Annotated in this window: 100 protein-coding genes, 8 tRNA genes and 1 riboswitch (2 of these 109 cut by a window edge); of the genes, 42 read left to right on the forward strand and 66 right to left on the reverse strand. The window is 64.5% G+C overall.

The features are described from left to right. Nucleotides 1–145 carry the 3' end of a hypothetical protein gene (locus tag QRN51_RS15025; RefSeq protein WP_284990658.1) on the forward strand. 290 nt of this gene lie to the left of the window's left edge, so 145 of the gene's 435 nt are visible here — the last part of the coding sequence; the start codon falls outside the window, past its left edge; it ends in the stop codon at nucleotides 143–145. An 880-nt stretch (nucleotides 146–1,025) separates the two neighbouring features. On the opposite strand, the gene QRN51_RS15030 is transcribed toward QRN51_RS15025, so the two are convergent. From QRN51_RS15030 to QRN51_RS15065, 8 genes are all read right to left on the reverse strand, one after another. Further along, nucleotides 1,026–2,834 carry an SIR2 family protein gene (locus QRN51_RS15030; RefSeq protein ID WP_284990659.1) on the reverse strand — a complete coding sequence of 603 codons (1,809 nt, stop codon included), beginning with the start codon at nucleotides 2,832–2,834 and terminating at the stop codon, nucleotides 1,026–1,028. 31 nt (nucleotides 2,835–2,865) lie between these two features. Beyond that, entirely contained in the window at nucleotides 2,866–4,137 is a 1,272-nt protein-coding gene (locus QRN51_RS15035; RefSeq protein ID WP_284990661.1) for a hypothetical protein, read from the reverse strand. A 6-nt stretch (nucleotides 4,138–4,143) separates the two neighbouring features. After that, complete coding sequence (locus tag QRN51_RS15040) at nucleotides 4,144–5,052, reverse strand: TIGR02391 family protein (protein WP_284990662.1); 909 nt, start codon at nucleotides 5,050–5,052, stop codon at nucleotides 4,144–4,146. A gap of 414 nt (nucleotides 5,053–5,466) precedes the next feature. After that, nucleotides 5,467–5,679 (reverse strand): helix-turn-helix domain-containing protein, encoded by a 213-nt coding sequence (locus QRN51_RS15045; RefSeq protein WP_350224990.1) that lies wholly within the window; start codon nucleotides 5,677–5,679, stop codon nucleotides 5,467–5,469. 187 nt (nucleotides 5,680–5,866) lie between these two features. Then, nucleotides 5,867–6,982 carry a C40 family peptidase gene (locus QRN51_RS15050; protein ID WP_284990664.1) on the reverse strand — a complete coding sequence of 372 codons (1,116 nt, stop codon included), beginning with the start codon at nucleotides 6,980–6,982 and terminating at the stop codon, nucleotides 5,867–5,869. After that, nucleotides 6,982–7,710 (reverse strand): hypothetical protein, encoded by a 729-nt coding sequence (locus tag QRN51_RS15055; RefSeq protein WP_284990665.1) that lies wholly within the window; start codon nucleotides 7,708–7,710, stop codon nucleotides 6,982–6,984. Before QRN51_RS15055 ends, QRN51_RS15050 begins: the two co-directional genes overlap by 1 nt. Before the next feature lie 51 nt (nucleotides 7,711–7,761). Further along, entirely contained in the window at nucleotides 7,762–8,667 is a 906-nt protein-coding gene (locus QRN51_RS15060) for an RNA polymerase sigma factor (protein WP_284990666.1), read from the reverse strand. 451 nt (nucleotides 8,668–9,118) lie between these two features. Next, nucleotides 9,119–9,628, reverse strand: a complete 510-nt coding sequence (locus tag QRN51_RS15065; protein WP_284990667.1) for a hypothetical protein — start codon at nucleotides 9,626–9,628, stop codon at nucleotides 9,119–9,121. A gap of 229 nt (nucleotides 9,629–9,857) precedes the next feature. On the opposite strand from QRN51_RS15065, the gene QRN51_RS23340 reads away from it, so the two are divergent. Together QRN51_RS23340 and QRN51_RS15070 are read left to right on the forward strand one after the other, a co-directional pair. Beyond that, nucleotides 9,858–10,121 carry a helix-turn-helix domain-containing protein gene (locus QRN51_RS23340; protein ID WP_350224991.1) on the forward strand — a complete coding sequence of 88 codons (264 nt, stop codon included), beginning with the start codon at nucleotides 9,858–9,860 and terminating at the stop codon, nucleotides 10,119–10,121. An 88-nt stretch (nucleotides 10,122–10,209) separates the two neighbouring features. After that, complete coding sequence (locus QRN51_RS15070; protein WP_284990668.1) at nucleotides 10,210–10,470, forward strand: hypothetical protein; 261 nt, start codon at nucleotides 10,210–10,212, stop codon at nucleotides 10,468–10,470. A 19-nt stretch (nucleotides 10,471–10,489) separates the two neighbouring features. Here the strand turns inward: QRN51_RS15070 and QRN51_RS15075 are convergent, their stop codons facing one another. Further along, a complete protein-coding gene (locus tag QRN51_RS15075; RefSeq protein WP_284990670.1) occupies nucleotides 10,490–11,620 on the reverse strand; it encodes a tyrosine-type recombinase/integrase in 1,131 nt (376 codons plus the stop codon). Between the two features lie 86 nt (nucleotides 11,621–11,706). Continuing rightward, a tRNA-Leu gene (locus QRN51_RS15080) sits at nucleotides 11,707–11,788 on the reverse strand. Nucleotides 11,789–11,984: 196 nt separating this feature from the next. On the opposite strand from QRN51_RS15080, the gene QRN51_RS15085 reads away from it, so the two are divergent. Next, nucleotides 11,985–12,590: an ANTAR domain-containing response regulator gene (locus tag QRN51_RS15085; protein ID WP_059389079.1), complete on the forward strand. Its 606-nt coding sequence runs from the start codon at nucleotides 11,985–11,987 to the stop codon at nucleotides 12,588–12,590. 136 nt (nucleotides 12,591–12,726) lie between these two features. Here QRN51_RS15085 and pyk read toward each other — a convergent pair whose 3' ends face one another. The 11 genes from pyk to hisI form a co-directional block, all read right to left on the reverse strand. Beyond that, the gene (gene pyk / locus QRN51_RS15090) at nucleotides 12,727–14,226 is read right to left on the reverse strand and encodes a pyruvate kinase (protein ID WP_284990671.1); all 1,500 of its coding nucleotides are present in this window, start codon (nucleotides 14,224–14,226) and stop codon (nucleotides 12,727–12,729) included. Nucleotides 14,227–14,283: 57 nt separating this feature from the next. Then, nucleotides 14,284–15,741, reverse strand: a complete 1,458-nt coding sequence (locus QRN51_RS15095) for a glutamate synthase subunit beta (protein WP_284990672.1) — start codon at nucleotides 15,739–15,741, stop codon at nucleotides 14,284–14,286. Then, nucleotides 15,734–20,347 carry a glutamate synthase large subunit gene (gene gltB, locus QRN51_RS15100; RefSeq protein ID WP_284990673.1) on the reverse strand — a complete coding sequence of 1,538 codons (4,614 nt, stop codon included), beginning with the start codon at nucleotides 20,345–20,347 and terminating at the stop codon, nucleotides 15,734–15,736. Before gltB ends, QRN51_RS15095 begins: the two co-directional genes overlap by 8 nt. 262 nt (nucleotides 20,348–20,609) lie before the next feature. After that, nucleotides 20,610–21,821 (reverse strand): prolipoprotein diacylglyceryl transferase, encoded by a 1,212-nt coding sequence (lgt, locus tag QRN51_RS15105; RefSeq protein ID WP_284990674.1) that lies wholly within the window; start codon nucleotides 21,819–21,821, stop codon nucleotides 20,610–20,612. Nucleotides 21,822–21,841: 20 nt separating this feature from the next. Further along, the gene (trpA, locus tag QRN51_RS15110; RefSeq protein WP_284990675.1) at nucleotides 21,842–22,654 is read right to left on the reverse strand and encodes a tryptophan synthase subunit alpha; all 813 of its coding nucleotides are present in this window, start codon (nucleotides 22,652–22,654) and stop codon (nucleotides 21,842–21,844) included. After that, nucleotides 22,654–24,036 (reverse strand): tryptophan synthase subunit beta, encoded by a 1,383-nt coding sequence (trpB, locus tag QRN51_RS15115; protein WP_284990676.1) that lies wholly within the window; start codon nucleotides 24,034–24,036, stop codon nucleotides 22,654–22,656. The genes trpA and trpB overlap by 1 nt, the downstream gene beginning before the upstream one ends. 108 nt (nucleotides 24,037–24,144) lie before the next feature. Then, nucleotides 24,145–24,963, reverse strand: coding sequence for an indole-3-glycerol phosphate synthase TrpC (gene trpC, locus QRN51_RS15120; protein WP_284990677.1), 819 nt, complete (start codon nucleotides 24,961–24,963; stop codon nucleotides 24,145–24,147). 2 nt (nucleotides 24,964–24,965) lie between these two features. After that, entirely contained in the window at nucleotides 24,966–25,238 is a 273-nt protein-coding gene (locus tag QRN51_RS15125; protein ID WP_236817197.1) for an HGxxPAAW family protein, read from the reverse strand. Nucleotides 25,239–25,327: 89 nt separating this feature from the next. Beyond that, nucleotides 25,328–25,933 (reverse strand): Trp biosynthesis-associated membrane protein, encoded by a 606-nt coding sequence (locus QRN51_RS15130; RefSeq protein WP_284990679.1) that lies wholly within the window; start codon nucleotides 25,931–25,933, stop codon nucleotides 25,328–25,330. Next, nucleotides 25,930–27,510: an anthranilate synthase component I gene (locus QRN51_RS15135; RefSeq protein WP_284990681.1), complete on the reverse strand. Its 1,581-nt coding sequence runs from the start codon at nucleotides 27,508–27,510 to the stop codon at nucleotides 25,930–25,932. The genes QRN51_RS15130 and QRN51_RS15135 overlap by 4 nt, the downstream gene beginning before the upstream one ends. Before the next feature lie 55 nt (nucleotides 27,511–27,565). After that, nucleotides 27,566–27,994 (reverse strand): phosphoribosyl-AMP cyclohydrolase, encoded by a 429-nt coding sequence (hisI, locus tag QRN51_RS15140; RefSeq protein WP_284990682.1) that lies wholly within the window; start codon nucleotides 27,992–27,994, stop codon nucleotides 27,566–27,568. An 89-nt stretch (nucleotides 27,995–28,083) separates the two neighbouring features. Here hisI and QRN51_RS15145 point away from each other — a divergent pair, with 89 nt between their 5' ends. Then, complete coding sequence (locus QRN51_RS15145; RefSeq protein ID WP_284990683.1) at nucleotides 28,084–28,728, forward strand: TIGR03085 family metal-binding protein; 645 nt, start codon at nucleotides 28,084–28,086, stop codon at nucleotides 28,726–28,728. An 88-nt stretch (nucleotides 28,729–28,816) separates the two neighbouring features. On the opposite strand, the gene hisF is transcribed toward QRN51_RS15145, so the two are convergent. From hisF to QRN51_RS15215, 14 genes are all read right to left on the reverse strand, one after another. Next, nucleotides 28,817–29,593 carry an imidazole glycerol phosphate synthase subunit HisF gene (gene hisF / locus QRN51_RS15150; protein WP_078105458.1) on the reverse strand — a complete coding sequence of 259 codons (777 nt, stop codon included), beginning with the start codon at nucleotides 29,591–29,593 and terminating at the stop codon, nucleotides 28,817–28,819. 23 nt (nucleotides 29,594–29,616) lie between these two features. Next, on the reverse strand, nucleotides 29,617–30,477 hold the full coding sequence (gene hisG, locus QRN51_RS15155) for an ATP phosphoribosyltransferase (RefSeq protein ID WP_284990752.1): 861 nt from the start codon (nucleotides 30,475–30,477) through the stop codon (nucleotides 29,617–29,619). Between the two features lie 158 nt (nucleotides 30,478–30,635). After that, a complete protein-coding gene (locus QRN51_RS15160; protein WP_018778638.1) occupies nucleotides 30,636–30,899 on the reverse strand; it encodes a phosphoribosyl-ATP diphosphatase in 264 nt (87 codons plus the stop codon). A 117-nt stretch (nucleotides 30,900–31,016) separates the two neighbouring features. Beyond that, nucleotides 31,017–31,502 carry a 6,7-dimethyl-8-ribityllumazine synthase gene (gene ribH, locus QRN51_RS15165; RefSeq protein ID WP_284990685.1) on the reverse strand — a complete coding sequence of 162 codons (486 nt, stop codon included), beginning with the start codon at nucleotides 31,500–31,502 and terminating at the stop codon, nucleotides 31,017–31,019. A gap of 41 nt (nucleotides 31,503–31,543) precedes the next feature. Beyond that, nucleotides 31,544–32,245, reverse strand: a complete 702-nt coding sequence (ribA, locus tag QRN51_RS15170; protein WP_059389084.1) for a GTP cyclohydrolase II — start codon at nucleotides 32,243–32,245, stop codon at nucleotides 31,544–31,546. Further along, nucleotides 32,242–32,862 (reverse strand): 3,4-dihydroxy-2-butanone-4-phosphate synthase, encoded by a 621-nt coding sequence (gene ribB, locus QRN51_RS15175; RefSeq protein ID WP_370872257.1) that lies wholly within the window; start codon nucleotides 32,860–32,862, stop codon nucleotides 32,242–32,244. Before ribB ends, ribA begins: the two co-directional genes overlap by 4 nt. 71 nt (nucleotides 32,863–32,933) lie before the next feature. Next, on the reverse strand, nucleotides 32,934–33,572 hold the full coding sequence (locus tag QRN51_RS15180; protein ID WP_059389086.1) for a riboflavin synthase: 639 nt from the start codon (nucleotides 33,570–33,572) through the stop codon (nucleotides 32,934–32,936). Beyond that, nucleotides 33,572–34,723 (reverse strand): bifunctional diaminohydroxyphosphoribosylaminopyrimidine deaminase/5-amino-6-(5-phosphoribosylamino)uracil reductase RibD, encoded by a 1,152-nt coding sequence (gene ribD / locus QRN51_RS15185; protein ID WP_284990688.1) that lies wholly within the window; start codon nucleotides 34,721–34,723, stop codon nucleotides 33,572–33,574. Before ribD ends, QRN51_RS15180 begins: the two co-directional genes overlap by 1 nt. Next, nucleotides 34,720–35,418, reverse strand: coding sequence for a nicotinamide riboside transporter PnuC (gene pnuC / locus QRN51_RS15190; RefSeq protein WP_284990753.1), 699 nt, complete (start codon nucleotides 35,416–35,418; stop codon nucleotides 34,720–34,722). Before pnuC ends, ribD begins: the two co-directional genes overlap by 4 nt. An 85-nt stretch (nucleotides 35,419–35,503) precedes the next feature. Then, nucleotides 35,504–35,658, reverse strand: a riboswitch (FMN riboswitch). 99 nt (nucleotides 35,659–35,757) lie between these two features. Continuing rightward, a complete protein-coding gene (rpe, locus tag QRN51_RS15195; RefSeq protein ID WP_284990754.1) occupies nucleotides 35,758–36,420 on the reverse strand; it encodes a ribulose-phosphate 3-epimerase in 663 nt (220 codons plus the stop codon). Between the two features lie 93 nt (nucleotides 36,421–36,513). After that, nucleotides 36,514–38,064: an RsmB/NOP family class I SAM-dependent RNA methyltransferase gene (locus tag QRN51_RS15200; protein WP_284990689.1), complete on the reverse strand. Its 1,551-nt coding sequence runs from the start codon at nucleotides 38,062–38,064 to the stop codon at nucleotides 36,514–36,516. Next, nucleotides 38,061–38,981: a methionyl-tRNA formyltransferase gene (gene fmt / locus QRN51_RS15205; protein ID WP_284990690.1), complete on the reverse strand. Its 921-nt coding sequence runs from the start codon at nucleotides 38,979–38,981 to the stop codon at nucleotides 38,061–38,063. The genes QRN51_RS15200 and fmt overlap by 4 nt, the downstream gene beginning before the upstream one ends. After that, complete coding sequence (gene def / locus QRN51_RS15210) at nucleotides 38,978–39,544, reverse strand: peptide deformylase (RefSeq protein ID WP_284990691.1); 567 nt, start codon at nucleotides 39,542–39,544, stop codon at nucleotides 38,978–38,980. The genes fmt and def overlap by 4 nt, the downstream gene beginning before the upstream one ends. 50 nt (nucleotides 39,545–39,594) lie before the next feature. Then, the gene (locus QRN51_RS15215) at nucleotides 39,595–40,476 is read right to left on the reverse strand and encodes a cytochrome (protein ID WP_284990693.1); all 882 of its coding nucleotides are present in this window, start codon (nucleotides 40,474–40,476) and stop codon (nucleotides 39,595–39,597) included. A gap of 163 nt (nucleotides 40,477–40,639) precedes the next feature. Here QRN51_RS15215 and QRN51_RS15220 point away from each other — a divergent pair, with 163 nt between their 5' ends. After that, nucleotides 40,640–41,788 carry a GGDEF domain-containing protein gene (locus tag QRN51_RS15220; RefSeq protein ID WP_284990694.1) on the forward strand — a complete coding sequence of 383 codons (1,149 nt, stop codon included), beginning with the start codon at nucleotides 40,640–40,642 and terminating at the stop codon, nucleotides 41,786–41,788. Nucleotides 41,789–41,864: 76 nt separating this feature from the next. Here the strand turns inward: QRN51_RS15220 and QRN51_RS15225 are convergent. Then, nucleotides 41,865–41,939, reverse strand: a tRNA-Val gene (locus QRN51_RS15225). A 260-nt stretch (nucleotides 41,940–42,199) separates the two neighbouring features. On the opposite strand from QRN51_RS15225, the gene QRN51_RS15230 reads away from it, so the two are divergent. From QRN51_RS15230 to QRN51_RS15270, 8 genes are all read left to right on the forward strand, one after another. Beyond that, a tRNA-Gly gene (locus tag QRN51_RS15230) sits at nucleotides 42,200–42,272 on the forward strand. A gap of 55 nt (nucleotides 42,273–42,327) precedes the next feature. After that, nucleotides 42,328–42,398, forward strand: a tRNA-Cys gene (locus tag QRN51_RS15235). 41 nt (nucleotides 42,399–42,439) lie between these two features. Further along, nucleotides 42,440–42,514, forward strand: a tRNA-Val gene (locus QRN51_RS15240). 57 nt (nucleotides 42,515–42,571) lie between these two features. Next, nucleotides 42,572–42,644, forward strand: a tRNA-Gly gene (locus QRN51_RS15245). A gap of 48 nt (nucleotides 42,645–42,692) precedes the next feature. Further along, nucleotides 42,693–42,767: transfer RNA gene (locus QRN51_RS15250), tRNA-Val, on the forward strand. Nucleotides 42,768–42,824: 57 nt separating this feature from the next. Next, nucleotides 42,825–42,900, forward strand: a tRNA-Gly gene (locus QRN51_RS15255). Between the two features lie 235 nt (nucleotides 42,901–43,135). Further along, entirely contained in the window at nucleotides 43,136–44,596 is a 1,461-nt protein-coding gene (locus QRN51_RS15260) for an amino acid permease (protein ID WP_502870871.1), read from the forward strand. Between the two features lie 464 nt (nucleotides 44,597–45,060). Then, on the forward strand, nucleotides 45,061–46,278 hold the full coding sequence (locus QRN51_RS15270) for a benzoate/H(+) symporter BenE family transporter (protein WP_284990695.1): 1,218 nt from the start codon (nucleotides 45,061–45,063) through the stop codon (nucleotides 46,276–46,278). Between the two features lie 25 nt (nucleotides 46,279–46,303). Here the strand turns inward: QRN51_RS15270 and zapE are convergent, their stop codons facing one another. Further along, on the reverse strand, nucleotides 46,304–47,341 hold the full coding sequence (zapE, locus tag QRN51_RS15275) for a cell division protein ZapE (protein WP_284990696.1): 1,038 nt from the start codon (nucleotides 47,339–47,341) through the stop codon (nucleotides 46,304–46,306). 209 nt (nucleotides 47,342–47,550) lie between these two features. On the opposite strand from zapE, the gene QRN51_RS15280 reads away from it, so the two are divergent. The 3 genes from QRN51_RS15280 (at nucleotide 47,551) to ybaK (ending at nucleotide 49,538) form a co-directional block, all read left to right on the forward strand. Beyond that, the gene (locus QRN51_RS15280; RefSeq protein ID WP_284990697.1) at nucleotides 47,551–48,474 is read left to right on the forward strand and encodes a sulfurtransferase; all 924 of its coding nucleotides are present in this window, start codon (nucleotides 47,551–47,553) and stop codon (nucleotides 48,472–48,474) included. A gap of 101 nt (nucleotides 48,475–48,575) precedes the next feature. Further along, nucleotides 48,576–49,031: a SufE family protein gene (locus tag QRN51_RS15285; protein WP_284990698.1), complete on the forward strand. Its 456-nt coding sequence runs from the start codon at nucleotides 48,576–48,578 to the stop codon at nucleotides 49,029–49,031. A gap of 15 nt (nucleotides 49,032–49,046) precedes the next feature. Continuing rightward, a complete protein-coding gene (gene ybaK / locus QRN51_RS15290) occupies nucleotides 49,047–49,538 on the forward strand; it encodes a Cys-tRNA(Pro) deacylase (protein WP_284990699.1) in 492 nt (163 codons plus the stop codon). A gap of 27 nt (nucleotides 49,539–49,565) precedes the next feature. Here the strand turns inward: ybaK and QRN51_RS15295 are convergent, their stop codons facing one another. Continuing rightward, nucleotides 49,566–50,816, reverse strand: coding sequence for an alpha/beta hydrolase family protein (locus QRN51_RS15295; protein WP_284990700.1), 1,251 nt, complete (start codon nucleotides 50,814–50,816; stop codon nucleotides 49,566–49,568). 141 nt (nucleotides 50,817–50,957) lie between these two features. Between QRN51_RS15295 and QRN51_RS15300 the strand changes: the two genes are divergently transcribed. The 9 genes from QRN51_RS15300 to QRN51_RS15340 all read left to right on the forward strand — a co-directional run bounded on the left by QRN51_RS15300 (nucleotide 50,958) and on the right by QRN51_RS15340 (nucleotide 61,207). Next, complete coding sequence (locus tag QRN51_RS15300) at nucleotides 50,958–51,449, forward strand: hypothetical protein (protein WP_059389095.1); 492 nt, start codon at nucleotides 50,958–50,960, stop codon at nucleotides 51,447–51,449. A gap of 13 nt (nucleotides 51,450–51,462) precedes the next feature. After that, on the forward strand, nucleotides 51,463–51,954 hold the full coding sequence (gene msrB, locus QRN51_RS15305; protein WP_284990701.1) for a peptide-methionine (R)-S-oxide reductase MsrB: 492 nt from the start codon (nucleotides 51,463–51,465) through the stop codon (nucleotides 51,952–51,954). A gap of 174 nt (nucleotides 51,955–52,128) precedes the next feature. Next, nucleotides 52,129–53,499, forward strand: coding sequence for a DUF6421 family protein (locus QRN51_RS15310; protein WP_284990702.1), 1,371 nt, complete (start codon nucleotides 52,129–52,131; stop codon nucleotides 53,497–53,499). Continuing rightward, nucleotides 53,496–54,227: an SDR family oxidoreductase gene (locus QRN51_RS15315; RefSeq protein WP_284990703.1), complete on the forward strand. Its 732-nt coding sequence runs from the start codon at nucleotides 53,496–53,498 to the stop codon at nucleotides 54,225–54,227. The genes QRN51_RS15310 and QRN51_RS15315 overlap by 4 nt, the downstream gene beginning before the upstream one ends. A 9-nt stretch (nucleotides 54,228–54,236) precedes the next feature. Next, entirely contained in the window at nucleotides 54,237–55,349 is a 1,113-nt protein-coding gene (locus QRN51_RS15320; protein ID WP_370872286.1) for a threonine aldolase family protein, read from the forward strand. Between the two features lie 61 nt (nucleotides 55,350–55,410). Beyond that, entirely contained in the window at nucleotides 55,411–56,076 is a 666-nt protein-coding gene (locus QRN51_RS15325) for a DUF3000 domain-containing protein (protein WP_059389098.1), read from the forward strand. Nucleotides 56,077–56,145: 69 nt separating this feature from the next. Continuing rightward, nucleotides 56,146–57,498 carry an HRDC domain-containing protein gene (locus QRN51_RS15330; protein ID WP_284990704.1) on the forward strand — a complete coding sequence of 451 codons (1,353 nt, stop codon included), beginning with the start codon at nucleotides 56,146–56,148 and terminating at the stop codon, nucleotides 57,496–57,498. 281 nt (nucleotides 57,499–57,779) lie between these two features. Further along, nucleotides 57,780–59,063, forward strand: a complete 1,284-nt coding sequence (locus tag QRN51_RS15335; protein WP_284990705.1) for a thiolase family protein — start codon at nucleotides 57,780–57,782, stop codon at nucleotides 59,061–59,063. Continuing rightward, nucleotides 59,060–61,207, forward strand: coding sequence for a 3-hydroxyacyl-CoA dehydrogenase NAD-binding domain-containing protein (locus QRN51_RS15340; RefSeq protein ID WP_284990707.1), 2,148 nt, complete (start codon nucleotides 59,060–59,062; stop codon nucleotides 61,205–61,207). Before QRN51_RS15335 ends, QRN51_RS15340 begins: the two co-directional genes overlap by 4 nt. Nucleotides 61,208–61,217: 10 nt before the next feature. On the opposite strand, the gene QRN51_RS15345 is transcribed toward QRN51_RS15340, so the two are convergent. The 8 genes from QRN51_RS15345 to QRN51_RS15380 form a co-directional block, all read right to left on the reverse strand. Then, nucleotides 61,218–62,288, reverse strand: coding sequence for a nucleoside hydrolase (locus QRN51_RS15345; protein ID WP_284990708.1), 1,071 nt, complete (start codon nucleotides 62,286–62,288; stop codon nucleotides 61,218–61,220). Between the two features lie 10 nt (nucleotides 62,289–62,298). Continuing rightward, nucleotides 62,299–63,276, reverse strand: a complete 978-nt coding sequence (locus QRN51_RS15350) for an aldo/keto reductase (RefSeq protein ID WP_284990709.1) — start codon at nucleotides 63,274–63,276, stop codon at nucleotides 62,299–62,301. Nucleotides 63,277–63,315: 39 nt separating this feature from the next. Continuing rightward, nucleotides 63,316–63,531, reverse strand: coding sequence for a helix-hairpin-helix domain-containing protein (locus tag QRN51_RS15355; protein WP_028266791.1), 216 nt, complete (start codon nucleotides 63,529–63,531; stop codon nucleotides 63,316–63,318). 30 nt (nucleotides 63,532–63,561) lie between these two features. Beyond that, entirely contained in the window at nucleotides 63,562–64,122 is a 561-nt protein-coding gene (locus QRN51_RS15360; protein ID WP_059389101.1) for a hypothetical protein, read from the reverse strand. 94 nt (nucleotides 64,123–64,216) lie between these two features. Continuing rightward, complete coding sequence (gene dxs, locus QRN51_RS15365) at nucleotides 64,217–66,190, reverse strand: 1-deoxy-D-xylulose-5-phosphate synthase (protein ID WP_059389102.1); 1,974 nt, start codon at nucleotides 66,188–66,190, stop codon at nucleotides 64,217–64,219. Between the two features lie 151 nt (nucleotides 66,191–66,341). After that, nucleotides 66,342–69,173 (reverse strand): aconitate hydratase, encoded by a 2,832-nt coding sequence (locus tag QRN51_RS15370; protein WP_284990711.1) that lies wholly within the window; start codon nucleotides 69,171–69,173, stop codon nucleotides 66,342–66,344. 139 nt (nucleotides 69,174–69,312) lie between these two features. Continuing rightward, a complete protein-coding gene (locus tag QRN51_RS15375) occupies nucleotides 69,313–70,710 on the reverse strand; it encodes a class I SAM-dependent RNA methyltransferase (protein ID WP_284990712.1) in 1,398 nt (465 codons plus the stop codon). Next, nucleotides 70,710–72,683 (reverse strand): APC family permease, encoded by a 1,974-nt coding sequence (locus QRN51_RS15380; protein ID WP_284990713.1) that lies wholly within the window; start codon nucleotides 72,681–72,683, stop codon nucleotides 70,710–70,712. The genes QRN51_RS15375 and QRN51_RS15380 overlap by 1 nt, the downstream gene beginning before the upstream one ends. A 110-nt stretch (nucleotides 72,684–72,793) precedes the next feature. Between QRN51_RS15380 and QRN51_RS15385 the strand changes: the two genes are divergently transcribed. Then, nucleotides 72,794–73,468, forward strand: coding sequence for a potassium channel family protein (locus QRN51_RS15385; RefSeq protein ID WP_059389103.1), 675 nt, complete (start codon nucleotides 72,794–72,796; stop codon nucleotides 73,466–73,468). Continuing rightward, a complete protein-coding gene (locus QRN51_RS15390; protein ID WP_284990714.1) occupies nucleotides 73,465–74,196 on the forward strand; it encodes a potassium channel family protein in 732 nt (243 codons plus the stop codon). Before QRN51_RS15385 ends, QRN51_RS15390 begins: the two co-directional genes overlap by 4 nt. Here the strand turns inward: QRN51_RS15390 and QRN51_RS15395 are convergent. From QRN51_RS15395 to dut, 4 genes are all read right to left on the reverse strand, one after another. Beyond that, nucleotides 74,166–74,957 (reverse strand): DUF3159 domain-containing protein, encoded by a 792-nt coding sequence (locus QRN51_RS15395; RefSeq protein WP_284990715.1) that lies wholly within the window; start codon nucleotides 74,955–74,957, stop codon nucleotides 74,166–74,168. The genes QRN51_RS15390 and QRN51_RS15395 overlap by 31 nt on opposite strands. Next, on the reverse strand, nucleotides 74,954–75,307 hold the full coding sequence (locus QRN51_RS15400; protein WP_284990716.1) for a hypothetical protein: 354 nt from the start codon (nucleotides 75,305–75,307) through the stop codon (nucleotides 74,954–74,956). Before QRN51_RS15400 ends, QRN51_RS15395 begins: the two co-directional genes overlap by 4 nt. Continuing rightward, entirely contained in the window at nucleotides 75,300–76,049 is a 750-nt protein-coding gene (locus QRN51_RS15405; RefSeq protein WP_284990717.1) for a DUF3710 domain-containing protein, read from the reverse strand. Before QRN51_RS15405 ends, QRN51_RS15400 begins: the two co-directional genes overlap by 8 nt. A 110-nt stretch (nucleotides 76,050–76,159) precedes the next feature. Next, a complete protein-coding gene (gene dut / locus QRN51_RS15410; RefSeq protein WP_059389105.1) occupies nucleotides 76,160–76,672 on the reverse strand; it encodes a dUTP diphosphatase in 513 nt (170 codons plus the stop codon). A 110-nt stretch (nucleotides 76,673–76,782) separates the two neighbouring features. Here dut and QRN51_RS15415 point away from each other — a divergent pair, with 110 nt between their 5' ends. Next, nucleotides 76,783–77,283: a DUF3093 domain-containing protein gene (locus QRN51_RS15415; RefSeq protein ID WP_059389106.1), complete on the forward strand. Its 501-nt coding sequence runs from the start codon at nucleotides 76,783–76,785 to the stop codon at nucleotides 77,281–77,283. On the opposite strand, the gene QRN51_RS15420 is transcribed toward QRN51_RS15415, so the two are convergent. Continuing rightward, nucleotides 77,280–77,579: a DUF4193 domain-containing protein gene (locus QRN51_RS15420; protein WP_059389107.1), complete on the reverse strand. Its 300-nt coding sequence runs from the start codon at nucleotides 77,577–77,579 to the stop codon at nucleotides 77,280–77,282. The two genes, QRN51_RS15415 and QRN51_RS15420, sit on opposite strands and share 4 nt — an antisense overlap. A gap of 283 nt (nucleotides 77,580–77,862) precedes the next feature. Between QRN51_RS15420 and sepH the strand changes: the two genes are divergently transcribed. Next, on the forward strand, nucleotides 77,863–79,233 hold the full coding sequence (sepH, locus tag QRN51_RS15425; protein ID WP_284990719.1) for a septation protein SepH: 1,371 nt from the start codon (nucleotides 77,863–77,865) through the stop codon (nucleotides 79,231–79,233). Between the two features lie 23 nt (nucleotides 79,234–79,256). Here sepH and QRN51_RS15430 read toward each other — a convergent pair whose 3' ends face one another. From QRN51_RS15430 to QRN51_RS15445, 4 genes are all read right to left on the reverse strand, one after another. Beyond that, a complete protein-coding gene (locus QRN51_RS15430; protein ID WP_284990721.1) occupies nucleotides 79,257–79,973 on the reverse strand; it encodes a thymidine kinase in 717 nt (238 codons plus the stop codon). Then, the gene (locus QRN51_RS15435; protein WP_284990722.1) at nucleotides 79,966–81,195 is read right to left on the reverse strand and encodes an alkaline phosphatase family protein; all 1,230 of its coding nucleotides are present in this window, start codon (nucleotides 81,193–81,195) and stop codon (nucleotides 79,966–79,968) included. Before QRN51_RS15435 ends, QRN51_RS15430 begins: the two co-directional genes overlap by 8 nt. After that, nucleotides 81,195–81,923, reverse strand: coding sequence for a DUF5998 family protein (locus QRN51_RS15440; protein WP_284990723.1), 729 nt, complete (start codon nucleotides 81,921–81,923; stop codon nucleotides 81,195–81,197). The genes QRN51_RS15435 and QRN51_RS15440 overlap by 1 nt, the downstream gene beginning before the upstream one ends. A 67-nt stretch (nucleotides 81,924–81,990) precedes the next feature. Continuing rightward, the gene (locus QRN51_RS15445) at nucleotides 81,991–84,684 is read right to left on the reverse strand and encodes a bifunctional acetate--CoA ligase family protein/GNAT family N-acetyltransferase (protein ID WP_284990725.1); all 2,694 of its coding nucleotides are present in this window, start codon (nucleotides 84,682–84,684) and stop codon (nucleotides 81,991–81,993) included. 54 nt (nucleotides 84,685–84,738) lie between these two features. On the opposite strand from QRN51_RS15445, the gene QRN51_RS15450 reads away from it, so the two are divergent. Next, nucleotides 84,739–87,276, forward strand: coding sequence for a DNA gyrase/topoisomerase IV subunit A (locus QRN51_RS15450; RefSeq protein ID WP_284990727.1), 2,538 nt, complete (start codon nucleotides 84,739–84,741; stop codon nucleotides 87,274–87,276). A gap of 41 nt (nucleotides 87,277–87,317) precedes the next feature. Here the strand turns inward: QRN51_RS15450 and QRN51_RS15455 are convergent, their stop codons facing one another. Next, nucleotides 87,318–87,698, reverse strand: coding sequence for a VOC family protein (locus QRN51_RS15455; protein WP_059389111.1), 381 nt, complete (start codon nucleotides 87,696–87,698; stop codon nucleotides 87,318–87,320). A gap of 125 nt (nucleotides 87,699–87,823) precedes the next feature. Between QRN51_RS15455 and QRN51_RS15460 the strand changes: the two genes are divergently transcribed. Together QRN51_RS15460 and QRN51_RS15465 are read left to right on the forward strand one after the other, a co-directional pair. After that, on the forward strand, nucleotides 87,824–88,342 hold the full coding sequence (locus QRN51_RS15460) for a DinB family protein (RefSeq protein WP_059389112.1): 519 nt from the start codon (nucleotides 87,824–87,826) through the stop codon (nucleotides 88,340–88,342). Nucleotides 88,343–88,350: 8 nt separating this feature from the next. Further along, on the forward strand, nucleotides 88,351–89,436 hold the full coding sequence (locus QRN51_RS15465; RefSeq protein ID WP_284990728.1) for an NAD(P)H-dependent flavin oxidoreductase: 1,086 nt from the start codon (nucleotides 88,351–88,353) through the stop codon (nucleotides 89,434–89,436). Here QRN51_RS15465 and cydD read toward each other — a convergent pair. The 3 genes from cydD to QRN51_RS15480 are packed head-to-tail and all read right to left on the reverse strand — an operon-like array spanning nucleotide 89,408 to nucleotide 95,601. Next, nucleotides 89,408–92,866, reverse strand: coding sequence for a thiol reductant ABC exporter subunit CydD (cydD, locus tag QRN51_RS15470; RefSeq protein ID WP_284990729.1), 3,459 nt, complete (start codon nucleotides 92,864–92,866; stop codon nucleotides 89,408–89,410). The genes QRN51_RS15465 and cydD overlap by 29 nt on opposite strands. A 3-nt stretch (nucleotides 92,867–92,869) precedes the next feature. Further along, on the reverse strand, nucleotides 92,870–93,967 hold the full coding sequence (gene cydB, locus QRN51_RS15475) for a cytochrome d ubiquinol oxidase subunit II (protein ID WP_284990730.1): 1,098 nt from the start codon (nucleotides 93,965–93,967) through the stop codon (nucleotides 92,870–92,872). Between the two features lie 20 nt (nucleotides 93,968–93,987). Further along, nucleotides 93,988–95,601, reverse strand: coding sequence for a cytochrome ubiquinol oxidase subunit I (locus tag QRN51_RS15480; RefSeq protein ID WP_284990731.1), 1,614 nt, complete (start codon nucleotides 95,599–95,601; stop codon nucleotides 93,988–93,990). A 276-nt stretch (nucleotides 95,602–95,877) separates the two neighbouring features. On the opposite strand from QRN51_RS15480, the gene QRN51_RS15485 reads away from it, so the two are divergent. Together QRN51_RS15485 and QRN51_RS15490 are read left to right on the forward strand one after the other, a co-directional pair. Next, nucleotides 95,878–96,264: a BlaI/MecI/CopY family transcriptional regulator gene (locus tag QRN51_RS15485; protein WP_078105520.1), complete on the forward strand. Its 387-nt coding sequence runs from the start codon at nucleotides 95,878–95,880 to the stop codon at nucleotides 96,262–96,264. A gap of 6 nt (nucleotides 96,265–96,270) precedes the next feature. After that, entirely contained in the window at nucleotides 96,271–97,263 is a 993-nt protein-coding gene (locus QRN51_RS15490) for a M56 family metallopeptidase (RefSeq protein ID WP_284990732.1), read from the forward strand. Nucleotides 97,264–97,309: 46 nt separating this feature from the next. On the opposite strand, the gene QRN51_RS15495 is transcribed toward QRN51_RS15490, so the two are convergent. Next, the gene (locus QRN51_RS15495; protein WP_284990733.1) at nucleotides 97,310–99,418 is read right to left on the reverse strand and encodes a DNA gyrase/topoisomerase IV subunit B; all 2,109 of its coding nucleotides are present in this window, start codon (nucleotides 99,416–99,418) and stop codon (nucleotides 97,310–97,312) included. A gap of 222 nt (nucleotides 99,419–99,640) precedes the next feature. On the opposite strand from QRN51_RS15495, the gene QRN51_RS15500 reads away from it, so the two are divergent. Beyond that, nucleotides 99,641–99,862 carry a DUF7455 domain-containing protein gene (locus QRN51_RS15500; RefSeq protein ID WP_059389114.1) on the forward strand — a complete coding sequence of 74 codons (222 nt, stop codon included), beginning with the start codon at nucleotides 99,641–99,643 and terminating at the stop codon, nucleotides 99,860–99,862. Nucleotides 99,863–99,982: 120 nt separating this feature from the next. On the opposite strand, the gene QRN51_RS15505 is transcribed toward QRN51_RS15500, so the two are convergent. Together QRN51_RS15505 and QRN51_RS15510 are read right to left on the reverse strand one after the other, a co-directional pair. Continuing rightward, complete coding sequence (locus QRN51_RS15505) at nucleotides 99,983–100,633, reverse strand: FMN-binding negative transcriptional regulator (protein WP_284990734.1); 651 nt, start codon at nucleotides 100,631–100,633, stop codon at nucleotides 99,983–99,985. A gap of 52 nt (nucleotides 100,634–100,685) precedes the next feature. Next, nucleotides 100,686–101,645, reverse strand: coding sequence for a DMT family transporter (locus QRN51_RS15510; RefSeq protein WP_284990735.1), 960 nt, complete (start codon nucleotides 101,643–101,645; stop codon nucleotides 100,686–100,688). On the opposite strand from QRN51_RS15510, the gene QRN51_RS15515 reads away from it, so the two are divergent. Continuing rightward, nucleotides 101,644–103,056, forward strand: coding sequence for an aminotransferase-like domain-containing protein (locus tag QRN51_RS15515; protein ID WP_284990736.1), 1,413 nt, complete (start codon nucleotides 101,644–101,646; stop codon nucleotides 103,054–103,056). The genes QRN51_RS15510 and QRN51_RS15515 overlap by 2 nt on opposite strands. An 88-nt stretch (nucleotides 103,057–103,144) precedes the next feature. On the opposite strand, the gene QRN51_RS15520 is transcribed toward QRN51_RS15515, so the two are convergent. From QRN51_RS15520 to QRN51_RS15535, 4 genes are all read right to left on the reverse strand, one after another. Further along, on the reverse strand, nucleotides 103,145–104,443 hold the full coding sequence (locus QRN51_RS15520) for an RNA polymerase sigma factor (RefSeq protein ID WP_059389116.1): 1,299 nt from the start codon (nucleotides 104,441–104,443) through the stop codon (nucleotides 103,145–103,147). Between the two features lie 314 nt (nucleotides 104,444–104,757). After that, a complete protein-coding gene (locus QRN51_RS15525; protein ID WP_284990737.1) occupies nucleotides 104,758–105,975 on the reverse strand; it encodes a DUF4192 domain-containing protein in 1,218 nt (405 codons plus the stop codon). A 102-nt stretch (nucleotides 105,976–106,077) separates the two neighbouring features. Continuing rightward, nucleotides 106,078–107,436: an MFS transporter gene (locus tag QRN51_RS15530; protein ID WP_284990738.1), complete on the reverse strand. Its 1,359-nt coding sequence runs from the start codon at nucleotides 107,434–107,436 to the stop codon at nucleotides 106,078–106,080. Between the two features lie 35 nt (nucleotides 107,437–107,471). Further along, the gene (locus QRN51_RS15535) at nucleotides 107,472–108,410 is read right to left on the reverse strand and encodes a proteasome assembly chaperone family protein (RefSeq protein WP_284990739.1); all 939 of its coding nucleotides are present in this window, start codon (nucleotides 108,408–108,410) and stop codon (nucleotides 107,472–107,474) included. A 319-nt stretch (nucleotides 108,411–108,729) separates the two neighbouring features. On the opposite strand from QRN51_RS15535, the gene QRN51_RS15540 reads away from it, so the two are divergent. The 5 genes from QRN51_RS15540 to QRN51_RS15560 form a co-directional block, all read left to right on the forward strand. Then, entirely contained in the window at nucleotides 108,730–110,250 is a 1,521-nt protein-coding gene (locus QRN51_RS15540; RefSeq protein WP_284990741.1) for a leucyl aminopeptidase, read from the forward strand. Between the two features lie 234 nt (nucleotides 110,251–110,484). Next, nucleotides 110,485–111,867: a dihydrolipoyl dehydrogenase gene (gene lpdA, locus QRN51_RS15545; protein WP_284990742.1), complete on the forward strand. Its 1,383-nt coding sequence runs from the start codon at nucleotides 110,485–110,487 to the stop codon at nucleotides 111,865–111,867. A 107-nt stretch (nucleotides 111,868–111,974) separates the two neighbouring features. Next, nucleotides 111,975–113,738 carry a 2-oxoglutarate dehydrogenase, E2 component, dihydrolipoamide succinyltransferase gene (gene sucB, locus QRN51_RS15550; RefSeq protein WP_284990743.1) on the forward strand — a complete coding sequence of 588 codons (1,764 nt, stop codon included), beginning with the start codon at nucleotides 111,975–111,977 and terminating at the stop codon, nucleotides 113,736–113,738. A gap of 121 nt (nucleotides 113,739–113,859) precedes the next feature. Further along, complete coding sequence (locus QRN51_RS15555; RefSeq protein WP_284990744.1) at nucleotides 113,860–114,213, forward strand: hypothetical protein; 354 nt, start codon at nucleotides 113,860–113,862, stop codon at nucleotides 114,211–114,213. Between the two features lie 213 nt (nucleotides 114,214–114,426). After that, on the forward strand, nucleotides 114,427–114,490 hold the 5' portion of the coding sequence (locus tag QRN51_RS15560) for an OsmC family protein (RefSeq protein ID WP_284990745.1). Its footprint extends 365 nt past the window's final position; only the first 64 of its 429 coding nucleotides appear in the window; the start codon lies at nucleotides 114,427–114,429; its stop codon lies off the right edge, out of view.

Below are 114,490 nucleotides of genomic sequence, written 5' to 3' on the forward strand. Positions count from 1 at the left end.
TTTCGACGAGCTTCTCCAGGCCAACCACGGCGCGTTCTTCCCGAGGAACCGGCTAGCCGCTTCTTCGATTTTCTCCGCGACGACCTTTCGGTTGTCATCCTTGACGGTAGTCCGTACACGAATCTTGTCAGTGCACACTATTTAACGGGGCTGGGGCCGGAGCAGGTCGGTGACCTCGAAACCGTCGGTCCTGCCATTGGTCGGTTGAGCACGGGGGTCGGCAACGTCGCTGGTGCCCTTCTGGAAAACTCCGGCATTGACTTTCACCCGCACGGAGCCGTCCCGTCTTTTGAGTGGTTCGACGGGAAGAGTTCAGTCGCCTTTCCGCGCCTATTTGGTGGCGAGCTCCAACCCTCTCTTGCAGCAGCCCTCGTAACTATCCAGAGCGCCTCTTCATCCGCAGCGCTGAGCGTGTCCCGATCGCTTTGCGAATGGTGCGAAGCCGCCACTCGCAAGCATCGGTTCATTGCCCTATTCCAGTCCCTCACAGCCCTTGAAATCATGCGAAGTGGTGATGCTCAGGCCTCTCTGCCCTCCGGGATGAAAGCGTTTCTGGACGACCCTGATTCGGTGTGGGTTCTGGGGCAGTCGAGGCTCCGGAACGGGCTGGTTCATCTCGGGCTTCAGGACATCGCGGGGAGCCTTGGTTTAGGGAGCACAGTCGACGATGCCGTGTGCGCCTACACAGGGCAGCACCCCGACACAGTTGCCGCCCGTGTCGTGAACCACCTGACCCGATTCGTCGACCTTCTAACGGAGTGGATGCTTTCGCCCACCTCCGATGGAAATACGTTTCTTGGGGCAATACACCCTGCTCCTCAGGAATGATCAGTGCTCCAGCCGGGAACGCCCTGTCGAGTGCGAGACGGTGGCATGCTCTTGCTGGCCACCCGACGGCACCAACCGCGACCTGCCGCGGCGCGTTCGTACCGGATCTGATCACCAAGATCGACGAGTACCTCGCCGCACACAACACCGAACCCAAACCCCACTTGGTACTGGGCGGTTTTTCGCGCAGATTATGTTCATACCCAGCGATCGAACTGTTTGAGGGCTTCAGAGAGCTGCGTTAGGCCTGCATCAAATGTGTCTGCTTCACCCCCGGGGGCTGCTGTCCATCCCCATGCTTGGCGGTCTCCGTACTGGCGGAAGTCTTCCTCCCAGATGTTGGTCTTTGTGGAGTGATTCCAAGCCCTCTCTCCCGCGTATCGGCCGCCGCAAGGCCGTCTGGGGTTTCCAGGTATGAGGAACTGAAGCGCCATGGCCATCCTGTACTCTGCGCGACGAGTAGCGGTTTCGACTTCAGACGAATCAGCAATGAGGTCTGTCAGCAGGATATCCAAGTCAGCAGAGACGAGTTCACTTGCAGGGTACAGCCAGGCTGTCCCGCCCCACCGCGGCAGTGCTTTTGCAAACTCGTGATCAATCACGTATTCATCCTGCAACGCCAAAAGAGCCTGGATATCCTGCCCAACGCTTGGGTGCCGCCATGTCGGCTCTGTAGCCGCACGAATGAATACGTCCTCCCTGTCATGGGATACGGCGATCATGGCTATCGCCCTAAGCACCAGGAGGGCTGGGTACTGGGAGAGCTTTACCCAGCTTGCATGATAGGTAGTTGCTTCCTGGGTCCGCGCTTTTAGCAGCCGTTGGATGGTCCATACCCAAAGGTCAGTGTGGACCCGGTCCCGATCCAACAACACCGCCGTCGCCACCAAGCGGATCAGGACCCGACTTGCCTCGCGTAGTTCCAGGCATGATTGCTCGTAGGCCAGCACCCTGGCTTCTTGGTTGCCGTCCGGGAAGAGACAGCCGTGACCCTGGGTCGCCTGCTGGATTCTGTCGATCTCTTCGCCCAGGATGTCGCGGATCTCGATGAATGACTCCCGGTAAGGGAGGAGCTTCTTAAGCCGGGTGGTTGCCATTTCCTCAGTCAACGGCGGTGAGGACAAAGAGTCCAGGGACTCAAGACGATGCAGCAAGTCCGGTAAGAACTCATCAGCGGTGACGCCTCCGATGACTCCGGCACCATGCTGGTCCTTTAGAGCCGAGGCAGCACTTCCAAGGGGCCCCAAAGTTGACCAATAAAGTGGATATCTCCGTGACCGCCGGCCCTGCAACGCCTCGACCAAAGCGTGATCCCAGTCAGCTGACCATCCGTTAATGACCAGACCAAAGTCGTCGAATATCTCCTCCAGGAGTTCGCGCATCACTGGGCTGTACTGGTTCAGCTCCCCCAAAGTGTTCTTCTGGTTAAGCGAACGATAGTCGCCATGGATTTTCACCACGGTGCACCCAGCATGCACCAAGGGCCTTCGTGCCTCAACTGCCGCATCGGTGGCAAGGACTTGATGAGCAACGCTGGCCGCGTCCAATGCCTGTTCGAGCAGCCCGTCGAAGTTCGTTGTCACGATTACCCGGACGGATCCCCTTCTGACCAATTCCGCGATGGCCTGATGAGCCTTCCCCGGCACCTTGATGCCATCAGCCCGCTCTTCCTCGGATGGTTCAAAATACCCACTCAATAATGCGCTTCGCGCGGCGGGCGTCAAACCAAGGTTCTCCATCAGGTTCGAGTAGCCGAGTTCGCCATCATCGCCGTGCTTGCTCCACCACATGTCGATATCGGCATCCGTGGGGTTTATGGGAAGTCCATCGTCAGTAGCGGCCGCAGCCTTGGCCACAAGGTCTCTGATGACACCCCAGCCAGTTGGTATGCCCGCGCCGGTCGATGTCCCTGACCCAACGAGCAGGGCGTACACGCCTGCTTGATCATGCATGGACACGGCAAGGCTGATGCGCGGATCAATCCGTCGGGAAAGCTGTGAGGTCATGTTGTTCAGAGTACCTAGAGCGGCTCTTGTCTCAGAGCGGGTAGTCCTTGGCATCAGGCCAGGGCTCTTTCCAGTCTCGGTTCTGCGGGTGGCTCGATAGCCACTGGCGAATGTTGATCAGGACTTCATCGACGTCGTGCAGAAGGTCCCGCTGCTTGCGGATGAAGGTTTGGTCCGTCACGTTGGTGCGCAGGGCGTGGGCGGGCTTCTGCCGCGCCGCACGGATCGCGCGTAGGGGTTTCAGCGCCCACTTCACAGCATCCGCATTCACATGGTTCATCGTCATGAACAGCTCAAGCCGACCAAGGGTGCCCAGACGGTCCCCTCTCTCGTTCACATGCGGAACCTTGGCCGTGTCGAGTGCCGCGCCGTCGATGTTGTCCGACAGGAGCTTGTCGAACGAGTGAATGAAATGGTCCCACTCCCGCTGGTCGGCACGGAGGATCCACCCGAAGTCCTCAGGCAGCTCGTGCGAACGGAAGATACGCGCGCCCCACACGTTCTCGAACAGGTCGCTGATGGCTTTGAGTTCCTGGGCGAGCCGGGCGAAGGGTCCCATGCCTTCTGGCCAGTGGCCCATCTGTGAGCCGTACCAGACGGGATGAGGGTCGATCCCTTCCACGTCAACCTGGAAGCTCGCCCAGCGCTGCTGGTGCTCAGGTGTCAAGTCGTCCAAGTCGCCGTAGAAGGCCGCGACGCGTCGGACGATTGGGGCATCCGGGACCTCTGGGTCGTATTGGCGCATGTCGTAGGCGAAGCCGAGGTGCATAAGCCCGACTTTGTCCTTCTTCGGTTGGTCCTTGTTGTCGTATGCCTCGTCGGACAGCCAGAAGTTGATGCCGAAGTCGCTCATGCCGAACCTGAAGCGGGCGTCGTTGCGGTAGCCCTCAAGCACGTCCGTGCTGAAGAAAGCGAGCTCCAGTGTGGACCGGCCACGCGCCATAGCCCTGGCGAACGGGGCATCTTCGAATTTCTTGGACAGCTTCAACCGCTTCAGCGCCCTCGCCTTGGGGTAGAGGCAGACCCCGTAGTCGTCGTCGGAGAGCCCACGAAGCTCTTCGATCTGCTCGGCGACGGTCCTTCGCGAAGGCCAGGGACGGATGTGGATGTTCATGTAGTCGCTCGGGCCCACGACTTCGATCAGGCCGGCAAGTACGAGTTCTATCGCTGTCTCGATCTCGTCGCCGGAGTTTCGGGTGGTGCTGACCTGCAGCCCGTTGAAGTCCCGCGACTCCATATAGCGCCGCTTCACCTTCTTCAGCAGCTCGCGCGCAGTCGTGGAGAGGTCGTCTTTTGCAGCCATGCCGATCTAGCCGTTTTTCCTGGTCATAACCTGGCTGGGTTCGACTGCAGGCTGTGGTGACACCTGCTCGGCCTCAGGAGCGGTCGCGCCATCGACTGACACAACCACACACCGATCGACGAACTTGGCGAGAACGCTCAGCGTCGCTAGTTGTTCGAGGCCGTCTTGCTCGGTGAAGTCCTCTGCGACGTGCGTCGCCGGGTTCCGGATCACCATGTTCACCCCCGGGGCGAAGCTCAGCAGTCCGGCCTGCATGGTCTTGACGTCCTGGTCATCCGAGTCGCCGGGCCAGCGCAAGCGGGCCTTACCCTCCTGAGGGTCGGCGGTAGCGAACGCCTGCTGCCACAGAGAAGTGTCGCTCGCGTTGTTCCGATCGGTGAGCTGCTTCATCTGGCCGCTGACGGCTTCCGCGGAGGCCGCAACTGCTTGCCGCAGGTGGCCGTCGTTCCAGAGACGTTGGGCCGCAGCCCACACCAGAGGGTGTAAGAGCAAGGGCTCGATCGTCGGCGACGAGAGCGCCTCGGCCTTCGCATTGAGACCCTCCAGTCGACCTGCGGCTTGGAGGCAGAGGCCTCGGAGGACAGGAGCGTCGAGCAGAGGCTTCGGTTCGAGCATCCGCTGCCAGTTCACGAAGGGGTCGAGCACCCCGACTCCCTGGACTGCGAGTCGGACGTTAGTGACGCTGCTGAGATCCATGAGCGCGCCGGCGAGGCGGTTCAGCTCATCTGTGAGAACTCGGACGCGTGCCTTGTCAGCGCTGTCCTTCGGCAGGACAGCTGGAGCGATCCCCACGGCCATAGCCCCGAAGCCGGAATTCTCGACATGGTGCATCATGAACTCCTCGAACGTCCTCGAGAACTCGTCGAGGCGCTTCGCCAGGAACTCCAAGTACTCGCTGTTCGTCCGGACGTCCATGTCTCCCCTGATTCAGTCGTGGCGTTCGCGCCCAAAGTCGACTATTGCCGGGGATCGTTCACCTGCCACAAGTCTGCCGGAATTGCGCCGACTTTCACGAACTGGTGGCTCTGAGTGCCGCACTGGAGCATGTGTTGTTCGTGGAGGTCAGTTTCCGGCACCGCTCTGACCACATAGTCACTTAAGGTCACACCCCCGGCGGAGCCGGAAAGACGCTGATGGAGTTGCCCCTGCGGATTGTAGCTTGGCTTTGAAACTAGGGTGCGATTTTCACAGAACGCTCGGCAACAGGCATCTTCAACAGGTCACACTCGAAGAAGTCGAAGGAGCTCGTTGCGAAGGTCAGCGCCATTGAACCACGGGGAACCGTAAACGTACGCCATGATGCCTGGGGCGCTCGTCGCCAGGTCCGGGTCAGCCGTCCAGGCGCATCGGATGCTCGGCTGCCGAGGTCAGGAGCGTCAATGCTGCGACTCCCAGTTGATTGGCAAGCACGTCCATAGAATCGAGTGTGAGATTCCGCTCGCCGCGCTCGAGACCCGCCAAGTACCGTGGACTCACCCCGAGCTCCTCAGCGAGCCGCTCCTGAGTCAAACCCCGAGTACGACGGAGGTCGCGCACCCGCACACCTGACTCATATAAAATTCCGGATTTTCTTGCCGCTGAGGGCGCTCAGGTGCGTTCGAACGGCCCGCAAAGCCGCATTCAGCCCTTCATCTAGACCGCTGGTGTCACCGCTGCTCTTGGCGGGCAGGAAACCGGCCCATCGCGCGTAGGGAACGAGGCCGCTTAGTCATAGCGGGTCTCAGGCGAGTTAACGCAGCAGGTCAAAGTACGCGGCGCCGGGGTTCCAATCAACTGGATGTAACAAAGTCCCCACTGAAGGGTTGAGAGCGCTGTACATCATCCCCTCCCCTGCGTAGATCCCCACGTGGCCCCAGTTGTCCGGCCCTTGCGGGTTTTGGACCACTAGGTCACCCGGCTGCGGATTGTTCGTTCGGGTGCCTACCCGCCACTGCTCCACGCGTGGCAGCTCTATGCCGGCCTGGCGGTAAATCCACTGCACATAACCCGAACAGTCCCAAGCTTTGAAGGCAGTCCCGCCCCAGACGTATGCTCCACCCAGGCCTTCCCTCGTGAACCGCAGAATTTCGAGGCGGATCTGACTCAAATCGTCTGTCCCCGCCGGGAGTGCTGCTGTCGGCTCCCCTTCCAGGCATTTGGGCGGCGGTGACGTGCCTTCAAGCACACGGACTATCGCTTCTGCATCAGGCTCCCAACGCGCATACAGCTCCGGAAAAGCCGAGACCTGAACCGCTTGGGCGGCCTGCCCTTTATCCATGGAGCGCCACCCACCGATATCAAGCAGACCTCGCGGACTGCCCAGATTTGGACCAGTCGGTCCACCGTAGAAAGCCCTTGCGTTGTAGATGGGATCCATGAGCTGCGCTATGGTTCCCCAGCCAGCCGCCGGTCGCTGTTGGGCCGTGCCAAGGGAATCATGGTCGTGCCCAACCCCCTCATGCGGGAATGAAAGCGAGGAAGGCACGTTGGTGTTTGCCAGGACCCTCAGACCGGATTCCTGCAACGACATCATGATCGCAACAACCAGACCTTCCTTGGGCACTCCCAATTCCCGGCCGACGGAGACGTAGCTCCCGGCCACGGCCAACTGGGCGCTCGTCAACCAAGTGGGCAGCTGGCCGTCGACGCTGATGCGCAACCCGGTTGCATCATTCGGCAACGTCTCAGCTGCCGTTACAGCTGGCACGCACACGGAAGCATTGCCCGTAGAGCCCGCAGCCAGCAACGCTACGCCTGCACAGATGAACATGCCGCACGCGATGGCGAGAGCGGAGGCCCCAGCGATAATCGCACGGAAGACAACCCGTCGTCTCAGAATTCCCATCAAGACAACTGGAGCTGGCATCAGTAGACGATCCTGCTCGGAGTCGCGTAGAAGCCGACCATCGCGCATCGGTCTGCAGGCGCCGTCGGTGCTGGCGGGCAGTTGATCATCACACTGATTGGCGCCACGTAGGCGTTCCGCCCATGTGCTGTCTGGTCGACCACGTTTAGCCGCACGGTACAAACATGGAGTCCGGCCCAGGGCGCTGGATACTCCCGAACCTTAGCCAGCTCGGCATCACAGGCAACGGACTCCGCGGTACCCGTTCTACTGGCCTCTACGCCTGCTAGGGACATGTAGGTCCCAGCCGTCACTCCTGTTGCCTCGAACTCCTGCACGAGCACAGACAGCGGATTCGATCCGTCCGGCAAGAGCGTCCACAAATCGCGAAGGCGCCTGTACACATCGGAATACGACGACGTGCGAGTGTCCCACGTGTAGATCGCTTGGGCTGCCGCCACAGCCAGCTCCCGGAAGCTCGCGGTGTCTCGCTCCTTCCCTGAGACGTCCGTTCCATCGCTTGAAGGGGACGCTTGTGCGCTAATCGCGGCGGAAGGTGAAGGCTGTTGCCCGCGTGGGGACTCCGCAGCCGCGGGCAGCCGTGAAGCCAGCGTCGGCGACGGCGACGGCGACGGCGACGGCGAAAGTAGGACAAAGACAACACCCACGACGCCGATAACCGCCGCAAGAGTTACCCAGAGCCGCCGGCCACGAGGCCACCTCCAACCCGGGCTTAGGAACAGGGACATGCGGCACCTCCTCAACAGACTGATCGCAACAGACTCGACTCGCCAGATGATTTAGTCCGCCGGCTTCAACTGACCCCACAGAACTCGCCACGCTGCGCGGTACAGCTGTCTGACAAGGCCTATCTGGACGGCAATGTACCTTTCGGAAACGCCGAACTCTTCGGCAAGTCGGGCTATTGCCCTGGTCCGTTCCGGGCCGCTCACACCCGGAGTGACCACGTCCTCCGCAATGCGACGCAACACCGGTGTTGGCAGGCAGTTCGCCGCGACCCGGGGTACATCCTTTTCCCGGTATGTTTCGGACGCAGCCTCCAAAGCCACCGTGATGGTCTTGGCCGTTTGACGAACAACGGATGCTGCATGCCATCGGCGTCGGTCCTTAGGCGTCGGCGGTCCGTAGCGTCGTGGCCCGGCGAGGCTGTCTACCGCCAGATCCCAGTTTGCAGTCGATACGTTCTCCCGCACGAGCGCAAGCACCATCCGCGCCCATTCCTGATCAATTAGCCGCTCTGTGCCGCAGTCACCATAAAAGGCCACCCTGGCCCATCCACTGACAAGGGCCGTTCCTTCTCCAGTTACAGGATCCATCAGCAGCGGTGATGTGGCGTGGCTTAGTTCGCGGCGGATGTGGGCGGCACACACGTTCGAGCAGACGCCCTGTACCCAAGCACCGAAGGGGATGCCCGGGAGCTTACGGTAGTTGCCCCGCGTCACGCCGTCCCAAACGGCCATTCGCACGTCCTGCATCACGTCATCGACATCACCGGCCCGCCCGACCCGGGAGAGATGGGATACGACGTAGCCACGCACGCTATCGACAGCCACCATGATCTGATCCACCGGCACCGCTGTCGCCTCGGGCGACGGCGCCCTTTGCAAGGAAATGTCCACGCCCGGCGATGATGGTTCATTTTGCTGGGCGTGGATCGCCCGCTCTTCTGCGTTCACGGTCTTCACCGGCTTTGACAGAGTTCCATTACTTTCGACGCCTTTTGATGGCGTCCTTCGCGTGACTGCATCCAGGCCAATCACGTCCACGAAAAGCTATATGAACTATTGTCAAAGATACTTTAATTATCGTCAAGAGTGCGGTTCTTACTTTTCTGCTCAGGATCGACAAGAATGGGCTTCATGCCACGGCTTACCAAACCGCACGACGACGCATGGTCCCCCGACGTCGAGGCCGCGGTGGAGACCTTTGGCAATAGGTCGCGAAACGAAATCCTCCGATACCTCACAGCCCACGGCCCCGCAACGCGCGGAGATATCGTGTTATCCGTGAGCGCCGGGGAGCCGAGCGTAGCGAAACATCTCCTGGCACTTGAAGAAGCGGGCGCGATCAAAGTTGATGTTGAGCCGGGACGTCGACATGGGCGCTCCCCCCGCTACTCAGCGAATGCAGCCCGAATCAAGGAGCTCCTTGATGCCCATCTTCGGTATCTTCTGGAGCACTAACAGCTGCTTGCTCGCCAGCCGGATGAAGATCGATGTCCTTATTGAGGTACTCAGAGATACGTCGCAGCGTTTCAGGAGAAACATCCCCAAGAGTCCGCGCAGCGAAGGACTTGACTCGAGCGGCACGCAAAGACTTTACGAACTCGAGCTGAGAGTCGATGCGTTCCGGCAACTCGCCGTCACTCTCGGGAAGCAGATACGACGGATCCACCTTGAAGATTTCACAGAGCGCCGTCAGCAGTTCCGGATCGCTGACGAGCCGGCCGGTCCCGTCCTTCATATAGAACCAGCGTGCACGCGACAGTTTTACACCCTTGGAAGCAAGCTGTTCCTGGACCTCCCGGAAGGTGACCGGTTTGCCGCGTTCTGCAACGGCGACGTCGAGCAGCAGATTGAGGCGGCGGGCAAGTTCGGCCTGCGGTGTCGGCGAGTTATCTCCGAGATTCATCTGCTCAGCTGTCATTGCCCATCCCTCCTCTCCCCTGAGGACAGCCTATGGCTTAACTTTCCTGTTTCGGGACCTCGCGGACTCAGTTTTGCATCAAGATCCGGCGCCGACGGAATCAAGGCGAGATCCAGTCTTCTCAGGGCGGTCGCAAAGGCGTACTCTACTGCTGTAGACCCGTCTACAGTAGGCTTCTTCTTCCATTCTTCGATACGCCGGGGTTGTGGTCTCCATGTCCAGTTTGTTGATGAACAGAACACGAGCCCGGATACTCCGAGTCCTCCTCATGGAAGGCTCCGCCACCTGTCCCGAGCTCAGCTCGAAGCTCCGTCTGTCATTGTCGTCCACCAGGAGGCACCTCAACCTCATGACCACCGTGGGACTTGTTGAACAAGTCCCGGCCAGACGGTTTCGCGCGTGCCCCGAGAAGGTTCGAGGCGAACTGGAAGCAATAAGCTCCTTGTATCTGAGCGGGGTCATCCCGGCTGGCACCAGAGCTTCAACGGACTAGGAACGAAAAACCCGGTCGTCCAAAAATCATGTAGATGCCGGCGATTCAGCACATGAACTCGAAATGCTAGAGCACTTTTGGAGTTCTTATGGATCTGGAGTTCTTCGAGCCGGCAGAGGCTGCGGCTCTCATGCACTGTACCGAAGCATGGCTTCGCGAAGGTGCCGCTAACGGCAAGTTCCCGCACGCGTGCTGGGGCAAGGGAAAGATCATCTTCACGTCCGAGCACATAGTCGAAATCGCCAAGTTGCGGGAAGTTCCGATCCACGAAACGCCTTCAACGCCAGAACGCCAGATTGGAACACGGGCAAAGCGGCGGCTGACGCCCGTCCGCTACGCACAGCCCTGAACGGCGGACTCAGCGATTCTCAGCGGGCAAACCCACTGATTGAGCGCTCCGTGGCATCGGCACCGGCCTGAAGAGCCTCCGGCATCAAGTGCCCGTACACCTGCTCCGTTGTCCGGGTTGAGGCGTGGCCAAGGCGGCGGGAGATCGTGAACAGTGAAATGCCATCCTGAATCAGCCAGGAAGCATGTGTATGCCTTAGGTCGTGAATACGGGGTGACTTCCTCAGGCCGTGTGACTGTGCTGTCTGCACCGCAGGAACCCAGTAGTGGTGCCAAAACAGCTTGTGGACGATCCGGTCCCCTTTGGGTGTCGTAAACAGCAGCTCATCCCCGGCCCGGCTGGCAACGAGCGGTATCAGCAGATCGACCAACGCAGGGTTGATTCCAATCGTGCGCTTGCCGGCACCCGTCTTGGTTGCCCCGATGTAGTACTTGGACTGCCCGTCCCGCTTCCACGCCTTGTTGATTCGCACCGTCGGCGGTTTGGAGAGCAAATCGACGTCCGCGACTTTCAGCGCAGTGGCCTCCCCGAACCTGGTCCCCGTCATGACAAGGAAGTTGGTGAAGGTCTTGTACCTCACCCCCATGACCTCAAGGATCATGTTGTACTCGGCGTGGGTAAGGAACATGGCTTCGTCCTCAGCCCTGTCGATCGTGGGCAGCTGCACGCCGCGGCATGGATTCTTGGAGATGTACTGGAGCATTTCTGCCGTATTCATTGCCGCAGAGATGAGGCCGTGAACGTTGTGGATTGTCTTGGGGGCCTTGCCCTTCGCCATCATCGACTTCGCCCAGTGATTGAGGTGGCGGTAGTCGAGTTTGTCCACCGGTATGTGGCCAATGATGTTCCGAATGTGCAGGTCCAGCATCACCTGATACGTCCTGGTGGTCCCGCTGGAGGGTCGGATCAAGAGGTCAATGTGTTCCTGGACGACCTCGGCAACAGTGGGAATTCTCGCTGCATTCGAGAGGAGGGCGGATTGCGCGATCTCAAAGGACTGGCCGTTCGCGTCAAGCAAGCGCTTGAGGGTCTCGGCTTCTGTTTCGGTGGCCACCGTTATGCCCTGTTGCTCGCGGCTCTTCGGATCCCGCCAGCACACCATGAACGACGATGTTCCGTCTTTTCTGGTGCGTTTTCGGATGCTGGCCACAAAAAAATGCTACGTCCGTGTCAACACTTTTGGGGCATTTGTCAACAGTCAGTGGGCCAACTGGCCCCTGACCTGCGGAAACACTGTGCCCGAGGTGGGACTCGAACCCACACACCTTTCGATACCGCATTTTGAGTGCGGCGCGTCTGCCAATTCCGCCACTCGGGCGCGGAAACACCGAAACAAGACTAACCGACGTCGGGCTCTTCACAGAACTCAACGCTCCCTGTTGCAGTGCGCGAAACTACTCTACATGCAGATAGGCTAAATTCCAGAACCGGCTCGGCCGAGCAATAAATCATACGCAGGGACCGGGTGCAACTAAGATGGTTGAGAACCCGCCGTACGTCTTGAAGGAGATCCCGTGTCAGAACAGACGGAGTCCAAGCCCGCATCCCAGCCGGCACGCCGAGTAGTTGTCGCAGAAGATGAAACCCTCATCCGCCTGGACATCATCGAGATCTTGAAGGGCGAAGGCTACGACGTTGTCGGTGAAGCCGACAACGGTGAGAAGGCCGTCCAGCTGGCCGAAGAACTGAAGCCGGATCTGGTCCTCATGGACGTCAAGATGCCTGTCATGGACGGCATTTCTGCCGCGGAGAAGATCGTCAAGGCGAGGATTGCCCCCGTCGTCCTGCTGACCGCGTTCAGCCAGAAGGAACTCGTGGAGCGCGCCCGCGACGCCGGGGCCATGGCCTACGTCGTGAAGCCTTTCACTCCGGCCGATTTGATCCCGGCCATCGAAATCGCACTTTCCCGCCATGAGGAGATCAGGGCCCTCGAAAGCGAGGTAACCGACCTTCAGGAGCAATTCGCCACGCGCAAGCTTGTGGAGCGCGCCAAGAGCCTCCTGACCACGAAGATGGGCCTCACGGAGCCGGAAGCATTCCGGTGGATCCAGAAGACCTCCATGGACCGTCGCCTCAGCATGCGCGAGGTCGCCGAGACCATCATCAACCAGGTCAACTAGCACTCCCCGCGAAGGGCGCCGCTTCCACGGGAAGCGGCGCCCTTTCGTCGTCTCCAGACGCGAACCACCCCGCCCCAAAACAAGACAAAGGAGGCCCCGCCACACGGCGGAGCCTCCTCAACAGCGGCTAAAAAGATCAGGCCTTGGACTTGGACTTCTTCTTTTCAGGCCACGGTCCGACCTTTTCCTTGCGTGCTGCGGCCTCTTCCACACGGGACGTGTCTGCGAGGTCGCCCACTTTGTGGACCTTGAGCGAGTTCGTGGAACCGGCCTGTCCGGGAGGGGAACCGGCAGCGATGACCACGAGGTCGCCGTTCTCCACGATCTTCATCTCGAGGAGGCTGCGGTCCACCTGGGCCGTCATGGCGTCAGTGTGGCCCACCATGGGGACGAGGACGGGCTGGATGCCCCAGGTCAGTGCCAGCTGGTTCCAGACGTGCTCCACGGGGGTGAACGCGAACACCGGTTTGACGGGACGCAGGCGGGACAGACGGCGCGCCGAGTCGCCGGACTGGGTGAACGTACAGATGTACTTTGCGTCCAGCTGGTCGGCGATTTCGACGGCGGCACGCGTGATGGCGCCACCGCGGGTCTTGGGCTTGGTCCCCAGCGGAGGAACGCGCTCAAGGCCGTGCTCTTCGGTGGACTCAATGATGCGGGCCATCGTCTTGACCGTCTCGATCGGGTACTTGCCCACGCTGGTCTCGCCGGAAAGCATGACTGCGTCGGCGCCGTCGAGCACTGCGTTGGCGCAGTCCGAAGCCTCGGCACGGGTCGGACGCGGGTTGTCGATCATGGATTCGAGGACCTGGGTGGCCACGATGACCGGCTTGGCCCAGCGGCGGGCCAGTTCGATGGCGCGCTTCTGGACGATCGGCACTTCCTCGAGCGGGAGTTCCACGCCGAGGTCGCCACGGGCAACCATGATGGCGTCGAACGCGTCAATGATCTCGTGGAGCTGCTCCACTGCCTGCGGCTTCTCGATCTTGGCGATCACCGGCACGCGGCGGCCTTCTTCGTCCATGATTTCGTGCACGCGCTTGATGTCGGACGCATCGCGGACGAAGGACAGTGCCACCATGTCGACACCGCGCTTCATGGCCCAGCGGAGATCGTCTTCGTCTTTTTCGCTCAGTGCGGGGACATTGACGGCAACGCCGGGAAGGTTGATGCCCTTGTTGTTGGAGACCCAGCCACCGACGGTCACCGTGGCGACCACCTTGACGTCGTCAACCTCGATGGCGCGCAGGGCAACCTTGCCGTCATCGATCAGGAGTGCATCGCCGACGTTGACGTCTTCGGTCAGGCTCTTGAGCGTGGTGGAGCAGATTTCCTTGGTACCCGGGACGTCCTCGGTGGTGATGGTGAAAGTGTCACCGACGGCGAGTTCGTGGGGGCCGTCGACAAATCGACCCAGGCGGATTTTCGGGCCCTGCAAGTCGGCCATGATGGCAACGGGCTTGTGGAGCTGGGCGGAAGCCTTGCGGACGTTCTCGTACGTGTTGTCGTGTACCGAGTAGTCTCCGTGGCTCATGTTCATGCGGGCGACGTCGACGCCGGCTTCCAGCACCGCGAGGGTGTTGTCAAAGCTGGAAATTGCCGGTCCGAACGTTGCCACGATTTTTGCGCGTCTCATATACCTACCCTAGTAGTGTGCTGCGGTTGGAGTTGGGAAAGCGTCGTGCGCCGGTCCTTAGAGGACCGCTATGGCCCGGTCGGTGGGAGCCACCGGCGCGGGGAGAATGGTGCTGCCCATGAGGTACTTGTCGACGGCGGCAGCGCAGGCGCGGCCTTCGGCGATCGCCCAGACAATCAAGGACTGCCCGCGGCCGGCATCGCCTGCCACGAAAACACCCTCGGTGTTGGTCATGTAGTACCCATCTCGGGCCACGTTGCCGCGGCCGTCGAATTCTGCGCTGACCTGTTCGGTGATACCGGCAGGTTCCGCCCCCGTGAAGCCGAGCGACAGGAAGACCAGGTCGGCCGGAATGACACGCTCCGTGCCGGCCTTCGGGAGGCGCTTGCCGTCCACGAACTCGGTCTCGGCGACCTTGACCCCGGTGAGCTTGCCGTTTTCGCCGACGAACTCAACGGTGGAAGCGAGGTAGGTGCGTTCGCCGCCTTCTTCGTGTGCGCTGGCAACCTCGAAGAGCGTGGGGAACGTCGGCCATGGCTGGTGCGTGGCGCGCTCGAGTGGCGGCTGCTTGCCGATCGCGAGGGTCGTGACAGACGCGGCGCCGTGGCGGTGTGCCGTACCGAGGCAGTCGGCGCCGGTGTCGCCGCCACCAAGGATGATCACGTGCTTGCCCTTGGCGTCGATCTGGCCCTCGACGGTTTCACCGGCAACCACGCGATTGGCGGGCACCAGGTAGTCCATCGCGAAGTGGATGCCTTCGAGTTCGCGGCCGGGGATGGGAAGGTCGCGCGGAACGGTGGCACCGGTGGCGATCACCACGGAGTCGTAACGGCGGCGCAACTGCTCCCACGTCACGTCGCTTCCGACTGCCACACCCGTGCGGAAGCGGGTGCCCTCGGCCTTCATCTGCTCGACGCGGCGGTCGACCTGCTCCTTCTCCATCTTGAAGTCGGGGATGCCATAGCGCAGCAGTCCCCCGATCTTGTCGTCGCGTTCGTAGACGGCCACGGTGTGGCCGACCCGAGTCAGCTGCTGTGCGACGGCAAGCCCCGCGGGGCCGGAGCCGACGACGGCGACCGTCTTGCCGGAGAGGCGTGCCGGCGGAAGCGGCTGGACCCAGCCGTTTTCGAAGGCGTCGTCGATGATCGAAACTTCCACCTGCTTGATGGTCACGGCGGGCTGGTTGATGCCCAGGACACAGGATGCTTCGCACGGCGCGGGACACAAGCGGCCGGTGAACTCCGGGAAGTTGTTCGTCGCGTGCAGGCGCTCGATAGCTTCCTCGCCTTTGCCGCGCCAGGTCAGGTCGTTCCACTCCGGAATGAGGTTCCCGAGCGGGCAGCCCTGGTGGCAGAACGGAACGCCGCAGTCCATGCAGCGCCCTGCCTGGCTCTTGAGCACGCCCTTGTCCTGGGCTTCGTAGACTTCCTTCCAGTCCATGATGCGGACGGGAACAGGACGGCGAGGCTGCGTCTCGCGCTGCCGGACTTTCAGAAATCCGCGTGGATCAGCCACCGGTTACCTCCAGGATTCGAGACCATACTTCTTCGCCATCGGGATCAAGGCCCTCTTCAATGGCGTCGAGACGGGTTTGCAGGACTGCGGCGTAGTCGCGCGGCAGAACTTTGGTGATGCGGGCGGCTGTGTCATCGAAGTTTTCGAGCAAGCGGCCCGCCAGGACGGATTCGGTTTCTTCCAGGTGCTTGACCAGGAGGCTATGGACGATGGTGCGGTCCTCGTCGTCAAGCTCGAGCAACTGCAGCTCGCCGGAATCCAACGCCTGCTTGTTGACCCGGGCAGGCTGGAGGTCCAGCACGTAGGCTGTACCGCCGGACATGCCGGCACCGAAGTTGCGTCCGGTGCGGCCGATGATCAGCGTCTGGCCGCCGGTCATGTACTCGCAGCCGTGGTCACCGATGCCTTCGACGACGGCGGTCGCGCCCGAGTTGCGTACCAGGAACCGTTCGCCCACCTGGCCGCGCAGGAACATCTCGCCGCTCGTGGCACCGTAGCCGATCACGTTGCCGGCGATGACGTTGCGCTCCGCCTGGAAAACGTTGGTGCGGTCCGGGCGGACGATGATGCGTCCACCCGAGAGACCCTTGCCGACGTAGTCGTTGGAGTCGCCGAACATGCGCAGGGTGATGCCTGCCGGAAGGAAGGCGCCCAGCGACTGCCCGGCGGTGCCCTTCAGCGTGATGTCGATGGTGTCCGTCGCGAGCACATCGACGCCGAACGTCTTGGTTACGACGTGGCCCAGCATGGTGCCGACCGACCGGTCCGTGTTGATGACGTCGACCGCGATCTTCACCGGGGTGCGGTCGCTCAAAGCCTCGGCGGCCATGCCGATGAGGCGCTGGTCGAAGTGCTTGTCGAGCTCGTGGTTCTGGCCGGTGAGGTTCCGCAGGGGAACGTCGTCGTCGAACTCGAGGCCGTGCAGGATCGGGTCGAGGTCCAGCCCATCGGCCTTCCAGTGGTCCACCGCTTCCCGGGTGTCCAGGACTTCGGCGTGGCCGATGGCCTCTTCGAGGCTACGGAAACCGAGTTCGGCAAGCAGCTCGCGGACTTCCTCGGCAAGGAATTCGAAGAAGTTGACCACGAACTCGGGCTTGCCGTTGAAGCGGGCGCGGAGCTCGGGGTTCTGGGTTGCCACGCCGACCGGGCAGGTGTCGAGGTGGCAGACGCGCATCATGATGCAGCCGGACACCACGAGGGGCGCGGTCGCGAAACCGTACTCCTCGGCACCCAGCAGGGCGGCGATGACGACGTCGCGTCCCGTCTTGAGCTGGCCGTCCACCTGGACCACCACGCGGTCGCGGAGCCCGTTGAGCATGAGCGTCTGCTGGGTCTCGGCCAGGCCGAGCTCCCACGGCACACCCGCATGCTTGAGCGAGTTGAGCGGCGAGGCGCCGGTTCCGCCGTCGTGCCCGGAGACGAGCACGACGTCGGCCTTCGCCTTGGTGACGCCGGACGCCACCGTGCCGATCCCGACTTCGGACACCAGCTTCACGTGCACGCGCGCCGAGGGGTTGGCCCGCTTGGCGTCGTAGATGAGCTGTGCGAGGTCTTCGATCGAGTAGATGTCGTGGTGCGGGGGCGGGGAGATGAGCCCGACGCCGGGGGTAGAGTGGCGGGTCCGGGCTACCCAGGGGTACACCTTCTGCGCCATCAGCTGGCCGCCTTCACCGGGCTTGGCGCCCTGGGCCATCTTGATCTGGATGTCCTCGGCGTTGGTCAGGTACAGGCTGGTCACGCCGAAACGGCCGGAGGCGATCTGCTTGATCGCGGAGCGGCGCTCCGGGTCCAGCAGGCGGTCCACGTCTTCGCCGCCTTCACCGGTGTTGGACTTGGCGCCCAGCCGGTTCATGGCGATTGCGAGGGTTTCGTGGGCTTCCTTGGAGATGGAGCCGTAGCTCATCGCCCCGGTGGAGAAGCGCTTCACGATGCTGGAAACCGGCTCGACTTCCCCAAGCGGCACGGCGGGGCGCAGTGTGTCCTTGAACTTCAAGAGCCCACGCAGGGTCATGAGGTTCTCGGACTGGTCGTCGATTCCCTTGGTGTAGGACTTGAAGATGTCGTAGCGGCGTTCGCGCGTGGCGTGCTGGAGGCGGAAGACAGTCTCCGGGTTGAACAGGTGCGGTTCACCGTCGCGGCGCCACTGGTATTCACCGCCGCCGAGCAACGGACGGTGCGGCAGCTCGATGCCGCCTTCCGGATAGGCCATCTGGTGGCGTGCCGAAACCTCGGCGGCGATGACGTCCAGGCCGACGCCACCCAACTGGGAGTGGGTGCCGGAGAAGAACTCGTCCACGAGGTCCTGGGACAGGCCCAAGGCTTCGAATGTTTGGGCACCGGTGTAGGAAGCCACCGTGGAAATGCCCATCTTGGACATGATCTTCAGGACACCCTTGCCGAGGCCCTTGATGAGGTTGTAGACGCCGTCTTCGGGAGTCACGCCAACCACTTCGCCGGTGCTGATGAGCTGCTCCACGGATTCCATGGCCAGATAAGGGTTCACGGCGGAAGCGCCGAAGCCTACGAGCACCGCCACGTGGTGCGTTTCGCGGACGTCGCCGGCCTCGACCACCAGGGCGGTCTTGGTGCGGTTGGCGCTGCGCAGCAAGTGGTGGTGTACCGCGCTGACGAGCAGCAGGGACGGGATCGGGGCCCACTGCGCGTTGGAGTCGCGGTCGGACAGCACGATGTACTGAACGCCGCGGTTGATCGCGCCGGAAACCTGCTCGCAGATTTCCGTGAGGCGGCTCCGCAGTGCTGCTTCGCCGCCCTCCGGACGGTAGAGTCCGCGGACCTTCATGGCGACCTTGTCGCCGTCGGCGTTCTCGATGTTGGCGATCTTGGCGAGCTGGTCGTTGTTGATCACCGGGAACGGCAGGGAGATCTGCGGCTGGCGGACCTGCCCGACGTCGAGAAGGTTGCCGTTGGGACCGATGGCGCACTTCAGCGAGGTCACGAGCTCTTCGCGGATCGCGTCCAGGGGCGGGTTGGTGACCTGGGCGAAAGACTGCACGAAGTAGTCGAACAGCAAGCGCGGGCGCTTGGACAGCACGGCAACCGGAGTGTCGGAGCCCATGGCGCCGAGCGGTTCGGCCCCGGTCCGGGCCATCGGCCCGAGGAGGATCTTCAACTCCTCGGTGGTGTAGCCGAACGTCCGCTGGCGGATGTTCACGGACGCAGCCGTGTGCAGCACGTGCTCGCGCTCGGGTAGCTCGTTGAGGTCGATCAGGTTGTCCTTGACCCATTCAGCCCAAGGGTTGGCCGCGGCCACCTCGGCCTTGACCTCGGCGTCGTCGATGATGCGACCGGCTTCGGTGTCCACCAGGAACATCTTCCCCGGCGAAACACGGCCCTTCTTGACCACCTTGGCCGGTTCGACCTCGATCACGCCGACTTCGGAGGCGAAGACGATCAGGCCGTCTTCGGTGATCCAGTAACGGCCGGGGCGCAGGCCATTGCGGTCAAGGGTCGCACCAACGAGGTTGCCGTCGGTGAAGGACACCGCCGCCGGACCGTCCCACGGCTCCATGAGCAGGGAGTGGTACTCGTAGAAGGCGCGGCGTGCCGGATCCATCGTGGCGTGGTTTTCCCACGCCTCCGGGATCATCATCATGATCGAATGCGTGATGGGCCGCCCGGAAAGCCAGAGCAGCTCGGCAACCTCATCGAAGGACGCGGAGTCCGAGGCACCCGGCGTGCAGATGGGGTACAACTCCTCCGGGGAGTCGCCCAGCAGCGGGTTCGCGAGTTGGGACTGGCGCGCCCGCATCCAGTTCCGGTTGCCCTTGACGGTGTTGATTTCGCCGTTGTGGGCGATGGTGCGGAAGGGCTGGGCGAGCGGCCACGACGGGAACGTGTTCGTGGAGAAGCGCGAGTGCACGATCGCAAGCTTGGTCTTGAAGCGCTTGTCCGAGAGATCCGGGTAGAACGGCTCCAGCTGGGCAGTGGTCAACATGCCCTTGTACACGATGGTGCGCGAGGACAGCGACGGGAAGTAGACGCCGAACTTGTTCTGGGCACGCTTGCGGATACGCCAGGCCCGGGAGTCGAGTTCATTCCGGTCCAGCACTTCGCCCGTCGCGGAAGCAAGGAACGGCTGCGCGAAGTAAGGCATGCAGGCACGGGCCATGGCGCCGACCAGGTCCCCGACCACCGGCACTTCACGCCAGCCAAGGACCGTCAGTCCCTCATCGACTGCAAGCGCCTCGATGCCGGCCTTTGCGGTCTCGGCTTCGCGCGTTTCGGCGGGCAGGAAGGCGGTGCCCACCACGTACTGGCCGGGTGCGGGGAGCTCGAACTCAGTGACGGCCCGGAAGAATTCGTCCGGAACCTGCATGAGGAGCCCGGCGCCGTCGCCCGTGCCTTCGTCGGCGCCCACGGCGCCGCGGTGTTCGAGGTTGCGCAGGGCAGTCAGTGCCGCTTCCACGATGTCATAGCCGGGTTCACCACGCAGGGTGGCGATAATGGCCAGGCCGCAAGCGTCCTTCTCCTGCTCAGGGTTGTAGAGTCCCTGGGCTTCCGGGAGCGCAGCGAAACGCTTGAAGGGCGAGATGGCCCCCTGCGGTTCGACTGTTTCGGACCAGCTTGGGTTATGAAGATGGGTCATTGAAGACGTCCTTCCTCGAGATCGTGCGAATGGAAGGGACAACGTTGGCCCCACCTTGCCTGCCGTGTGACGGGCATAACAAAGCGCTAGTTACTTGAAATTGTAGGTCAGCGGGCAAGTCGCAACGAACAGTTACGCATGCCCCTGACCCAAGCTTGACCGCGGAGCCTCTGTGTGCTGCCGGGCGACTGCCAAGAGTGCCACGACGCTGTGGCCGGGGGCCTCTGGGCGGTAGCCCGGTTCCCCTGTGCCGTAGCGCTGGCTACTTGGTGCTGCCAGCTTCCGGCCCGGATCCGGGGGCGCTGCTGGCGGTGGTTTCGGTGGACGCGGAGCCGGAATCCGACGTGACGCCGGCGTGTGACTCCTCGGCCGTTTCCGTAGGCTCAGCAGTATGGCCCAGATCGCTTTGGTTATTCCGGAGATTACCATGCGCACCGGTATCTGAGACAGATCCGTCCGTATCATGGGCCTTCGCATCGGTCACAATTGTGCTGTCCGTCTCAGTGGCAGCAGTCGGCTCATCGGCATTTGAGTTGGCAGCGGGCTCATCTTCGCCGGTTGTCACCGCGGAGGGCTCCCTGCCGGGAAGGTATGCTGTGTCCGGCTCCGGCCTGCCGCGCAGGCTTAGGGCGATGAAGATGATGAGCGCCGCGACGAAGACGAAGATGCTCGTCCAGACGTTGAGCCGGGTGGTGATGCCGAAGAGGTTGATCTGTTCGGCATCGTCGATCCGCAACGCTTCGATCCAGACGCGGCCAAGCGTGTAGTAGATGGCATACAGCCAGAAGAGCCTGCCGCGGCGGAAATGGAAGCGGCGGTCCAGGACGAGGAGGACCACGACGCCGACGATGTTCCAGAGGGATTCGTAAAGGAACGTCGGGTGGAAGAGCGTGTCGCTGGGCATTCCGGCCGGGAAATTGGGGCTGTTGGGATCTATTTGGAGGCCCCACGGCAAGGTGGTGGGTCCGCCGAAGAGTTCCTGGTTGAACCAGTTTCCCCAACGTCCGATCGCTTGCGCCAGCAGCAGCCCGGGGGCTGCGGCATCCAGGAAGGCCGTGAGCTTGACGCCGGAGCGGCGGCAACCGAGCCAGGCACCGACAACGCCGAGAACCACGGCACCCCAGATACCCAGGCCGCCTCGCCAGATCTGCGGGATCAGGGAGAGGTCACCCGTGCCGTTGAAGCCGGGGCCGAAGTAGGCATCCGGTGAGGAGATGACGTGGTAGAGCCGGCCGCCCACGATGCCGAAGGGGATGGCCCAGATGGCGATGTCCCACAGGCTGCCTTCCGGGGTGCCGCGGCGCTTCCAGCGCACGGCGGTGAGCCACAGGCCCAGGATGATGCCCAGAAGAATGCATAGGGCGTACGCATGGATGCGCAGAGTCCCCCACGGCAGCGGAATATCAAATCCGGACCATGAGGGGCTCGGAATGCTCATGGGAGCCATTGCCGCGACGTGGAGGAGACTCTGCATTGTCTACGCTTTTCCTTTTTCTAGGCCTGCGCTGTTGCGCGGCCGAGGCCGGCGCTGAGGTTCTTGGTGAGTTGCGCGACGGCGTCAACGCCGCCATCGCGGATTGCCGCAACCAGCGCGGTACCGACGATCACGCCGTCGGCGTAAGCGGCGATCTCGCGGACATGGTCCGCGGTGGAGACACCGAGTCCGACGCAAACCCGTTCGGCGCCGGCAGCATGCGTATCGGCCACAACCTTCTCCGCGGCGCTGCTGACTGACTGCCGGGCGCCGGTGACACCCATGATGGAGACGGCGTAGACGAAGCCGCGGCTTGCCTCCACCGTCATGGCCAGGCGTTCCGGCGTGGACGACGGGGCGACGAGGAAGACCCGGTCGAGTCCGTACTTGTCCGAAGCTTCAAACCATTCGGCTGCCTCGTCCGGAATAAGGTCCGGCGTGATGAGCCCGGCTCCCCCGGCCTCGGCCAGCCTGCGCGAGAACTCGTCGACGCCCATGCGCATGACCGGGTTCCAGTAGGTCATGACCAACACGGCGGCGTCGGTGGCCGCAGTGATGCCCGCTACGACGTCGAAGACGCTGGCGACGCGGAAACCGTTGGCGATTGCCTCTGTGGTCGCAGCCTGGATGACGGCGCCGTCCATGACAGGGTCCGAATACGGGATGCCGATTTCAATGAGGTCCGCGCCGTTGCGGGCCATGGCAATTCCGGCGTCGATGCTTGACTGAACGTCCGGGTAGCCTGCCGGCAGGTATCCGATCAACGCGGCCCGGCCTTGAGCCTTCGCGCGGTCGATCGCGGCCGCGGACTTGCTGCTCATCTGCTCAGTCATCAGTTCTGGCCCCCGTTTGCTTCGTCAATGCTGATCTCAAGGTTGCTGCGTTCGGACGGGCCCTTGGGCTTGCGCGTGGAGAGGGTGGTGCCCTTGACGTTGCCGTTTTCATCCAACATGTGGAACCATTCGGCGGCCGTTTCCACGTCCTTGTCACCGCGTCCGGACAGGTTCACGATGATGATCGTATCCGCCGGGTTGTCCTTGCCTTCGGTGAGCTGCTTGCCCACCTTGATGGCACCGGCCAGGGCGTGCGAGGACTCGATGGCGGGGATGATGCCTTCAGTCCGGCAGAGCAAGCGGAAGGCGTCCATGGCCTCGGTGTCCGTGATGGGCTCGTACGTCACGCGGCCGATGTCCGCGAGGTACGAGTGCTCAGGACCCACGCTGGGGTAGTCCAGGCCTGCGGAAATCGAGTGGGACTCGATGGTCTGGCCATCTTCGTCCTGCATAAGGTAGGACCGGGCACCGTGCAGCACGCCCGGGCGTCCGAGGGTGATGGCGGCCGCGTGGCGGCCGGTTTCGACGCCGTCGCCGCCGGCTTCAAAGCCATAGATCTTCACCGAAGCGTCATCCAGGAAGCTGTGGAAGATGCCGATGGCATTGGAACCGCCACCGATGCAGGCACAGACGGCGTCCGGAAGTTTGCCGGTCTGCTCCAGGATCTGGGCGCGGGCCTCCTCCCCGATGACCTCGTGGAAGAAACGCACCATCGCAGGGAAGGGGTGCGCACCGGCAGCGGTCCCCAGCAAGTAGTGGGTGTTGTCCACGTTGGAAACCCAGTCGCGGAGCGCGTCGTTGATGGCGTCCTTGAGCGTCTGTGATCCGTTCGTCACGGGAACCACGGTAGCGCCGAGGAGCTGCATGCGGGCCACGTTGAGTGCCTGGCGGCGGCAGTCCTCCGCGCCCATGTAGACGACGCATTCCAGGCCGAGGAGGGCCGCGGCGGTGGCGCTGGCAACTCCGTGCTGGCCGGCGCCGGTCTCAGCGATGACGCGGGTCTTGCCCATGCGCTTCGCGAGCAAAGCCTGGCCAAGGACGTTGTTGATCTTGTGGGATCCGGTGTGGTTCAGGTCTTCGCGCTTGAGGAAGATGCGGGCCCCGCCGGCGTGCTGGGAGAAACGCTTGGCTTCCGTGAGCAGCGACGGACGGCCCGAGTAGTTCTTGTTGAGGTCCTTCAGCTGGGCAAGGAACTCCGGATCGGCTTTGGCCTTCTCGAACGTGTCCTCGACCTCGTCCAGGGCGGCGATGAGGGACTCGGGCATCCAGCGTCCACCGTACGAGCCGAAGTACGGCCCGGCGGCGTTGCGGAGCGAGGCTCCACCTTGTAGGAATGCGTCGGCCACGTTCTCTTGCGAGTTGGCTGTTGATGCGTCCACCATCAGTCTCACCGTCCTGTTCAGTTGGTAGTTGGGTATTTCCAGGAGCCACAGGACAGCTACCAGCCGCGTCTGCTGCTGTCCGGGTCCACGCCGCGAATCAGGCCTGTCTCAGGTCCTGACGGCGATGGCGGCAGCTCCGGCCGCCTTGAATTCGCTGATCCGCTCGCGCGGGGTGGAGTCGCTGACAAGGGCTTCGCCCACAAGGATTGCGTCGGCACCGTTCCCCGCATAATGCGCGACGTCGTCGGCGTTCCGGACGCCGGACTCGGCCACGACCACCGCTCCCGCCGGAATGCTTCCGGCGAGCGAGGCAAACAGGGAGCGGTCGACGTCGAGCGTCTTGAGGTTGCGGACGTTCACGCCGATGATCCGGGCCTGGGCCGCGGCCGCACGCTCGATTTCCTCGGGCGTGTGGGTTTCCACCAGGACGTTCATGCCGAGCTCGTGGCTCAACGCGCTGAATTCCCGCAGCTGTGCGTCCGATAGCGCCGCGACGATCAGCAGGATGAGGTCCGCGCCATGGGCGCGGGCTTCCCAGATCTGGTACTCGTCAACCGTGAAGTCCTTGCGCAGCAACGGAATGTCGACGGCGGCACGCACCGCGTCGAGGTCCGCCAGGGACCCGTTGAAGCGCCTCTGCTCGGTGAGGACGCTGATCACGGAGGCACCGCCGTCGGCGTACTGCACCGCAAGGGCCGCGGGGTCGACGATGCTCGCCAGATCGCCCTTGGAGGGGCTGCGGCGCTTGATTTCCGCGATGACCTTCAGTTCGTCGCGGCTGGCCGCCGGACCGCCCAAGGCAGCCCACGCGTCCAGCGCAGGCGCGGTGGCCGCGGCGCGCTCTTTCAGCTCGTCGAGGGAAACAAGACGGCGGCGGGCCTCCATGTCCTCCCTGACACCGACGATGATGTCATCAAGAACGGTCACAGTCAGTGGCCGGCGTTCTTCAGCTTGCTGCCGTCGACGCCGTAACCGGCCTTGCGCATGGCCCAGCCGGCAATCAGGCCGGCCACCATCACGACGATGCCGGCGATGAAGATGGGGGTGCTGGCGATGACAAAGGCGATGGAGGACACCAAGGCCCCTACCAGCATGACAATCACGCAGGTCCACGCGGCCGGGCTGTTGCCGTGGCCGATGGCGTCGCTGTGGCTCGCAGCGGTCACAGGGGCCTTGCTCGCGGACACTGTGGTTTTGCTCATGTGAAAATCTCCTCAGGATGAATACTGCTTACATTCTGCCATTTATTGACCGCACCCGGGACATCGTCCGACGTCCGGACAGTCGGGTCTTACGTAGGGTCTTCTCCGCGCGAGAGGCTGTCCCAGCTATCGATCTCGTCGACCGGCCCGGAACCCGCGAGGGCCGCCCTGCTGGCGACGTCGTACTTGGTGCGCGCCTTCCAGTGCCGGCCCGCGAGCGGCAGCAGGCCGCCGCACAAAGCGAGCAGGCCCGCAGCCACGACCGCGAGCACGGGGAACACAGTGGACGACGCAGCTGCCTGCCCACCCGAAATCCCGGTGGTCGCCGCAATGGTTCCCTGCGCCGCGCCGAGGGGATCCGCCAGGACGGTCACCGCGGCAATGAGGATGCCTGCCGAGGCAAGCACGATGATCGTTGCAATGATCCAGCGTGAAACCTTGCCCGCGATGGACGATGCCAGTCCCCCGGCAAGCGCCACGAGCGCGAGTGCGGTCACCGCAGTTGCCGCTTTGCTCCCCTGGACGTGGAGATCGGCATTCGCCGCGGCAGCGGGATCGAGCCGGACGTTGATCCAGGTCTGTGTGGTGGTCCCGAAGACCGCGAGGGCAAGAATTGCCATGCCGAGCACGACGTTGCCTTTCCGTGCCCACACGGGAGGCTTGGTGGTTGCCGGCTGAGGGCGGGCAGCGCTCACAGGCCGGGGTTCCCGTCGACGACCGTCTCCGCGGAAACTGCGTCCGGGGAAATGTTGTGGAGCGATCCCGCGGTGTGCACGGCACGCAAGGGGGCCGCCGCCTTGTTGACAGTCTCGAGCGCTTCGGAAGGCTTGTGGGAATCGGCCACGATCCCGCCGCCCGCCTGGACGTAGGCCCGGCCCTCACGCAACAATGCCGAACGGATGGCGATCGCCATGTCCATATCGCCTGCGAAGTCCAGGTAACCCACCACGCCGCCGTAGATGCCGCGCCGGTGAGGTTCGAGTTCGTCCAGGAGACGCAAGGCACGCGGCTTGGGGGCACCGGAGAGCGTACCGGCCGGGAAGGTCGCCTTGAGCACGTCGTATGCCTTCGCCCCGGGCGCCAACTCTCCGACCACCGTGGACACGAGGTGCATGATGTGGCTGAAGCGTTCCACCTCCATGAACTGCGTAACGTCCACGGTTCCTGCAACGCAGACCTTGGACAGGTCGTTCCGGGACAAGTCCACGAGCATGAGGTGTTCGGCGCGCTCCTTCTGGTCCGCGAGCAACTCGGTGGCCAGCGCCTTGTCGGCCTCGACGGTCTTGCCTCGGGGCCGCGAACCGGCAATGGGGTGGGTGATGACCTCATTGCCCGTGACGGTCACCAAGGCCTCGGGAGAGGAACCGACAATCGTGTACTCGCGGCCGTCCGGATCTTCGAGGCTGAAGAGGTACATGTACGGGCTCGGGTTGGTGTTGCGCAGCACGCGGTAGACATCCAGCGGATCCGCGGCACACTCCATTTCAAAGCGTCGCGAAATGACCACTTGGAAGACCTCGCCGTCTACGATGGCTTCCTTGCCGCGGTCGATCGCGTTGAGGTATTCCTGCTCGTTCCAACGTTCCTGGACGCTCGACGCGAAGTCGAGGGCTTCGGACTGCAACACCGATACGGGCTGCTTCACGGGGGTGCTGATCTGGTCCAGCAGTCGCTTCACACGGGCGACGGCGTCGTGCCAGGCTTCGTCGACGCGTTCGGAACTGTTGTCGAAATTGATCGCGTTGGCAATCAGCAGGACGGTGCCGTCCATGTTGTCGTGGACAGCCATGTCGGTGACAAGGTTCAGGGCCAGTTCCGGCAGGTGGAGGTCATCTTCCGGGGGGCTGGTCAGCTTTTCCCAATGCCGGACGGTTTCCCACCCGAGGAAGCCGACCAGGCCGGAGGTGAAGGGCGGAAGGTCCGGGAAACGGTCCGTCTGCAGGGCTGCAATGGTGTCACGGACGGCGTCGACCGGGCTGCCGTCTACCGGCACGCCGACGGGAGGTTCGCCGATCCAGTGGGCTTGGCCGTCCTTGCTGGTCAGCGTTGCACGCGAACGGGAGCCAATGAAGGAATAGCGTGACCATGCTCCGCCGACGGCTGCCGACTCCAGGAGGAAGGTGCCGGGCTGGCCCTGGGCCAGCTTGCGGTAGAGCCCGATGGGAGTCTCGGCGTCGGCCAATACCCTGAGCCGGACCGGGATGACCCGGCTGTGTGCGGCGAGTTCGCGGAACTCCTCCAGGCCCGGGCTGATGATTCCAAGGTCCTGCATGGTTTGTGTTCTCCGCCTTCTTGTGTGCTTGCCTCAGTGGATGGTGTGTGGTGGGCTAGTCCCGCTCGCCTGTCACGGCTGCGAGGCTGCGGTCATCGAAGCAGGTGCGTGTACCGGTGTGGCAGGCCGCACCCACTTGGTCGACGCGGACCAGGAGGGCATCGCCGTCGCAGTCCAGGGCCACCGATTTCACGAACTGGACGTGCCCGGAGGTGTCTCCCTTGCGCCAGTATTCCTGGCGGGAGCGGGAGTAGAACGTCACGCGTCCCGTGGTCAGCGTCCGGTGCAAAGCTTCGTCGTCCATCCAGCCCAGCATGAGCACTTCGTCGGTGTCGAACTGCTGGATGATCGCTGCCACAAGACCGGCGGAATCGCGCTTCAGCGCGGTGGCCAGCTCGTGCGGGAGCGGGCTGACGGGCGCGACGGCGGGCTCCGCGGCGAAAGCGGCGGCGGGCGTGGCTGGGGGTGTTGACTGCTCAGACATCAGATCAAGTCTAGTGCCTCAAGTGGAGCCGAAATTCAGCGGCGGTTCCACTGCGCAACAGAGCGCGTCTCGTGCTAGTTTCACAAGTGATGCATTTCGTCGATCCCTCCCGCGAAGTACTGGCCGAAACACTCCTGGCGGCCGGACCTGACTCCCCCACGCTCTGCGAAGGGTGGCTGACGAAGGACCTCGCGGCGCACTTGTACTTGCGGGAGCGCAAAGCGGCCGTCGGTATCGGCTTGCTCATCAAGAGCCTCGCCAGGGCCTCCGATAAAGCCACTGCCAAACTGGCCTCGAAGCTCAAAACGCCGGAAGATTACGCCGAGCTGGTGAATACCTTCCGCTCGGGGCCACCCGCGTTGTCTCCCCTGAAGATCAAGGCCCTCGACGAGTCCTCGAACCTCATTGAGTATTTCGTGCACACGGAAGACATCCGCCGGGCCGGAGACCGCTGGGCTCCGCGGGCCTTGGACGAGGAATACTCGGACGCCCTGTGGGATGAACTGATCAAGCGTGCTGCCATTCTCTACCGCGGCGTGGACCTCGGAATCGTGTTGGTCCGCCCTACCGGTCCGCGCCATGTTGCCAAGCGGGCACCCGTATCCGTCGCCATCGTGGGCGAGCCCGGTGAGCTCCTGATGCACGCCCACGGCCGCACGCATCACGCGCTGGTCACCTTCGAAGGCCAGCCCGACGCCGTCGCCCTGCTCCAGTCAGCCGAAGTCGGCCTCTAACCCGCTCGTTAAACCCAACTAGCTCGCAGTTAATGTCGTTATGAGGGCTCAAAACGACAACAACTGCGAGCTAGTTGGGCGGGACCCGCTAGCGGACCAGGAAGCCTGCTTCGCGGATCGCTGCCTTGACCTGGGCGATCATGTCGTCCGGACCAAAGTGGAACACCGAAGCCGCCAACACGGCATCGGCACCTGCCTCCACCGCGGGCGGGAAATGCGCCGGCTTTCCAGCGCCGCCGGAAGCTATGATCGGGATGTGGACAGCCGCACGGACCAGGCGGATGAGTTCGAGGTCGAAACCGTCCTTGGTGCCGTCGGCGTCGATGGAATTCAGGAGGATCTCCCCCACACCGCGGTCCGCGGCTTCCTTGGCCCACGCAATGGCGTCGATTCCGGTGCCCTGGCGTCCGCCGTGGGTGGTCACCTCAAAGCCGGAGGCCGTGGGCTCGGAGCCGGGCCTCGTGCGCCGCGCGTCCACTGACAGGACCAGCACCTGTGAGCCGAAGTGGCGTGTGATCTCGTCGATGACATCAGGGCGTGCGACGGCGGCCGTGTTGATGGAGGCCTTGTCCGCGCCGAAACGCAGGAGCTTGTCCACTTCGGCCACGCCACGGACACCACCGCCGACCGTCAGCGGGATGAAGACTTCCTCGGCAGTGCGGCGAACGACGTCGAACGTAGTTTCCCGGTTGCCGGAAGACGCCGTGACATCAAGGAATGTGAGCTCGTCCGCCCCGGCGTTGTCATAGCGGTGCGCCAGCTCGACGGGATCTCCGGCGTCGCGAAGACCCTCGAAATTGATGCCCTTCACCACCCGGCCGGCGTCGACATCTAGGCACGGGATGACCCGTACTGCTACAGCCATTGCTACTCCTGGATTGTCTCGTGTCAGATGCGGCAGGCGTGGATGCTGCTGACCAGGATGGCGCGGGCGCCAAGGTCGTACAGCTCGTCCATGATCCGGTTGGTTTCCTTTTTCGGAACCATGGAGCGGACGGCAACCCAGTCCGAGTCGCGCAGCGGCGACACCGTGGGCGATTCGAGGCCCGGGGTGAGGGTTGCGGCTTCTTCCACGAGGTCCTTGCGGATGTCGTAGTCCATGAGGACGTACTGGCGGGCCACGAGCACGCCCTGCAGGCGCCGGATCAGGACCTCGATTTCCTTCACGGTGCCGTTTGCGGCACCACCTTCGCCGGTGCGACGGATCAGGACGGCTTCGGACTTGAGGATGGGCTCGCCGAAGATCTCCATTCCGGCTGCTTTGAGCGTGTTTCCGGTCTCGACGACGTCGGCGATCGCGTCTGCGACGCCGAGGCGCACGGAAGACTCCACGGCGCCGTCGAGGCGGACCACCTTGGCTTTGACGCCCCGCTCGGCGAGGTAATCGCGCAGGAGGCCGTCGTAGCTCGTGGCGAGGCGCTTGCCTTCAAGCTGCTCGACGGCGGAGAAGTCGCCGACGGGGCCGGCGAAGCGGAAGGTGGACGCGGCAAAGCCAAGGGGAAGCAGCTCTTCCGCTTCGACCTGCGCGTCCAGCAGGAGGTCTCGACCGGTGATGCCCACGTCGAGCGTTCCTTGGCCGACATACACGGCGATGTCGCGGGGGCGGAGGAAGAAGAACTCAATGTCGTTGTCGGGATCGACCATGACCAGTTCGCGGGTATCGCGGCGCTGGCGGTATCCCGCCTCGGACAGCATCGCGGAGGCGGCTTCGGACAGGGATCCCTTGTTGGGGACGGCTACTCGCAGCATGTTGGGACTTTCTTGGGGGTGGAAGGTAAGTGTTTCAGGCATGGTGCCCACAGCACTGTTCTCAGATGAGACTTTTCTCAAAGGGAACATGCAGTGAGCGCGGGGGCCACGCTGGGGCTCCGGTGGGACCTTGCCAGGTCCTGACGAAGCGGACGTGGCTAGAGATGCTTGTAAACGTCTTCCAGGCTCAGTCCCTTGGCGAGCATCAGGACCTGCAGGTGGTAGAGCAACTGGGAGATTTCCTCGGCCGCGGCTTCATCGGACTCATACTCCGCAGCCATCCAGACTTCGGCGGCTTCCTCCACGACCTTCTTGCCGATGCCGTGGATTCCGGAGTCCAATTCGGCGACGGTGCGGGAGCCTGCCGGACGGGTCGCTGCCTTTTCGCTCAGTTCTGCGAACAGCGTCTCGAAATTCTTCACGCCCTACAGCCTACTTGCTCGGGGGCGGTGCCCGCCTGTCGGGTCATTGCATGACGGAAGGGATGTGAGCGAACGCACAACGTGCGCGGTTATGCCCACATCCCTTTCGTCGATTTGCTAGGTGTACTGCTTGAGGGTCAGTGCCGTGGAGAGCGCAGCGGTCACGGCCTCGTGCCCCTTGTCCTCGGACGAGCCTTCCAGTCCGGCCCGGTCCAGGCCCTGCTGTTCGGTGTCGCACGTGAGCACGCCGAAGCCGACCGGCACCCCGGTGCGGACGCTGACTTCAGTGAGTCCCGCCGTCGCCGCCTGGCACACGTACTCAAAGTGCGGCGTCCCGCCGCGGATGACGACGCCGAGGGCGACGACCGCGTCGAAATGCGGCGCGAGCCGTGCAGCCGCGACGGGAAGCTCAAAGGATCCCGGGACGCGCAGCACAGTGGGCTCGGCAATGCCGGCTTCCTTCGCGGCACGCAGTGCTCCGTCGAGGAGCCCGTCCATGATCTGGGTATGCCAACTGGCCGCCACGATGGCGAGCTTCAGCTGGTGGGTTTCCGCCGGGTTGAGGGTGGTGAGGTCGATGGTGGGGGCGCCGTGTCCGCTCATGGGTGTGTGTTAGTCCGTTCAGTCAGGCTTGTAGGTGAAGTTCAGTCTTGTTCGAGGTCAAATGTGCCGGCGGAAGCGTGGGTGCCGGCTGGTTCGGTGTCACCGAGGGTCAGGCGGTGGTCCATCCGGTCCTTCTTGGTCTGAAGGTACCGAAGGTTTTCTTCACGGGACGGAACCTCGGTGGGCACCATCTCGACAACCTTCACGCCGGCCGCGGCAAGCCGGTTCTGCTTGTCCGGGTTGTTGCTCAGGAGGCGGATTTCGTGGAGGCCCATTTCGGCAAGGATCTGGGCAGCCGCTTTGTAGCAGCGTGCATCCACCGGCAGCCCGAGCTGCTCGTTGGCCTCGACCGTGTCGAATCCGGCTTCTTGCAGTGCGTAGGCCTTGATCTTGTTTGCGAGACCGATGCCGCGGCCTTCCTGTCCGCGCAGGTAGAGCAAGGTGCCGCCCTCTTCCCGGATCAGCTCGAGGGCATAGGCCAACTGTTCGCCGCAATCGCAGCGGTACGAACCGAAAACGTCGCCCGTGAGGCACTCCGAGTGCAGGCGCACCAGCGGGGCCTTGCCTTCGAGCGGCGCCTTCGGGGAACTCACGGCCAGGTGCTCCGCACCGGTAGCAAGGTCGGTCCACGCCTGTGCCACGAACTCACCGAAGGCGGTGGGTAGCTGGACAATCGGGCCGCCGCTCACCGGATGCGTTGCGCGCGCCGGAGTGCCGCCGTCGTGCGTTGTCGCTGTAGTCATCGCTGCTCCTCGTTTCCTGCCGGAATTGCAACCTGGTTCCCAGCCTCCGACGCTACAACATAAGCAACGAGATCCTCGATCGAAATCAGAGGACATCCATGCTCCGCAGCGAACTCCCGGAGGCTGTCCAGGCGCATCATTTCACCATCGTCATGTACCAACTCGGCGATCACGCCCACCGGGGCGAGCCCCGCAAGCCGGCAGAGATCAACCGCCGCTTCCGTGTGCCCCGGACGTTCACGCACTCCCCCATTAACGGCCCGGAGCGGAAAAATATGCCCGGGCCGTGTGATCGAGGACGGCGTGCTGCTGGAATCAGCCAGAATCCGGGCTGTCAGGGCCCTGTCCGTGGCGGAAATCCCGGTGCTTACGCCCACAGCGGCATCACAGGACACCGTGTAGGCCGTGCCCTTGGCATCTTCATTGACCAGGACCATGGGCGGCAGCGCCAAGGCATCGGCCCGTGCCCCTTCGAGGGGGACGCAAATGACGCCCGAGCTGTAGCGGATGGTCCAGCCCATGAGGGCAGGCGTCGCGTGTTCGGCTGCGAAGATGATGTCGCCTTCGTTTTCGCGGTCTTCATTGTCCACGACAATGACGGGACGGCCGGCCGCCATCGCCTGCACGGCCTTTTCAACGGGGTCCAGCCCTTGGCGCACCACCGTGGTGCTGCCGTTGTGTGCGGCGCTCACTGGGCAGCACCGCCTGCAGTTGCCGGCGCACGGAAGGACAGCAGCCGCTCGGTGTATTTCGCGAGAACGTCCACCTCAAGGTTGACGCGTCCGCCGGTGGCCTTGGCCCCGAGTCCGGTTTCGTCCAGCGTGGTGGGAATGAGCCCCACTTCAAACCAGGGGTTCTCTGCTTCGGCCGGGCTGACGGCAGTGACGGTGAGTGAAACGCCGTCGACGGCGATGGACCCCTTTTCGGCGATGTACCGTGCCAGCGGGGCCGGCACGCCGAAGCGGAGCCGGTCCCAATTGCCGAGCGACTCGCGCTCCAGAAGCTGCCCGACGCCGTCGACGTGGCCCTGCACGACGTGGCCGTCCAGGCGGCCGCCCGCCTGGACACACCGCTCGAGGTTCACGGTGTCACCCGCGGCCAGTTCGCCGATGGTGGTGCGGACGAGGGTTTCGCCCATGACGTCAACGCTGAACTCCCGGCCGTCGATGTCCGTGGCGGTAAGGCACACGCCGTTGACCGCGATGGAGCCGCCCAAGCCAAGCCCTTCGGTGGTGCTGGGGGCCATGAGGCGCAGCGTAGCGCTGGCCTCGCCGTCGTGCTCGACGGACAGGACCGTGCCTTGTTCAGCAACGATTCCGGTAAACATCAGTGTCCTCCTGTGGTGGTGTCCGAGGCGTCCTTGCCCGGAAATGGTTCATGGTGTTCGGTGTGCGACTTCGTCCACGCCGGTTTGTTTCCATCCGACGGGCCGGACCTCAGATGCAGCCGGAGGTCGCGGCCCAGTGCATGGACCGCACCGCCACCGGCGTCGTCCCAGTTCCAGTGCTGGGCGTCTGCGAGGGTGGAGATGCCCAGATCCGTCAGGGCCGGCGTACCGGAGCCCAACAAGGTCGGCGCAAGATAGACGATCAATTCATCCACAAGGCCAGCGGCAAGGAACGCGCTCAGGATGCGGGAGCCGCCTTCCACCATGACGTGCCGGACGCCTTCGGCGAAGAGCAACTCCAAAGCTTCGGAAGGGTCGCGTGTCGGTAAATGGACGAACTTCCCGTCAGTCCCCCGCACGGCGGCGTCCGCCGGGACCTCCCGTAGACCCATGACGGCCCGGAGTGGCTGGCTTGGCGATTCATCGCCGTTCTCTTCCCGTGCCGTCAGCCGCGGGTTGTCCACCAGGACGGTTTCGGTACCCACCAGAATGGCGTCGATCAAGCGGCGCAGTCCGTGGTTGTCGGCCAACGATTCCGGACTGGAGATCCATTGGCTGGTCCCGTCCGCGGCCGCGATCCTGCTGTCCAGGGTCTGGGCAATGTGAAGAGTGACGAACGGGCGCCTCGCCTCCACCGCATTGAACCACTCCCGGTTCAGCTTCAAGGCCTCGGCGGCGGCCAGCCCGGAACGCACGTCCACACCGGCAGCGCGCAGCCTCGCGGCCCCTCCCGCTGCCGGATCGTGGGGGTCGTCCACGGCGTAAACCACTCGCGATACGCCGGCGTCGATGATCGCCTGGGTGCACGGTCCCGTGCGGCCCACGTGGTTGCAGGGCTCCAAGGTGACCACCATGGTGGTTCCGGCGAGGTCGAGGCCTCTTGCCTGCGCTTTGGTGATCGCGTCCGCCTCGGCGTGGGGGGTGCCGGCGCCCCGGTGGTAGCCCGTGATGAGTTGCTCTCCCTTGGGCCCGAGCACTACTGCTCCCACCAAGGGATTGGCGCCACGGTGTCCCCGGAGGGCCACGTGGAGTGCGGTCTCCATGGCCGCCGACTCAGCTTCCGAAAATTTCGGGTTAATGGCATCGCTCATGAGAGGGCTCCTGCGGTTTCCGGCTCGGCTGTTGCCCTGAGCGGCTGGCTTTCCCGTCGGTCCGCACGCCACCAGACGAAGAATCCGGCGAGTGTGAAGAACCCGTAAAAGAGATACATAAACGCACTGGCAAAGTAGCCCGCGCTGAAAAGCAGCGGAACTCCGACAATGTCCACGGCAACCCAGATCAACCAGAATTCGGTCCAGCCGCGCGCCATCCCATACGTTGCCAAGAGTGAACCCATAAAGGTCCAGGCATCAGCCCACACGGGCGGGTAGGAGCCCATGGAATCAAAGACGGGGGTGAGTGCGGCTGTTCCGGCAATCATGGCGGCCAGCATTCCGATCCGCACTTTGGGGCTTGCCCAGCCGGGCACAATGGCGTGGCCGTGGGTGCCTGCTTGGAGGCCTTGGCGCCAGCGGTACCAGCCGTAGGCGGCGACGCTGATGAACATGATCTGTCGTCCGGCCTGGCCCCAGAGGGTTGCCGGTGAGGCGGCACCGAAGACGTTGCCAAGAAAGACGGTCAGCAGGAGCACGTTGCCTGCGATCCCGATGGGCCATGCCCAGACTTTGCGGCGCATGCCGCCCAGGGCGCTGGCGAGCCCGAAAATATTGCCTAGCACTTCGCGAAGAACAAGCACAGATCCGCCTACGGGAATCTGTGCTTCGAAGAGCCATCGCAGAAAGTCCATGTCGTTCCTTCCCTCGAATGCCGCGATGGCTCCGGGGGTGTACGACAGCGCGATGCCGGGCGCACGGAGCGCCCAAAGCATGACTGTACGTGCTTCTCCCATCCAGACTTTAACTGTCGGTACCGGAATTCCACCAGTTCAACCGTCCGCCGCCGTGATTCCCGTGAAGGAAACGCGATGGCTCGCGGGTCGCGGACTATAACCGCCGGTTCGGAATTACACCGACCCCGGAGCACGTATGTGTATTGCTATTCTGACACAACTGGAGGAATGGCTGATGTATTCCCCGACCAATATGCAGGCAATTGCGTCATTGTTGTCACATTGCCGCGGTGCCGGTCACATTGCCGCGAGGCCGGCGGCGCGCAGCCGCTCAATCGCGGCAGCCGGATCCTCGTGGCCATAGACGGCGGATCCGGCAACGAACACATTCGCGCCGGCTTCGGCCGCCCGGACGATTGTCTCCTCCGTGACGCCGCCGTCCACCTGGATTGCCACGCCGATACCCGAGCCGTCGATCGCGGCACGCGCCCGACGGATCTTGGGCAGCGTCACGTCAAGGAAGGACTGCCCGCCGAAGCCCGGCTCCACGGTCATGATGAGGAGCAAGTCCAGTTCGCTGAGCATGTCCAGGTACGGTTCCACCGGCGTGGCCGGACGAAGGGCCATGCCCGCCTTCGAACCGCGGGCACGGAGCTCACGCGCGAGCTTGATGGGAGCCATCGCCGCTTCCGCATGGAAGGTCACGGAAGCCACGCCCGCGTCGGCGTAGGCCGGTGCCCAGCGGTCGGCGTCGGCGATCATCAGGTGGGCGTCGAGCGGGACCGGGCTGACGGCCTGGATCCGCTCCACGACCGGCAGGCCGAGCGTCAGGTTCGGGACAAAGTGGTTGTCCATCACATCGACGTGGACGGCGTCGGCGTTGCTGATTCTCTTCAGCTCGGCTTCCAGGTTCACGAAGTCCGCGGACAGGATGCTCGGGTTGATACAGCACTCAGTCAAGGCAGTTCCCTCAGTGTTGGTGGCGGTCTGGGTGGTTTGGCAATTCTCCAGCTTAGGCACGCGGGACTTTCAGCCGGGGAAAGACGCCGAAGGTTACGGCTTCTTCCGGATAAGGGCCAGGAACATCGCATCGGTTTGGTGCACGTGCGGCCACAGTTGGGCGGTCAACCCGTGCCCGGCGCCCAGGTTGCCGCTCAGGCTGACGGCATCCAGGGCCGCGCCGGAGTCGATCTGCTCCAGGTCGTCCCGCTTGCGCAGGACATCGCTGACGACGGCGGTGGTTTCGGCCGGGTGCGGGGAGCACGTCACGTACGCCACCACTCCGCCCGGCTTGACGGCGTCGATGGCCGAGTTAAGCAGTTCACGCTGCAACGGACCGAGATCGGCAAGGTCCTTGGGCGTCCGGCGCCACCGTGATTCGGGACGGCGGCGCAGCGCGCCAAGGCCGCTGCAGGGAACGTCGACCAGCACGCGGTCGAAAGTCTCCGGTTGTTCCTTGCCGACGTCGCGCCCGTCGCCTACCCGTACGGTCCAGGCGTCCCCCGGGACCGCCGAGAGGGCTTGGCTGACCAGCTTTGCCCGGTGTTCCGCGGGCTCGTTCGCGAGGAGGGTCGCACCTTCCTGGTGGGCGAGGGCCGCCAGCAGCGCCGCCTTGCCACCGGGACCGGCGCACAGGTCCAGCCACTTCTCGCCGTCCTTGGCGGACTGTCCGAGGTCCACACCAGCGACGGCGCGGGCTACCAGTTGGGATCCGACGTCCTGGACGCGCGTGGTGCCTTCGCGGATGGAGGACATGCGCCCGAGGTCGCCGCCGCTGGACAGCGCCGAGTCGATGACGAGTTCGCCGGGGGTGGCCCCGCTCTCCAGGGCTTCATCAAGATTGCCGATGCCGGGCAGCGCCACGAGGTTCACCACCGGCGCCGCATTGTCGGCTTCGAGAAGTTCGGTGATTTCGCTCGCGGGACGTCCATGCATGACGAGGGACTGGCGCAGCGCCCTGACAATCCATTCCGGGTGCGCATGGCGTACGGAGGCGATCCTGGTTTCGTCGGTCTCGTTCTCCAGCAGGTGGTCGAGCCACTCCGGCAGCGTCTTGGCGGTGACTTTCCGAAGCACGGCGTTGATGAGCGACGACGGGCCGGCTCCGATGACCGCGCGGGCCAACCCGACCGTCTGGTCGAGTGCGGCGTGGGCAGGAACGCGCATGGCGAGCAATTGGTGGGCGCCAAGCCGCAGCGCGTCAAGGACTGCCGGATCGAGTTGCGCGAGTGGCCGGTCGACACACTCGGCCAGGACGGCGTCGTACATCCCCTGGCCGCGCAGTGCCCCGTAGCTCAGCTCGGTGGCGAATCCGGCGTCGCGCTTGTCGAGGTGGTGGTGGCGGATCCGTGAGGGCAGCACGAGGTTCGCATACGCGTCTTCCGAAGCGACTGCGCGCAAGACTTCGAACGCCACCAATCGTGCCGGATCCGCGCGCCGGGTCCGCTGCGACGGTGCGTTGGTCGAGAAACCGCGCTGCGGGCCCCTATTGCGTTCGCGGCCTTGGGCGTTGCGGATGCTCTCGCCCCGGGGACCGCGGTTGCCGTGGCCCCCGCCGTCCCGATTCCCGCTGTTGTTAGGGCCGCGCCGGCCGGACTCATTCATTCGAATTCCACGCTTTCTGGTGTTGCCAAACCACGGGCCCAATCGGCCGACGGCATCATCTTCTTGCCCGCAGGCTGGATCCGCCCGAGCTGCACTGCATGGGATCCGGTCCCGACCAGGACGTTCTTACCGTCAACCCGGACATGGCCGGGCGCAAGGTCCCGGATGTCCGGGCGCAATCCGACAGGCTCCAGCTTGACGCGCTGTCCGTCGAGCGTGGTCCAGGCTCCAGGTTCGGGCGTGACGCCGCGGGACCGGCGGTTGATGGCGAGGGCCGGTTGCATCCAGTCGAGGCGGCCGTCGTCGAGCGTCAGTTTTGGCGCCAGCGAGACATCGCCTTGCTGGGGCTGGGGCGCCGCTTTGCCGGACTCGACGGCGGACAGCGTCTGGCTGAGCAGGACCGCCCCGCTGCGCGAGAGCCGCTCCAGCAAGTCGCCAGCCGTGTCTTCGGGGCGCACGGTTTCCGTCAACGTCCCGAAGACCGGTCCGGTGTCGAGTCCTTCTTCCAGGAGGAACGTGGCGGCTCCGGTGATGTCGTCACCGGCGATGACTGAGCGTTGGACCGGCGCCGCGCCGCGCCAGGCAGGGAGGAGGGAGAAGTGGAGGTTGATCCAGCCGTGGCGTGGTACTCCGAGCGCGGCTTTGGGGACGAGGCCCCCGTAGGCGACGATCGCGGCGACGTCCGGCTCATACGAAGCGATCCGCTCGGTGGTCCCGGCGTCCACTTTCGAGGCGTGGATGATGTCGATGCCGAGTTCAGCCGCACGTGCCGCCACGGGAGACGGCGTCAGGATCCGCTTGCGGCCGGTCGGGGCATCCGGCCTGGTCAGCACGGCGACGATCTCGAATCCGGCTTCGATCAGCGCGTCAAGGGAAGGGACGGCGACAGCCGGGGTGCCGGCGAAGAGCACCCTCATTCGGCGGCCCCGAAGCTGCCGAAGCTCGAGCCCACGGTGTTGGCCCTCTTGGCCGTGGTCCGTTCAGTCACGGAGTGGTAGTGCGCCGCGCGGATGGCGCGGAGAGCGGTTTTCCGGTCCTCACCCTCCAGGCGGTCCGTGAACAGGATCCCGTCCAGGTGGTCGGTCTCGTGCTGGAAGCAGCGCGCGAGCATGCCCTCCGCCTCCACGGACACGGTGTTGCCGTTGATGTCCACACCGGTTGCACGGGTGGTCCTGCGGCGACGAACCGGGAACGCGAGTCCGGGAATGGAGAGGCAGCCCTCTACCTCGTCGGGCTGGAAGTCATCGCTGTTCTTAAGCACGGGGTTGATGATGTGGCCTTCCACCCCGCCGATCCGGTAGGTGAAGACCCTCTGGCTGACACCGATCTGCGGTGCGGCGAGCCCTGCACCGTCCACGTCCTCCATGGTCTCGGTCATGTCCGCCACCAGTTTGGCGAGCTCAGGCCCGAATTCCGTGACTGGATCAGCAACCGTGCGGAGCACGGGGTCGCCGATGATACGGATACTCAAAATGGCCATGTGCTGTCTTTCCTCACGATCGGCGAAGCTTCGGTCCCGGCAAAAGGGGCCTAGGCCAGTTTAGTTGAGCCTGCGGGCGCTGCAGCGGCAGGGTACGACGGCGGAGCTACCGGGAGCAGCGCCGTTCCCGCCGCGGCCACATCGGCAGACATCTCCCACACCCGCTTCAAGGCGCAGAACTTCCACCAGTGGTGCTTGAGAACGTCCGGATTGGCCCGCTGGGGACGCACTTCGGTCTCGCCGATAGCCACCGCAAGCAGGACCGGGTTCTCACCGTATTTCCACGGTTCCCACTCCCCGGCCACCGGATCCACGAGGCTTTCCTCGGCCTTCATGCCCGCAACCAGTTGCATCACTACCTTGTCGTCGAGCGGTTTCACTGTTCCGTCACGGGTTGTGCCCTTGGTCTTGTAGTCGATCAGGCAGACCCTGCCGTTGATTTTGGCGACGAGGTCCAAGGTTCCGGCGTAACCAACGCTTGAGTTCCAGACAGTAATCTCGGGTGCGATGGGCTCCACCCGGTACAGCTCCCACCATTCATCGAAGCGGGCCGCGAAGGCTTCCTCGCCGTTCGAAGCGAGCTCTTCACGCGTTTCCTTGACGCGGTGCGGGCGTCCGAGGGCGCGGAGGGCCACTTGCTCGCAGTAGTTGTGCACGCGGTCGCCGCGGCGCGCGGCGTCGTCCCGGTACACCTCCGCGGCCTTGGCTGCCTTGTTGACGGCCTGCCGCATCTTGGCAGGACTGGAAAGATGTTGCGGGAGTTCCGGGTCCTTCGCCAAGCTGCTGGCGCCCATGTAGCCGAACCAGCCGTCCAGGGAATGGGCCTGCTGGCCGATCACCGTGGTGATGGAAGGGACCGAGAAGGTCTCGGACGTGGACCGGGCATACATCCGGCCGTATTCGGTGGCATGGGCAAGCAGTGGATCTGTCATAAGAAAACTCTTTCACACACCGCCGACAAGAAAACGCGGAGCCTTGGTGGCCGTCGACGGGACTTCCCTTATCCCGTAATTCACAAGGCCCCACGCATGGCGCGCAAGGTTCCTTGACTCACGGTGCCATAATTGGTCACGTCCTCGGCTACTGGAGCGCATCTTGGTCCTCGATATAACAACACTGCGAGTCGCCCTAGGCGTGGTCGCCCTGACCCTGCTCCTCTTGTTCTACGCATCCTTCAGGCGCACGCGGTCGTCCTACAACGGGTGGTGGTGCATCGCACTCCTCTTCTTCCTCGCAGGCAACCTTGCGTTCCTTCTCAACGGGACGCCGTATCAAGTCTGGGCGAATCCCTCGGGAAACGTCCTCCTGGTGGGCGGAGCGTTCAGCGTGTGGACCGGCGCCCGGTCCCTCAGGATGTTACCGCCGCCTCGGTGGCAATTTGCCGCGGCCTGTGGCGTCACGGCCATCGCCTCCGTTTTGGAAAGCCCCGGTCACAACACGTGGTCCGGGGGCCTGGTCTATCTGGGATTCATGACTGTGGGAATCGCGTTGGCGTCCCGCGATCTGTGGCTACTTGATTCCAGCTACTCCCATGTGCACAAGTCGATGGCCTTGGCCGCGGGATTCCTGGCGGCCTACTATTTCTGCCGCCTGTCCGTGTATCTCGTCGAAGGTCCAAGCGGACCGAACTTCCGCCTGTATTTTGGCCCGTCCATGGCCAGCCTGGTCACGCTGATACTCCTGGTTGCCGTCTCGTTCAGCATGACCGCCCTCAGCAACGATCAGCTGATCAACCGGCTCAGCGAACGCGCTGCCCGCGACAACCTGACCGGGCTCCTCAACCGTGGCACGTTCATGGAGCTGGCCACCAAGGAGCTCGAGCGCCTGAACACCACAAACTCGGTCGCCTCATTGATCCTGGCCGATCTGGACCACTTCAAGGCGATCAATGACGAGTACGGTCATGCCGCCGGGGACACCGCATTGCAGGCGTTCGCGGCTGCGTGCACCGAGTCGGTACGATCCACGGACCTGGTCGGACGCTACGGGGGCGAAGAGTTCATCCTGCTTTTGCCGGGAGCCAGCCAGGAAAGGGCTGAAAGCATCGCGGCCGACATCAATCGCTCTTTGGCGGCAGCCAAGAGCCTCGACGACATCCACGTCCCAACGGTGAGTTACGGGGTCACGTCAACTGAGTTCGACGCCGTCGACCTCACCGCGATGATTGCGGCCGCCGATGCGGCCCTCTACGAAGCAAAGTCACTCGGAAGGAACCGGGTGGTCCGGGCGTCACCCCTTGCGTGATTGGGCGACGGATCCACGAGCAACGAGAAGAGGTCCTGTGCGAAACATGAACCATGTTTCGCACAGGACCTCTTCTTGGTGGGCGATACTGGGTTCGAACCAGTGACCTCTTCGGTGTGAACGAAGCGCGCTACCACTGCGCCAATCGCCCGTGCACAAGAAGACTAACCGACCCCGGCCGGAATTCAAAAATCCGGAAAGTATCGGGCCGGCCGGCTAGGCAACAACCAGGAAAATGCCCACGAATCACAAGCGTGTAACTCGCAAATTCCGCGCCAATTCAAGGAACTTACGCCCATTGCTCACGATTCCGGCAGATCGATTTGGAGTTTCCCGGAACCTCCTATAGAGTTTTTACTCGTCGGAAAGCGACGGAATGCCCCCTGCGGGCAGGCCGCCGAAGAAGACTATGCGGACGTAGCTCAGCTGGTAGAGCACCACCTTGCCAAGGTGGATGTCGCGAGTTCGAATCTCGTCGTCCGCTCGCAGGACACTGTCACGGCATTGACTTCTTGGAGCCCCAGGAATCGTGCTTACACGGTGGGTTGGCCGAGAGGCGAGGCAGCGGCCTGCAAAGCCGTATACACGGGTTCGAATCCCGTACCCACCTCGGTGAAAACCTTGGTTTCCGGTCCAGGCCGGATTGCATTTGGGCGATTGGCGCAGCGGTAGCGCGCTTCCCTGACACGGAAGAGGTCACTGGTTCGATCCCAGTATCGCCCACCAAGGCAAGGCAACTTGCTTGTTGATGAACGTCCGGCCCCGGCCGGATGACCATCATGTGCGGACGTAGCTCAGCTGGTAGAGCACCACCTTGCCAAGGTGGATGTCGCGAGTTCGAATCTCGTCGTCCGCTCTCGTATTTTAAGGTCCCGGAAACGGGCCGGGCGGCTTATGCCGATCCGGGCGATTGGCGCAGCGGTAGCGCGCTTCCCTGACACGGAAGAGGTCACTGGTTCGATCCCAGTATCGCCCACCAAGGCAAGGCAACTTGCTTGTTGATGAACGTCCGGCCCCGGCCGGACGACCATCATGTGCGGACGTAGCTCAGCTGGTAGAGCACCACCTTGCCAAGGTGGATGTCGCGAGTTCGAATCTCGTCGTCCGCTCCATTTCCTCCATCGCAATTGCACTTGGTCAAATGCAGTGACACCGTTCAAGCAGCTCCGCCGGAGCTGCTTTTTTTGTGCCCGCAGCCACCCACTACGCCCCGCCTACCTGTGTCGCCCACCCGAAAGATCAGCAGAACTGATCAATACCACTCAGCAAAAATCACTTTATCCAATGTGATTCAGCTCGCATACTTTTCTTCAGGCCTAATTCGTCCACGCCCACACGCAGGAGCACATGGTGAATCAACAAACTCTCGTCCGCTCGATCATGAGGAAGAAACCCATTGACGACATCGAGGAGGAAAGCAAGCACAGCGGGCTCTTCAAAAGCCTGGGCCTCTGGCAACTGACGGCCATCGGCGTCGGCGGCATCATCGGCGTCGGGATCTTCTCCTTGGCCGGGCTCGTGGCGCACGGAAGCGCGGATACCCCGGGTGTCGGCCCGGCCGTGCTGATCTCGTTCCTGGTTGCGGGCCTTGCCTCTGCGGCCGCGGCACTCTCCTACGCCGAATTCGCGGGCATGATCCCCCGCGCCGGATCCGCCTACACCTATGGCTACGTCGCCCTTGGCGAGGTCATCGGATGGTTCATCGGCTGGGACCTGCTGCTGGAGTACATCGCAATCGTTGCCGTCGTCGCGATCGGCATCTCGGGCTACTTTGACGCATTCCTCGCCGGAATAGGCATCCACATGCCCACCTGGATGACCTCCACCGTGGACGAGGGGAAGGGCGGGGTCATCAATCTTCCGGCCATCCTGGTCTGCCTGCTGGTCACCTGGATCCTGAGCCGCGGAACCAAGGCGTTTGGCCGCTTCGAACTCGTGGCGGTGGCCATCAAAGTGGTGCTCATTCTGTTCATCATCGGTCTGGGCATCTTCTACATCAACACCAACAACTACAACCCGTTCATGCCCAGCGGCTTCGGGCCGGTCCTGGCCGGCTCCGCAACGGTCTTCTTCGCAGTGTTCGGCTATGACGCCATGAGTACAGCCGCGGAGGAAGCCAAGGACGGCAAGAAGCACATGCCCAAGGCAATCGTCCTCTCGCTTGTCATCGCCATGCTCCTCTACGTAGCGGCCACCCTGGTACTTACCGGCATGCAGAACTACAAGGACATCAACCCCACCGCCGGTTTCGCCTCCGCCTTCACCGGAGTCGGATTGCCCGTCATCGCCACCATCATCTCCGTATTCGCGGTCCTGTCCATCCTGACCGTGATGCTGACCTTCCTGCTCGGCGTCACCCGTGTCTGGTTCTCCATGAGCCGTGACGGCCTGCTCCCGGGCTGGTTTGCGGGGACCGACAAGCACGGCACCCCGCAGCGCGTCACGTGGATCGCAGGCATCGCCTCGGCGCTGCTCGCCGGCGTCTTCCCCATCAAGGCCGTCGCCGACCTGACCAATATCGGCATCCTCGCGGCGTTTGTGGTGGTGTGCTTGTCAGTCATCATCTTCCGCTACAAGAAGCCCAATGCGCCCCGTACCTTCCGACTGCCGTTCATGCCGGTGGTTCCGGCCTTCGGAATGCTCGCATCCGGCTTCCTCATGCTCCAGCTCCATTGGGAAACCTGGCTGCGTTTTGTGGTGTGGCTGGTCATCGGACTGGTCATCTACTTCAGCTACGGTCGCAAGCACTCCTTGATGAATCCGGACAGCCCCCGCCACCAGGAGCTTTCTCCCGAGAAGCAGCTGTGACCTTTTCCAAGGATCGTTTGACATTCCAGTCAAATTTTCCCTTGGCACCTCCAAGGTCTCGGGTTAGGATCGAGAACGGAGGAGCGAACTGGCTCCGTGATTGAAGGGAGGTGCCCGTGGGATTACTTGACGATCTGAAGGGCAAAGTTCAGGACCTCGTTGGTGGCAGTGAAGAAGCCATCAAGGACGGGATCGAATAGACCGCCGATTTTATCGACGACTAGATGCGGTTCAGAGAGCCGCTTCCGAGTTCGTGGACAACCTCGACGGTGACGCTGAAAGGGCTATGGCCTGGACAGCTCCCTCCGCCAATGAGGCTCCGTAGCCGGTTCTGCCGGCCAGAGCTCCCGATTACAGTTACGTCAACGGGGCACCGGTCCCGCCGCGAGGCGCCGCCGGTGCCCTTGGCGTTTAACCGTTGCCGCCTCGGCACACGCACCAAGGCTCCGGTAACGTGATGGACTATGCCAGCGTCATCACTCGACACCGGACAGCCACGTCCAGCTTCCGCCTCCCGGCAGCTCTCCCGCCCGCTTGTTGCTGGAATCGTGACCGCGCTGGTCGGTTTCACTTCTTCCTTCGCAGTAGTGCTCGCAGGCCTCCGGGCGGTCGGGGCCACCCAGGAACAAGCCGCCAGCGGGCTCCTGGCCCTCACCCTCGCCTTCGGGCTCGGCGTGCTCTGGCTTTCCTGGCGCTCCCGCTTGCCTGTCACCCTTGCGTGGTCGACGCCAGGGGCCGCTTTGCTGGCGGGAACCGGAGTGCCCGACGGCGGGTGGCCGGCCGCCGTCGGCGCCTTCCTCATCGCTGGTGTACTGATTGCCTTGACCGGGCTCATTCCGGCGCTTGGCAAGCTAATGGCGAAGATTCCCACGGCCCTCGCCCAGGCGATGCTGGCCGGAGTGCTTTTGTCCCTCTGCCTTGCCCCGTTCAAAGCCTTGGGCACCGCTCCCCTCTCGGTGGCTCCGGTGATCCTCTGCTGGCTGGTCATGATGAAGCTGGCACCCCGCTGGTCGGTCCCTGCCGCATTGTTGGTGGCACTCGCAGTCATCGGAATCTACATCGTGGTCAACGGCGTGGACATTCCTGTGAACCGACTGTTGCCTGAGTTGCAGTGGACCACCCCTGCTTTCACTCCCACCACAGTGGCCGGCATCGCCCTGCCGTTGTTCATTGTCACCATGGCTTCCCAGAACATTCCGGGGGTGGCCGTGCTGAAGTCCTTCGGGTACACCGTCCCGTGGCGCCAGTCGATGCTGGTGACCGGCGCAGGGACCGCGCTGGGGGCTCCCTTTGGCGGGCATGCGATCAACTTGGCGGCGTTGAGCGCTGCGCTGGCGGCAGGGGAAGAGGCAGGTGAGGACCGGGGCCGGCGCTGGATCGCGGCCTTCACATCAGGCCTGGCCTACCTCATGCTGGCAGCCTTCTCCGCCGCGTTGGTGACCGTCGTGGCGGCGGCACCGCCAGGGCTCCTGGAAGCCGTCGCGGGCTTGGCCCTGCTGGGCACCCTGGCATCCGCCATCGCCTCTGCCCTGGCTATTGCCGAAGAACGCATGGGAGCCTCCGTGACGTTCCTGATCGCGGCCTCGGGCCTCAGCTTCGCCGGGATCGGCGCCGCGTTCTGGGCGCTTGCCGCCGGAATCCTGGTGCGTTGGGTCCTGAAAAAAAGGGAACCCCGGAACTAGAGCGTGGGGCAGCCTGCCCCAATCTCTAGGACGGCTCGTGGTTTTGGCCCTCGCGCGCCAGGGCGGTCAGACGGGACACGGCGCGGAAGTACTTCTTCATGTACCCGCCAGTCATCATTTCCTCAGTGAAGAGCTTGTCGAAGGGCACACCGCTGGCAAGGATCGGGACGTCCTTGTCGTACAGGCGGTCGGCCAGTACCACGAAGCGTAGGGCGACGGCCTGCTCGGTAATGGTTTCGACGTCGCGCCAGACAACAGCATCGATGCCTGCGATCAGCTTGCGATAGCGGCTGGGGTGGACACCGGCGAGGTGGTCGATCAGGCCGCGGAAGTCGTCCACGGCCACGGTCTGGCCGTCGAACTCGGCGTGCATCTGCCGTTTGAGGTCTTCGGTCTTCAAGGGTGCCGGAGCCGCGGGCAAGCCGCGGTGCCTGAAGTCTTCCCCGTCGATCCTGACAACATCGAACTGGTCCGCAAGGACCTGGATCTCCCGCTGGAAGTCGACGGCGGCAAAGCGGCCGTCTCCCAGTGAACCAGGCAGAGTGTTGGATGTGGCAGCGAGCTTCACACCGGCGTCGGACAATTCACGCATGAGGCGGGACATCAGCACCGTGTCGCCCGGATCATCGAGCTCGAATTCGTCAATGCAGACAAGCTTGTAGCTGCTCAGAGCCTCCACGGTTTTCCGGAAGGAGAGGGCGCCCACGAGGTTGGTGTACTCCACGAATGTCCCGAAGGCTTTCGGACCCGGAGCCGAGTGCCACAGGGAGGCCAGCAAGTGGGTCTTTCCGACGCCGAATCCGCCGTCGAGGTAGATGCCGGCCCTGGTGCTGGCCTTCTTGCTGAAAAGCCGCTTGAACAGGCCGTCTCCGTCGCCGGCTCCGACCGTCGCCCCAAACGCTTCCAGGGACTTGACCGCTGCCGCCTGGCTGGGCTGGTTCGGATCAGGCCGGTAGCTCTTGAAGGACACCTCGCCGAACCGTGGAGAAGGGTAGAAACCCTTGAGAATCTCATCCGCTGAGACCGCCGGCGTGCGCGCGGCGAGCTGTTCGATCTGTACCAATGCGGTCCGTTCTTCGTGTCGTAAGTCCCCAGCAAGAATACCGGCAATGCCATGCCCCGGGCGGACACGTGATGAAGGCCACATTTCACCATATGAACGGGGAGGAGCTTTAGTCCCCGGCCCTCGATACTGTGGGACTAAAGCCCGGGCATGTCCTAACGCCCGGTGCCGCCCGGTGTCAGTGAAAGTGTCAGTGAAAGGCCATACCAATGTCCTACCCCGTTGAACAGAACGAAAAGTTCGCCGCGTACGCCCACCCCGAACGCCTGGTGTCCACCGAGTGGCTTGCCGCAGCCCTTGAAGGCGGCGCGCTTGGCGACGGCAAGCTGGTTGTTGTCGAATCCGACGAAGACGTCCTCCTGTACGAGACCGGCCACATTCCGGGCGCGGTCAAGATCGACTGGCATACGGACCTGAACGATGAAGTCACCCGGGATTACGTCGATGGTGAAGCCTTCGCGGCCCTGGCGGCCGCCAAGGGCATCTCCCGGGACACCACTGTGGTGATCTACGGCGACAAGTCCAACTGGTGGGCCGCTTACGCCCTCTGGGTTTTCACGCTTTTCGGCCACGAGGACGTCCGGCTCCTGGACGGCGGCCGTGACAAGTGGATCGCCGAGGGCCGCGACATCACCACCGACGTCCCCCAGCCCGCCCCGGGCGAGTACCCCGTGATCGACCGGAACGACGCCCCGATCCGTGCCTTCAAGGATGACGTGCTGGCCCACTTCGGCAAGCCGCTGATCGACGTCCGCTCCCCTGAGGAATACACCGGCCAGCGCACCCACATGCCTGCCTACCCCGAAGAGGGCGCCCTGCGCGGGGGGCACATCCCCACCGCGGCGTCCATCCCGTGGGCACGCGCCGCTGCCGAAGACGGCACGTACCGTAACCGGACCGAACTTGAGGACCTCTATCTCGGGGAAGCGGGCCTCACGGAAGGCGACGACGTCGTGGCCTACTGCCGTATCGGCGAGCGTTCCAGCCACACCTGGTTCGCCCTGAAGTACCTGCTTGGTTTCGAAACGGTCCGCAACTACGACGGTTCCTGGACGGAGTGGGGCAACGCGGTGCGCGTCCCGATCGCCAAGGGCGCTGAGCGGGGCTCCGTCCCCGCACTCGCCGGAAAGTAGTCCGGAATCTCCGTGCCCTGCCCGATGGGCCTGCCACATTGGCTAGGCCATATTCAAGCAACAGGAGCCAGACCGGCCCGGACTTGCGTAAGCTGGAAGTGATGAGTACTTATACTTTGCCCGCCGCATTGGCGGAAATTGTCGATGACTTCCAGGCACTGACCGAGCCCGATCGCCTTCAGCTGTTGCTTGAGTTCTCGCGTGGGCTCCCGGCTTTGCCGGAACGGCTGCTGGACCACCCTGAGCTGCTGGAACAAGTGGTGGAGTGCCAATCGCCGCTGTTCCTGACCATTGAACAGGAAAAGAACCCCGACGGCGTCGCTTACCGTTTGTTCTTCAAGGCACCGCCGGAGGCACCTACCACGCGCGGCTTCGCGGGGGTTCTGCACGAAGGACTGGATGGGCTGACTGCCGCGGAGATCCTGGCTGTACCGGATGACATGCCGGAACTGCTGGGCCTCACCCGGGCAATCACTCCCCTGCGCATGCGTGGCATGACGGCCATGCTGGGGCGGATCAAGCGCAAGGTCGCCGCGGCGGACCGCTTGTTGTCCTGATCCGGGATACCGGGAATGGCCAAGAAACAGGCTTCACAGGGAACGCCGGCCACAGCCGTACTGGCTGCGGCCGGCGTTCCTTTCACGCTGCACCCCTATGCGCACGATCCTTCGGCGCCCAGCTACGGGCTTGAAGCGGCCGAGGTCCTCGGTATCGATCCCGAGCGGGTCTTCAAGACTTTGATGGTGGACATTGACGGCAAGCTGGCGGTAGGCATAGTTCCGGTCAGCGGCACGCTGGATCTCAAGGCAATCGCGGCAGCTCTCGGATCGAAGAAGGCCACCATGGCCGACCCCAAGATGGCCGAGCGGCGCACGGGCTATGTCCTGGGCGGGATTTCCCCGCTGGGCCAGCGCCAGCCGTCGCCAACTGTGCTCGACGAATCGGCGTTGGCCTTCGGCACGGTCCTCGTGTCCGGTGGACGCCGGGGCCTGGACATCGAGCTGGATCCCGCAGACCTTATCCGGCTGACCGGCGCTCGGACCGCGCCGATCGGCAGCCCCTAGCAAACGCCGGCAGTAGCACCGGCATGCTCACGCCGACACAGGCCCGCCGCGGGGCGTGAGGTGCGGAGCGAGCCATGAGCGCACCAACCGCTCCCATTTCTGCGGATCCACATTCCACTCCTTCGTGTGGCGCGCGCCTTCGAAAGGTTCGAAGGTGACCATGTCGGGATTCTTTTCGGCGAGGCTGGCCGAGGGTTCGTAGGGAACATACTCATCGTCCACGCTGTGGATGACCAGGGTTGGAGTCCGCAATTCGACGGCGCGGGCATCCCAGTCCATCGCCTTCAAGTCGACGGGCGCGGCCAGGCCGGTCAGGCGCCTGCCCAACGGGTGCCCCAACATGAGCTGCCCGTAACGGCCCACGGCGTAGGGGATCCTGTTGATCTGCGCGTGGTGCGCCAGGACGTTGACCCAGTTGATCACGGGTGCGTCCAGGACCATGGCCCTGATCACATGGCGGTGATGCGAGAGATCGGCCGTCTGCAGGCAGATCGCCCCGCCCATCGACCACCCGAACAGGACCACTTCGTGGGCGCCGTGTGCGAGTGCATACTCAATGGCGGCGTCGACGTCGTGCCATTCCGTCGACCCCAGGCCGTACCGCCCGTCCGGGGCAGACGGCGCCAGGCCGTCGTTCCGGTAGGAAATGAGCAGGCTGTTGAGCCCAAGGTCGTGCGCTACGCGCGCGGCTCGCAAGCCTTCGAGCCGCGTGGCCCCACGGCCATGGACCATGATCGCCCAGGTTTTCGCCGGTTTCCCGGCGCTTGACGGAACCAACCACGCAGGCGCCTGCCCACCCTCGACGTCGATCTGTATGTCTTCGGAGTCCAGGCCAAGCGCCGCCGGGGAGTCGTACACAGCACCGCTCCACCACCCGCGCCGGGCCGTCGACAGATCCCCGCTATAGACTTCCTCGACTTCGCGCTGCACCGTCCGTTCGGCGGGCGAATAGGATATGATCCGCCCGATCCGCGCGAACCCTGTCCCGCCCGCGAAGAAGAGGCTGAACACGCCGTCGACGGTGGTGTCCGGGGTGGCCGCGAGAATGACCTGGAGCCCCTTATCACCGCGTACCACCGCCAACACCTCCTGGTCGGCCTCGCGCGTTGAGGGGGTGATAACGCGCCGGGCAAAATAGGCTGCGAGCGCAGAAGACCCTGCGCCCAGCAAGCCGGCGATGCTGCTTCCAGCAACGATCCCCGCAACGGCCCATTTGGCGCGGACGGACATTTTCGCACCGGTCTCAACGTTTGGCGCAGCTCGGGTCATGGATGCCATGTGACCATTCTCCCGGTTGCGGGGCAGTGTTCCGAACAGCGCCCTCTGTGGCGTTTCCTCGCGGGAGGCAACACCGCGGCGAGAACAGAATTGCCGCGCGAAACCATGCCTCCCGGCACGGCTCAGGTCTACGCTGTAGCCATGAGTGAACCAATCGTCATCCTTACCGAAGAGCCTCTCGGCCCGGACGACCGCGTCAATATTGCCAAACTGATCGACGGCGGAGACTCGCCCCTGGTGGTGCTGGTGCCCGCAAACACCGAACGGCATTTGTTGGTGGACTTCCTCGAGAACCTCTCGTTGCTTGAAGTAGCCAAGGCATTCCGGGATCTGCTCGCGGAGGCGCCGGATCCGCAGTCGGAGCGGGCCCAGGCTGCCGAGGCCTTGTCGGCGTCGCTCGCGGCCCTGGATGGGCTGGGTGGCGGGGTGACTGGTGAAATCGTCGACGGCGGCGCGGTGGCCGGCTTGGTGTCCAAGGTCAAGGCTCTCAATGCCGCGCAGGCCGTCGTCGTGACCCGCCCGCACGCGATCGCCGATACCTTCCATACAGATTGGGCGAACAAAGCCCAGGATCAGTTGGGGCTGCCCGTCCTGCATCTCTATGCCGGCTCGGGATTTATCGGCGACTCGTGAGCGTTGAGTGAGCATGAGCACTGCAGATAACAGGAAGTACTTCCAAGCCGCGGACCCCTTGGCCGGGGTTCCCCTCCAGGATGTCCCGAAGGACGGGCAATGCGTGGAGAAAACGGACGCCGAGTGGCGCGAGGAACTTACCCCGGAGGAGTTCAGGGTTCTTCGCCAAGCCGGAACGGAACGCCCGTACACGGGTGAGTACTGGGACACCCATACGGCAGGCGTCTACCAGTGCCGCGCGTGCGGCGCAGAGCTTTTCACCAGCAACGAGAAATTCGATTCCCATTGCGGCTGGCCGTCCTTCTGGGCACCACTCGCGGAAGGCACAGTCCGTTACATCCACGACCGTACTTTGGGAATGGAACGGGTGGAGGTCCGCTGCGCCAATTGCGATTCCCACTTGGGGCACGTTTTCGAGGGTGAGGGCTACGGCACACCTACTGACCAGCGGTATTGCATAAATTCCGTTTCGCTCAGGCTTGTCGAGTCCCGGGCCGGGCAGTAGCGCCAAGCTACCGGCAGTCCCCAAGGCCAGCCCTCCCCGGGCTGGATCTTCCGGGGCTGCCGGAGCCACTTGCGAAAGAGTTTCTTATGCTCGAGCCACTTTTGAATTAGCGACTCTGGCCGCTTGCTACGCTCGCCTCAGAACAATGATTCTTGAGGAAAGGCACCGTCGACGATGACCATCACCGTTACCACCACCCGTCCGCGCATCACCTCTGACAACCGGGACTGGATTTCCCTGAAGGCCGCGGCCACTGCCCTCCAGGCGTTCCAAAGCCAGGACGGTTCCATCCAGGATTCCCTCCACCACGAGGCTGCCCGGGCATACACGGCCACCATCACGGAAGCCATCAAGAGCATGGCACCTGCGTTCCCGCATGACGCCGCCTATCTCGAACTCCTGGTCGCGGACTTCGGCCGCTGGGCCGACGCCGGCTTCGGAGTTCCGGACTTCCTCGACTCACTGCTGGCCTTCCAGCCGCAGGAACACCGCGAAGACGGGCTCCAGCACCTCGTAGTGTTCCCCATGTACACCCAGAACGGCAGCACGAGCCGTCTCGTGGAAGCGGTCCTGATCGAGGTGATCTGGCCCGAGTTCATCGGCGCCTTGGAGGCCGGCGACTACTCCAACAAGCTGTTCGTACCCATCCGTTTCGTGGATTTCACTCCCGGGTACGACACGAATTCGGCCGTCCTCTTCCCCGAGACCGTTGCAGTGCGGGAAACGCCTGCCTTCACGTGGGGCGCCATCTTCGCAGACCGCGAGGCCGCCCGCTTCCGCCGCGTGCTCAAAGCAGCCGCCGCAACGACGTCCCTGCAGCTTCCCCCAGATGCCGCCGAGCTGCTGGATGACCAGGAACTCACGCAGCGCACGTTCGTCATGTGGGACCTGATCCACGACCGCACCCACATGCGCGGCGACCTTCCCTTCGATCCGTTCATGATCAAGCAACGGATGCCGTTCTTCCTCTACTCGCTCGAGGAGCTCCGCTGCGACCTGACGGCTTTCCGCGAATCCGTCCGGATCGAAAAGGACGAGGATGCATCCCCGGACGCCCGGCGCCACGCGAAGCTCGTGCAGTACGCCGTCATCTTCGACCGCATCTTCCGCTTCGCGATCACCGGCAACCGGGTCCGCAACTACGACGGACTGGGCGGCCAGCTCCTCTTCGCCTGGATGCACCAGCACCACGTCCTGCACTGGACCGACAGCAAGCTCAGCATCGACTGGGACGAGGCGGCCGACGTCGTGATCGAGCTCGGTGCCCGGATCGAAGAACTGTACTGGCGCTCGATCGACCGCCCCAAGGCCGCCCACTGGCTCGCAGCGTATAAGCTCATTTCCGGTACGGTCACTCCGCACCCGGCTTCGGTCTGGGCGAAGGGCCCGGAGGCACTGCCGCTCGACGGGCCGCCCCGCGGCCTCACAGACCAGGTCCTCGACGACGAATTCCCCCTGTCCATGTTCTACGAAGCACTGGAGAAGAAAATGCGTCCGATCATCGAATCAACCACCGGTATCACCGGGCAGACCGCAGCCTCATGACCGGCGGACCGCTGACTGTCGTCGTCACAGGTGGCAGCAACTCTTCCGGCATCGCCGTGGCCCGCGCCTTCGCGCTGGCCGGGCACCGGGTCTTCACCATCGGCTCAAACGAGGCCCGAATCGAGGCTGCAGCGGCCGAAGCGGGCGACGACGTCACTCCCCTCGTATGCGATCTTTCCCGGCTTGAGTCCGTGCGCGAACTCGCCTCGGAGATCCACGGGAGCACGGAAAGGGTCGACGGCGTCATCCATCTGGTGGGAGGGTGGCGCGGAGCCAAGGGAATCGAAGACCAGCCGGACGAAGACTGGGCCGCCCTTGAGCAAAGCGCCATCACAACCCTGAGGAACGTCTCCAGGGTCTTCTACAAGGATCTCGCCTCTTCCCCCACGGGCCGTTTCGCCATGGTGAGTTCGACGGCGGTCGCCGCACCTACCGCCGGGGCCGCCACCTACGCGGCGGCCAAGGCTGCCGCGGAGACCTGGACCCTGGCCGTGGCTGACGGTTTCCGCCGCGATCAATCAGGAAACAAGGACGAACCAACGGAGCAGCACAGCGCCGCCGTCGTCTTCGTGGTGAAGTCGCTCCTGGACGCGGCGATGCGGCGGGAGCACCCGGAGCGGAAATTCCCCGGGTACACGGACGTCGAGGACTTGGCGGCGGCCGCCGTCGGGCTCTTCGACAAGCCTGCAGTGGAACTGAACGGACAGCGCCTCCTCCTGGCCAAATAGACTGAAAGCGTGAATGAACAAGTGACGAGCACTACAGAAGAATTCCCGGCTGCCCTCGACACGGAAGCCGTTGGGCGCCTCCACGATCCCTCCGTCCGCGGTTTCGCCTCGGACAACTACTCAGGCGTCCACCCTGAAATCCTGGCGGCCCTGGCCGCAGCCAATGGCGGCCACCAGGTCTCTTACGGGGAGGACCAGTACACGGAGCGGCTCCAGGAAGTCATGGAGGAGCACTTCGGCGCAGGCATCGAATGCTTCCCCGTCTTCAACGGGACTGGCGCGAACGTGTTGTCCCTGCAGTCGCTGCTGCCGCGCTGGGGTGCGGTCATCTGCGCATCGACCGCCCACATCAACATGGACGAGAACGGCGCACCGGAGCGGATCGGCGGCATCAAGCTTCTCCAGGTCCCGACGTCGGACGGCAAGCTGACCCCGGAATTGATCGACCGCGAAGCGTGGGGCTGGGGCGACGAACACCGCGCGCAGCCCCTGGCCGTCTCCATCACGCAGACCACGGAGCTCGGCACGTGCTACACGCCGGAAGAAATCCGGGCGATCGCCGACCACATCCATGCCAAGGGCATGAAACTGCACATGGACGGCGCCCGGCTCGCCAATGCTGCCGCCCACCTTGGCGTGCCCTTGCGGACGTTCACCCGCGACGCCGGCGTCGACATCTTGTCCTTCGGCGGCACCAAGAACGGGCTGCTGTTCGGCGAAGTAGTGGTCGCCCTGAATCCCGAGGCCGCCCACGGGCTGAAGTTCCTGCGCAAGATGAACATGCAACTGGCCTCCAAGATGCGCTTCATCTCGGTCCAGTTCGTCGCGCTTCTGGAGTCCGGGCTGTGGCTTCGCTCAGCGGAACACGCGAATGCCATGGCCTCACGGCTGCGTGCGGCGGTCGACTCCATCGAGGGCGTGGAGCCTACGCAGGCCACGGAGTCCAACGGCGTCTTCGCGGTACTGCCCGCCGGCGTCGCGGATCGCCTTCGCTCCTCCTTCAAGTTCTACGACTGGAACGAAGCGAACCGGGAGGTGCGCTGGATGTGTTCCTTCGACACCACCGAAGAAGACATCGATTCCTTCGTTGCCGCAATCAAGCGCGAACTGGCCGCGGCATAGGCCGCAGGACGGGGCGGCGTGGCTTCAAGGTTTCGCCGCCCCGGACACATAATCTGCGAAGGTGAACGCACTCGCACAGGTTCCCGCGGATTTCTTGCATGCGTTGGGAACGCTACGAAAAGCAAAGTGCCGGAGCGAGCTGCGGCTCGCGGAAATCCCGGCGCCCTCCCGCTTGGCCCCCTACGCCGTTGCCCTGGGGGCAGAGGTATTCAGCCGGTCGACGCGTCCCGGCCGGACCCCGGTCCATGGCCCCGCCGCCATGGCATTTTCCAGCGAAAACACACCGGGTTCCCCCGGCGCGGCCGACGACGAAGACGACGAGCTTGCAACAGGCCGGTTCATCTTGCTCCATGATCCCGACGGCTCGGCTGTATGGGACGGCGAATTCCGGATCGTCACCTATATCCGCGCCCAGCTGGAAGCCGACATGGGCAATGACGCCATGCTCGGTTCCGTTGCGTGGACATGGCTCGTGGACTCCCTGGAGAACCATTCAGCCCAGTACCGGGCGGCTGGCGGAACGGCCACGCGCATCCTGTCCGAGAGCTTCGGCACGTTGGCCGAAAGACCTGAAACCATCGACATCGAACTCCGCGCCTCATGGACACCAGCGTCTTCCGATGTCCAGGCCCATCTGGAGGCATGGTGCGATATGGTCTGCACGTTCGCGGGGCTCCCTCCCCTGCCTCCCGGTGTCACGCCCCTGCCAAATCGGCGGCTCACATGAAGCCTGTGAAGGTGTGCTGGAGCCCTTGGCCGGACCGGCCGGGCACAGAGTCGGTAAACTGAAGGCACCATGACCCCTGAAAATCTGGAACCCACCACAGCCGGCGCTCCGGCTGCTGATCCCACACCACACATCACGGTAGACGGCTTCGAAGGCCGAATACCCGAGATCATCGATCTGGATGCCCCGCGCGAGGGCGTGCCGCTTGTCATCGACACCCTCTCCGGCCTGGAGCGGTGCGCCGCTGCCATCGCCGCGGGATCCGGCCCCGCCGGGGTCGACGCCGAAAGAGCCTCCGGCTTCCGCTACGGGCAGCGCGCCTTCCTCGTGCAGATCAGGCGCGACGGCGCAGGCACCTGGCTGATCGATCCCGAACCCTTCGATGACCTGAAAATCGTCAACGAGGCGCTGCGCGGCGTCGAGTGGATCCTGCACGCCGCGACGCAGGATCTTCCGTGCCTGGCCGAGCTTGGCATGTGGCCCGACAAGCTCTTCGACACGGAGCTCGCCGCACGCCTTGCCGGGCTGCCCCGCGTAGGCCTGGCGGCCGTCATAGAGCAGCTCCTGGGCTTCGGCCTCGCCAAGGAACACTCGGCCGCCGACTGGTCCACCCGCCCCCTCCCGGAACCCTGGCTGCGGTACGCGGCCCTCGACGTCGAGGTGCTCGCCGAACTGCGCGAAGAACTGATCGAACTCCTGGAAGCGGATGGCAAGCTGGATTTCGCCGAACAGGAATTCGCCGGAATCCTCGGAGCAGGCCTTCCCGCCCCGCGGGTGGACCCGTGGCGCAAGACCTCCGGACTGCACCAGATCCGTGACCGCCGCCAGTTGGCTGCCGTGCGCGAACTTTGGTACGAACGGGATCAGCTCGCTCGGAAACGGGATGTTGCTCCCAGCCGCCTCATTCCCGACTCCGCCTTGGTCGCCGCCGCCAAGGCCATGCCCACAACCGTTCCGCAGCTCCTGGCCACCAAAGGTTTCCACGGACGGGCGGCACAGCGCGAAGCACCACGCTGGCTGCGCTGCATTGCCGGCGCGAGGACCACCGACGACCTTCCGCCGCTCCATCTTCCAACCAACGCTCCCCCGCCACCTCGTGTCTGGACAGACCGCGATCCCGAAGCCGCGGCCCGGCTCGGGACTGCCCGGCCCCGGCTACAAGAGGCCGCCGATGGGCTCAAGCTTCCCGTGGAGAACCTGCTCACCCCGGATTACATGAGGCGCGTGCTGTGGCGGCCGCCGTCGGACATCACCGTGGAGTCCGTGTCGGAAGAGCTGCGCGCCCTTGGCGCCCGCGAGTGGCAAATCGCCATCACGGCGCCGATCCTCACCGAGGCGTCACTTAATCCGCAGCCGTTGCCCCCCAAGGAGCCCAAAGAGCCGCGGACCCCGGCGTCCAAGGAACGGACCCCGGCGCCCTGAACCGAGGTTTCCGCCTCCCCTGGGACCCTCGCTCACAAACAAGCCCTCCCGGCCCAACCCCCGCTCACAAACAAGCCCTCCCGGCCCGACCCCCGCTCGGTGACGTGAGCGAGGGTCCGCCGGAAACCGGTCATACGTGAGCGAGGATCGGACCAAAGGCCGTCATATGTGAGCGCGGATCTCCTTGCGCGCTAAGTTACTGGCGAGTAACATGGCGGTAAATGACACCGGCTTCCCCCGTGAGGGCTGTCCGGCATCTATGTCTCAACGAGGAGTCACACATGAGCCAAACCGGGAACAGCGCCAAGCCGAGGACAGTCCGCGACGTCGTTTTCGTTGACGGTGTCCGGACGCCATTCGGCAAAGCGGGCGACAAGGGCATCTATGCAGGCACCCGCGCCGACGACCTCGTGGTCAAGTGCATCCGGGAACTGATGCGACGCAACCCGGGCTTGCCCGCCGAACGCGTTGACGAAGTCGCCATCGCCGCCACGACGCAGACCGGCGACCAAGGCTTGACCATCGGCCGCACTGCGGCCCTCCTGGCCGGCCTCCCCCGCAGCGTGCCCGGCTTTGCGATCGACCGCATGTGTGCCGGAGCAATGACCGCGGTCACGACGACGGCGAGCGGCATCGGTTTCGGCGCGTACGATGTCGTGATCGCCGGGGGCGTGGAGCACATGGGCAACCACCCCATGGGCGCGGGCGCGGATCCCAACCCCAGGTTCATGTCCGAGCGGATCGTCGATCCAGCCGCCCTGAACATGGGCAACACCGCCGAGAACCTGCACGACCGCTTCCCGGCGATCACCAAAGAGCGAACCGACGCCTACGCAGCGGCGTCCCAGGCAAAGCTCGCCGCCGCCTACGGCAAGGGACAGATCCAGCCCGACTTGGTCCCGGTCGCCACCATCAAGCCCGGACAAGGCTGGACAGTGAACACCGTCGACGAGCCGCCGCGGCCCGGGACCACCGTTGAAGACCTCGCGGAGCTGCGTACGCCGTTCAGGGCCCATGGCCGGGTCACCGCAGGCAACGCGGCCGGCTTGAACGACGGCGCGACGGCGGCAGTCCTGGCCTCCGCGGAGGCTGCCGAAGAGCTCGGCCTGTCCGTGAAAATGCGCCTGGTCTCCTATGCTTTCGCGGGGGTCGAACCCGAGGTCATGGGTATCGGCCCGGTCCCGGCCACTGAGAAGGCCCTCAAGAACGCCGGACTCGGCATCGGGGACATCGACCTTTTCGAGATCAACGAGGCCTTCGCGGTTCAGGTCCTGAGCTTCCTGGACCACTTCGGAATCGCCGACGACGACCCTCGCGTCAACCGCTACGGCGGAGCGATCGCCGTCGGGCATCCCCTCGCATCATCCGGCGTTCGGCTCATGAATCAACTGGCCCGCCAGTTCGAGGAAGACCCGTCCGTCCGGTACGGCATCACTACCATGTGCATCGGTTTGGGAATGGGTGCCACAGTAATCTGGGAGAACCCGCACCACCCCGACTACAACAGCTACAACAGCGAGACCGAGACCGCCGTCGAGACCGAGAGCAAGGGAGCCGCAGCATGAGCGCCGCAGAATTCCAGAAACTGGCCGGACTGTTCCCGGACGAGACCGTGACCCACTCCTACGTTCAGGACATCGAACTCCCCGGCAACGCCGGAACGTTCGCCCTGATCACCCTCGACAACGGCCTGGACCACACCAAGCCCACCACCCTCGGACCCAATACCCTCGTCGAGCTCGGGACGGTACTTGAAGGCCTCAAGGATCGCGCTGCGCGCGGCGAGATCGTCGGCGTCGGCGTCACAGGCAAGCCATACTTCCTGGTGGCCGGCGCGGACCTCTCTGCGGTCAAGCGACTCGAAGAGCGGGAACACGGCCTGTGGATGGCGCAACTGGGCCACGATGTCTACGCGACGCTCGCCGATCTGGGTGTTCCCAGCTTCGCCTTCATCAACGGCCTCGCGCTCGGAGGCGGCCTCGAAATCGCCCTCCAGTCCACGTACCGCACGGTCTCGACGGGCGCCGGTGCCCTCGCTTTGCCCGAAGCCTTCATCGGGCTCGTCCCTGGTTGGGGCGGCGTCTACATCCTGCCGCGACTCATCGGCCCGGAAAACGCCGTCAAGGTCATGATCGAGAATCCGCTGAGCAACAACCGCACGCTCACCGGTCCCCAGGCTTTCCAGCTGGGCATTGCCGACGCGATCTTCGAACCCGCGGATTTCGTGGAGCAGTCCATTGCCTGGGCCGCGAAAGTGATCGCGGGCGAGGCCGTCCCGGATCGGAGCAACTCCGTGGACCCGGAGAACCCCTCGGTTGCCGAACGCTGGGCCGGCGCTGTGGCGGCGGGCCGTGCGTTCGTGGAAGCCAAAACCTCAAACGCATCACCGGCTCCGGCCAAGGTGCTGGATATCCTCGAGGCCAACCGGACCATGGGCAAGGCGGATTCCGCGGCCCTGGAATGCGAGACCCTCGCAGAGTTGATGCAGACGGACGAGTTCCGTTCCACCGTCTACGCCTTCCTGGACCTCGTGCAGAAGCGCTCGAAGCGGCCTGCAGGTGCGCCCGACCGCAAGCTCGCGCGCCCGGTGACGAAGATCGGCGTCGTCGGTGCCGGCCTGATGGCGAGCCAGCTCGCCCTGCTGTTCGCGCGCCAGCTCAAAGTGCCCGTGGTCCTGACGGACATCGACCAGGAACGCGTGGACAAGGGAGTTGCTTACGTCCATGCGGAGGTGGACAAGCTGCTCGGCAAGAAGCGGATCAGTTCCGACGCCGCGAACAGGACCAAGGCCCTCGTCAGCGGCTCCGTTTCCAAAGAGGCATTCGCCGACGCAGACTTCGTCATTGAAGCAGTTTTCGAAGAACTCAACGTCAAGAAGCAGGTCTTCGCCGAAGTGGAGGCCATTGTCTCCCCCGAGTGCATCCTCGCTACCAACACGTCCTCGCTGTCCGTGACGGCGATGGCTGAGGATCTGCAGCACCCGGAACGCCTGGTCGGGTTCCACTTCTTCAACCCCGTCGCCGTCATGCCGCTCCTGGAGATCGTGCGTGCCCCGAAGACCGACGACGCCGTGCTGGCCACCGCGTTCGAGCTCGCCAAGGGATTGAAGAAGACAGCCGTGCTGGTCAAGGACGCCGCCGCTTTCGTTGTCAACCGGATCCTGCTGCGACTCATGGGCGAAGTCATTGCCGCGTTCGACGAAGGGACGCCGGCGGACGTCGCCGATTCGGCGCTTCGCCCCATGGGCCTGCCGATGAGTCCGTTCACCCTCAGCGCGATGGTAGGCCTTCCGGTCGCCCAGCACGTCCAGGAATCGCTGCACGCTGCCTTCGGCGAGCGTTTTGCGGTATCCCAGAACCTGCAGAAGTTGGTTGACAACGGCGTGAAGTCACTCTGGGCTCCGGGTCCTGACGGACAGGTCATCCCGGCCGACACGTTGGCACTCATGTCCTTCGGCACCACGCCGTCCACTTCCGAGGAGGTCCTTCGTCGCACGCAGGACGCCCTGGCCGAGGAAATCGGACTCATGCTGTCCGAAGGCGTGGTGGCCGGGCCTGAAGACATTGACCTCTGTGTCATCCTCGGCGCCGGCTGGCCGATGTTCCTGGGCGGCATCACACCGTATCTGGATCGGGTGGGCGCCTCCGAGCGTGTCAACGGCAAACGCTTCCTGGCTCCCGGGATCGCGTCGAAGCCGGCCGCCGGGTAGCGTTCCGGCGTCAAGAACCCGGCAGGCTCCGGGCAAGGCCGCCCAATGCGCGCACCAGTTCGGCGAAGGCTTCGCTTGGGTGGTTTTCCGAGACGATGCGCGCGTTGGGAGGCTCGCCCCACAGTCCGCGGAAGTCCGCCACGGTGGTTCCGATGAGCTTGGGGGCCGCCGTCTCGACGTGCACTGTGGCCGTGCGGGTGCTGTACCTGGCAGTGCGTGCGGCGACGGACGCCGCGAAGTAGTCGTGGATGTGCGCCACGTAGCCTTGGCCGTACTTTCGGTGGAACTCGAAATAGAAGCGCAGCATATCGCTGAGGTGCCGCACGAGTTCGTCGGACGCAGTACTGCGCCGTCCCTCCGGCTGCTCCGGGAGGACAAGTTCCGGCTCCGTGCAACCCGCCTCGGCAGCCAAGGCCGCCACGTGCCCGGGTGTCAGTTCGATCCGTTCCGTGGTCTCCAAGGCGCACACCACCGGAAGGCACTCCTCAGGAAGTCCGGAGAAGGCCGCAAACACCTCGGCGGCTGCGTGCGGATCAACGTGGGTGTTCCACTCGGCGGTGGGCGTCGTGTTGCCCTGGTAGTAGTAGCTGCCACCCATGATCACGACGCCGCGCAGCAGCTCCGGCAGCCGCGGCTCGGCCCGCAGGGCGAGGGCAAAGTTGGTGAGGGGCGCCGTCAACAGGGCGGTCAGCTCCCCCGGCCGTGACCGGGCCGCTTCGACCCAAAGCTCGACGGCGTCGACGCCGTTCAGTTGTCCGCGCGGTTCCGGTAGCTCGGCGTAGCCCACGCCTTGGGGACCGTGGGTTTCCGGCGTGGTGGTCAGCGGGATCCGCAGCGGAGCCCGGGCCCCGATGGCAACGGGCACGTCAGGGCGGCCACACAACTCGAGCAGGGACAGGTTGTTGCGTGCCACCTGCTCCGCCCCGACGTTGCCCGGAGTGCTGCTCACTGCGACGAGTTCCACCTGCGGCTGGCTGCACAGGTAGGCGAGGGCCAGGGCGTCGTCGATTCCTGTGTCGCAGTCCACCAGCAAGCTCACGGATTCGCGCCGGCCTGCAGCCGCTGCCTGCTCCCCGCTCATGGAACGCTCCTTAGAAAAGGGCTACCTTGGGCGTGCGCGGGAAGATGTCGTCCATTTCGGCACGTTCTTCCGCCGTGGGCACCCAGCGCACGGCTTTCGCGTTTTCTGCGATCTGCTCCGGGCGGGTGGCTCCCGCAATGACGCTGCTGACTGCGGGCTGGGCGGCCAGCCAGGAGAAGGCCAGCTGCAGTTCGTTCAGGTCCCGCTCCTTGGCGAATTGGCTGAACCTGCCCAACTGGACCCAGTCGGCGTCGTGGACCATGTTGGTCCGCGTGTGGCTGAGGCGCGATCCTTCCGGAGCGCTGCCTGGAGCATACTTGCCCGTCAGGAGCCCGTTCGCCAGGGGGAAATACGGCAGGACACCGAGCCCGAAAGCCTGGGCGGCCGGAAGGACTTCGAGTTCCGCGCGGCGGTCCAGAAGGTTGTAGTGGTTCTGCGTCGAAATGAACCGTGCACCGCCCTGTATCCGTGCGACGTATTCGGCTTCGGCGATCTGCCACCCAGCACGGTTGGAATGGCCGAGGTACCGGACCTTGCCGCTTGTGACGAGGTCATCGAGGGCTGCGAGGGTCTCGTCAACCGGGGTGAGGGGGTCCGGGGTGTGGTACTGGTACAGGTCAATCCAGTCCGTGCCGAGGCGGCGCAGCGATGCCTCGGCTGCTTGGATGATGTAGCGGCGCGATCCCCGGGCGCCGAAATCGTTGCCGTTGGCGCCGTGCATGTCCATGCCGAATTTCGTGGCCACGACGGCGTCGTCCCTGCGACCTTTCAGGGCGACGCCCAGCATGGTCTCGCTGAGGCCGGGCTCCCGGCCGTAGACGTCTGCAACATCGAAAAGCGTCACTCCGGCGTCCAAGGCGGCGTGCACTACCGCGTTGGTACCCTCCTGCGATTCAGTGGCCGTATTGGCCCGCCCGAGATTGTTGCACCCCAAACCGACTACTGAGACGGTCAATCCGGAATTTCCAAGACGGCGATATTCAGTCATGGTTTCACCCTACAACGACCGCGGGGGCGGGTCCGCCGCTCAGGATCCGAAGGCGATTCCCGCCTCTTCCATCGCATCGTGCAACTGGGCCATGACCTTGGGTCCCATGCCGTGCAGGGCCGCGACCCGTCCCTCGCCGAACTCGGCGAGTTGTTCCAGGGTTTCCAGACCTTCGTGGGCGAGTGCCCTTCGTGCGGGAGCGGACAAGCCCTTGGGCAGCGGAGTGTGTCCGGGCCAGTTGCTCTTGGGCGCCATGCGTGTCCCTTCGAAGCGGTGATGTGGTCCTTAGAGGGTAAAGCCCGCGCCCGTTTTCGGCGAGTGTTTTACTTTGAATGCGGTGGGTTCGGCATGGGGCGCCGCCGCGATGCTCAGCTTGGTGAAGTCCAGGTCTTCTCCCCTGATGCACACCTTGATGGCGTTGACGGCCTTGTTGACATCCGGGCACAGACAGAAAATGTTGAGCTTCGAGTCGCTGATATCGGATCGATCCACGGTACCCAAACCGCGCCAGGCCAGTTCGCTCGTCAGGGCGGCCTTCGCCTTGCGTTCAAGGTAGCGGTCGCGGTCGGTACCGTCCTTTGTCTTGAGCGCGATCTGAGCGACCACCCAAAACTGCTCGGTCTCGGGAATCTCCGCGTAGCCATCCTCTTCGCATTGCGCGGCAAAGGCCGTCATGAGGCCTTCGACGGCGGATTCGTCGTCGACGTCGGTTTCGTCAGTGCTGCTCTGGTGTCCTACGACCCCGTGGTTGATGACGAACTGCTTGAATTCGTCGTCATACCAGGCTTCCCGGAAATGCAGGACCGCTTCGTCGTCGCGCTTATAGGTGCGGATGATGCCGCTCATGCCTGTCCTTTTCTGAACCACTCCGGGCAGGTGCTGTTCGGACCTGTGCCGTCGAAGGGTGCCTGTTTGTTGGATACTGCCTTGAACAGGCGGTTCACAGTTTGGGGAGACTGCCTGTGCTGGGGTGTTCTTGTCCTGGCAGGGGCCGCGCGAAAGGCACCTTTGTCCCCAGGACCTGCGCGACGACGTCGTGCGTTATCTGTTGGGCGGTAAGGCCCACGCGCTCAAGGACTTGGCTCCTGGTTCCATGGTCGAGGAATTCGACCGGAAGCCCCACTTCGTTGAGGGCCGTGTCCACGCCGGCCGCGCGCATCTCCTGGCGGATCCGGGAGCCGACGCCGCCTGCCCGGACGCCGTCTTCGATGCAGATCACCAAACGGTGCCGGGCAGCGAGGGCGATGATGGACTTGCGTACAGGCAGGACCCACCGCGGATCCACCACGGTGGAACTGATGCCTTGGGATCCGAGCCGGGACGCGACGTCGAGGGCGAGTTCGGACATTGCGCCTACGCTGACAACCAGGACATCGTTCTCGGTAGAGCCTTCGGGGCGGCGCGCGAGCACGTCGACGCCGTCGGAAAGCCGTTCGATCGCTTCGATCTCGCTTCCCACGCTGCCCTTGGAGAAGCGCACCACGCTGGGCGCGTCGGCGATGGCAACCGCTTCGCGGAGTTCTTCCCGCAGGCGGCTGGCATCCCGCGGAGCCGCGAGGTGCAGCCCTGGAACGATCTGGACCATCGCCATGTCCCACATGCCGTGGTGGCTGGCCCCGTCCGGGCCCGTCACGCCGGCGCGGTCCAACACGACCGTCACTCCGGCTTTGTGCAGGGCGACGTCCATGAGGAGCTGGTCGAAGGCACGGTTCAGGAACGTCGCGTAAACGGCGACGACGGGGTGCAGTCCACCGAAGGCCATGCCTGCGGCCGAGGTGAGGGCGTGCTGTTCGGCGATCCCTACGTCGATCACTCTTTCAGGGTGCCGTTCAGCGAACTTGTGCAACCCGACGGGGATCAGCATGGCCCCGGTGATACCGACGATGTCTTCGCGCTCATCGGCGATGTCCGCGATTTCCTCAGCGAACACAGATGTCCACGAGCGGGCTCCACCCGCTTCGGTGGGTTCGCCGGTTTCGGGATCGATGATCCCGACGGCGTGGAACTGGTCCGCCTCGTTGGCGAGGGCAGGCGCGTAGCCGTGCCCCTTTTCAGTCATGGCGTGGACGATCACCGGGCCGCCGTAATTACGGGCGGTAGTCAGCGCGTGCTCAAGGGCACGCATGTTGTGGCCGTCGACAGGGCCGATGTACTTCATGCCGAGGTCTTCGAACATACCTTGCGGAGCCCACCAGTCCTTGATGCCCTTCTTCATGGCATGCAGGCTCCTGTAGGTGAACTGCCCGATCGGGCCGCCGCTTTGGAGTTTCTTCTTCCACCAGTCCAACACCACTTCATAGGTGGGGGCTGCCCGGAAGGAATCGATCGTGGGGCGCAGCGATGCGAGGTAGTCGGCAAGACCGCCGACCGTCGGGGCATAGGAGCGGCCATTGTCGTTGACGACGATCACCACGCGTCGCCGCTTGTCGGCGGCGATGTTGTTGATTGCCTCCCAGGCCATGCCGCCCGTCAGCGCACCGTCTCCGACGACGGCGACAACGCAGCGGTCGCCCTCGCCGGTCAACTGGCGGGCACGGGAGATACCGTCGGCCCAGGACAAAGAGGAGGACGCGTGGGAGCTTTCCACGATGTCGTGCTCGGACTCGGCACGATCGGGGTAGCCGGACATGCCACCTTGCTGCCGGAGGGTGCTGAAGTCCTGCCTGCCGGTCAGCAATTTGTGGACGTAGGACTGATGGCCGGTGTCGAAAACGATGCTGTCGCGCGGCGAATCGAAGACCTTATGGATGGCCATGGTGAGTTCCACCACGCCAAGGTTCGGTCCAAGGTGACCACCCGTTTGGGCGACGTTGGTGATGAGGAAAGTCCTGATCTCGCCTGCAAGCTGCTCCAGCTGCTGACTGGTGAGCTTGCTCAGGTCCTGCGGGTTCCGGATTGTCTCCAAGAGTCCCAACGGCCCCTCCTTAGGGTGGTTGACGTGCTATACAACTCTAACGCCTTGGCCGGAACCAAGCCGCAGGAAAGGCTACAGCCCCGGCCGGTCGATGACCAGCCGGGGCTGTAGCTTTTGCCTTTGGCGCAGGCGGAGCCCGCGCCGGTATCGGCTAGTGGGCCGAGATTTGGCGCAGAACGTACTGCAGGATGCCGCCGTTGCGGTAGTAGTCCGCTTCGCCCGGCGTATCGATACGCAACACGGCGTCGAAGGACTTGGTGCTGCCGTCCTCGGCCGTTGCCGTGACCTTGAGCGTCCGCGGCGTGGTGCCGTTGTTCAGCTCGGTGACGCCCTCGACCGAGAACGTTTCCGTTCCGACCAGGCCGAGCGACGCGGCGGTCTCGCCAGCCGGGTACTGCAACGGGAGAACGCCCATGCCGATGAGGTTGGAGCGGTGGATGCGCTCGTAGCTTTCGGCGATGACAGCCTTCACGCCAAGCAGCGCGGTTCCCTTGGCAGCCCAGTCACGGGACGAGCCGGAGCCGTACTCCTTGCCGGCCAGGACCACCAGCGGGGTGCCGGCTGCCTGGTAGTTCTGGGCAGCGTCGTAGACGTAGGCCTGGGGGCCGTCCGCCTGGGTAAAGTCGCGGGTGAAGCCACCCTCGACGCCCGCACCGTCGTTGAAGTCAGCGAGCAGCTGGTTCTTGATGCGGATGTTCGCGAAGGTTCCGCGGATCATGACCTCGTGGTTGCCACGGCGCGAACCGTAGGAGTTGAAGTCCTTGCGCTCCACGCCGTTGGCCAGAAGGTACTGGCCTGCCGGGGTGTCCGACTTGAAGGAACCGGCCGGGGAGATGTGGTCGGTGGTGACGGAGTCGCCGAGCTTCAGCAGCACGCGGGCTCCGGCGATGTCCGTTACCGGTTCCGGCTGCGCCTTCATGCCTTCGAAGTACGGGGGCTTCCGCACGTAGGTGGACTTGGCGTCCCAGGCGAAGGTGTCGCCTGCCGGAGTGTCGAGTGCCTTCCAGCGGTCGTCGCCGTCGAAGACGCCCTCGTAGCCGCGGGCGAACATTTCCTTGTCGATCGAGGAATCGATGACCTTCTGGACCTCGACCGGGTTCGGCCAGATGTCCTTCAAGAAGACATCGTTGCCGTCCTGGTCCTGGCCAAGCGGATCGGCGTCGAAGTCGAAGTCCATGGTTCCGGCCAGGGCGTAGGCGATGACCAGCGGCGGGGAGGCCAGGTAGTTCATCTTGACGTCCGGGTTGATGCGGCCTTCGAAGTTGCGGTTGCCGGAGAGGACAGCCGAGACGGAAAGGTCGTTGGCCTGGATGGCCTCGGAGATTTCGGCGTCGAGCGGTCCAGAGTTGCCGATGCAGGTGGCGCAGCCGTAGCCCACGATGTAGAAGCCGAGCTTCTCCAGGTAGGGGGTCAGGCCGGACTTCTCGTAGTAGTCGGTGACAACCTTGGAGCCGGGAGCAACCGAAGTCTTGACCCACGGCTTGGACGTGAGGCCCTTGTCGACGGCGTTGCGGGCGAGCAGCGCGGCAGCAAGCATCACCGACGGGTTGGACGTGTTGGTGCAGGACGTGATCGAAGCGATCGAAACGGCACCGTGGTCCAGTTCGAATTCGCGGCCGTCAGCTGTTGTGACGCTCACCTTGTTCGACGGACGACCGTTGGACTTCGGGCCGTGTCCGTGCGGCGCGACGTCGGACAGGTGCGTCGCGGTGGCGGTGAACGACGGCGAATCGGAGGCCGGGAAGCTCTCGTCGATCGCTTCGTCCAGGCTTCCGTCGGCCAGGTCTTCCTTCACGTAGTTGCGCAGGTCCTCGCGGAACTGCGCCTTGGACTCGGTGAGGATGATCCGGTCCTGGGGACGCTTCGGGCCCGAGATCGAGGGAACAACCGTGGACAGGTCGAGCTCGAGGTACTCGGAGAACTTGATCTCGTGCGAGGGATCGTGCCAGAGGCCCTGTTCCTTCGCGTAGGCCTCGACCAGGGCGACGTTCTGCTCGGAGCGGCCGGTGAGGCGCAAGTACTCGAGGGTGACGTCGTCGATCGGGAACATCGCTGCCGTTGAGCCGAACTCCGGGCTCATGTTGCCGATGGTGGCGCGGTTGGCCAACGGCACGGCCGCAACGCCTTCGCCGTAGAATTCCACGAACTTGCCGACCACGCCGTGGTTGCGCAGCTGCTCGGTGATGGTCAGGACGACGTCCGTGGCGGTGGCGCCGGCGGGGATGGAGCCGGTGAGCTTGAAGCCGACAACGCGCGGGATCAACATGGAAACGGGCTGCCCAAGCATGGCGGCCTCGGCTTCGATGCCGCCAACGCCCCAGCCGAGCACGCCCAGGCCGTTGACCATGGTGGTGTGGGAGTCCGTGCCGACGCAGGTGTCCGGGTAGGCGCGGAGGACGCCGTCAACCTCGCGGGTCATGACGGTGCGTGCCAGGTATTCGATGTTGACCTGGTGGACGATGCCGGTTCCCGGGGGGACAACCTTGAAGTCGTCGAAAGCAGTCTGGCCCCAACGCAGGAACTGGTAACGCTCGCCGTTGCGCTGGTATTCGATCTCCATGTTGCGCTCAAGCGCGCCGGAGTTGCCGAAGGCATCGATCTGCACGGAGTGGTCGATGACCATCTCAGCCGGAGCCAGCGGGTTGACGCGCTTGGGGTCGCCGCCGAGGTCCTTGATGGCTTCACGCATGGTGGCAAGGTCAACCACACAGGGAACCCCGGTGAAGTCCTGCATGATGACTCGGGCCGGGGTGAACTGGATCTCGGTGTCTGGCTGGGCATCCGGGTCCCAGCCAGCCAGGGCGCGGACGTGGTCGGCCGTGATATTGGCGCCATCTTCCGTCCGCAGGAGGTTTTCAAGCAATACCTTAAGGCTGAACGGAAGGCTGTCTGCGCCCTCAACGGAGTTCAACCGGAAAATTTCATAATCGGTGCCGGCTACATTCAGTACGCCTTTGGAACCGAAGCTGTCCACAGTGCTCATGGCAGGACTCCTCTCGCAACAGCTTTCATCTTTGTCGCGTGGTTGACCGCTAGCTAGTTAGGCAAACCTAATCTGAGCGACTGCCGGCCGGTGGAGAAGTGAAGCGCGACGTAGGACTTCTCCCCCATCGTAGTGGCGCCTATGCCGCGGGCACCAGCAACGCAACGGTCTCCAGGTGGTGTGTGTGCGGATACAAGTCAAATGCCCGGAGGGATTCGAGGCGCCATCCGCTGTTCCGGAAGTACCCCAGATCACGCGCGAAGGAGGCCGGATCACACGACACATAGGCGATTGCGCGGGGCCCGGACTCGATGAGCTGGCTGACCACGGCCTTGCCGGCGCCGGCCCGCGGCGGGTCGATCACCAAGGCGTCGAAGCTCCGGGGGCGCTGCCGGAGGACACGTTCCACCCTGCCCTGGACAATTTCCACCTGGGTCTCTCCGTGCAGGTTCTTGCGGGCATCGCGGCTGGTCCCGGGCGATCCTTCGACGGACAGCACCGAACCGGTGATCCCCACGGCATCCGCCAAGGGCGCCGTAAACAATCCGGCTCCCGCGTAAAGATCGGCGACGGCCGATCCCGGAAGGAGGTAGCCGCCGTCGTGCAGGAATCCCGTCACCGCCCCCACCAGGGTCCCGGGCGCGTCCTTGTGGATCTGCCAGAACCCTTCTCCCGTCACCCGGTATTCGTGGCCGGCAGCCGATTCCTGGACCCACGTCCTGCCGCGCAACTGCAGGACATCTCCACCCACGGGGTCGAAGCTCGCCACTGAGACTTCCTGCGGGAGCTGGCCCAGGATCCGGTTGAGGCGCCGGGCGTCAGTACCCTCCTCCGGGGCGAGAAGGACGAGGGGACGCGATCCGTTGGCGGGCGCGGCCACCTCCACCCGCGAGATCCCCCGCAGATCGATGTCCCAGAGCCGCAACTCGTTGATGCCCGGCAGTGCCAAAGGCATCTCATGGACAGGAATCACGACGTCGGAGCGGTGGGCATGCATCCCCAGCCGGCCACCGGGGGTGACGGCAAAGCTGGCACGGGTCCGCCAGCCGAGCCCGGTATCGCCGTCGGATGCCGCAACACCGCCGGGGGCCGCGTCACCGGCGGCCGCCGGCTCCACTTCGACATCGAGTTCGACGCCGGCGAGCCGCTTCAACTGTTCGGCGAGGACTTCGGATTTGAGCAGCCGTTGCCGTTCCAGTGTTACGTGCCCGAGTTCCGCGCCGCCCACGGGCGGACCGCCCTTGCGCCAGGCGGCAAGAGAGTCGGCGAGCGGCCAGAAATGGCGCGTCCGATCGTCTGACGCTTCCAGGACGTCGACGACGTCGGCACGCCAGAAACGGGAAGACTCTCCTGCGTCGGTCAGCCGGACCCGGACCTTCTCCCCCGGGATGCCGTGCCGGACAAAAATAACCCGGCCCTCGTGCCGGGCGACAAAGTGGCCGCCATGGGCGATGGGGCCGACGTCCACCACCAGCTCCGTGGCAGCTCCGTCCTGGGCCGTGGGCGAGCTGGACTCGGTGTTGATCGGGTGGGTCATCAGGTATCCTGCAATGCCTTTGCTTCTTCGGAGGATTTCAATTGCCAGGGGACGCTGGCCACCATGACGCCAGGTTCAAAGTGGAGCCTGGCCTTGATGCGCAAGGCGGTCTGGTTGTGGACGAGCTGTTCCCACCACTTGCCGACGACGTACTCCGGGATGTAGACGACGATCAGGTCGCGCGGGGAATCACGGCGCATGTTCTTGACGTAGTCCAGGATCGGCGTGACGGTTTCGCGGTACGGGCTCGCCAAAACGGTCAGCGGCACAGGGATGTCCAGCTTGTCCCAGGCCTCGACGGTGTGCGCGGTTTCCTCGTGGTCGATGTCGACGATGATGGCGTCAAGCCGGGACGGCCTCGACGCCCGCGCGTAGGCGAGGGCGCGCAGCACCGGTTTGCGGACGTGGGACACCAGGAGCACGGCATGGACCCGGGTAGGCAATGCACGCGGGGAAGAATCCTCGTCAACGGCCAGTTCCTTGGCCACGTTGTCGTAGTGGGCGCGGATGCTCCACATGATGAGGAACAGGACGAACATCGCGAGAAGGGCGATCCAGGCACCCTGTTCGAACTTGGTGATCAGCACGATGGTCAACACCAGCGCCGTCATGGCGAAGCCGAGCATGTTGATGGTGCGGGACTTCACGATCCTGAGGCGGAGGGCTTTGTCCTGCGCAAGTTTGAGTTCCCTGCCCCAGTGACGCACCATGCCCAACTGGCTCATCGTGAAGGAAATGAAGACGCCCACGATGTACAGCTGGATGAGCTTGGTGACATCGGCGTTGAAGGAAATGATGAGGACCAAGGCGCCGGCAGCAAGGGCGAGGACGCCGTTGCTGAAGGCCAGGCGGTCTCCGCGGGTCCGAAGCTGGCGGGGAAGGTAGCCGTCCTGGGCGAGGATGGACCCCAGGACCGGGAATCCGTTGAACGCCGTGTTGGAGGCGAAGACGAGGATGACGCCCGTCGCGGCGACAACAACGTAGAACGGGATGGACCCGGCGCCGAAGATCGTCTGTGCAATCTGGCTGATGGCAGGGTTCTGGATGTAGTCGTCCGGGAGCGGCTGGCCATGCAGGAGGAATTCCTTGGCCGGATCCAGCACAATGTGGACCTTGGTGGCGTTGGCGAGGTAGATGATGCCCGCGAGCATGGCCGAGGCGATGACGCCGAGCAGCAAGAGCGTAGTGGCGGCGTTCTTGCTCTTTGGCTTCTTGAAGTTCGGTACACCGTTGCTGATGGCCTCCACACCGGTCAGGGCCGCTGCGCCGGAGGAGAAGGCGCGCAGCAGCAGGAACGCGCCTGCCAGGCCCACGAGTCCCTGGTCGAATCCCTCTTGCGGGACGATGGTGAAGGCTGCCGAGGGAGCCTGGCCGAGTTGGCCCGTGGCCGCCTGGAAGATACCGACGGCCGTCATGCCCAGGATGGAGAACATGAAGATGTAGGTGGGAACCGCGAAGACACTGCCCGCTTCCTTGATTCCGCGCAGGTTGACGAGTGCCAGGACGATGACGCCGACTGTGGCGATGAGCGCCTGCTGCCCATGCAGCGAGGGGATCGCCGTGGTCAGGTACGCCGCGGCGGAGGACATCGACACGGCGACGGTGAGGACGTAGTCCACCAACAACGCGGCGGCGACGGTCAGGCCAGCGAACTTCCCCAGGTTGACGTTGGCGATTTCGTAGTCGCCGCCACCGGAAGGGTAGGCGTGGACGTTCTGCCGGTACGAGGCAACAACCGTGAGCAAGACCACCATGACCGCGAGGCCTACGAGCGGCGAAATAGCCACGGCACTCACGCCCGCGAGGGCCAGCGTCAGCAGGATTTCGTCAGGGGCGTACGCCACGGAGGACAGGGCGTCCGAGGCGAAAATCGGCAGGGCAATGCGCTTGGGAAGCAGGGTGTGGGCCAGGCGGTCGTTCCGGAACGGCCGCCCCACCAACACCCGCTTCGCGGCGTTGAGAATTGTCAGCACTCCGCAAAGCTACTCTGAATCGAACGCGATGTCATGACGGCGGACTGGCTTCCGCGACTTGCCCCGGTAGAGTCTTACCGAGCGGCATGCATAAGAGTGAAGGAGAAACCGTGGCTCACTTTGTGATCATGGGTTGCGGACGAGTTGGCGCAACGTTGGCGCACACCTTGGAAGACGCCGGCCATTCGGTGGCAATCATCGACCAGGACGACCGTGCTTTCCGCCGCCTGCGCAGCGGGTTCACCGGCAGGAAAGTCACCGGCGTCGGCTTCGACCGGGACACCCTCAAGCAGGCAGGTTGCGAGGAAGCGTACGCCTTCGCCGCCGTCTCCAGCGGTGACAACTCCAATATCCTCGCCACCCGGGTAGCCCGTGAGACTTTCCATGTTTCGCATGTTGTAGCCCGCATCTACGATCCCGGCCGCGCCGAAATCTACCAGCGCCTGGGCATCCCCACGGTAGCCGCCGTGCGCTGGAGCGCGGACCAGGTCCTGCGCCGGATCCTGCCTGAGCAACACTTGGCGGGCGACTACCGCGAACCCTCGGGCCGGTTGGTTTTGTCCGAAGTGGACCTCGACCAAGGCTGGATCGGGCACCCGCTGACTGCCATCGAGGCAGCATCCGGAATCCGTGTCGCTTTCCTCACCCGTTTTGGAGAGGGCGTCCTGCCCCAGGCCGGAACGGCGTACCAGGAGGGCGACACCGTGCACGCCATGTTGAATCTGGACCGCAGCGCCGAGGTGGCGCGCATCCTTTCCAGCGCACCTGCCAAGGAGTCTGAGTGAAAGTCGTTATTGTCGGCGCGGGCAGCGTCGGTTCATCGATCGCGCGTGAATTGCTCGCCCACAAACACGAGATCATGCTGATCGACCTCAAACCGGAGGTCATCGGTCGCAGCGGGCTCCGCGGGGCGCGCTGGCTCGTGGGCGACGCGTGCGAATTGAGCACGCTGCAGGAAGCGAAGCTGGAAGGGGCCGACGTCGTCGTGTCCGCGACCGGCGACGACAAAGTCAACCTCGTGGTGTCCTTGCTGGCCAAGACCGAATTCGGTGTGGGCCGCACGGTTGGCCGGGTCAACAATCCCAAGAACGACTGGATGTTCAACGATTCCTGGGGCGTCGACGTCGCAGTCAACACCCCGCAGCTCATGACGGCGCTCGTGGAAGAAGCCGTGGAAATCGGTGACCTCGTCCGCTTGCTGACCTTGCAGACGGGCGTCTCCTCACTCGTGGAATTCACCGTTCCCCACGACTCGCACATCATCGGCAGCACCGTGGGCGGCATCGAATGGCCCGAAGACGCCACCTTGGTGGCGATCCTTCGGGACCATGCGCCCATCACACCGAGCCGCGACGACGTGATCGACGGCGGCGACGAGCTGTTCTTCGTCACCACCATTGCGGCTGAGGACGGCCTCAGGGGGCTGCTTTCCCCGTCCGCCGCGGACCACGGCTCAGTTGACGTCGAAGAAGAGTTTTCGGATCAGTCCGACGACGACGGCTTCGACGGCTGAGGATCACGATCCGGCTTCTGGCCCGGCACCGGCCGGGTCAGAAGCCAGGCAATCCAGAGCCCGAGGATGTATAGCGGAGCGCCCATGATCAGCCTCATGGTAGCGAGCGCGGCAAGGCCGGGTTCGCCCATGAAATACAGGGGCACCTGGACCACCAGCCGTAGTGCCAGGACGGCAATGACTACCCACGTGCCGATGGCGTAGGCCCGCAGGCGCTCCGGGTTCTTCCGCCATTCGAAGCCCTCGTTGCGGACGAATCCGAAAAGCAGGCCGGCAATCGGCCACTTGAGCAGGATCGACAGCACCATTCCGGCGATGTAGGCGATATTCGTATAGAAGCCCAGGACGTAGAAATCCTCGGCCTTGCCGGTGGTGTTCGCGAGCCAAGCGGAGATGGCGACGCCGGCGATCCCCGCAAGCGCCTGGGTCAACGGGCGCCGTTGGACAAGCCGGACTACGGTGAAGACGGCTGCCGCCGCGAGGGAGGCAATCAGGGACGCCGGAAGGTCGCGGGTGACCATGAAAGCGATCAGGAAGACGAGGCCTGGCACGATGCTCTCGGCTATGCCCTGGACACCCCCGGCGGATTTGAGGATATCCACGTGCCCGTGGCTGTTGCGTTGGAGTCCGGCTTTCTCGGCGTAGCCGGCGGCAATGTCCGCAATGCTCGGCCCCTGGGCGCCCTGCCTGGCCTCCTCGGCCGAGCCGGGCTCCTCCTCCGCTGGTTTTTCGTGAGGGCCGGATCCATTGGCGACGGTCATTGGTGCTCCTGCCGGGAGAGGATTTCGTAGCGCGGATTGAACATTGTGGGCATCCCGTCTTTCGGCGTGACCATGCCCTCGAGCCGCAGGACCGTCCCTGGTTCAATACCGGGCACCTTGCGGCGCCCGAGCCAGATGACGCGGAGCCGGGTCAACGGACCGGTGTCGCCCCTGTGCGCAATCCGGTCGACGACGATAGCCGAGAAGTGTGCTTGCTCATTGGCGGGCTGGTAGGTGACCGACTCGATGAAACCCGTGCAGTCGACCCTGCCCCGGACAGGGAGTTCAGTGAGGGGCAGGGATGCCGAGCTGCCATGGGCGGCAGCGGCACGCTCCGCTTTGTCAGCCAATCTGGGTGATCTCCGGGCCGCGTTCCGGCCGCTGAAGCTCCGGCGTTTCATGGGGAGCGCCGTGCTGGCCGGAGGCCACAGCATCCTTGGGAAGCTTCAGCTGAAGCAGCTCGCGGGGCGGCATGGGGTTGTCTCCGCGAATGACCACAACCTTGCGGAAGAGGTTCTCCAGTCCTTCGGCCGCTTTCCTGTCCAAGGCCGCGTTGCCGCCGATGACGCCACGGAGGAACCAGCGGGGTCCGTCCACGCCCATGAACCGGGCGGCCCGGAAGCCACGGCCGCCGTCGGCGGATTCGGTGGGAAGCTTGGCGATGAGTTCCGTGCCGAAGGTGCCGACGATCTCCTCGACTTCGCCTGCTTGGCTGGATACGGACTGGCCGATTTGTTCGCGGATCTCGTCCCACAGCCCTTCGGAGCGTGGCGCGGCAAATGCTTGGAGCTGGAGGCTCGAGCCATCGAGGTCCATGGTGACGGCCACTACCCGCTGGGTTGCTTCTTCGACTTCGAGGCGCAATTGAAGGCCCTCGGAAGGCTCGATCAGCAAGGCGCCAAGATCCACGTAGCCATCCTGGCTCTCTATTTCGCTGGCATCCAATGGCCCCTTGGACAGGCGGAAGTCGCCCTTGGCGGCTCCACTGGCTACCGTGCCGGCGTCCTGCTGCGTCGTCGCGGCATTGGCCTGCTCAGTACCGTTGTCTTTCGGCTGCTCAGCCTTGGACTTCTTTCCGCGCCCAAAAAGCATCGGGTTGTCTCCTTAGTAGTGGTCTATCCCCAGTAAACCGCAGACTGCCCATCAACTCGCGGGCAGCATGGCAATCAGCTCCGTGCGGCGCCGATTGTCGAGGGTTGTTGCTAGCTCACGGCCGGCGCGAAGCCTCCGGTGGATCCAAAGCCGCCGGTGCCGCGCGAGGTGTCGGACAACTCCTCCACGGATACGAACTGCGCATACTCGACGCGCTGGATCACCATTTGAGCAATTCTATCGCCGCGCTTGAGTTCGATTGCGTGGTTTTGGTCGGTATTCAAAAGCGTCACGGAAATTTCACCTCGGTAGCCGGCATCAACCGTCCCGGGAGCGTTCACCACCGTGAGTCCGTGCTTGGTTGCCAGCCCTGACCGGGGGTGGATCAGCGCGACAAAGCCGTTCGGCAGTGCGATTGAGACGCCCGTGGGAACAAGCTTCCGCTCACCCGGCGCAAGCGATACGTCCGCGCGGGCCCGAAGGTCCGCCCCGGCGTCACCGGGGTGGGCGTAGGACGGCGCTTCCAATCCGGCGTCGAGCATTTTCAGTTGGACCTGAAGGGTCGGCGCGCCGTATTCGGCGGAGGTGTCTGCTGGGCTGGCTACTGCTGTCTCGTGGCTCACAGTCACACATTCTATCGCCCACGGAGTGCTTCCCCGGTTGCGGCTGCACGTCGGCCGCAGGGCATGAGGGGCGTTAATTCCCGGGGGCACAGTCCCGATAAGCTGGTGGTATGCCTGAATCGACTGCTTCCGTACCCGCGCCGCACCATTCCTCGAGTGGAACGGGCGTCCTGTTTACGGAAAAGCTCTGGCCCTCCCCCTGGATTTGGATTGTGGTGGTCGGCTTGTCCGCCGCGGGCATCTTGATGTTCGCGCCGATCAGCATCACCGCGGGGATTATCGCCGCGCTGGTCCTCTTTGCGATCATGACCACCATGCTGGTGTTGTCCACCCCGGCGATTGTGGTGGACCGGGACACCGTCCAAGTGGGACGCGCTACTATCCAGCGCGAGTTTGTCGGCGCCGTCACCGCGTACCGCAAGGACGAGGCCACCGCGGAGCGCGGAACCCGTCTCCACGGACTGGCGTTCCTGTGCCTCCGGGGCTGGATCGATCCCGTGGTGCGTATTGAAATCACCGACCCGGCGGACCGCACCCCGTACTGGTTGACGTCCACGCGCCGCCCCGAAGAACTTCTGGCAGCGCTGTCCACGCAGTCTTCGCGAGGCTAGCTTTCGCATTCCTTGCAATAAAGGTGCCCGTCCTTCTCCCGCGCAATCTGGGAGCGGTGTTTGACGAGGAAGCAATTGAAGCACGTAAATTCGTCCGGTTGCGGAGGCAGGACGCGGACCAGCAGCTCTTCGCCGGACAAGTCCGCCCCGGGGAGCTCGTAGGCGTCCGCGAGGTCAGTCTCATCGATGTCAACAGCCGATGACGACTGTTTCTCGGTGCGATGCGACTTGAGTTCCTCGATCGAGTCCTCGGTGTCTTCTTCGGTCTTCCGAGGGGCGTCGTAGTCCGTTGCCATGGTCCCTTCTTCGTTCTCCCTTGCACGTCACGCAGGGCTTGCGATCCTGTCGACCGGAACCTCGCCCGGTCTAAGGATGTAACGCAGCCGGCCGCATTTTTGTGCCCGATATCGGGCAGATTGTCCTCCCGGATGTCTCGAATGTCCATACCCCGGTGCCGATCGCCTGCGCACGGAATGCCGGAAATCGCGGAATATCGCGGCGCGCCCTTTCTCCTAGTAGGAAAAGGCCGTACCGGGTGGCAGAGTTTCGAATGTCAGATAGGCCATGGTGGAGGATTTTATGCGGGATCTACGGCTGGTTGGCGTCCACGACGACGGCGGACATCTCCTGTTGAGCGGTACCGGCGGCGAGATGTTCCAGCTTCCGATTGATGAGGCGTTGCGGGTTGCAGCGAGCCGGACACCTGCCCAGGTGGCCGCACGTTCCTCGATCACGCCCGTCGCCATGTCCCCCCGTGACATTCAGTCACGCATCCGCAGCGGCGCTACGGCCGCGGAAGTGGCGGAGCTGTCCGGGATGCCGCTCGCCAACGTGCAGCGGTATGAGGGCCCTGTGCTTGCAGAACGCGAATACATCGCCCAGCAGGCACGCAAAGTCGAAGTCGCTGCCCCTGCCCCCGGCCAGGACGCCTACCGCGCAGCGTTCGGCGATGAACCCGCAAGCCTGGGCGAAATGGTCGCACACCGGCTCACGGCCCACGGAATCGATTCCTCTAGCGTGGAATGGGATTCCTGGCGCCGGACCGATGGCACGTGGACCGTCGTCGCACGCTTCGAAACCAAGCCAGGCAGCCTGGAGAGCATCGGCGAAGAACCGCCTGCGATGTGGACGTTCCATCCCGCCCGCAAATCCATCCAGAACGCCAACCGCTGGGCCCAGCAGCTCAGCGAACTGGAACCCCTTGATGGGCCCGTACCGGCGCGGCGGCTCGCGGCCGTCTCCGACCGGCCCTTTGACTTTGAGGCCGATGCCGGGACCGCCGCACGCGCGGCTGCCGCCGCTGCCACGAAGGAAGCCGATGGGCTCCTTGACATGTTGCGCTCGCGTCGCGGACAGAGGCTGGGACTTGACGAAGACAGTGACGACGCGTTGGCGCTGCTTCTGAGCAGCGGCGTTCCGGCTGCGCATCCACGTCCTGGCGACGTCGACGACGAACGTGCGGACAGCGACGCAGCTGACAAAGAGCCGGTCGATACGGAAACGGACCAGCAGCCTGAATCCGGGCCGGCCCCCAGCCGCCGTGACGCGCGTGCATCCATGCTGTCGCGGCTGAGCCTGGCCCCGAAGCATGACGACAAGGAAGACGATTCCCTCCACCTTCACGACGGCGTCAGCACGGACACCCGTGAAATCACGGTGATCCCCGGTCCGCTGCGCCCCGTGACCATGTTGCGCGGCAGGAACGATCACGACGGTCAGACCGGCCAGGACGAGGCGCGAACCCCGGGAGCAGCATCGCCGCGGGCGGGCTTGGACGAATTGCTCGGCGGCGCTCCCCGGCGGGATCGCGAAGAGCCGAAGCCCACCCGTTCCGGGCAGAAGGATGAAGAAACTTCCGACGCGGGAGCGGCCGAGCGCCAGCCGTCACGGCCCAAGCGCTCCAGCATTCCGAGCTGGGATGAAATCGTCTTCGGGACGCGCGGAGACTAGGCAGCGTTCAATTCGTTGCGGCTTCAGCCGGCGCCGTGCCAAAGGCAAGCGTCGACGTCGAACGGCAGCAACTGATCCCGGCTCGCCATGAGATTGGCTCCATGAGCGGTGACCCGGCGCATGTAGTGCCTTCGGCATAGGGTCTCGTACCCGACAACCGGCTGCGACGCGTCGATTTGCTCCGGGGTGACCTCCGCTTGTCCGGCCTCCCTGGCAACGTCTCCCACCACGACTTGCTCGCCTTCAACCACCATGATGCCGTCCACGGTCCGCGCATTGTGTGTCGCCCGGCGGCCGCACCAGCAAAGCGCTTCCACTTGCAGGACTTGGACCCTGTCCGCGAGCTCGACGAAACGCTGGGATCCGGGGAACAGCCGGGTGCGGAAGTCGGACGTGATTCCGAAAGCGAACACGTCTACGCCCATCTCGTCAACCACGCGCGCCAGCTGTTCCACTTGCACGGGTGAGTAGAACTGGGCTTCGTCACAGATCAGGTAGTCCACCTTGAGGCCCGTGGTCCGGCGTCGGACAACTTCGTCCCAGAAATCGGTGGTGTCAATGACTTCCACGGCGTCCGTCTGGAGCCCGAGACGGCTGGAGATGACGGATCCGCCGGCGCGGTCGTTGCAACTGAAGCGGACCCCGCCCCGGCCGCGGGCACGGTGGTTGTAATCCATCTGCAAGGCAAGGGTGGACTTGCCGCAGTCCATGGTTCCGGAGAAGAAAATGAGTTCAGCCACGGCGGCCCTTGGGACCTCCGGCTTGGAAGCAAAGCAAGGGAACTTCACGCTCCGCCTTGGTCAGCGAACCATGTTGCCCCACCACCTCCAAGGCAGTCGGACGGACGCGGCGGACGTCGTAGAGCGCCAAGGTGTCCCGGGCCGCGATCATGACATCCCCAATCCGGGGGGAAACCTCCGGCCGAAGGACCCCGAAGAGTCCTGCTTCAAGGGCCTGCCCGCGCGTGAAGGCCCAGATCCGGTCGCCGAAGCGGGCGCGCCAGGCATCCAGCAGGGCGTCCCGGTGAAGCTCCCGGGCGTCGGGTTCGAGGTACAGGTGGACCATGCGTGGCTCGCCCGCTGTGTGCCGCACCCCTGCGATAAGGGCAGGATCGGCGGAATAGTCGATGCGCTGAGACTCGGGAACGTCGAGCATTCCATGGTCGCCCGTGAGCAGGATGGTTGTCCCCGCCGGCAGTGAGGCAGAGAGCCTCTTGACCGTCGAATCGATTTCCTCGAGCTGGTGCTCCCAGCGATCGGACTGACAGCCGTAGCGGTGTCCGGCTTTGTCCAGCTCGTTGACGTAGAAGTACATGAGGGAGGGGGTTCCCGCAGCCATTTCCTCCCCCGCCATTGCCGTCCGGGCATGGAGCGAGGTGCCGCCCACGAACCGGCTTCCCCGGAGCGCCGCGCGGGTCATCGGCGACGCCCCGAACTGGGGCAGGCTCACGGTGACGACGTCGGCGTCAGCGGCCACCCGTTCGAAGATTGTCGGGAACGGCTGCCAACGCAAGGGGTCGACACCAGCGTCCCAATTGCCGAGCAAGTTGACTACCTTGTCCTGGGCAGGATCCAGGACGTCATAGCCCACCATGCCGTGTTCACCGGGCGTGCGGCCGGTTCCAAGGCTGGCCAAGGACGATGCCGTGGTGGAAGGAAAAGCCGAATCAAGCCACACCGGGACGGCACCCTGTCCCGAATTCGCAATCGACCTCAGAAACGGGGTGTGCGCGGCCTTCTGTTTCAGGAGATTGCGCCCCAGGCCATCGGCGAGAACAACGCACACGCGTTGCGATGCGGGCAAGTGCAGTTTGTTGTCGAAGCCGGGCAGGCCCATGCTCGCCGCGGCGCTCGTGAAAACCTCGGCGATCGATTTGCTGCCATACAGCGGCGCGCCGGGAAGCTCGGGGATGGCGCCGGTAACGGGGACGGTGTCCTGGGCGACGGGTTCCGACGTCGCCATCAGCGCTGGTGCCCGCGGCTCAGCCTGTTGCCGAAGACGCCGGAGCGGAGTCGCGGACCGGAGATGGTACTTGCGTGAACCGAGGGTCCGGGAGCGCCCGTATTCACGGCCCGCAGCGCGCGGGCAAAGACCTTCGCGTCCTGAACGGCCCGGGGTCCGTCAGCCTCGGAGCTGATCCGCAGCACGATGTCCTCCTGGGAGATGGTGCCCGTGTATCCGTGGTCGGCTTCGCACTGGGGATCGCCGCAGCTGGCGGGTCCCACGTCCAGCCGCTGGCCTCCGGACCAGGCAATGGAGAGGGTCAGCTCCCTGACGGGGTCGCTGGGAGTGTAGTTCTGCGGCTGCGCATACATGTAGCTGAGGACGACCGAGCGGATCTGTGCCACGGGGACGGACTCGGTGGAAATCTGGGCGACGATCTGCTCCCCGGCTTCGTCGAGCTGCTGGTCGTCGACGTGGGTGATCACCAGCATGTCCTCGGTGAGGACGAGGACCGTGATGTGCCGCCGGACCTCGGCACGGTCGAAATGTGTTTCCAAATGCACCAGATGCGCAAGGCAGTCGCGCCCGTCCAAGGCGTCGGCCACAACATCGGCAACCAGGACAGGATAGAAGCCTGCCCGTTGAAGTGCCTGGTCCAGGCTCTGCCCCTGCGAGCTGTGGTTGTGTGCTGCATGGTGCCCGGTGGTAGCCGGACCGGACGGAGGCGTCGGGGACTTCGAGCTCATTCCCCCATTTTCACAGATCGGCTGGGGACTTCATAACCGTCCGGCCCTCCGGCGGTCAACTGCCGGCTCAGCTGAGCATCGCACGGCGGGCACTGTCTGTGCGCTGTGCGGCGTTCCCGATCCACACCTCGGCGGCAAGGATTTTCGCCCCCCGGGTCCCGGCCAGGACGGGATTGAACTCCACGAGCGCGATTTCGGGGTGTTCATCCTTGAGCCGGACCAGCCGTGCTCCGAGGTCTTCGAGGGCGGCCACGTCCACGGCCGGCAGCCCTTGGTAGCCGAACAGTTTCAGGGAAGCCCGGGGTGCCCTGATGAAGTCGTGGAGATCAGTCGTGGACAAGGGAGGTACCCGGTGCGCCCAATCGTCCAGGAGGTTCACGGCGTCTCCCGCCAAACCGAAAGAGACCACGGGCCCCAGGAGCGGATCCTCGATGGCCCGGAAGGTGCACGCCTGTCCCACTGGAACCATGGCCTGCACCTCTATGGCCGATGAACCGTAGGGCTCTAGTGCGCGACGCATCTGCGCGATGTTGCGCCGAAGCGAGTCCGCATCCTCGATGTCGAGACGCACGCCTCCCAGGTCCAGGCGGTGCCTGAGGGCGGGATCCGTGGTCTTGAGCACCACGGGCCAGCCGAGCCGTTCGGCGGCGTCTACCGCTTCGTCGTCGCTCTCGAACACAGCCGACGGCACCACGGGGATTCCGTAGCGGGACAGAAGCGCGGCCGATTCGCCGCCGTCGAGCCGTACCAATTGCTCCCCCGCGACAGCAGACAGGAGCCGCTCGATGTGTACGCGGGTACCTTCGCGGTCGCAACCAGGAGGCTCGATGAACACGCCTTGGTCCCGGTCCAGCCACTTCGCGTAACGGACCACAGCCGCCAAGGCCGCCACTGCGCTGCCCGCGCTGGAGTAGCAAGGAAGGGAAGGTCCGGACTCCCCGTTTGGGGCGAGTAATCCGTCCAGTTGCACGGAAGTGTCGAGGATCCCGGTGAATGCCGCCACGACGGGCTTTCCGGCCTCCGCCGCGCATTCAGCGAGCACTCCCGCGATCGCTTCCATCGTGAGGCTGCGGGACGGCACCATGGCCGCCACCACCGCATGCACGGAATCGTCTGCAAGATTCTTCCGGAGGCTGCGCCGCAGCCCGTCCCGCGATGCGGACATCCCCGCGTCCAGATCCACGTCGGTGACGATCCTGTCGACGACGAGCCCCTGGGGCGCCGCGTTGTCCGCCACGACCTTGCCGAAGGCCGCGGAATTGCTGTAGACGGCGAGCGCCGGGCCCTTGGGCAGGGGCTGGCTGGACACGATCTGCGCCACGTCCATGAGCTGTTCGATGGTTTCGACGGCGATGACGCCGGCTTGGCGCATCATCGCGTCCAGGGCGGCCGCAGGCGCCAGTGTGGTCCTCACCACGTGCCCCGGCGGAAGCCGAAGCCCCGTCACATCCGATTTGGCGACGATGACCGGCTTGCTCCGCGACAATCGGCGGGCCAGGCGGGAGAACTTGCGCGGATTGCCGATCGACTCCAAATAGAGCCCGACGGCGACAGTATCGGGATCGTCTTCCCAGAACTGCATGACGTCGTTGCCGGAGACATCGGCGCGGTTGCCGGCAGACAAGAACGAGGAAAGGCCCAGGCCCCGGCGGCTCGCTGCCGCGTAGACGGAGACCCCGATGGCCGCGGATTGCGAAAACAGCCCCAGTCCCCCGCGCCGGGGCAGGTTCGGGGCCATGGAGGCGTTGAGGGAAACCTCCGGGTTCGTGTTCACGATCCCCAAGGACTCGGGGCCGATCACGCGCATCCCATAGGACCTCGCCTGGCGCACGAGCTCACGTTGCCTCCGTAGCCCCCGCTCGCCGTCGTCCGCGTACCCTGCTGTGGCGACCACGAGGCCTTTGACCCCGGCCGCCCCGCACTCGTCCACGACCTTCGGCACTTCCTCGTTAGGCACAGCGACGATGGCGAGCTGCACCGGCCCGGGGACTTCGCCGATCCGGGCGAACGACTTCATGCCGCCCACCTCGAAGGCTTCAGGGTTGACCGCATAGACCGCACCGGTGAATCCACCATCCAGGATGTGCTCAAGCAACTGGTGCCCGACGGTCCCCCACCGGCGGCTGGCGCCCACCACCGCGATCGACGACGGCGCAAGCAAGTCCCGCACGCTGCGGGCCTCGGCGCGGTGTTCCCGCGATTCCATGACGGCGAGGGATTTTGCGGTGGGGTCGATGTTGAATTCAACGCTGACCACGCCGTCGTCGAATTTGCGCGCAAGCTCATAGCCGGCATCGGCGAAGACCCGCAGCATTTTGCGGTTCTCCGGCAGGACCTCGGCCGTGAAGCGGCGGATGCCGTTCTCCCGCGCGGCCGCGGCCAAGTGTTCGAGCAGGATGGAGCCGATGCCCCGGCCCTGCTGGACATCGGAAATATTGAAGGCCACTTCGGCCTCCGTGGGGTCATCGAGCCGATCGTAGCGGCCCACGCCGACGATCTCTCCGCCGATGGTGATGACAAACGCCACCCGGTCCTTGTGGTCCACCTCCGTGAAGCGGTGCAGTTCCTTGCTGGAGAGCCTCGGCTTGAACGAGAAGAACCGCATATAGATGGACGTCTCGGACTGCGCCGTATGGAAGGCTTGGAGGGCGCCGGCATCTTCGGGTGAGATTGGTCTCAAGTGGGCCGTTCCGCCGTCGCGAAGCACGACATCGGCCTCCCAATATTCCGGATATACGCCGGCGCCGGGCTGATCCACCATAGGCTTAGCCTAGCCAAGTCTTCCGCAGTACACGTTTAAGGATCCACCGACTCCATGGCACGAAGCCAAAGTCCCTCCCGCTCAAACGCGGCCTCGGCCGCTGTCGACGGGGACTTCACCGAGAACATCATCGATATCGACGTCACTTCCGAAATGGAAGGCTCCTTCCTGGAGTACGCGTATTCGGTGATCTATTCCCGTGCGCTCCCCGATGCGCGCGACGGCCTCAAACCCGTTCAGCGGCGCATCTTGTACATGATGAGCGACATGGGCCTGCGCCCGGACCGCGGCCATGTGAAGAGTGCCCGCGTGGTGGGCGAAGTCATGGGAAAGCTGCACCCCCACGGTGATGCGGCCATCTATGACGCCATGGTACGCATGGCACAGGACTTCTCGCTGCGCTTGCCCCTGATCGACGGGCACGGAAACTTCGGTTCGCTCGACGACGGCCCGGCAGCACCGCGCTACACGGAAGCCCGGCTCGCCGCGGCTGCGATGACGATGACCGAGAACCTCGACGAAGACGTGGTGGACTTCGTCCCCAACTACGACAACCAGCTCACCCAGCCGGACGTGCTCCCGGCCGCCTTCCCCAATCTGCTGGTCAACGGCACTACGGGCATCGCCGTCGGCATGGCCACCAACATGGCACCCCACAACCTCGTGGAAGTCATCGCGGCCGCCCGGCACCTCATCGCCAACCCGGATGCCACGCTGGACGACGTCATGCGGTTCGTGCCCGGCCCGGATTTGCCCACCGGCGGCCGGATCGTGGGCCTGGACGGAATCCGCGACGCCTACGCCACGGGACGCGGTTCATTCAAGACCCGCGCCAAGGTGGAGGTCGAGCAGCTCACGGCGCGCCGCACCGGCCTGGTGGTGACCGAGCTCCCCTACATGGTGGGTCCGGAGAAGGTCATTGAAAAGATCAAGGATGCCGTCAACGCCAAGAAGCTGAGCGGCATCAGCGACGTCATGGACCTCACCGACCGCAAGCACGGACTGCGGCTCGTGATCGAGATCAAGAACGGCTTCAACCCCAACGCCGTGCTGCAGCAGCTCTACCGGTTCACGCCGATGGAAGACTCCTTCGGCATCAACAACGTGACCTTGGTGGATGGGCAGCCGCAGACCTTGGGCTTGCTCCAGCTCCTGCAGGTGTATGTGGGCCACCGCCTTTCCGTCGTGCGCCGTCGCACAGCCTTCCGCTTGGGCAAGAAAAAGGACCGCCTCCACCTGGTGGAGGGCCTGTTGATCGCGATCGTCGACATCGACGAGGTTATCCAGATCATCCGCTCCTCGGACGAGGCATCGGCTGCCCGCGAACGGCTGATGTCCATCTACGACCTGTCCGAGATCCAGGCCAACTACATCCTGGAACTCCGCCTGCGCCAACTGACCAAGTACTCGCGCATCGAACTCGAGAAGGAGCAGGAAGAACTGCGCCGCGAGATCGCCGAGCTCGAGGCGATCCTGGCATCCGACGTGCTCCTGCGCGAGCTGGTGTCCGGAGAGTTGGCCGAAGTGGCCGAGAAGTACGGTACCCCGAGACGCACAGTCCTCCTTGAATCCGAGGCTGTCTCCCCCACCGTCGCCGCCGCCCTCGCAGCAGCCGTCCCGGCCGGCAAGGGCAAGGCCGCCGCGCTCCCGCTCGAAATCCCCGATGACCCTTGCTGGGCACTCCTGAGCGCCTCCGGCCAGATCGCACGGACCTCCAATCAGGAGCCGTTGGCCGAATCCGGCCCGCGGAGCAAGCATGATGTCTACCGCTCCGTGGTCAAGACAACCGCGCGCGGCGAGATCGGCGCGGTCACCTCGCAGGGCCGCATGCTGCGGGTGCAGGTCATGGACATGCCGGCACTGCCGGCAATGTCCGGCCTGCCCAACCTTGCCGGGGGCGTCGCGGCAAAAGACTTCATCACCCTGCTCAAGGGCGAATCGCTCGTGGCGTTCGTGCCGCTGGATGCGGTGTTGGCCATCGGTACGGCCCAGGGCGTCGTCAAGCGCGTCCAGCCTGACTACCCGCTAAACCGCGAAGACTGGGAAATCATTGCCCTCAAGGACAAGGACACTGTGGTGGGCGTGGAGCCCGCCCAGGACGACGACGTCGACCTCGTCTTCGTGACCCGGCTTGCGCAGCTCCTGCGTTTCAGCGCCTCCGCCGTTCGGCCGCAGGGCCGTACCGCCGGCGGCATGGCGGGAATCAAGCTGGGGGTCGGCGACGACGTCATCCACTTCGGCACGGTGCGCGCCAATGATCCGGCCGCCGTCGTGGTGACGATTGCGGGCAGCAACGGCGCGCTGCCGGGAACTGCTCCGGGCACGGCGAAGATCACCCCGTTCGAGGAGTACCCGGCCAAGGGCCGGGCGACCGGAGGCGTGCGGGCGCACCGTTTCCTCAAGGGTGAAGACACACTCCTGCTCGGGTGGGCGGGCCATGGTCCGGCGAAGGCGTCATCCAGCGCCGGCGTTGCCCGTGCCCTCCCACAAGAACACGGCCGCCGCGACGGCTCCGGCGTTCCCCTCTCCCAGCCCGTGGATGCCATCGGTGCGAGCATGGCTTGGGAAGAAGGAAACGCCGGCGAGAAATGACGGGACGTAGCCGTTGAAGGGTACGTCCCGGCCGCGCTGGGCTACATCGTGGCGATACTGAGGATGTTTCCTTCCGAATCGAGGAACCAGGCTCCCCGTTCTCCGCTCGGCATGGTGGCTACGCCGTTTTCGGTCTTCAGGCCCGGGAAGTCGTACTCTTCGAAGACCACTCCGCGTTCCCTGAGATCGGCCATGTCCTGGTCCAGGTCCGTGCTCTGGAATCCCAACTGGGTGTTCTTCGCGGTCCCGGCATTGGGCGTCTCGTAGAGCAGGAAGGCTGTGCCGTTGGCGCACTTGTACATCAGGTTGTCTGTGGCTTCCGGGTTATCCGGTTCGAGGCCTAGCTTGTCGCGGTAGAAGTCGCGTGCGCGGGCGATATCGCTGGCAGGGAGCACGCCGGCGACGTTTAGATCCTTTAGCATGGCAGTTTCACTTTCCAGGCTTCCCCAGCACCTAACTTTACTCCTGATCGGGCTGATCAGGGCTGGAACAGGGCGCTCTACGTGCGGTGTGACCGGATCAGGAATCCGGGCCCTAGACTACTGCCATGCCGATCATTCCCGATGACAAGGACTGGACCTGGGTCCTGTCCACGCCCTGTCCCGAGTGCGGCTTCGACGCCGCCACTGTGACGCCGTCCACCGTCCCGGGGACAGTCCTGAACATGCTGCCGCGTTGGCGGGCCGTTTTGCGCCGGGAGGACGCCTCCACCCGCCCGGACGAACACACGTGGTCACCGCTGGAGTATGCCTGCCACGTGCGGGATGTCTTCAGCCTCTTCGACCAGCGCCTGAACTTGATGCTGCGGGAGGACGACGCCCGCTTCGCCAATTGGGACCAGGACAAGGCCGCGATCGACGGCGACTACGCGAATGCGGATCCGGCCGAAGTCGCTGGGCAGCTGGCCGCCGAGGGCACCCAGATTGCCAACTCCTTCGCTGCCGTGCACGAGGACGAATGGCCCCGCACGGGGGTGCGCAGCAACGGCTCGACGTTCACAGTGCTGACGTTCGCCCAGTACTTCCTGCACGATGTCGTCCATCACCTGCACGACGTGGACGGCTAGGCGCCGCGATGTCGTGGAAAGACACGAGGGCAACCCGCCTGTTCACCATTGATCTGCCCATTGTCCTCGGACCATTCGGCGGCCTGTCATCGGTGGAGCTGGCGGCCACAGTCAGCGAAGCCGGCGGGCTGGGTTCGTACGGCCTCTACGGCTACGATGCGGAACGGATTGCGGCCACGGCCCGCGACCTCAGGGAGGCCACCGGGAAACCGTTCGCACTGAATCTTTGGCTCCCCATCGAGGGCGAGGAGCCGCCAACCGCGGACCCCGGTCAGTTCGCCGCCTACGTGGACATCCTCCGGCCGTACTTCGAGCTGGTGGGCGTGGAACCACCCGCGCAACCGGACGCCTACCTGCCCGATCTGCAGGAACAGATCCAAGCGGCCATCGAGGCCCGGCCGGCTGTGCTGAGCTTCGTATTCGGTGTTCCATCGGGGGCCGTCATTGAACAGGCCCGGCGGAACGGCATTGTGGTGGTCGGTACCGCGACCACTGTTGACGAAGCGGTGGCCTTGGATGCCGGCGGCGTGGACGCCATCGTCGCCACGGGGATGGAGGCCGGCGGACACCGGGTTTCCTTCCTGCGCGCCCCGGAGGACTCGCTCGTGGGGACCATGGCCCTGGTGCCCCAGGTGGTGGATGCCGTCTCGGTTCCGGTCATCGCGGCCGGCGGTATCTCGGATGGCCGTGGAGTCGCTGCCGCGTTGGCGCTGGGCGCGGACGCCGTCCAGATCGGTTCGGCCTTCCTGGCCACGCGGCAGTCAGCCATCAGTCCCGCACACCTGGCCGCGATGCGCGGACCCGGCGCCGCCCACACGGTCCTGACCCGTGCCCTCAGCGGCCGTTTGGCTCGCGGCATCCCCAACAGGATCATCGCGGAGCTCGCCGATCCTTCCGTGCATGCCCCGTTCCCGATCCAGAACTGGCTGACCGGCAAGTTCCGGCCCGCCGCGGCGGCACAGGGAATCCCGGGCCTGATGTCGCTGTGGGCAGGCCAATCGACGCCGCTCATCAGGGAGGACGACGCCCGGAAACTCGTGGACAATATCGTCGAGTCTGTGGACGCTACCCTCGGGCGGCTCGGACAAACGTAACTTCGGGCCAGTTCCCGCGCACCAGCTCCGGGAGCGCCGACGGCGAGCCGAGATCAAGCCGGGAATCTCCCCCGTCGATGTCGGCCGGGTGGTGGGTCACCAGGACCACTGTGACGTCCTTCAGCCCGGCGCGCAGCTCCGCCATCATGAGCCGCCCGGCCTCGGCGTCGAGATGGGCGGTCGGCTCGTCCAGGAGCAGCACAGCTGCTCCTGTGAGGAGGGTGCGGGCCATGGCCAGCCGTTGGCGTTCGCCGCCGCTCAAGAACGAACCCGAGGGGCCAATGCGGCTATCGAGACCACCGGGAAGCCCGGAAACCACTCCGGAAAGCCCGACGGCGCCCAAGGCCTTGTACATATCCACTTCGGAAGGCTTGCGGCCGGCCGGGCGGGAGAGCAGCAAATTGCCTCGAATCGTGGAGTCGAAGAGATGGGCCTCCTGGGGACACCACGCGGCCTTCCCGCCGATGTAGGCCCTCCCGGATGATGCGGGCAGGAAGCCAAGCAGCACGGAGAGCAGCGTGGATTTCCCCGAGCCTGAAGGTCCGGTGACCGCGAGCCAGCGTCCGGGCACCGCTTCGGCGCTGAGCCCTCCGAATACAGGCGCGCTGCCGGGCCAGGACGCTTCAAGGCCATCCAGCAGCAGCCCCGAAGAGCCGTCGGGTCGTTCCGGCAGCGTCAGCACACCGCCGTCGACCTCCGGCGTATCGAAGGCACCTGACTGGGCAATCCGCCGCAGTACCGCGGCCAATGCCGGACCCTGCCGCACGGCGGACACTGCCGCCGCGTAGGGTTCCGCGAGGGCCAGCTGGACAAGGACGACGACGGCGAGCACCGCCGGCGCGACCGTTCCGGCCTGCACGGAAGGTGCCGCCAAAATCCCAGCCCCCAGGGCTCCCAGGGTGCAGGCAAGCACGGTCAACCCCTGGCCGATTCCATCAGCCCACGCGGAACGCTGTGCGGCCACCGTGGCCGCGTTGTCCTTCCGGGTCAAGGACGACAGGACTGCTCCGGCGACGCCGTTGGCGCTGAGCTCCGCGCGGGCGTCGAGGGCCGCGGCAACATCGCGCAGAACGAGCGAGCGCAGTTCCTGCTCGGCGCGTGCCGCGTTGCGGTCCGCTGTCAGGGCAAGAACCGGAGCCAGGACCAGCCCAACCACGGCGGTCGCTGCAACCGCCGGCACGGTGGCGGGAACCAGCAGCGCCGAGGCGACCACCGCCGACACCGCGACGGCGAGCGCTGACAGCGGGGGAAGCACGACGCGCGGCAGAACGTCGCGCAGCGTATCGACGTCGTCCACCACAGCTCCAAGGACATTGCCGCCCTGCAGGAGCCGCCGCAAGGACAGCGCCCGGGCGCTGAGAGTTGCCCAGAGCGCGCCCCGGAGCCTCGTCATGGCGGCGAAGACCGTGTCGTGGACGACCAGCCGTTCGGCGTACCTCAGCACCGCCCGGCCTATCCCGAAGAACCGGACGCCCACGATCGCTCCAAGCAAGTACAGGATGGGCGGTTGCTCGCTGGCCCGGATGATGAGCCAGCCGGACAGCCCGGACAGTGCCACGGCAAACAAGGCGGCGAGCGCCGCGAGCAGCACGGCAACGGCGAACTTGTAGCGGACGGGCGCCAGGATCCGTGCGAGGGCCTTGAGCGTGGAGATGGCGGTGCGGGGTTCAATTCCCCCGTCCGGTGTGGTTCCCGGAGTCGCGTCGCCCCGGAGCGGAGGAGGCACGGACACGGCGGATTCCAGGCCCACGGGACCGGAGTGTTCCTGCGCGGCCACGCGGTCGCTCGTCCCGCCGTCGACGCTCACTACGTTGTCCGCCAGCTTCCGGGTCGCGGCGTCGTGGGCCACGAGGATGACAGTCGCGGCCCCCCGCAGCCCCGCGATCGCCGAACGGATGGCGTCCGCGGACGCGGCGTCGAGGTGGGCGGTGGGTTCGTCGAGCAGCAGGACCGTGGCACCGGCGTCGAGGCGCGCCAAGCCGCGGGCCACGGCCACCCGCCGCACTTCGCCAGGGCTCAACTCGGCAGGATGTTTGAACGCGAGGTGCTCCGCGGCGGCCTGCTCCAGGCAACGCATGGCCCTTGCGATATCAGCGTCCGGCGTGGATCCAGGGCCGGACGGCGCGAAGTCCTGGTTGCCGCCGTTCAGGTAAAGGATGATCTCGTCGAGCACCGTGCCGGCGACCATGACGGGATGCTGCGGAACCCAAGCGACCGCTCCGGCTTCCAGTCCGGTGACGGACCCTTCGATGGTTGCCAGTGGACCGTCGCCGATCGTGCCGGCGAGGACACCTACGATGGTGCTCTTGCCGGAACCGCTGCGGCCGTCAAGGGCGGTGATCTGACCAGCCGGAGCCTTGAAGCCGATGGGCCCGACGGCGGCAGCCGTCCTTCCCGCGTACGTCACCGTCAGTCCGGTGACCACGACGCCGGCTGGCGCCCCGCTGCTGGCGGGCGCGCCGTCGTCGTGCCCGTCATTCAGCGGGCGTCCCGCGGGCGACTCCAGCACGGCGTTGGCTGCAGCCAAAGCCTCACGCCCGTCGTCGCTGGCGTGGTGGGCAGTGCCCAGCTCGCGCAGGGGAAGATAGCAATCGGGGGCGAGGATGAGGGCCAGCAGGCCTGCTTCCAGACCCATGTCGCCGGCCACGAGTCGAACCCCGATGAAGACGGCCACGACGGCGACGGAGATGGTGGCTATGAGTTCCAGGGCGAGAGCCGACAGGAAGGCAGTCCGCAGGGTTCCCATGGTGCGCGAGCGGTATTCCTCGGAGAGGTCCTCAAGGGCTGCGCGTTGTTCTCCCGCGCGGCCCAGTCCCACCAGCACCGGAAGTCCCTTGGCCAACTCCAGGATGTGCCCCGAGAGCCTCCGCAGCGTGGATTGGGCTTCGCGCACCCGGTCCTCGGTATGGCGGCCGATCAGGACCATGAAGAGCGGGACCAGCGGCAGGGTCAGCACCACCACCACGGCGCTGACCCAGTCCGCGAAGAGGATCCGTACGCCGAGGAGCAAGGGCAAAGCGGCACAATTGACCAACGCGGGAAGGAACTGGGTGTAGTAGTTGTCCAGTGCATCAAGGCTCCGGGTCGCAAGCACGGCAAGGCCGCCGTCGTTCACGTCGCCGACCCGTCCCGCTGCCCCGGGGCCGAGTGCCCGCCCCAGCAGCCGGGACCGCAGCTCTTCCTTGACCCCGAGGGCCGCGCGGCGCGCCGCGACTCCCTGGCCCCAGACTGTCAGCGAGCGCAGGACGGCGCCGGCGGCGCCCCAAAGGAGTCCTTCGCGCCACCCCAAGCCGCCTGCCGCAAGTCCGGACAGCATCCCCGCGATGGCCTGCGCAATCAGTACCAGGGACAAGGCCTTGAGTGAGGACAGCAGGCCAAGGAAATACAAAGCCGATCGGGTGGCGGGTCCGGCAGGCAGCTGGGGCTTCATCCGCTACTCGCCGGCGTCGTGGGGTGAGTGTTTGGCGGCTGGTCCGCCCGGCGCCGCATGGCCCACCAGCACCTTTGCCGCGATGGCGGGGAGGAAACCATGTGCGGGGGGAATATGTGCAGCGCTCACGCGGCGGCGGAACACCCAATAGGTCCAGGCCTGGTAGGCGATGACGAGGGGCAAGCCGACGGCAGCCACGATGCTCATCAGCCCCAGGGTGTAGGCGGAGGACGAGGCGTTGGAAATGGTGAGGTTGAAGGCAGGGTTCAAGGTGGACGGGATGACCACGGGGAACGCCGCGCCGAAGATGGACGCAGTGGCGCACACCAGGAACGCACCCAGGGCTCCGAAAGCCTTGCCCTCAGCGCCGCGGCGGGCAAGGACCCAGGCGCCTGCCGCTGCGAGGACTCCGAGGGCCACCAGGATCCACGTCAACGGCTTGCCGCTGAGCAGCTGCACGGCGACCATCCATGCCAGCAGCGGCAGCAATGCGAGCGGGGCGAGCCGCACAAACCAGCGGCGCGCCCGGTGGCGCACTGCGCCGTCGGTCTTCAGTGCCAGGAACGCGAGCGCATGCACCAGGGCGAACGCGACCACGGCGAATCCGCCCAGCACCGCGTATCCGCTGAACCAGGCAAAGGGGCCGCCCTGGCGGTCGCCGTTCGAGTCGATCGGCAGCCCGGTGGTGGTCAGCGCGAGGGCAGCGCCGATGCCGAACGCGGCCGTGAACGAGCCCAAGGCGATCGCCCAGTCCCAGACGGACCGCCAGCGCGCGGTGTCCACTTTGCCCCGGTACTCGAAGGCCACAGCCCGGAAGATCAGGGCCACCAGGACAATGAGCAGCGGCAAGTAGAGCGCCGAAAACAACGAGGCATACCACAGCGGGAAAGCCGCGAAGGTGGCACCGGCCGCGGTCAGCAGCCACACTTCGTTCCCGTCCCACACCGGGCCGATCGTGTTCAGCAGCACCCGGCGGTCGGTGTTGTTCCGGGCGAAGAGCTTCATGAGCATTCCGACGCCGAGGTCGAAGCCCTCCAGGAAGAGGTAACCCGTCCACAGCACGGCGATGGCCACGAACCAGACGGTAGGCAACAGTTCCATTCGAAAGATCCCTTTGCTTCCTAGTAGGCGAATGCCAGGACGTCGTCGCTGTCACCGGGCTGGCCCGGAGCACCCGGCGTCCCGCCGTCGTCGTCCTTCTTTTCTTTCTTTTCGCTGCTGCGAGCCTCAGCGAGCTCCGGCATCGCGGACACCACTCCGCCCCGGGCGTATTTGACCAGCAGCCGGACCTCGACCACCAGCAGGACCGCGTAGATGGAGGCCAACACGACCAGCGAGGTGATGAGCTCGGCGGCGGAGACGCCGGGTGAGACGGCCGCGGCCGTGAACATGAACACTTGGTCGACGCCGCTGGCGTCCGGATTGGGCGCGACGACGAACGGCTGCCGGCCCATTTCGGTGAAGATCCAACCGGCGGCGTTGGCGCCGAAAGGAGCGAGGATGCCGAAGACCGCCAGGCGCATGATCCAGCGGGATTGCGGGACCATGCCCTTGCGGGTCACCCACAGGGCGAGCAACGAGGCAAAGGCAGCGATCCCGCCGAAGCCGATCATCATGCGGAAGCCCCAGTAGGTCACTTCCATGACGGGTACGTACTGGATGTCTTGGCCTGCCCGATCGCCGTACAGGGGATTGTCCGGCAGGTGGGTGCCGTACTTGGCCTTGTATTCGTCAAGGAGGCTGTTGACGCCCTTCACTTCGGTGTTGAAATCACCCTTGGCCAGGAAGGAAAGGATGCCGGGGACCTCGATCACGGCCACAATGTCGTTGCAGCTCTTGGACCCGAGGTTGCCCACGCTCAGCACGGAGAATCCGGTGCCGTCGTGGCAGGCGGCCTCGGCCGCGGCCATCTTCATGGGCTGTTGTTCGAACATCAGCTTGCCTTGCAAGTCGCCCGTGAATGCGGTGCCGGCGAACGAGATCATGGCGACGACGGCGCCGATCCGCAGGGAGGTGATCCACACCTTGTAGTCGGCCTTGTCCCGTCCGGGAATGACGGCTTCGCCTGCTACGGCCCGGCCATCGGCTCCTACGGTGTCAATGCCATCGTGGCGGCGGCGCCAGAGGTGGTACCAGGCGATGCCCAGGAGGAACGCACCGGCGACGGCCAGCGCGCCGAAGAGCGTGTGGGGTACGGCCACCATGGCGGTGTTGTTGGTGAAGACCGCCCAGGCGTCGGTCATGACGGGACGCCCGTTGACCATCGTGACGCCGACGGGATGCTGCATCCAGGAGTTGGCCACGATGATGAAATAGGCCGAGAAGACCGAGCCGATCACGGCGATCCAGAGGCACGCGAGGTGGATGCCGCGCTTGAGTTGCTTCCAGCCGAAGATCCAGAGTCCCAGGAAGGTCGATTCCACGAAGAACGCCAGAAGCGCTTCCAAGGCCAGGGGCGCACCGAACACGTCGCCGACGAACCGGCTGTATTCGCTCCACGCCATGCCGAATTGGAATTCCTGCACGATGCCCGTGGCCACGCCCATGATGAAGTTGATGAGGAAGAGCTTGCCCCAGAACTTGGTCATCCGCAGGTATTCCACCTTGCCGGTGCGATACCAGAGGGTCTGGATGACGGCCACCACGAGGCCCAGCCCGATGGTCAACGGCACCATCATGAAGTGGTAGACCGTGGTGATTCCAAATTGCCAGCGTGCGATTTCCAAGGCGTCCATGGCTGTCCTTATTGTTCCGCCGCCCTCTGGCGGCGTCCATTTTCTACGTTGCGTAGAACCGACTTCTTCTACACAGTGTAGAACAAACCCCTGCGATGTGCTCACCACTCTTCCAGCGGTGTCACAGTGCCGCAAGGACACGCCGCGCCGCATGTTCTACCTCACGTAGAATCGCCGCCCGAAAAGCGGTAGATTGAGGGAGGAATGTTGGATCGTCGCACTTCCATGCAGCCCGCGAAAACGGGCAAGGCAAGTGCGGAAAGTAGGGATGCGTTGATGGCAAGTCTTGGCGAACTGGAACGGGCGGTCATGGATCTCCTTTGGGCGGGCCAGGAGGCTGCGACAGCCAACAAACTCCGTGATCTGCTGGCGCAGGATTCCGCCGCCACGGATGGTATTGCAGGACACCAGGGCAAGGACCTCGCAGTCACCACGGTGCTGACGGTCTTGTCCCGCCTCGAGAAGAAAGGCCTCGTGGAGCGCGAACGCGGCACCCGCCCGCACCGCTACCAGGCTGTTTCGAGCCGCGCGGACCACACGGCGGACCTCATGCACGAGGCCCTCGGCTCCGCCCCGGACCGCGAAGCCGTGCTGGCCCGGTTCATCGGTTCCGTAAGCGAAAGTGAAGCCGCCACGCTGCGCAAGCTGCTCGGCAAAAACTAAGCCCCCATGTTCTGGACCTCATATTTTCTGGCGGTCCTTGCTTTGGTGCTGGCCTGGCCGGTTCCTGTCCTTTTGTCGCGCGCCGAATGGCCGTCACGCGCACCCTTCATGGCAATGGTCCTCTGGCAGGCCATCGCACTCGCCGGTGGCCTCTCCATGATCGGCGCCATGCTCGTCTATGGGCTCGAGCCCATCGGCGACAACCTCATTGCGGGCCTGCGTTCCCTGGCCGGCATGGTGCTCCACAACGAGCCCACCACGGCACTGGGCTTCTGGCACTTGTTCGCTTTGTCCGCCGCGGCACTGTTGAGCGCCCATCTCGTATTCACCTTGCTGCTCACCTACGTCAAGATCGAGCGGCAGCGGCGGAGGCACCGCGAACTCCTCGCACTCCTGGCCTCACCGTCCGACGACGGCCCCGGCACCGTGGTCATCAACCACGACTCCCCCGTTGCGTACTGCCTGCCCGGCGGCGCACGGTCGGTGACCGTCCTGTCCGACGGCCTGATGGCTGCCCTCGAGCCTGCCGAGCTCCGGGCCGTCCTCATCCACGAGAATGCCCACCTCTCGCAACGCCATGACCTTCTCTTGTGGGCCTTCGCGGCGTGGCGCCAGGCACTCCCCTGGTTCCCCACCACGCGGCTCGCCCAGGTTGCGGTCAACTCCCTGATCGAAATGCTCGCCGATGACGTGGCCCTGCGCACCGAAAGCAAAGGAACACTCATCAAGGCGATCGCGATCGTGGCCAGCGGTTCCGCCCGTCCCGTGGAGCAATTCGCCCCGCCCGGAACAAGCAGCGACGACGCTTCCCCCGAAGGCAGCACCTTGAGCGGCACCGGCGGTGCCGATTCACCCCGTACGACGGCGTCGCGCGTCAGCCGGCTGCTCTCACCCAGGCCACCGCTTCCGGCAGCCCAGCGCGCCCTGGTCCTCGCGGCGTCGGCCATGTTGCTCGCTGTACCGACAGGCTTGCTGATTGTCCCGGGTTTGCTGGGCTGAACCGGATTGGACTGAGCAGGCTGCCGGGCTACGCAGGCCCACCGGATCAGGCGTCGATGCGTTCCCGGTCCAGGTCCGCTGCGCCGGCAATAATGAAGTCCTTGCGCGGGGCGACATCCGATCCCATGAGTAGGTCGAAGGTGTCCTCCGCCATCTTCGCGTTCTCGATCCCCACTTTGCGGAGGGTGCGGTGGCGCGGATCCATCGTGGTCTCGGCGAGCTGTTCGGCGTCCATTTCGCCGAGGCCCTTGTAGCGCTGGATCGGCTCCTTGTAGCGCTTGCCCTCCTTGGCGAGCCTGGCCAGCAGGACGTGTAGTTCGGCCTCCGAGTACGTATAGATCATCTCGTTGGCCTTCTGGCCGGCGTTGATGACTTCCACACGGTGCAGCGGCGGGACGGCCGCATATACCCGGCCCTCGTCGATCATCGGACGCATGTACCGGAAGAACAAGGTGAGCAGCAGCGTACGAATGTGCGCGCCGTCGACGTCTGCATCGGTCATCAGGATCACCTTGCCGTAGCGGGCGGCGTCGATGTCGAAGCTGCGGCCCGAGCCGGCACCCACCACCTGGATGAGGGCTGCGCACTCCGCGTTGGAGAGCATGTCACCCACCGAGGCTTTCTGCACGTTCAGGATCTTGCCACGGATCGGCAACAGCGCTTGGAAGTCCGAGGACCGCGCCAGCTTTGCGGTGCCCAGGGCGGAGTCACCTTCCACGATGAACAGCTCAGAGCGTCCGACGTCGTCCGTGCGGCAATCTGCCAGCTTGGTGGGCATCGACGACGTTTCCAGCGCATTCTTCCGGCGCTGCGTTTCCTTGTGGACGCGGGCCGAGATACGGGACTTCATTTCGCTGACGATTTTCTCGAGCAGCAGGGCGGACTGGGCCTTGTCGTTGCGGTTCGCCGAGTTCAGGCGCGCGGTGATCTCATCCTCGACCACCTTGGCAACAATCGCCCTGACAGCCGATGTCCCCAGGATTTCCTTGGTCTGGCCCTCGAATTGCGGCTCGGCCAAGCGGACCGTCAGCACTGCCGTGAGGCCAGCCAGGACGTCGTCTTTTTCAATCTTGTCGTTGCCCGCTTTGAGCTTGCGTGCGTTCGTTTCGACGGCCTTGCGGAACGTCTTCAGGAGTGCCTGCTCAAAGCCGGCCTGGTGCGTGCCACCCTTGGGCGTGGCGATGATGTTGACGAAGCTCCGCATAGTGGTTTCGTAGCCGATCCCCCAGCGCAGCGCGATGTCCACTTCACAGTCGCGTTCCACTTCAGCGATCTTGCTGTGCCCGTTTTCGTCAAGGACCGGAACGGTTTCCTTGAACTTGCCCGCACCATGGAGCCGCCAAATATCCGTGACGCCCGAATCCGCGGCGAGGAAGTCGACGAATTCGGAAATGCCGCCGTCGTGGTGGAAGACCTCCTGGTGCGGGCCGCTCTCGCCGGGGGTGCCGGGGAGCCGGCGCTCGTCCCGGACAGTGAGCTTGAGGCCCGGAACGAGGAAAGACGTTTGACGGGCGCGCGCGGCCAAGTCCTCGTAGGCGAACTTCGCGTCCGGGGTGAAGATCTGCCGGTCTGCCCAGTAGCGGATGCGGGTACCGGTGACGCCGCGCTTGGCCTTGCCGACGACGTCGAGCACCGAGTTCTCGACGAACGGTTCGAAGACCGACGTCGGGCTGAGCTTCGAGCCGGTGTCCTTGAACCGTCCGGGCTCGCCCCGGCGGAAGGACATCTGGTAGGTCTTGCCGCCGCGGTCCACCTGCACGTCCAGACGGGCGGAGAGCGCGTTCACTACCGACGCGCCAACGCCGTGCAGACCGCCGGACGCCGTGTAGGAGCCACCGCCGAACTTTCCGCCTGCGTGAAGTTTGGTGAAGACAACTTCGACGCCGGTGAGCCCGGTCTTGGGTTCCAGGTCCACGGGGATGCCGCGGCCGTCGTCGTGGATTTCCACCGAATTGTCCGCATGGAGGATGATCTGGATGTCGTGTCCGAAGCCTGCCAGCGCCTCGTCCACGGAGTTGTCGATGATCTCCCACAGACAGTGCATGAGGCCGCGGGAGTCGGTGGAGCCGATGTACATGCCCGGACGTTTGCGGACCGCCTCCAGTCCTTCCAAAACTGAAAGGTGCCGGGCGTTGTATTCAGAACTCGGTGCCACGGGCGGGGCGCTCCTTCGGGGGTGTAACAGAGGCAAAAAACACTCCTCCTAGGCTAGCTGCCCCGGAGCCCGGACGAGAGCTGCCACTCCCAATCGTGCTGGACGCCACTTCCCGGTGTTACGCACATGTGATACGCGGACAGCGAACGTGACCCATCCTTGCCATGGTTTTGCTTCGAATGCTGGTTATATGGATACACAGAACTACTAAGGAGGCCGAACATGACAACAGCAGTTGCAGACCGCACACTCAATGCACTCGACCGGTGCGACCGTTGCGGGGCCCAGGCATATGTCCGCGTTGTACTCGAGTCCTCCGGCGGTGAGCTGCTCTTCTGCGGCCACCACGCACGTGCAGTAGAGGCCACGCTGCGGCCGATGACTTCGGACTGGCATGACGAGACGGCGCGCCTTCAGGAGAAGGAACCCGTCCTCGCCGACTAGCCCCAATGGCTGGCCCCCGCGGCCACCTGGCTGACAAAACTTCATAGAGACAGCGGCCCCCTCCGGACGGAGGGGGCCGCTTCGTTAACCGGGGTCTCCCGGCCCAGGCCGCAACGTTGCCTAGGCGCTGCCCGCGTCCCGGTGCGTCCTATCCTGCCTGGCCCTGGCCACGTCGGCAGCGATCTCCTGGTGCCCTTGGGCGCCAAGGCCGGCCACGACCCCAATAATGTCTTTATCGGGCCGGTTCTGGCTCAGTTTTGCCTTCGCCTCGATACGGCTGATCACCAGCTCGATGCCGACGATCGCACGCAACTGGCCGGAGACGTAGCGCTCCGGGGCGTCATCCACGGACCACGGCCGCTCGGAACGGGCTTCATTGAGCCCGGTCAGCTGCCTGACATGATTCCCGAGCCACTCGGCGTCGTCATGGACGGCAAGCCTGCCGTAAACGTGGGCCGTGGAGTAGTTCCACGTCGGGACGACGCGTCCGTGCTCTTCCTTCGATGCATACCAGGTAGGCGAGATGTAGGCGTCCGCGCCCTGGATGATGACGAGTGATTCCCCGATCGAGGGCTCGGACCATTGCGGGTTGGTTCGGGCGAGGTGTCCGTGGAGCGCGCCGTGTTCGCCGATCGAGGGCTCGTAGATGAGCGGCAGGAAAGTCGCGAGCATGCCCTGTGATGTCATGGTGACCAGATTGGCTGCACCTGGCCGTGTCAGGAGGTCCTGGATCACGTCAGGACCGGCCTCGAAGTGCGCTGGGATGTACATGGGTTCTATTCTTCCTTTTCTGTGGCGGGTGGTCTCGGTGTTCTATTGGTCTTCAGCGGCCTTGGTCGGCGGGCTGCGGATTGAGGCGGACCCGGACCGCGATGCCGGCGCAAGCGATGACGGCCAGCCCGCCGACGATCGTGGTCCAGCCCAGGGATTCGCCCAGCAACAGCCCTGCCCAGCAAATGCTCAGCACGGGCTGGATGAGTTGTACCTGGCTGACCTTGGCCATGGGCCCGACGGCGAGGCCCCGGTACCAGGCGACGAAGCCGAAGAACATGCTGACGACTCCGAGGTATGCAAAAGCGGCCCATTGGACCGGTGAGGCTGACGGCGGCTGCTGGGACACGGAGAGTGCTGTCAGGCCGGCCATCAACGGCAGGGCCAGGACGAGCGCCCAGGATACGGTCTGCCATGCGCCGAGTTCGCGGGCGAGCAGGCCACCTTCCGCGTAACCGATGGCCGCGGAAACGACGGCGCCGAGGAGGAGCACGTCTGCCCAGTTGAGTTGCCCGAACCCACCGGACTGCGCTGGGTTACCGGCCTGCGATAGGGCAAATCCGATGGCCGCAACGGCCCCTACGGCCGTGACCAGCCAGAAGGCTGCCGGAGGATGCTCACGCCCGCGGAGCACCGCGGCGGTTGCCGTCGCAGCAGGCAGCAGGGCGATGACGACAGCGCCGTGGCTGGCCGGCGCCGTCGTAAGCGCGAATGAGGTGAGTAGCGGAAAGCCGACAACAATCCCGGCGGCGACCACCGCGAGCCGTGCCCATTGTTTGCCTCGCGGAAGGCGCTGCCTGGTGAGCACGAGGGCGGATGCCGCGAGTATCGCTGCGACGACGGCACGGCCGGAGCCGATGAACAGCGGCGACAGGCCACCCACCGCCACTCGGGTGAAGGGAACAGTGAAGGAAAACGCCGCTACTCCGAGGAGGCCCCACCAGAGGCCCGTTATCGAGCGGGACGGTATCACTTCTCGAATAAGTGTAGTAGCGCTACTATTGTATTTCATGAACAACGATAGCAGTTCCAGGATTGCGATGCGACTGCGGGAATGGATCACCGGGGCCGCTCCGGGATCCCGGCTGCCGTCCACGCGGTCACTGGTTGCCGAGTACCAGGCCAGCCCTGTGACGGTGCAGAAGGCCTTGCAGACGCTCACTTCGCAGGGCTTGATCGAGAGACGGCCCGGCGTCGGGACCTTCGTCCGGGCCGTCCGGACAGCGCGCCCCTCGGACTACGGCTGGCAAACCGCAGCGTTGCGTGCGCCGCAGGCGCCTTCCCGCTCAGCCTCCACCACGATGCGCGACACCTCGAACGCCACTATTGCCTTCCACTCCGGATACCCGGACCGGGAACTCCTGCCGGAACGGCTTGTCCGGGCCGCTCTCGCCCGCGTGGCCCGCGGCGACGCGGCCCTGTCCCGACCTCCGGCGCCGGGACTTCCCGAATTGCAGTCCTGGTTCGCGCACGAACTCGGCACCGCGACGCCGGCAGGACTCACCCCGCCGACACCGAGCGACGTCATCGTCCTGCCGGGAAGCCAAGGCGGCCTCAGCTCCATCTTCACGGCATTGGTGGGCCACGGGCAGCCACTGCTCATGGAATCCCCGAGCTACTGGGGAGCCATCCTCGCCGCGACCCAAGCCGGAGTCCGCATCGTCCCGGTGCCCAGCGGAGCCGAGGGGCCCGAGCCCGAAGAATTGGCCAGGGCCTTTGAGGAGACGGGCGCCCGGTTGTTCTACGCCCAACCGAACTATGCCAACCCCACCGGTGCGCAGTGGTCCGCCCGCCGGGGGGAAGAAGTCCTGGATGTTGTCCGGGAGTACGGCGCCTTCCTCGTCGAGGACGACTGGGCCCACGACTTCGGCATTACGTCGACGCCGGTACCCATCGCCGCACGTGACGATTCGGGCCATGTGGTCTACTTGCGCTCCCTCACGAAAAGCGTTTCACCCGCCATCCGCGTTGCCGCGGTCATTGCTCGCGGCCCGGCCCGCGAACGCATCCTTGCGGACCGGGCAGCCGAGTCGATGTACGTCAGCGGGCTCCTCCAGGCTGCGGCACTCGATGTGGTCACGCAGCCGGCCTGGCAGACGCATCTGCGCAGCCTCCGCCATCAGCTTCAGTCGCGCCGCGACCTCCTTGTCACGAGCCTGCGTGAGCACGCCTCCCAGGCCCATCTCAGCCTCATCCCCAAGGGAGGGCTGAATCTCTGGGCACGCCTGCCGGACGGCACGGACCTCGAGGGGCTGACCCGTGACTGCGAGAGTGCCGGGGTGATGATCGCGGTCGGTACTGAGTGGTTCCCCGCCGAACCGGCGGGACCGTTCATCCGGCTCAACTATGCGGGACCCAACCCTTCGGCGTTCCCGGAAGGTGCCCGCATCCTTGGCCAAGCGCTCGAACGGAACAGCCCTTAGATACAGCCGCTGATGCAAAAGTGGACCCCCGGGAATCCGGGGGTCCACTTTTGACGGGGGTGCCGGCTAAGGCATGGCGTCCGTTGCTTTAGTCAAGGTAGTCGCGCAGAACCTGCGACCGCGAGGGGTGGCGCAGCTTTGACATCGTCTTCGATTCGATCTGACGGATGCGTTCGCGGGTGACTCCATAGACCTTGCCGATTTCGTCTAAAGTCTTCGGCTGGCCGTCGGTAAGGCCGAAGCGCATCGCGACGACGCCTGCTTCCCGCTCGGACAGGGTATCGAGCACTGAGTGCAACTGCTCCTGGAGGAGGGTGAAGCTTACGGCGTCCGCAGGCACAACTGCTTCGGAGTCCTCGATGAGGTCGCCGAATTCGGAATCGCCGTCCTCGCCCAGCGGAGTGTGCAGCGAGATGGGCTCGCGGCCGTACTTCTGGACTTCAACGACCTTCTCGGGAGTCATGTCCAGCTCGAGGGCAAGTTCCTCAGGCGTAGGTTCGCGCCCAAGGTCCTGCAGCATCTGGCGCTGGACGCGTGCCAGCTTGTTGATGACTTCCACCATGTGCACCGGGATGCGGATGGTACGGGCCTGGTCCGCCATGGCGCGGGTGATGGCCTGACGGATCCACCAAGTGGCGTAGGTGGAGAACTTGAAGCCCTTGGTGTAGTCGAACTTCTCCACTGCACGGATCAGGCCCAGGTTGCCTTCCTGGATGAGGTCCAGGAAGAGCATGCCGCGCCCTGTGTAGCGCTTGGCCAGCGAGACCACGAGGCGCAGGTTGGCTTCGAGGAGGTGGTTCTTGGCCCTCTTGCCGTCGTGGATGATGAACTCGAGTTCACGCTTCAGCTTCGGGTCCATGGAGCCGTCGTCGGCGTTGATCTTCTCTTCTGCGAAGAGACCCGCTTCAATGCGGAGCGCAAGGTCGACTTCCTGCTCCGCGTTCAGCAGGGCAACCTTGCCGATCTGCTTCAGGTAGTCCTTGACGGGGTCGGCCGTGGCACCGGCTGACATGACCTGCTGGACAGGCGCGTCATCGTCATCGGCATCCGAGTAAACAAAGCCGGAGCCGGTGGTCGCGGGCTTCTTGCCCTCTTCGCCTTCTTCGACTTCCTCCGTGAGCTCTGCTTCGTCGGGAACGACGGCGTCAAAATCCTCGGCTTCTTCTTCGGAGTCCTCGTCGGCGCCGGCGGACTTGTTGGCTGCTTCGGCAGCGGCCTTGGCGCCGGGCTTGGGCCCGCGCTTCTTGGGTGCCGGCTTGTCTGCGCCTGCAGTCGAAGCATTGGCAGCACGCGTTGCCGCACGCTTCGCAGCTGTAGCCGCCTTCTTTTCTTCGGCGGACAGTTCGGCCAGGGCGGCGGGTTCCTTCTCGGCGGAAGACGGGGTCACAGAAAACCTTTCTAGCGGCGGTCTGTGGAATCACCATGGGGGCAACACCACTATGACCCTGTCAAGTCCGTGATCAACATCAAGTGCCATCGCCGACCGCAGAGTCTTTAGGTAAAACTCCCGACGGCGCCTTAATGTTCCCTAGAGTTCAGGGGACGTTAACGGCACTTGAAACACGGACCCAACCGGGTCTCGGCAACCATTGTCTCACGGTTTTGAGTTCCGGGGGTCGATATCCGCTACCGGGCAGACAATTACGTGCCGCACGGATTTCACTCAATGTGACGCTCCTGGAGTCACCCCGGGGCTTGGAGTCATGCCACCGCACCACCGAACTTCCGCCACGCGGACGACTTGCTTTTGGCCCAGCCGCAGACTGTTCCGCGCCTCACTACCTCGGCGAGCAACTCCGCGAGTCGATAGCCCCGTTGTTCAGCGTCAGCCTGGGACAGGAGCTCGCGGGCGAACGAACCGCTCCCCCGGCACCACTGAATCCACCCCCGGATCGTAAGCGTTGCAGCGCGCGCCTCCCCACCACTGCGCCGGGAGAGCATCGCCAGAACCCCGTCCAGGCTCGTCAACCGTCTCCAGTCGGGGTTCTCCGGGTAGAGGCCCAGGAGCACGTCTCCATAGCGCAAGACGCTGACATCCGTGGCCGGAGTCCGCTTGCCCGCTGCTGGTGGAGGGGGACAGAGACCGGGCGGAACGACCAAGGAACCCTGTTCATCGTCGTCTTGGTCAAAGAAGCCGAAGGCCTCCGCACCGCCACAAGCGACGGTTTTCCCGGCAGCCGCTAGGACCACCACGGCGTCGCGCCAGGCGGAGACCCGCAGGCTTGCCCGGAGGAACGCCGCAGCCTCGCCGTCGAACTCCGCTGGGCGGCCGGAATCGAGGACCCCGCTCCACACATCCAGCATTTCTTCGAATGCCTTCCTGCTCCGCCATAGCCGGAGCAATTCCCCAAGCGTGGCGTCTTCCGTGCGCATGAATTCCGGATCACGGACGGGCTCGTCCTCAGGCCCCAACAACAGTGGCGATTCCAAGACGTTGCTCCCTCTGAACACCATTTCCGCGTTGAGCCGGCTATCCAGGATCTGGTCTACGGGACGGCCGGGAAGGGGACAGCACTCCACATCGTTGCAGAATGCGCTTCGCCAGTAGTCGGAACCAATGAACCATGCATCCCGCAACACCAAGCCCCGATGATCCAGGACGCGTACCAGGGCTTCCAGCAGCGGCAGGCCGTGCGGCACGGCGCCGCCGGCGTCCCAACCGTCGTCGCTGAAGAATGCCAAGAGCACGCCGTCGGCGTCATGGTCCGCTTCCAGATACTCACCGATCCTCCGTGAGTACGCGGCAAGCCCGCGGTCGGATCTCTCGCCCGGAAGGTCCACGCGGAGTGTGGCGCCAAGTGTCTGCCCCCGCAGCGTGATGGCAACGAGGCTCTCCTTTGGCCAGAGCCCCAAGGCGTGGGGAATGAAGCCGAGGATGTCCTCGGGCCGGAAGACGGTCACGCGGTTGTCTGCTGTCATGAATCCAGCATCGGCATCAATGGCGGGCCACGGCAGGCCTCAATTGCCCTATGTGGACAAAGGTGTCCGTCGACCCCTGTGGAGGAACACCGCGAAAACAGGCTACGGCGTGGAACTCCGCTGCTTCGCGAGACGTTCGCGGCGCAATTCCACGCGGCGCCGGCGCTGGTTCGCCAACGACACGAGGAGCGGCGGGACGTGGACGCCTTGGGCGGCCATCTGACGGCGCACCTTGCGACGGGTCATGAGGATCAACACCGTGCCCACGAGAAGGAACAGGAACTGCACGCTCAATGCGATGCGGAAGGACGCCAGGCCGTACAGCTCCCCGCCCGAGAAACCACTCGTGTGGAGAATGTCGAGGATGAGCCCAACCAGGTAGATCGTCAGGAGCGCGGCAACGAAGCCGCCCACATTGACGATGCCCGTGGCGGTACCAATCCTGTGGGAAGGATTGAATGTCCGGGCAAAATCAAAGCCGATCATGGACCCGGGTCCGCCGATCGCCAGGGCAATCACGAGCAATGCAAGCAACCACAGGGGCGCCCTGCTGGGCAACAGCAGGACAGCAGCCCAGGCAAGTGCCGTAGCCGCCGTGATCAGTAGCACCATGGCCGAGCGCCGCATCGGGTGCCTGGCCACGAAGGTTCCGAACAGAGGGCCCACGAGAATGCTGGTGACGACGAACAGTCCCATCAGGGCGGACACAGTGGCCGGGTTCAGGCCCTGCGCCGAGACCAGGAACGGGTAGCCCCAGGACATGGCGAAGACGTTGCCGCTGAACTGGACAGTGAAGTGGCACCAGAGTCCCAGGCGCGTGCCGGGCTGCTTCCAGGCACGCGCGAGGGTCACGCCCGTGGCGCGCAGCCCCTGCGCGTTCTCCCTGGGCGGGTGGCCCGGCGGAACGTCCCTGAGCAAGGCAAGGACAAGGACGACGGCGAGCGCGGACAACGAGCTCAACGCCAGGAAAGCCGTGTTCCAGCCTGCCGAATGAAGGACGAGGGCGAAGGGCACCACACTGATGAGCTGGCCGAGCTGGCCCGACATTCCCGTCAGCTGGGTGACGAGCGGAACCCTCGCCGGCGCGAACCAGATCGGCACGAGGCGGATCACGGAGACGAAGGTCATGGCGTCCCCGGCGCCGACCAGGACCCTGCCGAGCACTCCAGCCGGAACAGCGTCGGCATATGCCAGCTGGAGTTGACCGAGGCCCATGAGTACGGCACCGCTGGCGATCATGGCGCGCGAGCCGAAGCGGTCAACCAGGAGCCCAACCGGTATTTGGAGGCCTGCGTAGACCAGCAGCTGAAGCACGGTGAAGAAGGAGATGGCCGCTGCGCTGGCATGGAACCGTTCGGTAGCCTCCAGCCCGGACACGCCAAAGGATGTGCGCTGGGCCACTGCCACAAGGTAGGCAAGCACCCCGATCGTCCAAATGAGCCAGGCGCGGGGTGCGTTCACCCTTCCATTATGCCCGGGGCCGCATTAAAGCTGCTTTATGGGCGCGCATCTTTACGTGCGAGATACGCCTCAACCGCCGCGCCCAGATCCTCGGCGTTGGGCAATTCGTCGTTCTCGTCGGCCAGCAGGGAACGGCGGACCGTTCCCTCGGCCTTGTCGTCATAGCGGGACTCCAGCTTGGAAACGACCTGCTGGACGTCCTCGGATGCTTCCACTTGTTCGGCGATCTGCCTGCCCACTTCCCTGCCGGCCTCGCGAAGGCGGTCCGTCGGCAGCATCAGGGACGTGGCTGCACCGAGGTATTCGAGTCCCGCCACCGCTGCCGGCGGGTACTCGGCATCCGCAAGGTAGTGCGGGACGTGGATGACATACCCGGCCACTTTCCGCCCGGCTTCGGCCAGCCGCAACTCGAGGATGTGGCCAATGGCCGCAGGAACCTCGACCGTCGGCTTCCACGTGGAAATGCCCTCGATGAGTTCCGGACGGTTGCCGTGCACCGTGACACCAACCGGCCGGGTGTGCGGAACCGGCATAGGGATGGAGTGGATCCAGGTCACCAGGTTGACGTCCAGTTTTTCCACGATCCCAACGACGGCGCGCGCGAAACGCTCCCACTGGAGGTCCGGTTCAAAACCGGCAAGCAACAGGAACGGCTCGCCCAAGCCGTCATTCAGCTTGTAAAGCGCCAATTGAGGGGCTTTGTAGTCTTCCAGATGGTCTTCGACAAAGCTGATGTGGGGACGGCGCGTGCGGTAGTCGATGAGCTGGTCGGCGTCGAACACAGCCACCGTTTCGACTTCGAGCGTATCCAGCAGTTCCCGGTTGATCTGCTGGACCACGTGCCCGGCGTCAGCGAATCCCGTGAAGCCCATCAGCATGTTGAGGCCCCTGGTGTCCGGGCTGTGGAAGAGCTCGATGTTGCTCGCGTAGAGCGACTCAGGGTCAAGGAGTGAGCCGGAAATCCGTTCAAACACGGCATGTTCCTTTCGCAGTTTCAAGTTCATTGGAGGAGCAGGCGGCTGCACGCCGCAGTGGATGCCTTGGCGGCCGGCCACGCTCCATGTATTGGTACAACGCCCCGGACGAGCCGCGCATTCCTGTCGGCCAATGTGCCGCAACTCTCATTTAATTGCTTTCCGGCGCGGCAGACAGACTACGATCGAGACGTGCCGCCGTGTGCGGACCCAAGCAACCACCGACGTTGTCCCAGGCGGACAACGGAGGGGTACCAGGGCCGGGCGCCTAACATGCAGCCCGGCCAAGCCATGCAGAGAGAGATGAGGACAAATCCTCGTGGTGAAGACTACAGACATCACCCTTGGCACTATCGCCAAGGACCTGAAGAAGGCGCCCAGCGACGCACTCGTGATAGCCGTCGGTCAGGGGGAAGACGGGCCGGTACTGCTCGGGAACCCCTTGGGCGCGAAGGCCGCGGAAACCCTCGCGGCTTCATTGGGCCTCCTCGGCATCACGGGAGCAGCCGATCAGGTACACCGTCTGCCGGGTCTTCCGGAGACCGGTTCGGGCGTCCTCGTCCTGGCGGGTGTCGGCAAAGTCGCCGACGACGCCCTCCTGGCCGAGGAAACCCTGCGCCGGACTGCGGGATCCGCCGTCCGCCAACTTGCCGGTTTGTCCTCCGTGACACTGGCCCTCCCGACGGCGTCCCTCGCCGACGTCGCAGCCGTCGCCGAAGGCGCTGTGCTGGGTTCCTATTCCTATACAGAGCACCGCTCCAGCAAGGACGGCCTCAAGGACCCGGTCGGCAAGGTCCTGATCCACACGGCGTTTGACGGCAAGGACGTCCAGCCCGCGCTCGATCGTGCCTTGCTCGTGGGACGCGCGGTCAACGCCACCCGCACGCTGGTCAACGAGCCTCCGAGTCACCTCTACCCGGAGTCCTTTGCTGAAGCTGCCAAGGAACTCTCCAAGGGGCTGCCGGTCAAGGTCACCGTGTGGGACGAAAAACGCCTCGAAAAGGACGGGTTCGGCGGAATCCTGGGCGTTGGAAAAGGTTCGACCCGCCAGCCGCGCCTCGTCAAGGTGGAGTACGCCCCGGCCAAGGCCACCAAGAAGATCGCCCTGGTCGGTAAGGGCATCACCTTTGACACGGGCGGCATTTCCATCAAGCCGGCCCTCGGCATGGGCGACATGAAGAGCGACATGGCGGGCGCCGCCGTCGTACTTAATACTGTCCTGGCCGTCGCGGGGCTCGGGTTGCCCGTCAAGGTGACCGCGTGGCTCTGCATCGCCGAGAACATGCCCTCGGGCGCTGCACAGCGCCCGGCAGACGTCCTTACCGTGTACGGCGGCAAGACGGTCGAGGTCCTCAACACCGACGCCGAGGGACGCCTGGTCATGGCGGACGGAATCGTCGCGGCCAGCCTCGAGCAGCCGGACGCCATCATCGACGTCGCGACGCTGACGGGCGCCCAGCTGATCGCCCTCGGCAACCGCACTGCCGGAGTCATGGGTTCCGACTCCGTCACGGGCGCGCTCAAGTCCGCGGCAGATCGCGCGGGCGAACTCGTGTGGCCGATGCCGCTGCCGGAGGAGCTTCGGGCCAGCCTTGATTCGCAGGTGGCGGACATCGCCAACATCGGCGAACGCCACGGTGGAATGATGACGGCGGCCGTGTTCCTGCGTGAGTTCGTCGGGAAGGACGCCGAGGGCAAGCAGATCCCCTGGGCGCACGTCGACATCGCCGGCCCGTCCTTCAACAACGGCAGCCCCTACGGCTACACGCCCAAGCAAGGCACCGGCTGCACTGTCCGGACGCTGCTCGCTTACGTCGAAGACGTGCTGGCGACAGCCTAAGCAAGTCCCAAGTGGGGCCGGTTCATGACCGGCCCCACGGCCCGACGTGAGTCTGGCCACAAGCGCCCCACAAATGCCCCGGCAGGGTGGAGCATGGATAAGTGGTTCGCTAAGGTGAACCACGGTAGTCACAAATGCAAGAGAACTTCGGTGCTGGCATAATCGCGGCAGTACAAGTTCCAAGACCAGATGACGCGTAGTCGCGTGTCATCGCTCACGCGAGGGAGCGTCCTAGTGGCCGATCAGGCAACTGCGCAAGAATTCGACATCCTGGTACTCGGTGGCGGCAGCGGCGGCTACGCCACGGCTCTGCGTGCCGTTCAGCTTGGTTTCACCGTTGGCCTCGTCGAGAAGGGAAAGCTCGGCGGCACCTGCCTGCACAACGGCTGTATCCCCACCAAGGCCCTGCTGCACTCGGCCGAACTGGCCGACCACGCACGCGATTCCGCCAAGTACGGCGTCAACGTCACGTTGGACAGCATCGACATCACGGCCGTGAACGCCTACAAGGACGGAATCGTCGCCGGTAAGTACAAGGGCCTGCAAGGACTCATCAAGTCCAAGGGCATCACGGTCATCGAAGGCGAAGGCAAGCTGCAGGGCACCGACACCGTCGTCGTGGACGGCACAGCCTACAAGGGCAAGAACATCGTCCTGGCCACGGGTTCCTACTCCCGTTCCCTGCCCGGCCTGGAAATCGGCGGCCGCGTCATCACGTCCGATGAAGCGCTGACCATGGACTACATCCCCAAGAGCGTCATCGTCCTCGGCGGCGGCGTCATCGGCGTCGAATTCGCTTCCGTGTGGAAGTCCTTCGGCGTCGACGTCACGATCGTCGAAGGCCTCCCCTCCCTCGTTCCCAACGAAGACACCGCCATCGTGAAGAACCTTGAGCGCGCTTTCAAGAAGCGCGGCATCAAGTTCAGCACCGGCGTCTTCTTCCAGGGCGTCGAGCAGGACGACAACGGAGTGAAGGTCACCCTGGTTGACGGCCAGACCTTCGAAGCCGATCTCCTCCTGGTTGCCGTGGGCCGTGGCCCCGTCACCGCCAACCTCGGCTACGAAGAGGCAGGCGTCACCATCGACCGCGGCTTCGTCATCACCAACGAGCGCCTGCACACCGGCGTCGGCAACGTCTACGCCGTCGGCGACATCGTCCCGGGCGTCCAGCTGGCCCACCGCGGTTACCAGCAGGGCATCTTCGTCGCCGAAGAGATCGCCGGCCTGAACCCGGTAGTCGTCGAAGACGTGAACATCCCGAAGGTCACCTTCTGCGAACCTGAAATCGCCACCGTCGGCTACACCGAAAAGGGCGCCAAGGAGAAGTTCGGCGAGGACCAGGTCCAGACCCAGGAATACAACCTGGCCGGCAACGGCAAGAGCTCCATCCTGGGCACCGGCGGCATCGTGAAGGTTGTCCGCCAGAAGGACGGCCCCGTCGTCGGTATCCACATGATCGGTTCCCGCATGGGCGAGCAGATCGGCGAAGCACAGCTGATCGTCAACTGGGAAGCACACCCGGAGGACGTGGCACAGTTCATCCACGCACACCCGACGCAGAACGAGACCCTGGGCGAAGTCCACCTCGCGCTGGCAGGAAAGCCGCTCCACGGCTAAGTCTTTACGCAAGACACCCGGTCCTGCGCCCGCACGAACTGCGGGCGCAGGACCCCAGCAGGCAACACTCATCCGCACTAAAGATCAATAAGGAGAACGGGGACGACATGTCTGAATCCGTTAACTTGCCCGCCCTTGGTGAAAGCGTCACCGAAGGCACCGTCACTCGCTGGCTCAAGCAGGTTGGTGACCGAGTGGAAGTCGACGAGCCCCTGCTCGAAGTTTCCACCGACAAAGTAGACACTGAAATCCCGTCTCCTATTGCCGGCATTATCGAAGAAATCCTCGTGGCTGAAGACGAGACCGCCGAAGTCGGCGCTCCCCTGGTCCGGATCGGCAGCGGCAGCAACGGCGCTGCAGCGCCCGCCGCCGCACCTGCGGAAGAAGCACCGGCAGCCCCCGCACCTGAAGCAGCACCGGCTCCCGAAGCAGCACCGGCTCCCGTCGCCGAAGAAGCCGCAGCCCCGGCGGCAGCTTCCGGCGAGGCATCGGGTCACGATGTGACTCTCCCCGCCCTGGGTGAAAGCGTCACCGAAGGCACCGTCACCCGCTGGCTCAAGGCCGTGGGCGACAGCGTCGAGGTGGACGAACCGCTCCTCGAGGTCTCCACCGACAAGGTCGACACCGAGATCCCCTCCCCCGTGGCCGGTACTTTGCTTGAGATCCGCGTCAACGAGGACGAGACCGCTGAAGTCGGCTCTGTCCTTGCCGTCATCGGCTCGGGCGCCCCCGCCGCAGCGGCACCCGCACCTGCGGCAGCACCCGCAGCCCCGGCACCTGTGGCTGCAGCCCCCGCCGCACCGGCACCCGTCGTTGAAGCCGCACCCGCGCCGGCAGCAGCACCGGCACCCGCAGCACCGGCTGCCCCGGTAGCCGCACCCGCGCCGGCAGCAGCTCCGGCACCCGCAGCGTCTTCGAGCGAGTCCGGTTACGTCACCCCGCTCGTCCGCAAGCTTGCCAACCAGAACGGTGTCGACATCACCACCGTGACGGGCACCGGCGTCGGCGGCCGTATCCGGAAGCAGGACGTGCTCGCCGCAGCCGACGCAATGAAAACGGCTGCGCAGGCAGCATCGATTTCTGCGCCGGCGGCCGCAGCTCCCGCGACACCCGGCAAGCCTGCTGCCGCCCCCGTGGCTGCTTCCTCGCTCCGCGGTACCGTGGAGAAGGCTCCCCGCATCCGCCAGGTCATCGCCCGCCGCATGCGCGAGTCCCTCGAAACCTCAACGCAGCTGACCCAGGTGCACGAGGTCGACATGACCAAGATCGCCAAGCTCCGCCTCAAGGCCAAGGGCTCCTTCGAGGCCCAGAACGGCGTCAAGCTGACCTTCCTGCCATTCATCGCCAAGGCCGTGGCCGAAGCCTTGAAGCAGCACCCCAAGCTGAACGCTGCGTATGACGAAGACAAGCAGGAAATCACCTACCACAACGCGGAACACCTCGCGATTGCGGTGGACACCGACAAGGGCTTGCTGGTTCCGGTCATTTCCGACGCCGGCAACCTGAACCTTGCCGGCCTGGCCAGCAAGATCGCCGACGTCGCCGGCCGCACCCGCCAGGGGAAGATCGGTCCGGACGAGCTGTCCGGCGGTACGTTCAGCATCACCAACATCGGTTCTGTCGGCGCACTGTTCGACACGCCGATCATCAACCAACCGCAGGTGGGCATCCTGGGCACCGGCGCGATCGTCAAGCGTCCTGTCGTGGTTGCGGACGAAAACGGTGACGACTCGATCGCCATCCGCTCCATGATGTACCTGTCCCTCACGTACGACCACCGCCTGGTTGACGGTGCCGACGCCGGCCGCTTCCTGCAGACCCTCAGGGCCCGCCTTGAGGAAGGTGCCTTCGAAGCCGACCTCGGCCTCTAATAAGTGTCATCACGTGACGGGAAGGTCCCGGCGGGAAACCGCCGGGACCTTCCCGTCTTTGCATGCATTTTCTTCCGTGGCTTTGCTACGGCTCGTAGAAGAATCTGGCTAAGCTGGAGCCATGACTATCCTCTTCAACGTCCTGCTGTTCTTGCATATCGTCGGCGCAGCCATGATTGTGGGCTACTGGATCGCCACCATGAAGCAGCCGACCGTCCACCCGCGCCAGCGCGACGGCGCCTTCGTGCAGCTGATCACCGGCATTGCCATGATGGGAATCCTCCCCATGCTGCCCAACACCCACCCCGACTACTTCAAGCTGGGCATCAAGTTCGCGATCGGCCTCGCCGTAGCCGTGCTCGCCGTCATCGGCTCACGCAAGGTCAAGAAGGGCGAACCGGTCTCAACAGGACTGGCCCACGGCGTCGGCGGCCTGGGATTGCTCAACATCGCCATCGCAACGATCTGGCAGTAGGAGCGGAAAAGCGCTGACCGGAGCAAACCGCGCGGCCGCCTGGACCATTCGTCCGGGCGGCCGTCGCCGCTTAATCCGTGGCCGCCCGAACCACGGCAGTCACAATCCTCTGAGAGCGGACAAGCGGTGCGCCGCCGCCGTCGAATCCCTAGGATTGAACCCGGCGGCATCCGGTATCCGGATGCCAATTCGCAACGACGCTGAGGAGTGGACATGGCAACAACACGCACCGCACACACCGTATGGAACGGCAACCTGATCGAAGGCGCCGGCAACA

Origin of the sequence: Arthrobacter sp. efr-133-TYG-120 (assembly GCF_030209785.1) — a bacterium.
Taxonomy (GTDB): domain Bacteria; phylum Actinomycetota; class Actinomycetes; order Actinomycetales; family Micrococcaceae; genus Arthrobacter.

Excerpts from the sequence above, each read along its gene's own strand:
- QRN51_RS15360 (WP_059389101.1), bottom strand. The coding sequence starts at position 64,122 with ATGAGCGGCATCATCCGCACCTATAAGCGCGACGACGAAGCGGTCCTG.
- msrB (WP_284990701.1), top strand. The coding sequence starts at position 51,463 with ATGAGCACTGCAGATAACAGGAAGTACTTCCAAGCCGCGGACCCCTTG.
- QRN51_RS15260 (WP_502870871.1), top strand. The coding sequence starts at position 43,136 with ATGGTGAATCAACAAACTCTCGTCCGCTCGATCATGAGGAAGAAACCC.
- QRN51_RS15315 (WP_284990703.1), top strand. The coding sequence starts at position 53,496 with ATGACCGGCGGACCGCTGACTGTCGTCGTCACAGGTGGCAGCAACTCT.
- QRN51_RS15310 (WP_284990702.1), top strand. The coding sequence starts at position 52,129 with ATGACCATCACCGTTACCACCACCCGTCCGCGCATCACCTCTGACAAC.
- QRN51_RS15200 (WP_284990689.1), bottom strand. The coding sequence starts at position 38,064 with ATGAATGAGTCCGGCCGGCGCGGCCCTAACAACAGCGGGAATCGGGAC.
- QRN51_RS15405 (WP_284990717.1), bottom strand. The coding sequence starts at position 76,049 with ATGCTTTTTGGGCGCGGAAAGAAGTCCAAGGCTGAGCAGCCGAAAGAC.
- ribD (WP_284990688.1), bottom strand. The coding sequence starts at position 34,723 with ATGAGCGATGCCATTAACCCGAAATTTTCGGAAGCTGAGTCGGCGGCC.
- cydB (WP_284990730.1), bottom strand. The coding sequence starts at position 93,967 with ATGGAACTGTTGCCTACCGTCTGGTTCGTGGCCATCGCCGTGCTGTGG.
- QRN51_RS15515 (WP_284990736.1), top strand. The coding sequence starts at position 101,644 with ATGAACAACGATAGCAGTTCCAGGATTGCGATGCGACTGCGGGAATGG.
- ribA (WP_059389084.1), bottom strand. The coding sequence starts at position 32,245 with ATGACTACAGCGACAACGCACGACGGCGGCACTCCGGCGCGCGCAACG.
- QRN51_RS15070 (WP_284990668.1), top strand. The coding sequence starts at position 10,210 with ATGGATCTGGAGTTCTTCGAGCCGGCAGAGGCTGCGGCTCTCATGCAC.
- QRN51_RS15415 (WP_059389106.1), top strand. The coding sequence starts at position 76,783 with ATGCCTGAATCGACTGCTTCCGTACCCGCGCCGCACCATTCCTCGAGT.
- trpA (WP_284990675.1), bottom strand. The coding sequence starts at position 22,654 with ATGACTGAGCAGATGAGCAGCAAGTCCGCGGCCGCGATCGACCGCGCG.
- QRN51_RS15050 (WP_284990664.1), bottom strand. The coding sequence starts at position 6,982 with ATGCCAGCTCCAGTTGTCTTGATGGGAATTCTGAGACGACGGGTTGTC.
- ybaK (WP_284990699.1), top strand. The coding sequence starts at position 49,047 with ATGGCCAAGAAACAGGCTTCACAGGGAACGCCGGCCACAGCCGTACTG.
- sucB (WP_284990743.1), top strand. The coding sequence starts at position 111,975 with ATGTCTGAATCCGTTAACTTGCCCGCCCTTGGTGAAAGCGTCACCGAA.
- QRN51_RS15180 (WP_059389086.1), bottom strand. The coding sequence starts at position 33,572 with ATGTTTACCGGAATCGTTGCTGAACAAGGCACGGTCCTGTCCGTCGAG.
- QRN51_RS23340 (WP_350224991.1), top strand. The coding sequence starts at position 9,858 with ATGAACAGAACACGAGCCCGGATACTCCGAGTCCTCCTCATGGAAGGC.
- QRN51_RS15330 (WP_284990704.1), top strand. The coding sequence starts at position 56,146 with ATGACCCCTGAAAATCTGGAACCCACCACAGCCGGCGCTCCGGCTGCT.
- ribH (WP_284990685.1), bottom strand. The coding sequence starts at position 31,502 with ATGAGCGGACACGGCGCCCCCACCATCGACCTCACCACCCTCAACCCG.
- ribB (WP_370872257.1), bottom strand. The coding sequence starts at position 32,862 with ATGGCGGCCGGCCGTCCCGTCATTGTCGTGGACAATGAAGACCGCGAA.
- QRN51_RS15445 (WP_284990725.1), bottom strand. The coding sequence starts at position 84,684 with ATGGTGGATCAGCCCGGCGCCGGCGTATATCCGGAATATTGGGAGGCC.
- QRN51_RS15135 (WP_284990681.1), bottom strand. The coding sequence starts at position 27,510 with ATGCAGGACCTTGGAATCATCAGCCCGGGCCTGGAGGAGTTCCGCGAA.
- QRN51_RS15125 (WP_236817197.1), bottom strand. The coding sequence starts at position 25,238 with ATGAGCAAAACCACAGTGTCCGCGAGCAAGGCCCCTGTGACCGCTGCG.
- QRN51_RS15480 (WP_284990731.1), bottom strand. The coding sequence starts at position 95,601 with ATGGACGCCTTGGAAATCGCACGCTGGCAATTTGGAATCACCACGGTC.
- QRN51_RS15295 (WP_284990700.1), bottom strand. The coding sequence starts at position 50,816 with ATGGCATCCATGACCCGAGCTGCGCCAAACGTTGAGACCGGTGCGAAA.
- QRN51_RS15450 (WP_284990727.1), top strand. The coding sequence starts at position 84,739 with ATGGCACGAAGCCAAAGTCCCTCCCGCTCAAACGCGGCCTCGGCCGCT.
- lgt (WP_284990674.1), bottom strand. The coding sequence starts at position 21,821 with ATGCAGAGTCTCCTCCACGTCGCGGCAATGGCTCCCATGAGCATTCCG.
- QRN51_RS15065 (WP_284990667.1), bottom strand. The coding sequence starts at position 9,628 with ATGACAGCTGAGCAGATGAATCTCGGAGATAACTCGCCGACACCGCAG.
- cydD (WP_284990729.1), bottom strand. The coding sequence starts at position 92,866 with ATGAAGCCCCAGCTGCCTGCCGGACCCGCCACCCGATCGGCTTTGTAT.
- QRN51_RS15455 (WP_059389111.1), bottom strand. The coding sequence starts at position 87,698 with ATGCTAAAGGATCTAAACGTCGCCGGCGTGCTCCCTGCCAGCGATATC.
- QRN51_RS15555 (WP_284990744.1), top strand. The coding sequence starts at position 113,860 with ATGACTATCCTCTTCAACGTCCTGCTGTTCTTGCATATCGTCGGCGCA.
- QRN51_RS15440 (WP_284990723.1), bottom strand. The coding sequence starts at position 81,923 with ATGAGCTCGAAGTCCCCGACGCCTCCGTCCGGTCCGGCTACCACCGGG.
- QRN51_RS15500 (WP_059389114.1), top strand. The coding sequence starts at position 99,641 with ATGACAACAGCAGTTGCAGACCGCACACTCAATGCACTCGACCGGTGC.
- QRN51_RS15145 (WP_284990683.1), top strand. The coding sequence starts at position 28,084 with ATGCATTTCGTCGATCCCTCCCGCGAAGTACTGGCCGAAACACTCCTG.
- QRN51_RS15055 (WP_284990665.1), bottom strand. The coding sequence starts at position 7,710 with ATGTCCCTGTTCCTAAGCCCGGGTTGGAGGTGGCCTCGTGGCCGGCGG.
- trpB (WP_284990676.1), bottom strand. The coding sequence starts at position 24,036 with ATGGTGGACGCATCAACAGCCAACTCGCAAGAGAACGTGGCCGACGCA.
- pyk (WP_284990671.1), bottom strand. The coding sequence starts at position 14,226 with ATGAGACGCGCAAAAATCGTGGCAACGTTCGGACCGGCAATTTCCAGC.
- QRN51_RS15335 (WP_284990705.1), top strand. The coding sequence starts at position 57,780 with ATGAGCCAAACCGGGAACAGCGCCAAGCCGAGGACAGTCCGCGACGTC.
- hisI (WP_284990682.1), bottom strand. The coding sequence starts at position 27,994 with ATGTCTGAGCAGTCAACACCCCCAGCCACGCCCGCCGCCGCTTTCGCC.
- QRN51_RS15035 (WP_284990661.1), bottom strand. The coding sequence starts at position 4,137 with ATGGCTGCAAAAGACGACCTCTCCACGACTGCGCGCGAGCTGCTGAAG.
- QRN51_RS15300 (WP_059389095.1), top strand. The coding sequence starts at position 50,958 with ATGAGTGAACCAATCGTCATCCTTACCGAAGAGCCTCTCGGCCCGGAC.
- QRN51_RS15420 (WP_059389107.1), bottom strand. The coding sequence starts at position 77,579 with ATGGCAACGGACTACGACGCCCCTCGGAAGACCGAAGAAGACACCGAG.
- QRN51_RS15280 (WP_284990697.1), top strand. The coding sequence starts at position 47,551 with ATGTCCTACCCCGTTGAACAGAACGAAAAGTTCGCCGCGTACGCCCAC.
- QRN51_RS15435 (WP_284990722.1), bottom strand. The coding sequence starts at position 81,195 with ATGGCGACGTCGGAACCCGTCGCCCAGGACACCGTCCCCGTTACCGGC.
- QRN51_RS15350 (WP_284990709.1), bottom strand. The coding sequence starts at position 63,276 with ATGACTGAATATCGCCGTCTTGGAAATTCCGGATTGACCGTCTCAGTA.
- QRN51_RS15375 (WP_284990712.1), bottom strand. The coding sequence starts at position 70,710 with ATGACCCACCCGATCAACACCGAGTCCAGCTCGCCCACGGCCCAGGAC.
- hisF (WP_078105458.1), bottom strand. The coding sequence starts at position 29,593 with ATGGCTGTAGCAGTACGGGTCATCCCGTGCCTAGATGTCGACGCCGGC.
- QRN51_RS15370 (WP_284990711.1), bottom strand. The coding sequence starts at position 69,173 with ATGAGCACTGTGGACAGCTTCGGTTCCAAAGGCGTACTGAATGTAGCC.
- QRN51_RS15215 (WP_284990693.1), bottom strand. The coding sequence starts at position 40,476 with ATGACAGATCCACTGCTTGCCCATGCCACCGAATACGGCCGGATGTAT.
- QRN51_RS15270 (WP_284990695.1), top strand. The coding sequence starts at position 45,061 with ATGCCAGCGTCATCACTCGACACCGGACAGCCACGTCCAGCTTCCGCC.
- QRN51_RS15040 (WP_284990662.1), bottom strand. The coding sequence starts at position 5,052 with ATGGACGTCCGGACGAACAGCGAGTACTTGGAGTTCCTGGCGAAGCGC.
- QRN51_RS15490 (WP_284990732.1), top strand. The coding sequence starts at position 96,271 with ATGTTCTGGACCTCATATTTTCTGGCGGTCCTTGCTTTGGTGCTGGCC.
- pnuC (WP_284990753.1), bottom strand. The coding sequence starts at position 35,418 with ATGGACTTTCTGCGATGGCTCTTCGAAGCACAGATTCCCGTAGGCGGA.
- QRN51_RS15525 (WP_284990737.1), bottom strand. The coding sequence starts at position 105,975 with ATGACAGCAGACAACCGCGTGACCGTCTTCCGGCCCGAGGACATCCTC.
- QRN51_RS15030 (WP_284990659.1), bottom strand. The coding sequence starts at position 2,834 with ATGACCTCACAGCTTTCCCGACGGATTGATCCGCGCATCAGCCTTGCC.
- QRN51_RS15345 (WP_284990708.1), bottom strand. The coding sequence starts at position 62,288 with ATGAGCGGGGAGCAGGCAGCGGCTGCAGGCCGGCGCGAATCCGTGAGC.
- QRN51_RS15395 (WP_284990715.1), bottom strand. The coding sequence starts at position 74,957 with ATGACCGTCGCCAATGGATCCGGCCCTCACGAAAAACCAGCGGAGGAG.
- QRN51_RS15340 (WP_284990707.1), top strand. The coding sequence starts at position 59,060 with ATGAGCGCCGCAGAATTCCAGAAACTGGCCGGACTGTTCCCGGACGAG.
- QRN51_RS15465 (WP_284990728.1), top strand. The coding sequence starts at position 88,351 with ATGTCGTGGAAAGACACGAGGGCAACCCGCCTGTTCACCATTGATCTG.
- QRN51_RS15355 (WP_028266791.1), bottom strand. The coding sequence starts at position 63,531 with ATGGCGCCCAAGAGCAACTGGCCCGGACACACTCCGCTGCCCAAGGGC.
- QRN51_RS15485 (WP_078105520.1), top strand. The coding sequence starts at position 95,878 with ATGGCAAGTCTTGGCGAACTGGAACGGGCGGTCATGGATCTCCTTTGG.
- hisG (WP_284990752.1), bottom strand. The coding sequence starts at position 30,477 with ATGCTGCGAGTAGCCGTCCCCAACAAGGGATCCCTGTCCGAAGCCGCC.
- QRN51_RS15505 (WP_284990734.1), bottom strand. The coding sequence starts at position 100,633 with ATGTACATCCCAGCGCACTTCGAGGCCGGTCCTGACGTGATCCAGGAC.
- sepH (WP_284990719.1), top strand. The coding sequence starts at position 77,863 with ATGCGGGATCTACGGCTGGTTGGCGTCCACGACGACGGCGGACATCTC.
- QRN51_RS15285 (WP_284990698.1), top strand. The coding sequence starts at position 48,576 with ATGAGTACTTATACTTTGCCCGCCGCATTGGCGGAAATTGTCGATGAC.
- gltB (WP_284990673.1), bottom strand. The coding sequence starts at position 20,347 with ATGACCCATCTTCATAACCCAAGCTGGTCCGAAACAGTCGAACCGCAG.
- def (WP_284990691.1), bottom strand. The coding sequence starts at position 39,544 with ATGGCCATTTTGAGTATCCGTATCATCGGCGACCCCGTGCTCCGCACG.
- QRN51_RS15510 (WP_284990735.1), bottom strand. The coding sequence starts at position 101,645 with ATGAAATACAATAGTAGCGCTACTACACTTATTCGAGAAGTGATACCG.
- fmt (WP_284990690.1), bottom strand. The coding sequence starts at position 38,981 with ATGAGGGTGCTCTTCGCCGGCACCCCGGCTGTCGCCGTCCCTTCCCTT.
- QRN51_RS15460 (WP_059389112.1), top strand. The coding sequence starts at position 87,824 with ATGCCGATCATTCCCGATGACAAGGACTGGACCTGGGTCCTGTCCACG.